This window comes from Acinetobacter sp. YH16032, from assembly GCF_013417345.1.
Taxonomy (GTDB): domain Bacteria; phylum Pseudomonadota; class Gammaproteobacteria; order Pseudomonadales; family Moraxellaceae; genus Acinetobacter.
In genome coordinates this window covers 1-109,960 of sequence record NZ_VPEE01000007.1, presented here as the reverse complement: position 1 = coordinate 109,960, position 109,960 = coordinate 1, and the positions used below count along the sequence as shown (strand labels likewise).

Here is a 109,960-nt window from a genome sequence, read left to right as displayed (position 1 = left end):
CTGGGCCGTGTCTCAGTCCCAGTGTGGCGGATCATCCTCTCAGACCCGCTACAGATCGTCGCCTTGGTAGGCCTTTACCCCACCAACTAGCTAATCCGACTTAGGCTCATCTATTAGCGCAAGGCCCGAAGGTCCCCTGCTTTCTCCCGTAGGACGTATGCGGTATTAGCATCCCTTTCGAGATGTTGTCCCCCACTAATAGGCAGATTCCTAAGCATTACTCACCCGTCCGCCGCTAGGTCCAGTAGCAAGCTACCTTCCCCCGCTCGACTTGCATGTGTTAAGCCTGCCGCCAGCGTTCAATCTGAGCCATGATCAAACTCTTCAGTTTAAAATCAATAGTACCTAAAGGGTACCAATCTTGGCTCATCAATTACTGACAAAAAAATTGCTCAAATAAACTTCGAGAAATTTCTACCATCAATCAATGATAATATATATCGATCAATCAACCAGTAAAAATCCACACAAGTTGTTCTTCATAATCTCTTAATGATCTTCTTAATGCTTCGTCAGCATCAAGCTAGGTCGGCTATATTACCCTTTCTTTTCAGAAAGTCAACTAGCAATGTTAATTTATTTTCCAACTCATTCTCAAAACTTAGATCCAACCTATTCAGCTAAATCCTTGTTTTTCAACAAGTTTTAATCAACATCACCGCCGATGGATGTGCATTCTACAGTATTTCATATCCAATGCAACCATGTTTTTTTAAATATTTAAATAAAATATGATTAACTGGATATTTATTGTTCAATTTACGTGATTTTTATGCTTTTTTAGCTATTTTTTAAGCGTGCATGGCACAATACTTGCAAAATTATCCATTAATTTTTCATCTTTATTAATTTCTTGCCACTTTAAACTACGGCAATCTATATATTCACAATACCCAGATTGCCCCTCTTCTTGAATTCCGTCAATCTGCACCTCATAACTAAAACTACCGACATAACCTGCGGCAACACCGAATTTAAAATCTCCACGACTTTCACCTTTCACGATTATTTTTCTTTTTTTATTTTCAAATGACCATTCAAATACGCGCGCTAAATACATCTCATGCCCATTAGGGGTTTTTACTTTTGGGTATACACGATGAACTTTGAAATAAACATCATCAAACATTTCAGATGTCTGAGTTTTTAAATCTCTTAAATACATTCTTGATTGTACAATTTGATTTAAACCATTACGTATATGAGCAAGAAGTAACTGCCTTTGATCAATCAAATTAATAATCTGATAGGTAAAAAAATGAAGTGGTAGATAAGGAATATTGATCGCTCTAGCAAATTCAAATGATCCTAACTGGTCAATTTTATATGTTTGTTCTTTATAGGTTACTATTCCTTTGCATTGACACACTAATGACCAGTGATCAAATAAACCTAATTTTAGTTTGGTAAAGTGCGAAATAATTGGTTGAGTTTGAATATTCAGATCAACGGAAAGTTCATTGTCCTTTCTTATTAATTTGAAGTTTGGGATTGAGCCTTCTAGTTGCTCTCTTTGTCCGAATACAAATTTATTCTCTTTAATCTCGCAATCATTAATGATTGAATAACCATGAAAATGTCCAACCATATGTGGACTAATGCTCGTAATGAGTGAAACAGTATCCAAGGCTCTTGTTTTAATTGCATAATCATTACGCAGCATTGGAACATTCGGCTGTCCGATAATGGTTAAAAAATTAAAATAATGAAGTGGAGATGGTAATCCTGGAATCATCAATCCTTGATGAATAATTTTATAGATTCCTCGTGGACCGTGATAATCCAACCGAAGAGGAAAAGGAGCCTGATTCAGCTGTTTTGAATCGTCCGCTAAACTCATCAACAACTGCATACCAAACTCCTTTTTTATTTATATTGTTTTTTCTCGAGCCAAAAATGTAGTGACGAAACCTGAAAGTGCATAAATTATCGAGAGCACTAAAATACCGACAGGAATATTGTATGTAATCGCAGCAAAGATAAACACAACAATAGGCAAGACTGCGAACGGCACACGTTTACGATCTACGGTTTTAAACGAATAGTATTTAATATTCGAAATCATCAGCAAGCCAACTGCAATAATAATGACTGCATTTATCGTCTGAATCATTGGATCAGATAGGACAAAAATTTCAGGGAAATCACGCCCCACCCAAACCAAAGAAATGATCATTACTGCGGCTAGAGGACTAGCTACACCAATAAAATAGCGTTTATCAACCACACCTATTTGCACATTGAAACGTGCCAATCGGAATGCAGCACAAGCAGTATAGACAAAACATGCAGCCAAACCGATTCGACCTAGATCATGGAGGCTCCAGCTATACATCAAAATTGCAGGCGCAACACCAAATGCCAACATATCTGATAATGAATCAAACTGCTCACCAAAAGGGCTTTGCGCTCCAATTGCTCGTGCGACCCGACCATCTAAACCATCAAATAAAGCAGCGATAAAAATGGCATAAATGGCTTGTGTGAATTCGCCATTCATACTTGCAATAATTGAGTAAAACCCTGACAACAATGCCGCAGTAGTAATCAGATTTGGCCACAGATAAATCCCACGACGCTTAACCTTTTGCCCTTCTTGTGTATGTTCCTCTTCTTCAACTTCGAAAGTAATACCATCAAAGCCCGGAACATTTCTTGGAGAAGATTCAGTTTCAGGTTTATTTATATTTGTCATTGTCATTCGTCCTAACTGTAGCCTTATCTCTCAATATTCTTATTCGCCGACCAACCAACGAACGGCAGCATGACCACCATTTTCACTCATTCTTAAGTGCGGAAAAAGCCATTGCAATGCTTCATCTGCATCTTCAGAAAACTTCCAAGGTGGATTAATCACTAATAAACCACAACCGTTTAATCCTACAGGTGTATCGTCTGGCCATACACATACTTCACAAACCAATTGACGGCGAATACCAGTCTTAATCATTTTTTTCTCAAAACGATCAATCATTGCGCGGTCTTTAATTGGGTACCAAATTGCAAATATGCCTGTAGGCCATTTCTTATATGCCGTAGCGATGAGTTCAACCAACTGCGGAAAATCCTTTCGCTCCACCTCATATGGTGGATCAATCATGACCAATCCACGTTTTTCTTTAGGAGGAATCACACCGAGCAAACCTTCATAAGCATCACGCTCATGCAAACCTGCCCGACGATCACGCACATTCATGTAAAGTTGCTGAAATACATCTCGTTGCATCTCAAAAATTGTTGCTTTATCTGTTTCGCGCATTCCTTCCAAAGCGAACCATGGCGAACCCGGATAAGCGCCTTTTCCGGCACCTGCACGCATATCTTCTACAACTTTAAGATATTGCTTAACACCTTCAGGGGCATTACGCTTAATTGAGTCATCGAGTTTAACTAAACGGTGAATACCATTTAAAAACTCTCCCGACTTCTGTGCTGCAGACGTTGATAAATCGTATTTACCTGCACCACCATGTGTATCAATGTAACGATACGGCTTATCTTTTTGATTAAGACGTGACAAAATCTGAAGCAACAATACATGCTTCATGACATCGGCAAAGTTTCCAGCATGGAAATGGTGACGGTAATTCATGTTTCAATTATTCCTAAGATCAACAATCATTTTAACATGAAAAAGTGTTTCATTCAGAATCGATTATTACTCTAAAATAGCTGACCTTTTTTTTATACAGTAAATAGCGAGATAAATATGGAAGCAGTTGTCATCCCAGGGGATTGGAATGTTGATCAAATCCTTGATGATTTAGATCAACATGGCTTCAGTATCATCGATCATGCATACCCACCAAGCTATTTAAAAAACGTTGTAAATGAATGCCAAATCCATCTCGATGATTTTCGAAATGCAGCAATTCAAAATGGCATTGTCAGCACAATCCGCAGCGATCACATTTTGTGGTTAGATCCAAAACTATCAATTTCCCATCAACACATAAAAACCTTAGATTTACTCTCTCAGGAATTAAATCGTGCATTTTATTTAGGCATTCAAGAAGTCGAAGCCCACTTCGCTTGTTATAATCCTGGTGATTTCTATGCTTTACATCGAGACAACCCTCAAGGCAAAAATGGTCGTGTGATGTCGACAGTTTTTTATCTGCATGAGGAATGGCATCAGCATTGGGGTGGTCAACTAAAGCTACAAGATAAGAATAATCAGTGGCATATTATTGAACCCCAACCTAATCGCATCGCTCTATTTCAAAGCGATTTATTACATGAAGTTCTTGTTGCACACCACCAACGTCTTTCGATTACAGCTTGGTTAAGGACCGCACGAACTTTAATTTAGCGCTTTATTTTTTCGAAGTTGCCTCCATATAGGTTTTAAACCTGATGAGGACTCATCCATGCAATCAAATACCAAGCTAATTATTCAACGCATTGGTGAAACAGACCAACTTTACTTACAAAAAAATACGCCTGAGCTTGCCTTTGAACGTGCCGAATTGCGTTTAGAGCTGGTCAGTATGAGTAAGCTTCGTCAGGAACAAATTCATTTTCTTCAAGAAGCGATTGTTCTTCTTGAACAAGGTCGAGTAGATTTCGAAGAAATGCCAATGCGTTTGTATATTAATCTTACCCTGATGTTAGCTAGAGCCTACATGATGTATTTTGAGATTACTCAAGATGAAAAATTTGCGATCATCACCCAGCAAATTTTAAAATCATTAACATCGACCAATCATAGTGATGTTTATTTTAATCTGGCTTATGCTTGCGCTTCTCGTAAAGAGTCAGCACTTACACGCCATTGGCTAAATAAATATTTTAAAACTATTGATCATGATTTAGAGGTGATAAGAACTCACCCTGCTTTCAAACAATTTCATGACCAAGAGTGGTTTATCCAGTTAACCAAACCTAAGATGCATTAAAAAAAGCCCCATGAAAGGGGCTTTTTTAGGCCATTTTTAATTTATATGCATCCATATGTAACTGTTGATTAAGTTCATCTATCCATATTGCCCAATCATCATCTTGTACTAAATGACTAATTAAGAAGTCGCGCTGACCTTTATTCCAAAATGGTGCATCATGTAAATTTTGTTGAGCGGAAAGCTGATGTGTACGGATATAGAGTTCAATTGCCGCTGGACTATTTGCCAACCCCAATTGAGAAAACAATAACGCTAAGGAAGGTTTATGTTCCATCAAGAGACTCCCCTTATCAGATTTTAATAAAATTATTATTTAAATAACTTATAAGAAATCCATGAAAAAACCCAGCTTTTGGTCTGGGTTTATTGTTTCAATTTGTGATTATATTTTCATCACTTTGTGTCGTTTGTGAGTTGCTCACTCAGTTGATCAATGACAATGGCCCATTCATTATCTTTTTTCCAATGACTAATAATAAAATCGCGTTGCGATGGGTTCCAAAAATCAGCTTCATGCATCGGCGTATTGGGATCAAGCCGATGTGTTTGTATAAAGTGATCAATCCCTTCAGGTGAGCTATCTAGGCCCAATTGCTCAAAAAGTAATTCTTGATTTACTTCCATATCTAACATGGATTGCTCCTTGAATTTTCATGATTTTGTTCAAGATAACATGTCAATACTAAGTTCAATGTAGAAGGATTTCTTAAGCATTGTTAAGTTTTGTGCATAAAAAAAGCACTCCCAATGGAGTGCTTTTTTAATTTAGTTGAAAACTAAATTATTTAACCATATCAGCAATCGCTGCACGTTCTTCTTCTAACTCATTAAGCGTGAAGTTGATACGCTCACGGCTGAATTCGTCAATTTCAAGACCTTGAACGATTTTGTACTCGCCATTTTCACAAGTTACAGGGAAACCGAACATTACGCCTTCAGGGATACCGTAAGAACCATCAGAAGGAATACCCATAGTTACCCATTCGCCGTTTGTGCCAAGAGCCCAATCGCGCATATGGTCGATTGCAGCGTTTGCAGCAGAAGCAGCAGAAGAAAGACCACGCGCTTCGATGATCGCAGCACCACGCTTACCAACAGTTGGAAGGAATACGTCTTTATTCCATGCAGCATCGTTGATTTTGTCTTTTAAGCTTTCGCCGTTTACGTTAGCAAAACGGTAGTCAGCATACATTGTTGGAGAGTGGTTACCCCAAACTGTCATGTTTTTGATGTCAGAAACTGCAACACCAGCTTTTTGAGCAAGTTGAGTTAACGCACGGTTGTGGTCAAGACGTAACATTGCTGTGAAGTTTTTCGCTGGAAGATCTGGAGCAGATTTCATTGCGATATAAGCATTCGTGTTAGCAGGGTTACCTACAACAAGAACTTTAACGTCACGGCTAGCAACTTCGTTAAGCGCTTGACCTTGACCGATGAAGATTTCACCGTTGACTTTAAGAAGGTCAGCACGTTCCATACCAGGACCACGTGGACGTGAACCAACAAGAAGCGCGTAGTCAGCATCTTTGAATGCAACTTTAGGATCATCAGTACCGATCATGCCAGCCAATAATGGGAAAGCACAGTCGTCAAGTTCCATCATCACGCCTTTAAGCGCTTGTTGAGCTTTCTCAACAGGAATTTCTAATAATTGAAGAATAACTGGTTGGTCTTTACCCAACATTTCACCGCTAGCGATACGGAATAAAAGGCTGTAACCAATTTGACCAGCAGCGCCAGTAACGGCAACGCGAACAGGTTGCTTCATGTAATTATCTCCAGTTGAGAGGATAGTCAATGCGATTAAATAGCTGTTCTATCTAATCTTAATAATCATAAACGGCGAAGATTGTACTCCAATACTTTGACAGATGCATTGAAAAGAGAATGAATTTCAACAAAAGTCTGATAGGAAATATAAATTAACTTCGCGGAAATAAATTAGTAGGCGCCCTCTATGTCAAATGTATTTGGGCAGGTCGAGACAATATCAGACGCACATGACTTGAATTGACCATTCGTGCGATAACAGATTTCAATCCCCGTTAACACTGGGCGACCATTTAAGCTTTGGCATTGAAATTCAATACCTTGGCTGGGTAATTTTGGGTTGAGTTTGATGAATTGCGATCGTAATGCCGCGATAGAGACTGTTTTACGATCCACTCCTGTTAAGTAATCAGGAACTTTTAATTGGTCTGCATGATTAATAATGGTACGAAAATACTGACTGGCATTCATTGGAACGCAACCACCATAGTTGGCCCACAGCCTAATTCTAGCCTGCTCATCAGGCATCACCCTAGCAACAACCCTCTTCTGTAGCGGTGCCAAGGTGGCAGATGAACTCGTTTGGCAATCATGACGACTGGTTTCTGGGATAAGACCCTTTATCGTCAGTGAATATCCTTCTAGGCATTTACGGTGTTTCGCTTTTGTTCGATCTAATGCACAAATGGCAGGTGTCATCTGTACTTGAAGCACATATCCTTGTAAACCTTTCCCTGATGCCATCACATCTGCTGAACACAACAAAGCCCCTACGCTCAAACTACTGAGGAGGTAAGTGTGTTGACGACTAAACAGCAGTTTTGTGTGATTCATCCAAGCTCACAAAAATAGTTGAAATGCTATTGCGTATTTCTTACTGGAATAGGCGGCATACGACTTTCGATCGCTTGCGGCCCCTGTCCAAGCAATACACCATAATGAGCAGCATTGGTCATAACTTTCTTCACATAGTCACGTGTTTCATGAAGTGGTATTGACTCTGTGTATTGATCCGCCGCAATGCTTTTGAACTCTGGTTGCCAACGGCGTGCTCTAGTCAGTCCTGCATTATAACCAGCCGTAGCCAGAACTGGACTGTTACTCAGCATACCTTGAATCATTGACAGGTAATATGTCCCATAACGAATATTAGTATTCGGATCTGATAATGCAGCAGGATTATACGTTTCACCCATTTTTCGTGCCACATCTTTTGCTGTTGCAGGCATAATTTGCATCAATCCACCAGCACCTACATGTGAACGGGCCGTGGTTACAAAGCGACTTTCTTGACGCATTAAACCATAAGCCCACGAAGGATCAATCCCTGCATTTTTACTATGCGTCACCACTAGATTTTGATGTGGTGTCGCATAACGATATGCATAGTTATGACGTTTAAGTGTTCTTTCCGCCGCATAAATAGCACGGTCATACCACCCCATTTCTGTGGCACGTTTTGCCGCAGCCAGTAATAGACCATCATCTTGCTTGAGATAAGCTTGGCGGACAGCCCAATTCCATTCACGGTTTGTGTAAGTTGCTGAAGCATTGATATTACGTAATGCAAAAGCACGTCTAAAGTGAATATCTTGATCTAAACGTTGAATATCCTGTGCGCTTGGTTGAGCACGATCATGTGCTTCATTATAACGAATACCTAAATGGTCTTTTGCCAACAGATTATGATAATCATCGCCAGCGGCAGCTAATCGTTGATAAATACTTTTCGCAGCTTGCTTGGAAGCTTGATCTTTGCGATTTTCATACGCTCTCGCCATCCAATATTGCCAGCGATCTTCTTGTTTTTGCGTAATGCTCATACTATCTATGGCACGCAACACACTTTCCCACTCACCAAAACGAATCGCTTGACGTGCGTAAATTTCAGCCTCTTCTGGTGTAAAAGGCACGCCATAACTGTAATCAAAGTTCTTCAGCACTTCAGGATTAAAATTATTTTTCATCACTGTCGTACCTCCAATATACGCCACCGTGCGGTACATATATTTTTGAACATCTGCAGGAACACCTTGCACAACACGAGGAAGATTTTGAAGCGCCGTGTTCAAGTCAGCATCTGCAGCACGACCTAAAGCAAACACCAAATAAGCATAATCTACTGTTGTTCCTTTGGTCGCAGACCATAAATAATTCAAAGGATCTGCCTGAATTTGATTTAATTGTGCTAATGACAAGTTTAAACCCAGAGTTTGTGCTGTTGCGATCGCTGGACCAGGCTGGCCCGCTCTAAGTTGCGCATACAAGCGCTGTTGACGATCCGTGGTGGTGAGTAAGGGACTACTTAGCATTAAGCGACCTAAACCATTACACGATTCTGGCTGCGACTCTGTTGTAAGCCAGACATCTTTGTATTCAGCGTATACCAATGTATCGCCATTTTTTGCTCTTACTTGCGCAACCGCACAGCTTTCAGCTTGATCAGGATTGGTGACATAAGGTAAAACAAGTTGAGCTGTCTTGAAATCTGCTTGTTTTACCTTTTCTTCGACATAATCAGCAGCTAATTTTTCAGCCATTGCAGATTGAGGATAGCGCTGTGCAAAGCTGATAATATTCGTTGCGGGTTGGAAGCCTAAATTATTATTCAACATCCAATATTCTGGATAATATCCAAGCGCATCATTTTGCATTGCAGAACGATAATATTCGAGCTGAGCTGTATTACCCGAGTTCGCAAATTTAATCGCCTCATTAAATTGCTCTTCAGCTGCATGAGCAACGGGCAAACAACCTAGTGTTATCAGCCCCATTAAATATTGTTTTAACTGTTTTTGCTTCACTGCTTTTTTTAACACGCTTCTCTTCTCAACTTTAACTCGTCGCTACATTTGGACATGCTTTTTTTGCATGATCAACTCTTTTGCAGCGCTTGGCAATTTTAAAATGTATTTTAAATACTCTAATGATCAAGTACTGTTCTGTTATGTAAAGCGCTGATTAACCACTATTATTTTAAAGTATTTTTACTGTAAATCCATAAACTTGATCTGATTTATATATTTGTTCAACCCGTAGTACAAATACTGTAAAATAGCTCGCTTTTATCGAGTGTGGGATTCCCCCATACTTCACCGGAACATATTTATCCCTTTTTATAGGATAGGAGCCTTCATGACGGTTCAAACCTTCATTCCGAATAGTGCCCCAGCTGCCTCAGAAAACACTGTTACCCAGCCACAGCACACCCCAGCCATCGATGGTGCAGTCAAAAAACTGTATATCGAAACGCAAGGGTGTCAGATGAATGAGTATGACAGTCATCGTATGGCCGACTTGCTAGGTGATTCACACGGTTATGTATTAACGACAGACCCTGCTGATGCAGATATTCTTTTAATGAATACCTGTTCAATTCGTGAAAAAGCGCAAGAAAAAGTATTTTCAGAATTAGGTCGCTGGCGCAAGCTGAAAGAAAAAAATCCTGATTTGGTGATTGGTGTAGGTGGATGTGTTGCATCTCAAGAAGGTGACAATATCCAAAAACGTGCACCTTATGTCGACATGGTATTTGGTCCACAAACACTTCACCGTTTGCCACAAATGCTTGATCGACATACGGATCAAATTGAAAAGCCGAAAAAAGAGAAAATCAAACTGGTAGACATCTCATTTCCAGATATCGAAAAGTTCGACTTCTTACCTGAACCTCGCGTTGAAGGTTATAAGGCGTTCGTATCGATTATGGAAGGCTGTTCAAAATACTGTTCATTCTGCGTGGTGCCATACACTCGTGGTGAGGAAGTCTCTCGTCCCCTAGATGATGTACTTGCTGAAATTGCTGGTCTTGCGGAAAAGGGCGTACGTGAAGTTTCTTTACTCGGTCAAAACGTAAATGGTTACCGCGGAGAAACATTCGAAGGTGAAATCTGTACGTTTGCTGATCTTCTTCGTCTAGTGGCGGAAATTCCAGGCATTGGTCGTATTCGTTATACGACATCTCATCCCTTGGAATTCAATGATGACCTCATCCAATGCTATCGTGACCTACCACAGATGGTTTCTCACCTTCATTTACCAGTTCAAAGTGGTTCAAATGATGTATTGAAGGCGATGAAGCGTAACCACACGATTGATGTCTATATCGATAAGATTGCTAAATTACGCCAGGTACGCCCTGATATGCATTTGTCTTCAGACTTTATTATTGGCTTCCCTGGTGAAACTGATGCTAACTTTGAAGAGACATATCAATTTATTCAAGACTTAGATTTTGATCATTCTTATAGTTTCATCTACTCGAAACGTCCTGGTACACCAGCATCAGAGCTGGAAGATTTAACACCTGAAGATGTTAAAAAAGAGCGCTTGGCTAAAGTTCAACAATGGATCAAGCAATCAAGTATCCAAAAAACTGATGCTATGCTTGGTACTGTCCAACGTGTGCTCATTGAGAGCGTTTCAAAGCACGATCCAAACTTATTGGTAGGAACCGCAGACAATACACGTTTAGTAACATTTATTGGTGATGCTTCTTGGCTCGGACGCTTTGCAGAGATTGAGATTACAGAGATTAAAACCTTAAATTTAGTTTACGGTGAACTCTTGAATCTTGAACCTGACGTGGCGTAATGTAGAGGTATAGATTAATAGACTCTAAAGGAAATCTCTTGACTGCAGCGATTCGACGTACAGTGGCTTTTCCCGGTGTTTCAATGGACCGTTTACAAACCATGCTTGGCGCGTACAACGGTCATATGAAACAAATTGAACAACGTTTAGATGTAAAAATCAGTCAGCGTGGCGATAGTTTTTTTATTGACGGTGGAATTGATGAAGTCGAGAGAGTTGAATGCTTACTTCAGCGCTTATACGCCGAAGCTGAAGTTTCTCAACAAATCAGCTCTGATTTGATTCATTTAATGATTCAAGGCAGCCAGACTGATCATGAATTACAATTGGATCCTAATCAAGAACACACAGGACTTGACGAAGTCTGGCTCCAAACCCGTAAGGGCCGCATTAATCCGCGGGGGGCCAACCAAAAACGCTATGTACAACGTATTCTTCAAAGTGATATTTCTTTCGGGATTGGTCCAGCGGGTACAGGTAAGACCTATTTGGCTGTAGCTGCTGCCGTTGATATGCTTGAACGCAATGAAATTCAACGTATTCTTTTAGTTCGCCCTGCTGTGGAAGCTGGTGAAAAACTTGGCTTCTTGCCAGGTGACTTATCACAGAAAATTGATCCTTATTTACGCCCACTCTATGATGCCCTGTATGAAATGCTTGGATTTGAAAAAGTGGCAAAATTAATTGAGCGTCAAATTATTGAAGTAGCGCCACTTGCATATATGCGTGGTCGTACACTCAATCACTCCTTTGTCATTTTAGATGAAGCTCAAAATACAACGCCAGAACAGATGAAAATGTTCTTAACTCGTCTTGGTTTTGGTTCGCGTGCAGTCATTACCGGTGACATTACTCAAGTGGATTTACCACGTGGACAACAGTCTGGTTTGGCACATTCATTACGTGTGCTTGAAAAGATTAAAGAAATCCATATCACACGTTTTCACTCACGTGATGTTGTAAGACATCAGCTTGTACAAAAAATTGTAGAAGCATACGAAGGTTGGGACAGTGAACAACATCGTTTAACTGCTGAAGCACGTGCGGAACGTAAAGCGCGTCAAGAAGCACTCATATCAGAAAATGATTCTGCTGCTGATGCTCAGCATCAAGATGCAGAGTAATTTAAATCTAATCACGCTCAAGGCAAGATTTTGAAACTCAGTCTCTCACTACAACAATCGTTTGAAGCATCAAGCTTGGTGCTCAAACGTGCGTATGTTAAAAAAATTATTGAAACCACCCTTCGTCATATTGATACACAAAGCGATTGTGAAATTGGTATAGCTTGCGTAGATGTCGAAGAAAGTCACAAACTTAACCTTGAATATCGTGGTAAAGATAAGCCAACCAATGTTTTATCTTTTCCAAGCGACTTACCAGATGAAATGGCTGAAATTCTAGACAGTTTCCCTATCGGAGATCTGGTGATTTGTATTCCCGTTGTGCTTCGTGAAGCAGAAGAACAATTTAAAGCACCATTAACACATTTCACTCATATGTTGGTTCACGGTACTTTACATCTGATGGGCTATGATCATGAAACTTCTGAACAAGATGCTGAGGAAATGGAAGCAATTGAGATTGAGATTTTACAAAAACTAGGTTTTGAAAATCCTTACCTGCTTTTGGATGACGAATAACACTCCTCAATGACTTCGGTCTATGCTTCCCGTTATTCGGGAAGCAAATTAAAATAATAAATGAGTATTCAAAAATGAACTTCGTTGTCATCTTCAAAGCTAAAATAAAAAATATTGATGATGAATATGTAATATTGGCTAGCCAAATGCGGCATAAAGCGATGCATGATTACCATTGTACAAAGTTTGAAAGCTATCAAGAGAAGGATAATGAAGTCAGTCTTTCTTATTGGAGTCGGTTAGAAGATATTCAAGCTTGGCATCAAGACACCCAACATCTTTATGCCCAACAAAAAGGTCGCCTATCATGGTATGACACGTATTCGATTGAGGTCTGTCAGATTCAGCGGGCTTATCAATCTGAATAAATCGAGTTGATCTTTATATTGATGACATATTTTAGACAAATGAGTTAAATATTGAGCAAGTTCTTCAGATAAAATAAGATAAAGTCATGCGAAACCAATAGATTAAACTTAAATAACGCCTGACCATCAAAACCATAATAAACGTCTTTGTAAACATTACATCGCAATTGGATAAACTGTTATCCTTCGGCAGTAATCACCTACAAGATATACACTAGCTGACATCTCACAAGATTTAGAGGTAATGGAACTTCACTTATGCCAACGATTATTTCAAATATCGCGAACAAATTCCGTAAAGTCTATCAAAAGGCTGAAGGATTTATTGAAGAAGAACGTGAATTTCCTGTCTCTCAAGTTTTTTTAAATGCGACTTTCAAGCGCTTTGTGACCGACAATGTCAGTATCCTTGAAGATTTACATGCGGATTTACATGACGATTGGCTTCGACTCTATGCCACTTTGAAGGTGAAAGGGCTTTATACCATTCTCTCTGTAGATTTAAAGCTCATTCAAATGGAATTGAATAAAGATGTACAACTGATTGTATTTGAACAAATTAGTGAAACCGAAGTCATTGAAGCAAAATTTCAAACCTTTTGGATGAAAATTGCATTCCGCTCTGCCCTATTTTTCTATCAAAAAATTCTTCGTAAAGATCCACTTGGCATGATTTTAGAGCGGTTTAATGTCATTAAAGTCAAAGACGATCTCTTACATCTCGATTTAAATCAGTGGCTCGGAAAAAATCGCTCGATCATCGAAACATTGGGCAAAGTACACGTCAACCATGCAGAACTTCGTGAAACAGAATTGGTGGTGATTGGTAATGTAAATTTGATGGCTTTATTTAGCAAAATGAATACTGATCGATTCAAATCGAAATCTGATGAAGTGGAAAGTGATCACATTACACCAATTAAACAAAAGGACGACTAGAGCGCAAAGTTCTAATCTCGTCATAAAGCTTAAGCTACAGAAAAATACATTTTCACTGTGATTATTGATTATTTCTCCTTATTTATCAGAGATAATAAAACTTCAAGTGATCCTTCGATACGAAGGTAAAGGAAAATATTTATGGCATTTAAATCGTTTAAAACTTTGAGTGTGATTGCAAGTGTAGGTACAGCCGTGCTTTTCACAGGCTATTCAAGTCAAGCGCTTGCCATGACGCCCTTCCAAGCCTCTTATCAGTTTGCATACAATGGTAAAAACTTGGGGTCAGCAACACGAACCTTGAAAAAATCAGGTAACACATGGAATTACGTTTTTGCAGCTAAAGCAGGTGGTATTGCTTCAGCGACTGAAACCAGTAACTTCACATTCAACAATAATCAAATTCAATCATCCAATTTCAGTCGCACCAGTAAAATTTTAGTTCATAACAATACAATGAGCATTAAATTTAATCCGAGTGCCAAAACCATTAACACCACCAAAGATAAAGAGCAACGCTCATTTGCATGGAAATCTGGTGTACTGGATGAGTTAAATGCAGAATTGCAAATTCGTGAAGACCTCAAAAATAACGGTTTAAAATCGCAATATTGGATTGCAGATGCTAAAGAAGTTGAATCACGTCGATTCGTCAAACAAGGCACTGAAAAAGTGGAAACCAAGTACGGCACGTTTGATACCATCAAGGTGGTGATGAAACATGATAAACCAGGTCGTGAAACGATTTTTTGGCTGTCTCCGAAATTGGACTATCTACCAGTGAAAGTCACACACCAAGATAAGAAATCTTCATACGGGCTCTTACTGACAGGGTATAACGGTCCACAAAATTAAGGCATTTTTTACTTGCTTTTTTGCAGATGCTTTTTAAAATACGTCTTTGCTTAAAAAGGCACCTGCCCTAGAGGATTCTCCCGTGTACGCACTAGAACAGAAAATCTTAAACGAAGGTATCGTTCTATCTGATCAGGTTTTAAAAGTTGATTCTTTTCTAAACCACCAAATCGACCCAGTGATGATGCAACAAATTGGTCAAGAATTTGCTCGTCTATTCAAAGATGCAGGCATCACCAAAATCATCACAATTGAAGCTTCAGGTATCGCACCTGCTGTGATGGCTGGCTTGGAACTTGGTGTACCGGTAATTTTTGCACGTAAGTATCAATCTTTAACTTTAAAAGATGATTTATATCGTTCAAAAGTATTCTCTTTTACAAAGCAAGTAGAAAGCACAATTGCTATTTCTAAGAAGCACATTGCAGCAACAGATAAGGTTCTTGTGATCGATGACTTTCTTGCGAATGGACAAGCAGCTTTAGGTTTAGCTGATTTGATTCACCAAGCTGAAGCTGAGGTTGTCGGGATTGGTATCGTGATTGAAAAGTCGTTCCAACCTGGCCGTGATCTTTTACTTGAAAAAGGTTACCGCGTTGAGTCACTTGCTCGTGTTGAATCACTTGCAAATGGGACAGTGACTTTTGTTCAAGAATAATGTTGAACATTAAAAAAAGCGCCTAACGGCGCTTTTTTTATTTTAATGTGGCAGGATCTAGTTGAATGCCCAATTTTGTACCACCAAAATGCTTTTGAATATAATCCTCAACGTAAGGCTGATGGTAAAGATTTGAAAGTTTTTGAAATTTTGGATCATTCAATCGGTCTTTACGCACTACCAGTATATTGACATTTTCTAAAGCTTTATCAGTGACCTCTTCTTTAAATATCGCATTTGTTATTACATTTAGTCCACTTTCCAGAGCAATAGTATTTCCAATTGCGGCTAAATCCACCTCAGACAAGACACGTGGGAGTTGTGCACCTTTGACCAATTTAAATTGAAGTGATTTCGGATTTGACTGGATACTTTCAAGAGTTCCAGAAATCGTATTAAAATCAGGCTTAAGTATAATTAGCTGAGCACGCTCTAATAACCTTAATGCACGTGCTGTATTCGCCACATCATTTGGAATTGCAATTAAGGCCCGATCAGGCAAAGCAATTAATGACTTGTAGTTTTGAGAATATAAACCCATAGGCTCTAAATAAGTGGTCGCCAAGACAGCAAGCTTCAGATGATTCAAGTCATTAAATTCTTTGAAATACGCCCAAGATTGAAATGCATTTACATCAATTTCACCATCGAGCAAAGCTTGATTCAAAGCCACACCGTCATTAATTTCTTTCACCTCAATGTCAACTTTTGCTGTTTTCGCGTGATCAGAATCCGCGATATGTCTCCAAATATCAACATCCGATCCATGTGATCCGATCACGATTGTTTGTTGTGTTTGCTTTGTTTTTTGAGGTTTAGGTTGAGCACTACATGCACTGATAATGAGAATTGCAAAAATAATAAATAAAAATTGGGCGTATTTTGACTTCATGATTTACTCGATATTGTTGTTGATTGTTTGAGTTGTTTAAATTGCGCTGGATAATATTTTTCTGTAACGTCTAGATGAGATCTAAGTCGACCTTTGATACAGTTTTCTCCTACATTTCTCAGTAAAGGATTCAGCGGATCTGTCTCTGGTCCTTGTGCAAGCGCTTTTAAATTATCTGCAAGATTTAAAAGCGGAATTTCACCAGCAAATAAATTTGGAGAAAGAAAATAAGCAACCGAGTACCGTTCTGCATTGGTTGGAGATATGACTCGATGTTGATTCGCAATCAAATATCCATTTGTGGCAAGCTCTAAAACCTCACCGATATTGACGACAAATGCGTATTCAACAAATGGTACTTCAATCCATTTGCCTTGACTTAAGACCTGAAGTCCTCCGATCTGGTCTTGTAAAAGTAAAGTTAAAATATTGGAGTCTTTATGAGGCCCTACACCCTGATGATTCATTTGATCAATTGGGGGATAATGAATCAGCTTGAGTAGTTCATGTGGACTGCCTGTAATCAATTGATCAAGTGCTGTGTCCTGCTGCCCCAATGAAAGCAACAAGGCTTTTAATAATTTAATTGCAACTTGTCTGAGATCTCGTTGCCATGCGGTGACTACGCGTTGAAACTCAGGCCAATTCGAAGGCCACTGATTTGGTCCCTGTAAACGTCTCCATGTCGGTCCAGTTTCAGGTTCTAATGCTGCCAGCTCAAAACCAATGTCTATTTGTTCTCTAAAATCAGGTTGCAGACGTGTAACTTCGGCATTTACTCGACTATACCCTCGAAAATGCGGGGAATGAATCATAGCGATTTCATCTTTTTGTTCTTGTGGCAGCGAAAAAAACTGTCGAGTAATACGCTGAATCTCCAAAATTTTTTCAGCTGAAATGCCATGACCTGTCAAATAAAAAAAACCAATATCCTTGGCGATATGTGCAAGTCGTTGCAGAAAATCTGCTTGCGTTGATGATTGATCAAATTGACTTAAATTTAGAATTGGAAGTGCGGTTAAGCTTTGTTGTAATGGTTGATTCATGATGCACTCATCTTTCTAATACTTCATTGTATTAATGACTGAAAGATGAATGCTTTTGAAATCATTTAAACTGGATACTTATGCTGCTATAAAAATATGATTCGCGTTCAATCACTTAATCTTGCCCAGTCCACACATGATCTTTTAAAGACACGGCATTCGGAATGAGTTTGAGCTGATAAAATAAATCTGCAATTTTTTGTTGCGCCTTAACTGTATCTGTATCGACCAGTTTGGCATAAGCAGGAATATTTCTTTTTTCTAAAACCAGTTTAGTAATATTTTCATCCAAGCTTGTACTTTGCGCCAAAATTTTTGCGGCTTGATCTGGGTGTTGATTGATCCAATCATCTACTTGATTTAATGTTTGCACAAATTTTTGGGCTTCAACCCGATGTTGTTTTAAAAATTTTGGAGAAGACAAATAGAAGCTATACGCTAATGGCAAAGCTTTTGAATCAATAAGAACACGTGTATCACCTTTAAGCGAAGCAGCACTTGCATAAGGATCCCAAATCGCCCAAGCATCGAGTGATTTTTTATCAATAGCAGCTCGTGCATCTGCAGGCGTTAACCAGACGGGTTGAATATCAGACCAGCTCAATTGAGCTTGATCTAATATTTGTGAGAGAAAGTAATGCGCACTTGAACCTTGTGTAACACCAATGCGCTTACCTTTTAGATCCTTTAAGCTTTGAATCGTGCTGTCTTTGGGTAAGAGCAAGCTATGTGAGTTTTTAGATCCATTTTCATAAGCTAAATATTGAATTGGTTTACCTGCAGAAAGTGCGAAAATTACAGGTGTATCCCCTGTATACCCCACATCAATAGCACCGACATTTAATGCTTCTAGTGTTTGAGGACCTGCCGGAAACTCTTTCCATTGAATTTTCACACCGGGAAATGCTTGCTCAAAAGTTTTATTTTGTTTTGCAACGATGAATTTAAGCGCCGCTTTTTGATAGCCAATATTCAAGGTTGTTAACTTTTCTTTTGATTCATCTTGCCCCTTAAGCTCAGTAGGCTTTTCTTTTGAGCATGCAATGAGGCTAAAACTCAATGTCACAATGGTGCTTAGTACAAATAATTTTTTCATTGTCTTGGTAATTTTTTTGATTGGAATAAAAAAATAAGCCAAACTTCGAAAAAAATTAAATCACTATTTGCGCTTAGTTATTCAGTTCAAGATCTAAGCCATCCTCTCATAAAATATGGTTTTATCCTTAAAAATTAGATTAATCTATTTTCAAATCAATTTTTTATTTTATCTGGCATTACAGTTTTTCTACATTCGGCCATGTTGCAACTTTAAGTGCAATGCTAGAATCTTTGAAATAAATGGATGTATAGATTAGAGCAATCCTAAATGACTGAAAACTTAGAAATACACTGCCCAAAATGCGGTTCAACTGATATTGAAAAACGCAACCATGAACAATTACTGCAAAAAACAGGTGGTGTTCTTCTTTCCGCAGCGGGTACGACTGCGGGTACTGTGGGTGGTGCTGCATCAGGTGCTTCTATTGGTGCTTCCATTGGTGCTGTTGCGGGCCCTTTAGGTGTAATCATGGGTGGCACAATAGGCACTTTTGTTGGTGCAATCAGTGTGGGTGTGACTGGTGGCTTTTTAGGTCATCGTTTTGGAAAAAAAGCGGGTGAAATCGTCGATAAGAATGTTTTCCTCGATTACCAATGCAAAAAGTGCAAACACCGGTTTGAACAAAAACATATTTCAAAATAAAAGTGAGCGAGAAGCTCACTTTTTTATGCCTGATAAAATAATCTTTAAAATTATTTCTTTAACATTTGCAACGCCACTTCACCTAATCGTTTCCCTTGCTCGATACATAGTGATTTTTCATCTTGGCTTAGAGATTGATCGTGTCTAGGACCACTGACATGTGTAGCACCATAAGGTGTCCCACCTGATTTTGTATTTGATAAAGCTGGATTGGCATTGGTTAAACCTAAAATCAGCATTCCATGATGAAACAAAGGTGGCAACATGGTCAGTAATGTACTTTCCTGCCCGCCGTGCATAGACCCCGATGAACCAAACACACAAGCAGGTTTATTATGCAATGCACCATTGAGCCATAAGCTCGTTGTTTGGTCCCAAAAATATTTCATTTCTGATGCCATATTGCCAAATCGAGTGGGTGATCCTAATGCAAGTCCCGAACAATGTTGAAGATCATCCAAAGTCGCATAAATATCGCCCTCCTCTGGAATACTTGGTGCTGCTTCGGTCACCACTGTTGCCAACTGTGGAACTGTTCTAATTTTCGCAAGCATTCCAGTAGATTCAATTCCTTGAGCAATTAAATGTGCCATTTCCTTGGTTGAACCATATTTGCTGTAATACAAAACTAGAACATATGCTTGCATAAAAAGATCATCCAATGAAAAAAGAAAACTATACGGTATTTTTTTTAAAATTTGGTTAAGCTGTGCAACGAACGTACAGAATTTTAACTAAAAAATACTCGAGACTCACTATTTATGGCGGAAATCTTAAAAAAGTTACCTTTCTACAATAAAACATGGTTTCAGTTTATTTTGTTTGTACTACGACGCTTTGAAACTAACAATTGTCGTGAGCAAGCAGGCTCTTTAACTTACACCACACTTTTCGCTGTCGTGCCGATGTTGACCGTATTCTTGGTTATCATTTCATCGATTAAAGCATTAGAACCTGCTCGGCAACAATTACAACAATTGATCTACAGTAATTTTCTGCCTAAAACCAGTATCGCGTTTGACAAAGCATTGAATGCATTTACTGACAATTCGAGCAACTTAACCATTATTGGTGTGCTGTTTTTATTCTTTACCACAGTAATGATGCTCACTAGCATTGAGACAGCATTCAATCGTATTTGGCGTGTGACAGAAACGCGTAATGGCATTATTGGTTTTATGCGCTATTGGACCATCATTTCACTGGGACCTATCCTGCTGGGTTCGGCTTTTGTGATTTCATCGACTTTAGCGTCTATGAACATCTTAAGCAATAATTTTGCAGGTTATGAATTGAATGGCACGTTTATTTTATGGGTCATCTCATTTGCACTCACCGCCTTTGGTTTTTTTGCATTGTATTGGACAATTCCAAACCGCTCTGTTCCAATAAAAGCAGCCATGATTGCTGCGATTTTTAGTGCTGTTACCTTCGAGTTACTGAAAAATTTATTCGGCTTCGTGATGACTAACTTTACCAGTTATCAATTGGTTTACGGTGCTTTTGCAGCGGTTCCAATTTTCCTGTTGTGGATTTATCTATCTTGGAACATCGTACTGCTTGGTGTTGAGATAAGTTATGCTCTCACAGCATTTCATACAGGTAAAACTGAAACGCGCCATCCAATTCTCATGCTTCTAGATATGCTTGAGTTATTCTATAAAAAACAAAAACAAGGTAAAACCGTAACTGATCTGGAGGCACTTGATATTTTAGGACGCGGTGAAATTGGCCGCTGGCCTAAATATGTCAATCTATTGGAACAGCAGAATATTATTAAACGTACAGATAATAATGAATATGTTTTGGTTAGAAATTTAGATCATCTTGATTTTTGGTCATTTTATAAATCATTACCTTATACGCTGCCTGATAAAAATGATATCGGACAAATCCATGAAGATGACGTATGGATGAACCGTATTGGTCCTGCACTGATTGAAGCTGATGATTATCTGGCTGCGAAGCTCTCCGTACCGCTATCGACCATACTTGAAGAAAAATAAACTATTGCAATAAGAAAAGACCTCTATAGGTCTTTTTCTTATTGCATAGATGGATTATATGGACGTGTAGATTGCCAACAAATAAGTGCGCCTAAGGTCACTAAGACACAACCGATCCAAAAGCTTATTAGAGGTTGCACATCTAGAATCAGCATCGACATCAGACTTGAAAAAATGGGCATAAAATACGTTGCCAAAATTAAAATTTTGAGATGTCCATATTGCATGCTTTGGTTCCAATTGCTGTAAGCCAAGCCAATTAAGCTGCCAATGACTACAACCATCAGCCATGTCATCAAATTCAGCTCAACAAAGAGTTCTCGCATCACAAAATGTACAGCCCACAACCCAACTGCAGTCATTAGAAAAAGAAACGGAACAGCATTATGACCTTCTGCATATTTCTTGGTAAATATACTGTACAAAGGCCATAGCACCGCGCCAATAAAAGCAAATGAGTACGCCAATGGATTTTCAAGCACGGCCACCAATATCCGTTTCGGCTCGAGAATATCTGGATTAACAACCATCATTAACCCAAGAATGGCACATGCAAAGCCAGCAATCACCCAAATATTCGCGCTCAATTGCCGTGCAAGAATCGAAAATACAATCAGCAAAGGAGGCCAAAGATAATTAATCATTGCAATGATTAATACCTGTTCTCGATGCGTTGAGAGTGCAATCGAAATTAAAAACAGGATCTCATAGCCAACAAAAAGAGCACCACAGCCCAATAGGTATTTTTTAGGCATGAGTGAAAGCTTGGGAAAACCATTCTTCCATAACATGAACAATGCACTAAAACTATAGATCAGCGCCACCGCCTGTACCGGACTTAATGATTCAGTTACAAGCTTCACTACCGCAACCAACGAGGCCCAAATCAAAATTGAGCTTAATCCTAGCCATGTGTACTGATTCAATGGAATGCTCCAATTCTTGCGCTGATTCGATCAAGATAAATTCTCAAATAGCGGTGCAAAGACACAATCATAATCCCTGCAAGAACCATACAAGATCCGACCAAGAAACTCGTTTCGATCTCCTCATCTAACAGCCAGACACCAAACAACATGCCGAACATGGGAGTCAAAAACGAAAACACACCTAAGCCATTTGCTAAATAAGTTCGTAACAACCAAAACCATAGCAGCAAACTTAAAAAAGACATGACAACCGCATGAAATGTTAAGCTCAGAAACGCCAGTTGTGACCAGCGTACATCTGCTTGTCCAGTCCAAAAAGCTAAAGGTAATAAAAAAATAAAGCCCCCTAGCAATTGATAAAATAATGTTTGAGTAGGCGGTGCCTCTGAAAGCGTTGAAAATTTTAAAGAAATCGTAGTCAATGCCCACATCATCCCTGCCATTAGAGCAAGAAAATCTCCCCATAAAATATGGTTGAGTTGACTTTGAGCTTGATCACGCACTAAAAAAGTATAAGCGATGCCAAAAAATGCGAACAAAATACCAAACCACTGCAAGTGATTCAATTTTTCAGCTTTGACTTTCCAATGTAAGCCTAAAGCCACAAAAATAGGCGCGGTATAGAGCAGAACAACAGTGTGCGCAGCACTGGTGTACCTGAGTGCCTCAGCAACCAAATAAAATTCTGCAGAAAATAAAAAGGCTAACCAAATTCCAGGAACAACATAACGGTAATGGAACAGTTGTTGCACTCGTTGTCGATACAATAATGGAACGACAAGCAAGGTTGCCAAACCACAGCTCAATGCGATTTGCATCAGAGGACTAATATCAGTTGCGGCGATTTTCAAGACAATTTGCTGTAAACCCCAGACTAAACACAATACGGTCATTAAGCTTGACGCCTGAAGGTCAAGACCTCTTCGCTCACCCATGAGTGGCACTCTTCACACAAACAAGTCGTCACTATACTGCTGACTGAATTAGAATATATAATTCAAAACAGACAACAAATACATTTATTCAGGCAATTTAATATGCCAAAACGCCATCCACATGAACCATTCGTTCAGTTAGATAATTATGATCATATCCAAGAGAATCTTTGGTTAACATTCCGTAATGATCCAGCCCATTCTGAATATCCTAAACATGGTCATGCATGGGGCGAATTTATCTATGCATTTGATGGTGTAATGGAAGTTCATATTGATCAAAATCAATATTTAACACCTCCGCCCTACGGAATTTGGCTACCGCCGCATCTGCATCACAGCAGTATTAATCTCACAGCTGTTTCTCATGCCACCTTATACGTGCATGAAAGCCTGTGTGATGCACTGCCTAAACAAGCAGGTATTTTACTGAGCTCCCCCTTAGTAACGGCGCTACTCAATGAACTCAGAAAAACATATTTCAAACATGATCAACCCGAATATCAACGACTTTTAATGGTTTTACTGGATCAATTAAAAAGCTCACCCCTGCTCAAAAGCTACTTGCCCCATTCTGATCATCCTGCATTACAAACGATATTTACCTACATCCATGAGCATCTCAGTGATCAGCGTCCACTGAGAGATTATGCTCAAATGGTGAATATGAGTGAGCGCACTTTATCTCGCCTATGTGAAGCTGAAATTTCGATGTCGCTCAATGAATGGCGTCAACGCTTTAAAATTACACGAGCATTAAGCTTATTGTCTGAAAATAAAACTGTTGAACATATTGCTCTAGATTTGGGCTATGCCAACGCCTCAGCCTTTATCAATATGTTTAAACGCTGGATGCACATCACGCCCCAACAGTTTCGTAAAAACATCAATTCAGACAATCTCTAGCCATAAAAAAAGGATGAACCAACATCCTTTTTAATTGAGCTTGATGCATCATTAATGCACTTGCGTAGTCCACACAAAATCTTCATTTAAGCCAGTCAAAGTCATTTTGAGCTGATCACCCGATTCTAATGGTCCTACACCTGCAGGCGTACCCGTCATGACAACATCACCAGGCATTAAGCTAAAGTTTTGACTGATTTCTGCCAAAAGCGCTCCTAATTTAAAAATCAGTAAACCCGTATCACCATGTTGCCTAAGTTGATCATTAATTTCGAGCTTAAACTGGACTTGATCTAATGCTGGGACCTGATCAAGCGAAATCCAATCTGCCAAAATACAAGATCCATCAAATGCTTTCGCACGTTCCCAAGGTTGTCCTTTCTTTTTAAGCTGATCTTGTTGATCTCTTAAAGTCAAATCCAAACCAAGGGTGACTGCACCTACTGCTGCTAATGCCTCTTGAGGATCCGTAACGTTTTTGAGCGGTCGATCTATTCGTAATGAAAGTTCACATTCATGATGACACTGTCCCAATGCACGATTCCAATCAATCCCTTCTGCTAAGGACACCAAGCTACTCGGCGGCTTGATAAATAAGACAGGTTGATCAGGAATCGCATTACCTAATTCTTGAGCATGCGCAGCATAACTGCGACCGACACATACAATTTTTGATGGAACTGCACTCATGAAAATCTCTCTTATTTATAGTTTGAGTAATGAACTCATCAAAACTTAACGTTTTTGGAATGTATTTTCAAACAGTGTTCTATCTACATCAGACTCAAATGCACGTTTTGGAATAATGACCACTGTATGATTTTTGAGTTCAAGCATATAGGTCAATTTACCCACTACAAATTTTTGTACTTCACTGTAGGCAAATGCTTGTTTAGGACGACCACTTGAAAAAAGCTCGGCAGAGTTTTGAAACAAATCGATACCTTGCTCAGTCTTACCAAATTGATATTTTTCAAACTGACGCTTGAACATCATAGGTAAGAACCAGTAACGCATAACGATTTGTAAAAAGATAAAGAACGTGCCTAAAGCCACGTAATAGCGCCCTACACCCTCTAATCCAAGATAAAGCCCCCAAATCACGATCGCAATACTGACAAGTGGCGTTAAAAAACGCGTAAATTGTTTTTTGCCAAAAGTAGCTAATGCAAAACCATCCTGAGACTCTTGTAAATTTAAGAAGTAACGGACAGATAAAACTGGTTGAGTATCAGACATAGGGGATTCAACAATCGATTTTCTTAAGCAAAGATATTACACCACTTTACCTGAAATCGAATTGTCGTTTTAATGAATACTGTTGATTACATCATCGCACTATTGATGAAAGCATCACACGATTTACAATGACACAAAATAAAAAGTCTAAATTCATAGTTCAGGATGAAAATGAAATACTTTAACTATCGAGCATTGTGCTTAAGCCTTATTTTTGTACCTAGCTTGTCGTACAGTGCGATTATTGAATGGAAAGAAAATATACCCAGTGCGTTAAAACCATTTCAAAATAATAGTACCGAACTCGCCAGCATCGCAAAAGATCAGATTCTCATCTATGCGCACACAAATACCCAAACATCTATTCCGACACGCAAAAAACAACCCAATCCAAATGTGAAGTTCACATCATCTGCCATCGTATTGCCTGTTAATGAAGAAAAGGTCGCCAAAACGCTTTCACAGTTTGAAAATTTTGTTGGTTTGTTCCCAACATTGAAGTCAGCTAAAATATTAAATCAAGAAAAAAATATCACTCAGGTTCAATATAAAATTTCCATTCCAACACCAATACCAGTGCTCAACTTTAATGAGACCATAGTGTTTCAGCATCATATTGAAGCCAATAGTATTTCGAGCTTGATTGTGGATGCACCTGTTCCTTATGGTCTAGGCAAATTTGAATGGTTCAAATTGGATCAGAATCATACCCTTCTAACCCTAACGCAATGGGGAGATTTAAACCAACCTAAAGGTTTTCTATTTAGCAAAGTTCTGAATGCAGTGCCTGAAGCAAAAATGGGAATTCCAAGTGGTACACATGCATTTTTACTTGAATCAATTCGAAAAAAATTAACAGCGCCTTCTTCGAGTGCGCTCAAACCAGGGCAATTTCCATCCGACCAATTAACGACAAGTCAATTAGCCAAAATCGCACAAATCAGTCGTATCACCGAACACCCTGTAAGTTTTGTCCATACACCGACAACTGTGCCTTATCAACACGGTGCCGAATCAATGCGTTTTGTGACGACGTATCAGTATTATTCACAACCAGTGCAACAATTACAAAAATGGACACAGCCTGTACATTATAAAAAGTTGTTTCCCCGCCAACTCAAATCTATTGATATCGAAACCCTAAAAGACCAAACACAATTGGCAGATTTTAAAGTTGAACTCGGGTTAGGAGTTATTCAAATTCCATTCCGATTTAAACTAAATTTTAGCTTTCCTCAGTCGAATCAGAATAGTTTTTATGCTCAAGGCGGTGATCTGAAATACATTAAAGGAAAAATGCAATTTGATAAGTTTCAACAAGGTACTTTATTGAAAATGACGAATGCTGGAAAAATAGATGAAAAAGCACCGTTCCTGATTCGTGCAGCACGGAGCTTGCCTTATCATGATGTGCTTCCTACAGTTGGGGCGAATGTCGTCTTTGCATTGAAAGTCAAAAACGAAGAGCAGAAGAAATAAGATAAAAAAATAGACACAAAAAAACCGCAATTAAGCGGTTTCTTCTCTTTTTTACATCTTAGAGATGATCAAGTTGGTGCGCTCAGAGAGATTCGAACTCCCGACCCCTTAGTTCGTAGCCAAGTGCTCTATCCAGCTGAGCTATGAGCGCGACGTCTTGATGGAGAGCATTATATATGAATATTATTATTTGTTAAGTACTTTTTAATAAAATTTAAATCAAGCGAACAGTATTTATACGCAAATGTAAATTATGGCTAGATAATCAACAATTTAAGAGATGGTCAACAAGATCAATCCAAATTCCAAACAATCCTGAGTTGGATTGATGATGTTTTTATAAGAGCTAATATCTATTAATTAAAAATAATATGTGTAGAAATTTTAAAATTTATTTCTTTCTTAAGTAGCTAATAAAATATGATGATTTATAGCATCACTTCATTCTAGAAACAAAAAAACCGCAATTAAGCGGTTTCTTCTCTTTTTTACATCTTAGAGATGATCAAGTTGGTGCGCTCAGAGAGATTCGAACTCCCGACCCCTTAGTTCGTAGCCAAGTGCTCTATCCAGCTGAGCTATGAGCGCGTACTTGAGTGTCTTACGACTTCGTTACATCGATTAACTTGATTGGTGCGCTCAGAGAGATTCGAACTCCCGACCCCTTAGTTCGTAGCCAAGTGCTCTATCCAGCTGAGCTATGAGCGCATTTCAAGTTTATCGTTGGCGGTGAGAGAGGGATTCGAACCCTCGATACCAGTAATAGGTATGCTTCCTTAGCAGGGAAGTGATTTCAGCCACTCATCCACCTCACCGTAACGAGACGCCATAATACAAACTTCGTCCCTACTCTTCAAGTGAGAATTTAAAAAATTCTATGTTTTTTGTTCAATCATATATTTTTTAAACAATTTTCAGGTTTTTTACCTTTAATCTGCATTAATTTCACTTTAATACTGTCTATTCTGCATCTCTTTTATAATTTATGAACTAAAAACACTTTATTGCAATCATTTACGTGCAGTATTTCTTATCATGTCTTATGCTAAACTTATCTTCTGATATGAAGCCAAAGACATTATGAAAAATTGGGTCGACCCTGAAGCCAAAGCGGAAGCTGAACGTTACGATAATCCTATTCCAAGCCGTGTTCTGATTCTAGAAACGATTGAGAATAAGAAAAAAGCATTGTCTCATGCAGACCTTGTGGAACACTTCGAAATTGCGGATCAAAAAAGTATTGAAGCACTTAGTCACCGTTTAAGTGCGATGGTTCGTGATGGTCAATTGACGAAAGAAGGTTATAAGTTCCAGCTTATGGCAGATCAACCTGTTCATGATGCGACCATCTATATCAATAGCAAAGGTTTAGGGGTTGCGAGTATAGATGGTAAGAAAGAAGAATATTTGTTACCTGAGCGTGAATTACGTCAAGTCTTCCATGGTGACCGAGTTAAAGTTCAACAGACCTCTGTTGACCGTAAAGGTAAACCATGGGGTTTCATTACTGAAATTACCCAACGACGCGTCAAACAAATCATTGGGAAACTCGCAGAATATGAAGGTGAATACTTCATTCAACCAGCAAATCCAAATGCGCATCAACCGATTACCTTAGAAAAAGAACTCATTGCGCATGCGAAAGCTAAAGTTGGTGATTCTCTTCGAGTTGAAATTGATGATTTTCCAAATCGTGAAGAGTTTGCTACAGGCCATATTATTCAATCTATGGCCGACAAATCTGATACTGAAATTATTATTCCTCAAACCATTTTAGAATATGGTTTACCTTACGAATTTCCAGAAGCAGTAGTTCAAGAAGCTGAAAGTTTTAAAGAACCGACAGCACGAGATCGTCAAGGACGCATTGATTTAAGAGATTTACCCTTAGTCACAATTGACGGTGAAGATGCACGTGACTTCGACGATGCTGTCTATGCAGAAAAACGTCCTGGTGGCGGCTATCGTGTCGTGGTTGCGATTGCAGATGTCAGTCATTATGTTCGTATTGGTAAACCTTTAGATGATGAAGCACAAGAACGCGGTACGTCTGTGTACTTCCCTCACTTTGTCTTACCGATGTTGCCTGAAGCACTTTCAAATGGCTTATGCTCACTCAATCCAAATGTCGATCGTCTATGTATGGTCTGTGATTTGAATTTAAGTCGCGCAGGTAAAGTCACAAAATTTGAATTCTATCCGTCGGTGATGCACTCTAAAGCACGACTCACCTATGACCAAGTTGCAAAATATTTTGAAGGTGATAGTCAAGCTGTACCTGAAGATCGTACAGTGCGTAAATCACTGAATACATTATTCCAACTTTACCAAGTATTAAAAGGTTTACGTGCAGAACGCCATGCAATGGAATTTGAAACCGTTGAAACGTACATGACCTTTGATGAACTTGGTGGAATTAAAGAAATTCTACCAAGATCACGTAACGATGCTCATAAACTCATTGAAGAATGTATGTTGTTAGCCAATGTCGCTGCTGCTGAATTTGCTTTAAAACACGAAATTCCAATGTTGTATCGTGTGCATGAGCCACCTGAATTCTCACGCATTCAAAAAGTTCGCGACTTTGTTAAGTTATTAGGTTTGAAATTCCCTGATCAACCTACGCAAGCGGACTACCAAGCGGTCATTGAAGCCACTAAAGACCGTATTGATGCGCCAAGTATTCATGCTGTGCTTCTTCGCTCCATGATGCAAGCTTATTATGGGCCAAATAACGCTGGTCACTATGGTTTGGCGTATGAGGCATACACTCATTTCACCTCTCCAATTCGTCGTTATCCAGATTTATTATTACATCGTGCTATCAAAGCACACCTCAAAAATAAACCTGCACCAGTCTCAGGTGGCGCACTAGAAGAAGCCGGTAATCATTTCTCGGCAACAGAACGTCGAGCTGATGAAGCTTCTCGCTCAGTGACCACTTGGTTAAAATGCCATTATATGCAACAGCATCTTGGTGAAGAGTTTGTTGGCGTCATTAGTGCTACGGCTGAGTTTGGTCTATTTGTCACTTTAAAAGATTTATATGTCGATGGTATGGTCCATGTAAGCCAGCTTGGCGATGACTTCTTTGTCTTCGATCAAGCGAGTCAAAGTTTAGTTGGGCAAAATCGTGGTCAGACCTTCGGTTTGGGTGATGAAGTACGCATCAAGGTTGCAGGTGTCAATTTAGAAGAACGTAAGATTGATTTTGAATTGATTCAACAACTCAGCCATGCAGGTCGCGCTATTCGTAGTCGAGCACCACGTGTCGTGAAGGAAAACCCGGTCACCAAGCAAGAAGCGTTAAATCGCATGTTGAATGAGCCTGTCGAACTCCTAAAAGATAAAGATGAAAGCGGTGAACGCCCTGTTCGTAAGAAAAAGTCCAAGGCAAAACCAAGCTCTTATACTAAAAAATCAGACAAAAAATCTGATGGAAAAGTAAAAGACAAAGCGAAAAAGAAAGCTAAAGTAAAAAAGAAAAAGTCGAATGCGAAAGCTAAATTAGACTAAATCTTTAAAGAGCGCTACGGCGCTCTTTTTTTTAAGCTTTATTTTTTTAATTTATAATCAAGTGCACCGATTCTTTATTTAGCACTTACGTAAATAATTGAATGTATCACTTGATTTAAAGTCCATAAACCCCTACATCTAAATGAAGTAAATGAATCAATTAGGTCCTTGAATGACTTTAGAAAAGGCAACTTTGCCTGTACCCGATTTTTCTCAAATTACACTTGATCAACTTAAAGCACAGATTGAACAAGCGATTCAAAATGGTCAACACTTTATAAACCAACTCGAGAAAGTCCCAGACACGGTACAATTACAATTAAATGTGCTCGATCAAATCGATCAATTAGAAAACCAAATGAGCGAATCTTGGGGTATTTTGTCTCACTTAAATGCTGTGATGAACAATCCTGAAACCCGCGAGATTTATCAGTCTCTTTTACCTAGCTTAAGTGAATACTACACACAATTAGGGCAACATACTGCGCTCTATCAAACCTACCAATATGTGCATGATGCACCTATTTTTTCGGATTTACCAGAAGCTCAACAGAGTGCGATTAAACTTGCACTTAGAGACTTTAAACTCTCAGGCGTGGCTCTAGAAGGCGAAGCAAAAAAACGCTACGCAGAAATATCAGCTCGTTTATCGCAGCTTTCTTCAGATTTTTCTAACCACGTTCTTGATGCCACACAATCATATTTCAAACCATTAACTGAAGATGAACTTGCTGGTTTACCTGCGAGCAGTATCGAACTGCTAAAGCAATACGGTCAACAACGTGAACTCGATCAAGCCGTGGCGACATTGGATTTCCCTTCTTATCTTGCGATCATGACTTACGCAGATAATCGAGAGCTTCGCGAAGCCTTATATAAAGCATATACCACGCGAGCGTCGGATCAGTCAGATCACCCTGAATATGACAATACTGCGGTGATGGAAGAAATTCTCAAATTGCGCCAAGAAATGGCTCAACTTTTAGGTTTTGATCATTATGCAGCATATTCACTGGCAAGTAAGATGGCTCCAAGTGTTGAAGCTGTAGATCAATTCCTGATTGAGTTGGCAGAACATGCTCGTAAACCTGCCCTACAAGAAATTGAGGCATTAAAAGCAATTGCTCAATCTCATGGTGTAGATGAACTACAACCTTGGGACACGACGTATTTCTCGGAAAAACTCAAAGTTCAACAGTTTAATCTGTCTCAGGAAGCACTTAAGCCATACTTCCCTACCCCTGTCGTCGTTCAAGGTTTATTTAAAATTGTGGAGCGTTTATATGGTATTCAAGTCATTGAACGTGAAGCACCAGTATGGCATCCAGATGCACGATATTATGAGCTTGAAGATCAAGGCAGTGTTATAGGTGGATTCTATTTTGACTTGTACGCTAGAAGTGGGAAACGTGGTGGAGCATGGATGAGCGGATTCCGCTCACGTATGCAAACCAACAATGGCATGCAGAAACCGATTTGTTACATGGTCGGTAATTTTACACCACCGATTGGTCAACAACCTGCGCTTTTGACACATGATGAAGTCGTTACTCTTTTCCATGAGTTTGGACATGGTCTGCATCATATGCTCACAGAAGTAGATCATATCTCTGTAGCAGGCACATATGGTGTCGCTTGGGATGCCGTCGAGCTGCCAAGTCAGTTTATGGAATTCTGGACTTGGGATAATGAAAGCTTGGCTTTAATCAGCCAACACATTGAAACCAAAACACCGTTACCTGAAGAACTCCTTAAGTCTCTTTTGGATGCGAGATTTTTCCAATCAGGCATGCAAACCCTTCGACAGCTTGAGTTTGCCATGTTTGATTTGAATATACATAAACAATCTCCTGCTTTAGATGCAATAGCTATTCAACACACTCTAAACGAAATTCGTGAACAATATGCTGTGCTCCCTACAGCACCATACAACCGATTCCAAAACAGTTTTAGCCATATTTTTGCAGGGGGGTATGCCGCAGGCTATTACTCTTACAAATGGGCTGAAGTTTTGGCAAGTGATGCATTCGATCGCTTTGAACAAGAAGGCATCTTCAACCAAGAGACTGGGCTTGCTTTCCGCAAAGCAGTGCTTGCTGTAGGCGGTAAAGATACAGCGCTTGATGCCTTTGTTAAATTTAGAGGTCGTGAGCCTAAAATTGATGCATTATTACGCCATCAAGGTTGGACGAATGACACTAAAACTGCTTAAACTACGTTACTAATTTTTGAAGGTGAGTGTCATTATGTCGATCAAACGTCGTTTCATTGCAGGTGCAAAATGTCCGAAATGTGAAGCTATGGATCGTATTGTCATGCTCACTTCAGGTGATTCAGAATGGATCGAATGTATTGAATGTAACTATTCTGAAAATCGTCCGACACATATAGATGAACCTCAAATGCCTGAGGTTGCAGACGAAATTGGTGTTATTCAATTTAAGCCGCGCCCAAGAAATTAAGATGTTTTAAAAATCAACAAAGCCAGCTCGATGGAGCTGGCTTTGTTGTAAATTCATCAAAAAATAAGCACCCGAAGGTGCTTATTTTATTTAATTATTGATACCAACCAAATAACTTAAAGATATAAGGCACATAGGCGATAATCAACATTGCTGGAATCATCACAATCAGAGGTAGAATCCAACGTTCGTATTTGTAGTAGAACGTTTTATCTTTCACTTCTGCATCGGCAGCAGCCACCTCTTCATCGCCAATCGACTGCCTTGCGAGCAAGTGATTGAGTGCAACTGGTGGTGATACATAACCCAATTCGAAACCAATTAAAGCAATCATCCAGAAGTGAACAGGATCAATACCATAAGCGTAGGCGACAGGCGCAACTGTTGCTGAAATTAAGATGACAGCACCAAACGGATCCATAATCATACCGACAAATACCATGAGACATACGATCAAGGTAATCACGATATAGATATTTTCAATATCCGTTGGGAAGTGTTCCATCAACTCGATACGCTCTAAGTATCCACCAACGCTGACAGACAATGCCATTAAGATCACAAGCGCCCCGATATGTCCGACTGTTTCACTTGCAGATACATGAATTGACTTCCAGAAACTCACTTTACGCGCAGGATTGTCTGGACTATCTTGCGCTGCAATTTCAGATGCTGACACTCGCGCCTTAGCTGCTTCTTGTTCAACCGAAGTATGGCTTAATGTCGTATCCCAATGTCCTACTGGTGCGAGTGGTGCTGGTTCATGACGTAATTTTTCATAAAGCACCATGACAAGTAAAATGATTGGCATCATGACTGGTGCAGTGAACTCATTCAAATTGGTATTTAATGCATACTTGTAGAATGACCACACGATCAGGAACACGATCACATAAGGAACTACTGCCACTAATGCCTTAGCGGAATTCGGGAATGCAACTGATGGCGCTGCAATACGGAATTTTTGCTCAGCAAAGAACAGTGAAATTAATAGGAACAGTGTCGAAGTGATGAGGAAAACACCGATACCATATTGGTATAATAAATCAGTTGTTACTTCTTTGTTCAGTGATGCAACAACAACAATCAATAGACATGGACGGAGTACCACACCAAGCGAACCCGACATCGCTGCTGTAGCCAAAGCGAATTGACGGCGTCCGCCCGCATTCCAAACTTCTTTATAAATGATCGCACCTGCAGCGATTACAAAAATACCTGATGCACCTGTATAAGCTGTAGGTAATGCAGCAGCAAGTAAGATTAACCAGGTAAGCGTTTCAGGCGCTAGATTCCATGGACGTAAAATATTTAGGAATTTATCAACAATTAATGTCTGCTTTAACAGCATACCTGCCCAAATGAACAGTGATAAATTAAGGAAAATAGTAGAGAACTCAACCAGCTGCCCTAAATAAATCCCTTGACCCATTGGATAGTCCATCACAAAGGTAAAGTTAAATCCTGTTGTGATCGCCATATAGGCATAAAGTGGGACTGACAATAATGCCATGCCAATCGTACCACCTGGCTTCGCATTTTCTGGTACACGGAACAATTGGTACAAACTAATTAATGTCAGTGTACTGAACAAGATTATCCATAACCAGTAGATGATTGTCATCTCACTGGTTGGCGGAACACCAGAGTTCAATACAGATCTATACTGACTGATCGCTGAACTGGTTAAGAAACTGTTCGCAAGTATCATTGCGACAGCGTAAACCCGATAATCTAAAACAGAACTTGGACCGCGTAGACCAATGTGGTGGATTTTAAGTGTTGCAGTGATCGCTGCAAGTACCACCATGATAATCAATAGAACTGCCTTATTTTCCGTACCAAATTGGAAAATACCAAAGAAAGTTGTTTCCATGGTTCGGTAAGTTCGTATTGAAGGGTTATCTTCTAAATACTGAATTGACTTATCGTAGAAGGCATATTTTTCTTCACATAACTGTTGACCAGCCAACACAGAGGCACGAACATCTTCTTCAGATGTTGTACCAAAGATATCTGCAAATTCATCCTTTGCATTGGCTTGCATTTGGTTTTGAACCAGAAGGTCAATATTTGGATTTCGATCACAGACTGGCTTTTCAGGTTCAGCACGCAAGAATGAATATTGCATACCAATTTTTTCGTCACCGTATAGACTTTCACCTAAACGTAACATCTGCCCGTGAATCATTTCTCCTGTCCCGATGATGAGCGTCAGTAACAGTAGAAGCAAAATCGTAAACGCAGATATCCACTCAGTCCATATATAACTAAGTAGACCTAACCCAGATCTCTTTTTAGAAGGCTCTTGCATTGTTATTCCATTATTTAATACTGCTATACATTGCCTGTACAGCTCATCTTTTCTAATTCGGGCTTAGGCAAAATCCTTTACCTAATTTCCTTACCTCTTTTATCACATGAATCTGACTGATTTTTTTTTAAAAAAGAATGACTGACTTTTCCATTTTTTTTAAATTTATGCCAATTTTCATCAATTCACCTCTTAAGAGCGAGATAAAAACCAACTAAATCAGTAGGCTATACCATACTGTATTTCTTTTTTTAAACAAATATGACCTTAAAAAAATAAATGCAAAAGATTTGAATCTGATCACACATTAAAATAAGTGATAATTAAGTATCAGAGGAATTAAGAGATGTGTGTGTCCTTCACGGAGATGTGCTGATAAATTAAAAAGAGCATGCTGAGTAATGCCCCCCATATTGCACCTGTTAAATGTGCTTCAACCAATACTGGGCTACCAATCATTTGCGCAGTATCGAGAGAACCAAAGATATTTTCCCACAAAATTTTGCCCGTGATTAAAGCTAATACAAGCAGCGAGAATTTACGTTCTTTTTCAAATTTTAAAAAATAAACTGCCAAAGCCATATACATACCATGTAGTACCCCTGATAGACCTGCATAAGCTTCAACGTGAGGATAAACATAATAAAAACTTAAACTAACTAATGGCGGGAGTGCGATCAACAAGTACAACATGTACCTAATTTTGACATATGGGAAGATGAAAGGCAGACAGGCTAAACCCACCATATTCAATGCATAGTGTATCCATCCCACATGTACATAGTGAGCTGTCCATACTCGCCAAATTTCTTCATCCAATACAGGACGCCAATAGAAAAAATACTCCTGAAAAATCTGCAGACTAGCGGAAATACTGATACAGCATGCAATAAACAGTATTTTTCGAATCAGGATAGTATCTTTCATCTTTCGTATTCCTAAAAGAAAAAGAGCTTAAAAGCTCTTTTTCTTGAATAACTCCATTTTTTAATTTTGAACAAAATTAAAAAAATCTTATTCGCCTAATGTGTTCTCGAAAAGATCATCGGCTTCATTGGTCGCTTGATCATCCCAGAAGCTCGACATTCCATCAGCTTCAGTTCGTACACCTGTATTCTCCGTCCAATAACGGTCTGAGATCGCTTGTATCATTTGTCCTGCCATATTATCCAATAACTTAAACTCTGGATTTACAGGAACTTCTTCAGCACGTGAAGCGGCATAAGAACGTAATGCATCACGTATTTTTGCATCGTCACCACTGGCTTGTGCTGCAACAGCATACAAGGCATGCGATAAGCGTACTCCTTTTTGCTCACCAATTTGCATAGATTGTTTAAGCGTTTGGTATGGATCTGGTTTGCCTGCATCAGCTCCAGGTAATAATGTCCAAATCACTGCTCGAGTAGCATTCGGTACGCCCCAGAACTTGTTGTTATCGAGGCAGACCATGCCACGTTCAACAATTGCTGCGATATCTTTAGGAACATGCACTTGACCACCAGAAGCAATATCATTGGTCATCGCTTGTAAGCCACTTAACATACCTAACAGATATACTGTTTGGTCAAGATTACGACGCATAGTTGGACATGAGTCACCTAAATTATATTTATATTTAGACTGCCAACGCTCCGCAAACAATTGATAACCCGTATATTGACGTTCGGCAGCAACAGCAGCCCAGCGCTTTTGTTCAATACGCGCATCTTGTGCTTCTGTCACTTGACCTGCTTTTGATGCTCTTAGGTATCTTAATTCTGCATCTAAGGCACGATTTTCTGCGCACATCCCTGAAGCTGAATATAAAAGAACTGCCATACGGGTCGGATCAGCACCCATATCTTTAGTCGCCATAATCACAGGAGTCAAAGCTGTGCCCTGATTACACACCATATCCACATCACCCATTGAGAGTACTGGCGGTAAGATGTGTTTTTCACTAAACGCAAGTGATGCATTCGCACCAGTTTTGATTACGTATGAACATCCAGATAAAGTTGTAGCTGCTACAACCGCAATTGCCGTGAAAAGACCTTGAGTCTTTAATTTAGACATACTTCCTGTCCTCAATTTTATAATTTTGTCATCCTTGCGATTTAAAATATCAGATGCAATCGCTGAATAAAAGTGCAGCAATGCACTTCATTAACAATTAGTCTGTCATTGATCTGAATTGAAATAATTGACTTATTTTTTGAATTGTTAAAATTTTGGGCAAAAAAAAGTAGCATTGCGACGGTTCGGCACATGCTACTTATTAAATGGTAAACTCAAGAGAGTTTATTTTGTTCGTTGTTGTGGTGTTCAATTCGTTCCTTCAGCACAGTTCCTAGTCTTCCAATTATAATTGCCATAACAGCAGCAACCACTAGAAACAACCACATATGAATTTCGCTCATTTTGAAATTCCTCATTAGCTGTTGGTATGTTTAATGTACTTTAGAAATTAAGATTTCATCGTGTTTTTGTCTAACAATTTGATTTTCTTTCATTTTCGTCAAACAATTCATTTTTTATTCATATAATATATTTTTAAATAATTGTTTTTTATCATGTTTTAAATTTAAAAATAAAAGACTTATTGTCTAACAATTAGCCAAAACTTGCATGAGTAATCAAGCTTTTCCATTGTTTTTCATCTATTTGATCTCTCCAAATCACCAAAGAATCGAATTTATTTTCGTTAAAACTGAGTACTACGAAGTAATGAAAATGAAAAACTCGATTCAGTTTTGCTTGGTATATTTTTGGATTTGAAGTCATTTGAATCGACCATAAATCTTTGTCTATTTTTTGTAATTCTTTTAATTGTGGTTTTTTTTTAAAATTCCACCAGATAATCAGTATAAATATAATACTGCCCAAAGCATAAATGAGCTTAATACTGATTAATAAAGTAATACTCATGATGAAAATAGAGAAAACATGAAACACAGCCGAATAAGAGCTGTGTTTCAGTGAATAACGCTCATGGATTATGGACATAATCTTTTAATTTTTGAATAAATTGGCGCAATTCAGGTCTAGGTGGTTCAGAAACCTCCATAAACCAATCCAATAAATCAGGATCTTCTTGTTCAACCAGTTCAGCAAACATTGCTTTCTCTTCTGGTTCAGCTTGCAAATAGTATTGCTTTACATAAGGATCAAAATACACGTCAATTTCTTTTAAACCACGACGTGCTCGATAGATAACTTTACGCTCTTCAAGCGTTAATTCATCGTACATTTTTATCCCCTAATCTGTGTTCATTCTATTTTAACTTAAGCCATGAGCTTTGTGTTTTAAAAATATCAATTGACCAAATTCATCAGCAATTCTTGCGTTTTGAGCATTCAACACATTGCACCAATGTTCAGGCTCTCTTATGTTGTGGCTATTCTAATAACACTTATGGAAATATAAATATGCAATCAGGCGCAATTCGACCAATTCCTAATATGTTGCCTCGAAAATTATTCAATGCAGAGCATGAAGCCTTTCGTGATACTGTTCGAAAATTCTATGAAAAAGAAGTCGTTCCAAATATTGCCAAATACGAAGAACAACAGCATGTAGATCGTGACTTATGGAATAAAGCGGGTGAAATGGGTCTATTGTGCACCACAATGCCTGAAGAATATGGTGGATATGGTGTAGATCGACTCTACAGTATGATCCTCATTGAAGAACAAGCTTATGCAATGGATTCATCAACTGGTTTTTCATTGCATTCGGATATTGTTGCGAACTACCTGAATAATTTTGCCAACGAAGAACAGAAGAAAAAATGGCTCCCTAAAATGGCTTCTGGCGAAGTTGTCACTGCCATTGCGATGACTGAGCCTGGTACAGGTTCAGACTTACAAGCTGTACGAACTTCTGCAGTTTTAGATGGCGATGAATATGTCATCAATGGTTCTAAAATTTTTATTACCAACGGTTATCTATGTGATATGGCAATTGTTGTGTGCAAAACAGGTAATAGTGATAAAGGTTCAGCCAACTTATCTCTCATTATTGTCGAAGCTGATCGAGCTGGATTCACTAAAGGTAAACCACTCAATAAAATTGGTATGAAAGGACAAGATACTTGCGAATTGTTCTTTGATAATGTTCGTGTACCAAAGGAAAATTTGATTGGTATGGAAGGCATGGGCTTCATCATGCTTATGAAAGAACTCGCTTGGGAACGTATGCTTGTTGCGATTATCTGCCAAGCAGGTGCAGAAGCTGCCTTTGCACACACAGTACAATATACAAAAGATCGTAAAGCATTCGGCAAGCCAATTGGCGCATTTCAAAATACACGTTTTAAGCTAGCAGAACTTCGAACTGAAATAGACTTCTGTCGTTCTTATTTAGATCGTTGTATGGAATTACAACTTGAGGGTACGTTAGGTGTAGATGCGGCCGCAGCTGCAAAATATAAAATTTCTGATATGTTCTCTAAAGTCGTTGATGAGTGCTTACAGTTACATGGTGGCTATGGCTTCATGCTTGAATACCCTATTGCACGCGCATATATCGATAACCGTGCAAATCGTATATATGCCGGCACCAATGAAATCATGAAAGAACTCATATCACGTTCTTTGTAGATAGAAAAAGGAAGCTTTCGCTTCCTTTTTATTTTAATAGCTATTCATTAAGATACTAATTTAGGCTTTTTTACTGACTGTACAGGAGCCTTCGAAAATTTTAAAATACCATCGTTAAAAGTCGCATTTTTGAGATCTTTACGATCAGCTAAATAGTTATGCGTTGCCATCCAGGGTGCTTTGGTACCTTGTTTTGGAAGTTGATCAGCCGCTCGCGCGATATAACCTGATGACATTTCACCCATAACTGTTTCATCGAGCATTGCGGAATGGTCAGTTGGTGCGACAACTTCATCATAACCGTTCTGATCCATAAATTTGAATAGACGGCAAATATAATCAGCGACTACATCTACTTTTAATGTCCATGATGCGTTCACATAACCAATGACCATCGCCATATTTGGTACATCACTTACCATCACACCATTATAAAGCATATGTTCGCTAGTCTTGATCGGCTGACCATCAACAGTCGCTTTGATACCGCCCATAATTTGAATTTCTAGACCAGTCGCAGAAACAATGATATCTGCATCTAAGTGTTTACCAGATTTCAATTGAATACCATTTTCAGTGAATGATTCAATATGATCTGTTTCAACACTTGCTTTACCACTACGTAAAATTTTGAATAAATCACCGTCTGGCACTACACATAAACGTTGATCCCAAGGATTGTAACTTGGGGTAAAGTGTTTCATATCCACTTTACCTTTCAACTGCATTTCAATAGATTTAAGAAGTAACTTGCGAACCAGTTGAGGTTGTTTTTTTGACAAAGCAAAAATCGCACGTTGCATTCCGATATTACGAGCACGCGTGAACTTATATGCCATGTCCTCTGTCATAAATTTACGTGTTTTGTCATAAACAAAATCAATCGAAGGAATTGAAGCAATATAAGTTGGTGAACGTTGTAACATTGTTACATGCCCAGCCCCACCTTTTGCCATTGCTGGTACTAAAGTGATTGCAGTTGCTCCACTACCAATGATAACTACTTTCTTGCCGGTATAATCTAAATTTTCAGGCCAAAATTGTGGATGAATCAATTGACCTTTAAATTTATCTTGATTTGGAAAATCAGGTTGGAAACCTTGGTCATAGTTATAATAACCTGTGCAGCCTAATACGAAATTAGCTTGCCAAGTTTGTTTCTTTTGATTTTGATCTTCGATTTCTACAATCCATTTTTTTATTGAAGTATCGTAATTCGCAGAAAGTACACGATGCTCAAAATGAATTTTTTCTTTAATATTGTACTCACTAACAACTTCGCCCAAGTAACCTTTAATCGAAGCGCCATCTGCAAGCACATTCGCTTTACGCCATGGCTTAAAATTGTAGCCAAAAGTAGACATATCTGAGTCGGAGCGAATACCTGGGTATTTAAACAAATCCCACGTTCCACCGAAACTTTTACGACGTTCGAGTATTTCAAATTTACGGTTCGGATTATTTTTAATTAAATGTGCTGCAATTCCAATTCCAGAGATACCAGCACCAACAATAAGAATATCGACTTGCTTATCCATTTCTTTTATTAACCTTTTTATAAGAACATTTTTATTAAAACATATTTTTGACAATACACAATGTCAAGTTTGACTAAAAGTTGCAAAAAACATATCAATTCAGGTCAAGTAATGCCAATTGTTAGACAAAAAAAAGGCCGGTTTATTCAACCGACCTTTTTTGAACAACTTGCGATGTTCTACACGAAATTATTTAACTTCGCGATCTACTAGCTCAACGTAAGCCATCGGTGCAGCATCACCTGCACGGAAGCCCGCTTTAAGAACACGTAGATAACCGCCGTTACGTTCTTTGTAACGAGGGCCAAGAACGGTAAATAATTTACCAACAGTTGCTGCTGAACGAGTACGAGCAAACGCTAAACGACGGTTTGCTACTGTATCGACTTTAGCTAAAGTGATTAAAGGCTCAGCTACACGACGTAACTCTTTTGCTTTAGGCACAGTTGTTTTGATCAACTCGTGTTCAAACAAAGAATTAGCCATGTTTTGGAACATCGCTTTACGATGACTGCTTGTACGGCCTAATTTCACACCACTATTACGATGACGCATGGTGATAGTCCTACTTAATTAACGACTACGATAGGCAAAACGATCGTCCATACGTAAACTAGCTGGTGGCCAGTTTTCTAAACGCATGCCGAGTTGTAAGCCTTTTGAAGCCAGAACATCTTTGATCTCAGTCAACGATTTTTTACCTAAGTTAGGAGTTTTTAACAACTCAACTTCAGTACGTTGAACAAGATCACCAATGTAGTAAATATTTTCTGCTTTCAAACAGTTAGCAGAACGAACAGTAAGCTCTAGATCATCTACTGGACGAAGCAAGATTGGGTCAACTTCTTCACGAGGTTCTTGAGCAACTGGAGCTTGATCTTTCTGAAGATCAACAAAGATTGCAATTTGTTGTTGCAAGATTGTTGCCGCTTTACGGATCGCTTCTTCAGGATCAACAGTCCCGTTTGTTTCAAGATCAATGACCAACTTGTCAAGGTCTGTACGTTGTTCTACACGAGCATTTTCAACTGTGTAAGAAACACGTTTAATCGGGCTATAAGACGCATCTAATTGTAAACGTCCCACTGGGCGAGTTTCACCTTCTGGGAAGCGAGAATCAGAAGTCTCATAACCACGACCTTGAACAACTTTCAAGCGCATTTTCAATGAGCCTGAAGCACTTAACGTGCCGATCAAATGTTCAGGGTTAACCACTTCAACATTGTGAGGTAAACGAAGATCAGCGGCAGTTACATCGCCAGGACCTTGTTTCTCTAATGTCAAATATGCTTCATTTTGATCGAACAGCTTAATAGACAATCCTTTAAGGTTCAGCAAGAGCTCGACGATGTCCTGCTGCAAGCCTTCTAAAGTACTGTACTCGTGCTCGACGCCTTCAATCTCAACTTCAACCACAGCAGCGCCAGGTAAAGATGATAAAAGAATGCGACGTAAAGCATTACCTAGAGTATGACCAAAGCCACGCTCTAAAGGTTCTAGAATCACTTTTGCCGAGGTCCCGCTTGCCGCTTCGACCTTGATCGCTTGCGGAGTTAGAAACTCGTTTGCAGTACGCGTCATTATTGCTACCTCAAGGATTATTTAGAATACAATTCAACAATCAAGCTTTCGTTGATTTCAGCAGGTAAATCAGAACGATCAGGTGCAGATTTGAATGTACCTTCTAATTTAGAATGGTCAACTTCCATCCAAGAAGGAGTTCCACGTTGAGCAGCCAATTCAATTGCGTTTTTAATACGTAATTGTTGTTTAGCGCCTTCGTGTACTGCAATCACGTCACCAGCTTTAACTTGGATTGACGCGATGTTAACACGACGACCATTTAAAGTGATTGAACGGTGAGATACAAGCTGACGAGCTTCTGCACGTGTAGAACCAAAGCCCATACGATAAACAACGTTATCTAAACGGCTTTCAAGCAATTTCAACAAGTTTTCACCTGTTGCGCCTTTAACACGAGCAGCTTCTTTATAGTAGTTACTAAATTGACGCTCTAAAACACCGTACATACGACGTACTTTTTGTTTTTCACGTAATTGTAGTGAGTACTCTGATTGTTTACCACCACGAGCTCCACCATGTTGGCCAGGAGCTTTAGCATGTTTTTTTGTCTTAACATCAAACGGTTTAACGCCTGATTTAAGTTGCAGGTCTGTCCCTTCGCGGCGAGAGAGTTTGCATTTTGGACCAATATAACGAGCCATGAATGTTTCTCCTTACACGCGACGTTTTTTAGGTGGACGGCAACCGTTGTGAGGAATTGGAGTCACATCGGTAATGCTATTAATTTTATAACCCACTGCACCTAAAGCACGAACCGCAGATTCACGACCTGGACCAGGACCTTTAACAAGGACATCCAAGTTTTTCAAACCGTAATCTAAAGCAGCTTTACCAGCTACTTCAGCAGCTACCTGAGCAGCAAACGGAGTTGATTTACGTGATCCACGGAAGCCTTGTCCACCTGAAGTGGCCCAAGCCAGTGCATTACCTTGACGATCGGTAATAGTCACAATGGTGTTATTAAAAGAAGCGTGAATGTGTGCAACACCTTCAGAGACGGTACGAGTGACCTTCTTGCGTGTGCGAGTATCTTTAGCCATCTTTTAGCTTCCAGAAATCTTATTTCTTAATAGGTTTGCGCGGACCTTTACGGGTACGTGCGTTAGTTTTGGTGCGTTGTCCGCGGACAGGCAAGCTGCGACGATGACGAAGACCGCGGTAGCAGCCTAAATCCATTAAACGTTTAATGTTCATGGAAATTTCGCGACGTAAGTCACCTTCGGTCGGAACCTTAGCAACTTCTGCACGAATCGCATCAAGCTGAGCGTCATCTAATTCACGGATCTTAGTAGTTGGTGCAATACCAGTTGCAGCTAAGATTTGCTTAGCAGTATGGCGGCCAATACCAAAGATATACGTAAGAGAGATAACAGCATGCTTGTTATCCGGAATGTTTACACCGGCAATACGAGCCATTCACTTTCTCCAAAAAGGCAGTAGAGATAATCAACCGCCCCACAAAATCTTTGAGGGGCGGATAATAACCTAATTAGCCTACTGAAATCAACAGGTCTTGATCAGATTAACCTTGACGCTGCTTATGACGAGGTTCAGCGCTACAAATCACGCGGATTACCCCATTACGACGGATAACTTTACAGCTACCACAAATTTTCTTTACAGAAGCTTGAACTTTCATGATGAAACCTCTAAGTGCGCTTATCCCTTAGGATGAGCAGTCGTTTTACTCATTAGTGTTTGATTATCATATTGGCGCGATGTGAGGTGTGCCTGTAGCTGAGCCATAAAGTCCATAACTACAACAACCACGATCAACAGCGATGTACCACCCAAATGGAATGGAATACCAAAAGAACTTTGAAGTACCATCGGCATTAAACATACAACAGTGATATAAATCGAACCGATAAATGTTAAACGACTAAGAATATGATCTAAATAACGAGCAGTTTGCTCACCTGGGCGGATACCAGGTACATAAGCTCCACTACGCTTTAAGTTTTCTGATACTTCTTTAGGACTGAAAACTAGTGCCGTATAAAAATAACAGAAGAAAATAATAAGCGCACCGAATAGCACCAAATATAATGGTTGTCCAGGCGATAAAACTAATGCCAAATCTTGTAGTGTACGCTTAACGATCCCTGCATTAGGATCAGAACTACCTAACCATTGACCTAAACTTGCAGGAAACAGCAATAACGAACTTGCGAAAATTGCTGGAATAACACCTGCCATGTTGATTTTTAATGGTAAGTGAGTCTGCTGTGCAGTAAATACTCGGCGACCTTGCTGCTTTTGAGCATAGTTAACAGGTATACGACGTTGTGCTTTTTCAATAAACACAATCGCAGCTAAAACAGCTAAAGACAATAAGCCAAATATAGCAATACCAATTAAGCTTGATTGACCATTTTCCACTAGGGTAAATGATTGCACAACCATACTTGGTAAACCAGCAACAATACCTGCAAAGATGATCATAGAGATCCCATTACCAACACCACGTTCGGTAATTTGCTCTCCCAACCACATTAAGAACATGGTACCTGCAACTAACGACGTTAATGCAGGAATATAGAATGCTAAACCTGAAGTAAAGGTAATCCCTTGACTAATCAGACCCGCACACATACCAATACCTTGTACAATTGCAAGGAATAATGTGCCGTAACGCGTATATTGGTTAATCTTACGCTTGCCCTGCTCGCCTTCTTTTTTCAATGCTTCCAGCGAAGGAACAACCGTTGACATTAACTGCACGATAATCGATGCAGAAATATACGGCATGATCCCCAACGCAAGAATGGACATTCGTTCCAATGCCCCGCCTGAGAACATATTAAACAAACCAAGGAAAGTACCCTGGTTTGCACTAAAGAAACGTTCTAAAGCGACATTATCAATACCTGGCAGCGGAATATGCGCTCCTAGTCGAAAGACCACCAAAGCACCAATTAAAAACATTAATCGGCGAATAATTTCACGATATTTCACGTGAAATGGTTGACCTTTCATCATGTGAACATGACCTGTAGAACTAGGAGACATAGACACTCGCGATTACTCCTCGACTTTACCGCCAGCAGCTTCAACAGCAGCTTTAGCGCCTTTAGTCAATGCAACACCTTGAACAGTGAATGCACGAGTGATTTCACCAGAAAGAACGATACGAGCACGAATCATATCTTTACGTACAACGTTCGCTGCTTTTAAAGTTTCAAGAGTAACGATATCGCCTTCAACTTTATTAAGTTCAGACAAACGTACTTCAGCAGTTTTCAAAGCCAATTGGCTAGTGAAACCGAACTTAGGTAGACGACGATATAACGCAGTTTGACCACCCTCGAAACCTGGACGAGTACCACCGCTCTTACGTGAGTTTTGACCTTTGACGCCACGGCCACCAGTCTTACCAACGCCAGAACCAATACCACGGCCTAAACGAAGGTTTTCACGCTTAGCACCTTCTGCAGGTGCAATTGTATTTAAACGCAGAGTCATGGCTTATTCCTCTACACTAACCATATAGTAAACTTGATTGATCATACCACGGTTAGAAGGAGTATCTTGAACTTCTACAGTGTGACCAATACGACGCAGACCTAAACCTTTAAGGCTAAGCTTGTGATTTTTCAAGCGATGCGATGCAGATTTAGTCTGGGTAACTTTAATCGTTTTCATGATTGATTACCCTTGAATTTGTGCTACTGAAAGACCACGTTTCGCAGCAACTTTCTCAGGAGAAGTCATATCACGCAGACCATTAAAAGTCGCGTTTACTACGTTCGCAGCGTTAGTAGAACCATAACATTTAGTTAATACGTTACGTACACCAACAGCTTCTAAAACAGCACGCATAGCGCCACCAGCAATTACACCAGTACCTTCAGAAGCAGGTTGCATGTAAACACGGCTAGCACCGTGACGAGCGTTGATAGGGTGCTGAACAGTACCATCAACAAGTTCAACAGTAATCATGTTGCGACGAGCAGCTTCAAGTGCTTTAGAAATAGCAGCTGGAACTTCACGAGCTTTACCACGACCAAAACCTACGCGACCATTACCATCACCCACAACAGTTAATGCTGTGAAAGAGAAGATACGACCACCCTTAACAACTTTGGCTACACGATCAACGGCAACCAGCTTTTCAACAAGACCTTCGTTTTGTTCAACTTTAGCCATGATTAGAACTCCAAGCCGTTTTCACGAGCAGCATCAGCCAAGGCTTTGATACGACCATGATATTTGAAACCAGAACGGTCAAATGCAACTTTAGTTACGCCAGCTGCTTTAGCACGTTCAGCGATTAAAGCACCAACTTTAGTAGCTGCTTCAACGTTACCTGTAGTACCACTACGTAACGTAGCATCTAAAGTAGAAGCTTGCGCTAATACTTTGCCACCATCTGCTGAGATTACTTGAGCATAGATGTGACGCGGAGTGCGGTTTACACACAAACGAGTCGCACCCAATGCACGGATGTGCAAGCGTGTGCTTTTCGCACGACGCAAACGGGTTTGTTTCTTTTCGTTCATAAGAACCTCGCGCCTTATTTCTTCTTAGCTTCTTTACGAAGTACAACTTCATCAGAATAACGAACACCTTTACCTTTATATGGCTCTGGCGGACGGTAACCACGGATATCTGCAGCAACTTGACCTAAAGCTGCTTTATCAGCAGATTTAAGCACGATTTCAGTAGCTGTAGGTGTTTCAGCAGTTACACCTTCAGGAAGGTTGTAATCGATCGGGTGAGAGAAACCTAGGTTAAGGTGAACTGTGTTCCCTTTAACCGCAGCTTTATAACCAACACCGATAAGTTGTAACTTACGTTCGAAACCTTCGCTAACACCTTTAACAAGGTTGTTAAGCACAGCGCGAGCAGTACCAGCTTGCATCCAAGCATCTTTAGATTCAGCTTTAGGAGCAACAGCTAGAATACCGTCTTCCTGTTTTAGCTCGACCAGCGCATGCAGGTTGAAAGACAAAGTACCTTTGCTGCCTTTCACTTCGACCTGCCGGCCGTTCTGAGTAACTGTTACACCGTTAGGTACAGTTACTGGGGCTTTAGCCACACGAGACATGAGGAATCACCTATTAAGAAACAAAAGCAATAACTTCACCACCGATACCTGCAGCACGTGCAGCGCGATCAGTCATGATGCCTTTGCTTGTAGAAACAATTGCAATACCTAAACCTTGCTTAACGCTTGGAAGGTTATCTTTACCGCGATATTGACGTAAACCTGGACGGCTAACGCGCTTCACAGTCTCAATAACTGGTTTGCCTTCGAAATATTTTAAAGTCAAAGTAAGTGTTGGTTTGCCTTCAGCATCTGCAACAGCTACATCAGCGATATAACCTTCTTGTTGAAGAACGTTAGCAATCGCAACTTTTAACTTTGAGTTTGGCATAGAAACAGTTTGTTTCTTCGCCATTTGTGCGTTACGAACACGTGTTAACATGTCGGCAACGGTATCTTGCATACTCATTTATAGTGCTCCTTACCAGCTTGCCTTAACAACGCCCGGTACATCACCTTGCATTACTGTGTCACGTAATTTGTTACGGCTTAAACCGAACTTACGGAAGTAACCATGAGGACGACCAGTTAAACCACAACGGTTACGAAGACGTACTGGAGATGCATTACGTGGTAATGCTTGTAACTTCATCATCGCTTCGAAACGCTCTTCGTCGCTTACATTTACGTTTGCAATAACAGCTTTTAATTCAGCACGTTTTGCAGCGTATTTAGCAACAGTAGCTTCGCGTTTCAATTCGCGATTAATCATACCTTTCTTAGCCATATCGACCTCTTATTTGAACGGGAAGCCGAATGCACGCATAAGCGCACGGCCTTCGTCATCGGTGCGAGCAGTCGTAGTGATGGTAATATCCATACCACGAATACGGTCAATCTTATCAAAATCGATCTCAGGGAACATAATCTGTTCTTTAAGACCCATAGAGTAGTTACCACGACCGTCAAATGATTTCGCAGAGAAACCACGGAAGTCACGGATACGAGGGATCGCGATAGAGATCAAACGGTCTAAGAATTCGTACATGCGTTCGCCGCGTAAAGTAACTTTACAACCAATCGGCCAACCATCACGGATTTTGAAACCAGCGATAGATTTACGAGCTAACGTAAGAACTGGTTTTTGACCAGCGATAGCTTGCATATCAGAAAGAGCACCATCAAGGAGTTTTTTGTCAGCAGCAGCTGCACCAACACCCATATTGATCGTGATTTTAGTGATGCGAGGGATCTCCATCACATTCTTAACGCCCAATTGTTCTTGTAATTGAGCTTTAAGTTCGTCGTTGTAACGCGCTTTAAGTCTGGCCATTGCCTATTTCAACCTATTACTTCGCTACCGCCACTGATTCACCATTTGATTTGTAAACGCGAGTTTTCACGCCGTCAATCACTTGGTAACCAACACGGTCAGCCTTTTGGGTTGTAGCATTAAAAATTGCCACGTTAGAGATATGAAGCAAAGCTTCTTGTGTAACGATAGCGCCTTCAGCACCTGTTGCACGGTTAGGCTTTTGATGCTTCTTAACTAAGTTAAGACCTTCAACCTTAACTCGGTCATTAGAAACAGACAAAACAGTACCTTGTTTGCCTTTTTCTTTACCTGCGATCACGATTACTTGATCGCCTTTTTTAATCTTAGCCATGATTGCCTCTATTATAGAACTTCAGGAGCCAATGAAATGATTTTCATGAACTGTTCAGTACGAAGTTCACGAGTCACTGGTCCGAAAATACGAGTAGCAATCGGAGCTTTGTTGTTGTTCAAAATAACAGCAGCGTTATCATCGAAACGAATAACAGAACCATCTGGACGACGGATACCGAATTTTGTACGTACAACTACTGCATTCATTACGTCGCCTTTTTTAACACGGCCACGTGGAATTGCTTCTTTTACAGTAACTTTAATAATGTCGCCAACTGAAGCATAACGACGATGTGAACCACCAAGTACTTTAATACATTGTACGCGGCGAGCACCACTGTTGTCTGCTACGTCGAGCATAGTTTCGGTCTGAATCATTGCCCTACTCCAAAACCGAGCATCACCGGTCACAATTTCGAAAGGCTCAAAGAGTACTCGAAATTGACCGATGATGCAACAAGAACGTTATTTACTCAGCAGCTGCTTCAACAACTTCAACTAAAGTCCAAGACTTAGTTTTAGAAATTGGGCGGCTTTCTTTGATAGTTACAACATCGCCAGTTTTAGCAGTGTTGTTCTCATCATGAGCGTGTAATTTTGTTGAACGGCGGATTGATTTGCCATACAACGGGTGTTGAACGCGGCGTTCGATAAGAACAACGATAGACTTGTCCATCTTGTCGCTTACTACTTTGCCTGTTAACGTGCGAACTGTTTGCTCACTCATTGTGCGTTCCCCTGTTTTTCGGTAAGGAGGGTCTTGATGCGAGCAATAGTTTTACGAGTTAATTGCACTTCGTGCGATTTACCCAATTGACCAGTTGCTTTAGCCATGCGAAGACGGAATTGGTTCAACTGTTGCTCATCAAGCAAAGCTGTCAATTCTTCTACCGACTTTTCACGTAGATCTTTAGTTTTCATTACATTACCGTCCGAGTCACGATAGTGGTTTTAAACGGAAGTTTAGCAGCAGCAAGCGTAAATGCTTCACGCGCTAATTCTTCGTTCACACCTTCCATTTCGTACAGGATCTTACCTGGTTTGATTTCACAAACCCAATATTCCACAGAACCTTTACCTTTACCCATACGAACTTCTAATGGTTTTTCAGTAATTGGTTTGTCCGGGAATACACGGATAAAGATCTTACCACCACGTTTTACACGACGGCTGATTGTACGACGCGCTGCTTCAATTTGACGCGCAGTCATGCGACCACGTTCAACTGATTTAAGTGCGATAGTACCAAAAGATACTGTGCTACCGCGATGTGCTAGACCAGTGTTACGGCCTTTTTGCACTTTACGGAATTTAGTACGTTTAGGTTGCAACATGGATTATTCTCCTTTTTCAGCAGAACGATCATTGCGACGACCACGACGCTCTTGACCTTCACCACGACCGCGACCACGTTTAGCTGGACGTTCTTCAGCTGGAGCTGGGTTCATGACTTGTTTCATGCCGCCCAAGATCTCACCACGGAAGATCCAAACTTTAACGCCGATCGTACCGTAAGTAGTTTCTGCGCGAACCGCTGAATAGTCGATGTCAGCACGAAGAGTATGTAGAGGTACACGACCTTCACGATACCATTCAGTACGTGCAATCTCTGCACCGCCTAAACGACCAGAAACTTCAACTTTGATACCTTTCGCACCAGCACGCATAGTATTTTGAACCGCACGCTTCATAGCACGACGGAACATTACACGTTTTTCTAATTGAGAAGCAATTGCTTCACCAACTAGACGAGCGTCTAAATCTGGACGATCAATTTCGTTGATGCTTACTTGCGCTGGAACACCCATAATGTTGGTAAGTTCGCGCTGTAATTTTTCAATGTCTTCGCCTTTTTTACCGATGACGATACCAGGACGAGCAGTGCTAATTGTTACTTTAGCAGCACCTGTTGGACGCTCGATAAGAATATTGCTTACCATCGCATTCTTAAGTTTTTTGTTCAAAAACTCACGAACTTGAAGATCTTTAAGCAAGTATTCAGCGTATTGTTTCGGATTCGCATACCAGTTAGCGTTATGACGTTTCACAACACCTAGGCGGATACCGATTGGATGAACCTTCTGACCCATATCAAACCCCTACCTTAACGGTGATGTGACAAGTACGCTTAGTAATACGATCTGCACGGCCTTTAGCACGTGGCAAAATACGTTTAAGGCTCATGCCTTCATCAACGTAGATCGTAGAAACTTTAAGATCGTCTACATCTAAACTGTTATTATGTTCAGCGTTTGCAATCGCAGATTCCAACGCTTTCTTAACTAAAACTGCAGCTTTTTTGTTGCTGAAGTTTAGGATGTTAAGAGCGTGCGCAACAGATTTGCCGCGAATCAAGTCTGCAACCAAACGAGCTTTTTGTGCCGAGATAGCGGCACCGCGTAATTTAGCAGTTACTTCCATCATAGCACCTATTAACGTTTAGATTTCTTGTCAACACCGTGACCACGGTAAGTACGAGTCGGTGCAAATTCACCAAGCTTGTGACCAACCATATGCTCAGATACGATTACCGGAACATGGTTACGACCATTGTGTACAGAAATTGTTAAACCAACAAAATCCGGGAGGATCATCGAACGACGCGACCAAGTTTTGATCGGCTTACGGTTATTAGCCGCGATAGCCGCTTCAACCTTAGCGAACAAGTGCGCATCGACGAATGGGCCTTTTTTCAGAGAACGAGGCATTGTCAGATTCCTTTACTTGTTACTTAACGCGACGGTCGCGAATGATCATCTTAGTCGTACGCTTATTGGTACGTGTCTTGTACCCTTTAGCTTTTTGACCCCATGGGCTTACAGGTTGAATACCTTTGTTACGCCCTTCACCACCACCATGCGGGTGATCTACCGGGTTCATCGCCATACCACGAACGGTAGGACGAACACCACGCCAGCGTGAAGCACCAGCTTTACCTAGTGAACGTAAGTTGCTTTCTTGGTTAGAAACTTCACCAAGAACTGCGCGACATTCAACGTGTACTTTACGCATTTCGCCAGAACGTAGACGAATAATTGCGTAAGAACCGTCACGACCCAATAACTGAGCAGAAGCACCAGCAGAACGCACTAATTGAGCGCCTTTACCGATTTTAAGCTCGATATTGTGAAGAGTAGAACCGATAGGCATGTTACGAAGTGGTAAGCAGTTACCTGGACGAATTGGAGCATCGTTACCAGATTGAACTTTATCACCAGCACGTAGACCTTTAGGCGCAATGATATAACGACGCTCACCGTCAGCATACAAAACTAATGCAATGTGTGCAGTACGGTTAGGATCGTATTCGATACGCTCTACAGTCGCAGGAATGCCATCTTTGTTACGTTTAAAGTCAACAATACGGTAATGTTGCTTGTGACCACCACCAACGTGACGTGTAGTAATGTGACCGTTGTTATTACGACCACCAGTACGTTTTTTAGCTTCTACCAACGGAGCATAAGGCGCACCTTTGTGAAGATGGTCGTGAACGACTTTCTCTACAAAGCGACGTCCTGGAGACGTTGGCTTACATTTTTGAATAGGCATAATTCTCGTCCTTATTCCGCTGTGCTTTCAGCGGTATCGCCCAAGTCAGCCATTTCTACATCTTGGCCAGCTTTCAGGGTGACGTATGCTTTTTTAACATCAGAACGACGTCCGATAGTTTTACCAAAGCGTTTAGTCTTACCTTTAGTGATAGTCGTGTTAACTTTAACAACTTCTACACCAAATAATTGTTCAACTGCTTTTTTGATTTCAAGTTTGTTTGCATCGATAGCAACTTTAAACACTTGAACACCAGCAGTTTCACCTAAAACTTGTGCTTTTTCTGAGAATACAGGTCCTTTTAGGACTTGATAGATACGTTCGTTGTTCATCCGAGTTCTACCTCAATTTTCTTAGCAGCAGCTACAGACATAACAACTTTATCGAACGCGATCAAGCTAACAGGATCGATAGCAGCAGCATCAACCACATCAACGTGTGGAAGGTTACGAGCAGCTAGATACAAGTTCTCATCAACAGCATCAGTAACGATTAATGCACGAGTAGCATTCAAGTCGTTAAGTTTTGCAAGCAATTCTTTAGTTTTTGGAGCAGCTACAGCAAACTCTTCAACTAAAACTAAGCGATCTTGACGAACAAGTTCAGCTAGGATGCATTGCATAGCACCGCGATACATTTTACGGTTTACTTTTTGAGACCAGTCTTGTGGACGAGCAGCAAAAGTTTTACCACCGCCAACCCAGATTGGGCTACGAATAGAACCAGCACGAGCGCGACCAGTACCTTTTTGACGGAATGGTTTTTTACCACCGCCAGAAACGTCTGCACGTGATTTCTGAGCTTTTGAACCTTGACGACCACCAGCTAAATAAGCTGTAACAACTTGGTGTACAAGAGCTTCATTGAATTCACGACCGAACGCAACTTCTGATAATTCAACAGCAGAGCCGGAAACAGTATTTAAATTCACGTTATTTCCCCTCAAGCCTTGATAGTAGGACGAACAGTTACGTCACCACCGGTAGCACCAGGAACCGCGCCTTTAACTACAAGAACTGAACGCTCTGTATCGATAGCAACGATTTCAAGACCCTGTGTAGTTACGCGTTCAGCACCTAAATGGCCAGCCATTTTTTTGCCTTTGAATACGCGACCAGGAGTCTGGTTTTGACCTGTAGAACCTAGAACACGGTGAGAAACAGAGTTACCGTGAGTAGCGTCTTGAGTACGGAAGTTCCAACGCTTAACACCACCTTGGAAACCTTTACCTTTAGACTGACCAGTTACGTCAACGATTTGACCCACTGTGAACAAATCTACACCGATAGTTCCGCCAACTTCACGACCTTCAAGATCAGCTTCTGTAACACGGAACTCTTGAACTAAACGACCAGCAGCAACACCCGCTTTAGCGAAGTGACCTTTCTGAGCATTAGTAACGCGAGATTCGCGACGTTCACCAGTAGTGATTTGAATCGCTTGATAACCATCAGTTTCAAGCGTTTTGATTTGAGTGATGCGGTTAGGATCAACCTCAATCACTGTAACAGGTACAGAAACACCAGCATCTGTAAAGATACGTGTCATACCGCACTTGCGACCGACTAAACCAATAGCCATGTGCATAAACCTCTAAAAAAGCGGCTTAATTAACTTAGAGTGTTAATTAACCGAAAGCCTTAACCCAATGCGATCTGAACGTCTACACCAGCTGCAAGATCTAATTTCATCAATGCATCTACAGTTTTGTCTGTAGGTTGAACGATGTCGATCAAACGCTTGTAAGTGCGGATTTCATACTGATCACGCGCGTCTTTGTTAACGTGCGGTGAAGTTAGAACGTTAAAACGCTCGATGCGAGTTGGCATCGGGATTGGACCACAAACTTGTGCGCCAGTACGTTTTGCTGTTTCTACGATCTCTTGAGAAGATTGATCAATTAAACGGTGATCAAAAGACTTCAAACGGATACGGATTCTCTGGTTAGACATACCAGTAAACTCCAAGCCAAATATATAAAGAATCACCCATGACGCATCTCCCCCTGTCCGAAAACAAGGCAAGTGTCAGAGGCAGTGAAAATCACTAAGGTCGTGATCGATGCCACGACTGTAACGATCTAAACAACAATCAACGTTGTTTAGCCCTTAATATCAAAGGGTCGCCCATTATAACGATTGTTTAACTGTTAAGCAAACCTATTTATCATTTTTTCTCAATTTACGGTTAAGCGTTGGCGGCTTTCTTTTGTACACCCTGCCCGAACCCCAATACATAATTAATTGCATCGATCAGCAATTCATTCCCTTTTTGGAACCTCGTTTTTTTTGTTTGTTTTAAGGTATCTAAAGATTGTACATAAGCGCCAGAAAATACCTTCTCATGCTCTTCATTCTCAATATACATTTGTAAAACTTTCGGCGTTATTTCTGGATGAAACTGAAAACCCAGCACATTCTTTCCAATTTGGTACATTTGATTTGCACACACATTATTTTCAGCCAGTCTGACGCCTCCTTTAGGAATCTCAAAAGTCTCACTGTGCCATTGCATTATTTCCAATTCTTTAGGTATTTCAAAGTAATCTGATAAACCATGTTGAGTTCTGAAGACATTAGTCCAACCTAACTCTTGTTGTTCATTTAAACGTACACTTGCTCCCAAAGCATTGGCTATAAGCTGACCTCCGAGACACAAACCAATTGCAGGCTTGCCTAGTGATAAATATCGACGGATCCATCTTTTTTCTATTTTTAGCCATGGATAATTTGCCTCATCATTTACACTCATTGCTCCACCCATGATGATTAGTAAATCAATATCTTCAATTGCTGGTAACGCCTCGATTTCTAATGCCATCTCAACAGGTAATGCAAAAAACTCCGTAGCACTAATTTGTGCTCCAATTGATTTTAAATATTCATAACAACTTCCGAACCCTTCACCAGCAATATGCTGAAAGTAATGCACTTTTAATGGCTTCATTTTCCAACCCGAACTTTTCTTATATTGCACTAGCAGTTGCAAAAATGAAGCCAACCTATAGGTTGTTAAATAATTTTAAACAAAGCACAGCTATGCAGTTTTTTAGTAGTATGTTTTGTTAGTTATAAAATGACGGTTTATACAGGTAAATTGTGAAAATAAATACGCAAACTCAACTCATACATAGCCCTAGAAAAGCACCTCAACTTTTAAATAGTATTCAACCCCCTATTTATCGTGCATCAACGATTATTTTTGAAAATACCGATGCTCTTTTCAATCGCCATTGGACCGATGCTTATGACTATAGTTACGGAACACATGGCACCCCTACCACGTTTACGCTAGGCGACAATATTGCACAATTAGAAGGCGGAGAATACTGTCTACTTGCACCAAGCGGACTCTCTGCAATCAACTTGGTGAATTCTTGTTTTTTAGCACATGGTGATGAAGTTTGGGTCGCGGACAATATTTACAGTCCAAATATGGAGCATTTGCGAAACCTAGAATCACGTTATGGTATTGCCGTTAAGGTCTATAACCCAATTGATGTTGAGAGCTTTAAACCCAGTGATAAAGCTAAGTTAATTTGGTTAGAGGCTGCAGGATCTGTAACACTCGAATTTCCAGATTTAACGAATCTGGTCAAAAAAGCTCAAACGCATAAGATCCTTACCGCACTTGATAATACTTGGGGAGCGGGTCTAGCTTTTAATGCTTTTGATTTTGGTACAGAACACTTAGCAGTCGATATCACCGTCCATGCACTCACCAAATATCCAAGCGGTGGTGGTGACATTCTCATGGGGAGTGTCGTAACAAAAAACAAGGATTTATACCACAAGCTATTTCGCATGCATGCAATTCAAGGGATTTCTATATCAGGCGATGACACCGCACAGATTCAGCGCAGCCTATCCTCAATGGAACTCCGTTATACGCACCAATCTAAATCAGCGCTAACTTTATTAAGCTGGCTTCTACAGCAAAATGAGTTTGCACAAGTATTGCACCCTGCCAATCCAAAATCTGCAGGCCATACTTTTTGGAAGGAAGTTTGCATATCAGAATTAAGCGCAGGTTTAATCAGCGTAATTTTTGATAAAAAATATAATCTTCAAGATATACGCAATTTTTGTGATGCTCTCCACCTGTTTAAATTAGGTTTTAGCTGGGGTGGCCCAGTGAGTTTAGTAATGCTCTATCAAATTGATCAAATGCGTGAGCTTGCACATACACATTTACAAGAAGGAATATTGGTTCGTTTTTGTATAGGACTGGAACATCCTCACGATTTGATAGAAGATATTCAACAAGCACTCAAAATAATGCAACAACAAAAGATCGAATAAAAAGGAATAATTATGGGCACACCAATTGTCATCGCAAAAAAAACCTCAGATACATCCCAAGAGATTGTTTTACATTCGCAACTGGCAAACCGACATGGCTTGATTGCCGGCGCAACAGGAACAGGCAAAACAGTCACTTTAAAGGTCTTGGCAGAAAACTTTTCTCGTATTGGTGTGCCGGTATTTTTAGCTGATGCAAAAGGTGATGTCTCGAGCCTTGCCAAAGCAGGTGAAAGCAATTCAAAATTTGATGAACGCATCAAGAGCCTCAATATTGAATCAATCCCATTTAGCGCATCACCTGTGGTCTTTTGGGATTTATTTGGCGAACAAGGTCATCCGATTCGGACTACAGTATCAGAAATTGGTCCATTGCTTTTAGCCCGAATGCTGAATTTGAATGATACCCAAGAAGGTGTGCTTTCTGCGATTTTCCGCATTGCGGATGATCAAGGTTTATTACTGATCGACTTTAAAGACCTCAAGGCGATGATCACTTATGTGACTGAGCATGCAGCTGACTTTAAAGCAGAATACGGCAATCTTTCTCCTGCCAGCTTGGGTGCAATCCAACGTAATTTGCTAGCACTGTCCGATCAAGGCGGTGATCAATTTTTTGGTGAGCCTGCATTAGACCTCATGGATTTTATCCAAACCGATGCACAAGGTCACGGCAATATTAATTTGCTCGCTGCCGATAAATTAATGAACACACCAAAGCTTTATGCTACTTTCTTACTGTGGATGCTTTCCGAACTGTTTGAACAATTACCTGAAGTCGGTGATATGGATAAACCGAAATTGGTATTTTTCTTCGATGAAGCTCATTTACTGTTTGACAATGCCAGCTCTGGTTTGCAAGAAAAGATCGAACAAGTGGTACGCTTAATCCGCTCTAAGGGAGTAGGTATTTATTTTGTCACCCAAAATCCGCTGGATTTACCTGAAAGTGTTTTAGGACAACTGGGCAACCGTGTTCAGCATGCACTTCGCGCCTTCACACCAAAAGATCAAAAAGCAGTAAAAACTGCAGCTGATACTTTTAGACCCAATCCTGCATTCAAAGTACAGGACGCCATTACGGAGTTGGCAGTTGGTGAAGCGCTAATTAGCTGTCTAGATGAGAAAGGCACGCCACAAATGGTTGAACGCGGTTGGGTTATGCCCCCATATTCATCTTTTACACCTATCACGCTTGAAGAGCGTAAGACTCTCATGACAAACAGTGTGGTTGCGGGTGTTTATGAGCAAGTACTTGATCGAGAAAGTGCTTTTGAAATACTGCAAAACAAAGTAGTTCAGCGTCAACAACAAGCCGAACAAGAAGCGTTAGCAAAACAACAAGCTAAGGAACAAGAGGCCTACGCGAAGCAAATTGCTAAAGAGCAAGAACTCCTTGCCCGTGAACAACAAAAAGAAGCAGAACGTGCAGCCAAACAACGCGAAAAACTCACCCAAGATATTGTCGGTACGTTTGCTAAAAGTGCTGCACGAAGCCTCGGCGGAAGCACTGGGAAAAAAATCGTACGCGGTCTACTGGGCTCATTATTTGGAAAAAAATAGCCCTCCCTTTACCCATCATTTTTAACTTCATTATGGGATATTTTAATATCCCATAATTATTTTAAGGTTTTCTATGCAAGTCATATTGCAGCTCGACCCTAAAAGATGTATTTTAAATATATCTTTTAATAAAGCCAAAGTTGAAGCTCATGACGCCACAACATATTGAACTTGTAAAAGCGACTGTTCCCGTTCTGCGTGAGAATGGTGTTGCCCTTACGACCTATTTCTATAATCGCATGCTGAACAACAACCCCGAGTTAAAAAATACATTTAACATGGATCATCAAAGTACTGGTCGTCAGCCACGTGCTTTAGCTGCTGCTGTTTTGGCATATGCTGAAAATATTGAAAATCCTACAGTTTTGGCAAAAGCGATTGAGCGAATTACCACTAAACACGTAAGTTTAGACATTCAAGCGGATCAATACTCGATTGTGGGTGAAAACCTTCTGCATTCAATCAGCGAAGTATTAGATGTGCCAATGGACTCTGATCTGATTGCTGCTTGGAAAGCCGCGTATATGCAATTGGCAGACATTTTAATTGGTGTTGAAAAATCAAAATATGAAGCTTTGACTGCACAAAATGGCGGTTGGGCTGGCTGGCGTGAATTTAAAATTACAGCGATTGAAGCTGAAGCTAACACCAAAACCTTCAGTTTAGCTGCCAAAGACGGTCACACCATTGCGACGGCTGAAGCAGGTGAATATATTTCGGTGCGAGTCCAAGTACCGGGGCAAGAGATGCGCCAACCACAACAATTTAGCTTTGATGCTGCACAAGCTGACCAGTATCAAATCACAGTAAAAGCGGTAGATGAAGCAACTGAATATTCTGTGGCAAATATCTTATTAAACCACTATCAAGTAGGTGATGTGGTTGAGGTATCTGCACCACTAAAAAATTAATTCATCTAAATCTTTAACCGAAATAAGATTTTAAGAGATCATTGAAAGCTCCGTTCACGGGGCTTTCAATGTTAAGATGGAAATAAGCTATCTTTTATGATGATCTATGCAACTGAATAAATTTACCGACTATGCGCTGCGTATATTGATGTATGTCGCACAACCTCGCGACTTGCCTTATACCATTGCAGAACTGGCAAACCAATTGCAGGTCTCAGAAAACCATGCCATGAAAATCGTTCACTTTATGGCAAAACAAAATTGGCTAATGACCAGTCGAGGCAAAGGTGGCGGTATACGTCTAGCCCCTCAAACTCTGAATATCTCATTAGGGACTTTAGTGAGAACACTTCAAGGCGATCAGCAAATTGTAGAGTGTCATAACCCGCCATGCGTATTAAGAAGTGACTGTGGCTTAAAAGGCATTTTAGATCATGCAGTCCAACAGTTTTATCAGCATTTAGATCAATTTAAACTGAAGGATGTTATACCCACCTCAGGTATAAAATTCAATTCAGATTCACCCATTCCTTTCATTCAAGTTACACCATAGATTGACTCAATTCGATTGAGTATTCGCTTGCATGCGCGACTTCCTTTATAATAGCTGATTGTAAATTGAGTTATTGAAGTTGAGCTATGCATCACAGCAGAGGAAAGTCGAAAAACAGTAAGGCGTCAAATGCCCCAAAGCAAAAGATCAGCTATGAGAAAAAAGCCGATCCAGCGATTACTGAATATTCGGTTCAAGCGCTCAACTGGTTGCGCAAAGCCGAATTCTTAATGAGTGCACCAAAACTGAATTTATGTGTCGATGACACAGGTTATGAGATTGCTTTTGCAGGTCGTTCGAATGCTGGTAAATCGAGTGCGATTAATGCATTAACTAATCAAAAACAACTTGCACGTGCGTCTAAAAAACCTGGTCGCACACAAATGATTAACTTTTTTAGCATGGGCAATGCCGAACAAAGATTAGTTGACCTTCCTGGATATGGCTATGCTGCTGTACCTGAAAGCATGAAAATCGTTTGGCAAAAAGAGCTTGAAAACTACCTCATTCATCGTGAAAGTTTACAAGGGCTTGTATTGTTAATGGACATACGACACCCTTTACAACATTTCGATGTCATGATGTTAGAATGGGCTTATTCACGTAAATTATTTGTCCATGTTTTATTAACAAAATCAGATAAGTTAAATCGTGGTCCAGCTTCCAAAGCATTGCAAGAAGTCAAAGCTCAATTAAAGAAAATGAAGCTTAACTTCTCTATCCAATTGTTCTCATCCCTCAATAAGCAAGGTCTTGAAGAACTCGCAAGCGTTATTGCTGGTCGTTTAAATTTTACGCTTGAGCAACCTAACGGATTTGATCTAAGTGCAATTCCTGAAGTAAGTGAATCAGACATCGATGAAGATTTTGATCATGATATTCAACAAGATGATGAATCACCAAGCGAAACAACCGAACTAGAATCCAACAAAGCCGAATAGTATCTACCCTACTGAATGGTTAAATCATTACATTCACTAATTGATACATCAATGTCCTCAAATGCTAAGGTTATTTGAGGGCATTTTTTTATACTGAAAAATGATAATCACAACAAAAATTCAGGAAAGTGTGATGAAATTATTGTCTCGATTAAGAAATAGTAAGATTGGATCTTCTATTGAGTATCACATCAAACCTCGTAAAGTTAAATTTGAGTGGGCGGATACACCAGTAGATTGGGTTCCAAATCAGCCTTTCGTTAGTTATTTTATCAATGAAATTAACAATATCTTACCAGCAGGCGAATTTTGGTTTTGTCGTCTGTACAACAAAGTATTACCCAAAATTACTGATGAAAAACTTGCAGAAGATGTGAAAGCTTTTATTCGCCAAGAAGCGATGCACGCTCAAGCACATAATTCAGCAAATAAAGAATATCTCAGCGCACGTCATATCGATATTCAACGTAACCTCGATATCATGGACTTTCTTTTTGGAAAACTTTTAGCGGATAAACCTTTAGGTCTAAACGTCCCAAAAGCCTTAGATCATCAGTGGGATTTATTTAGATTAGGTATTATTGCTACTGTTGAACATATGACTTGTGTCCTCGGCAAATATGCCTTGTACAACAAAAAATGGGGAGAATTGGGTGCTGATGCCAATATGCTCGATCTCGTAAAATGGCATGGTGCTGAGGAAATTGAACACCGTACCGTTGCATTTGACTTATATCGTCATCTTGGCGGTGGTTATATTTCTCGCTATTATCAAAGTGTAGTTGTGATTGCTGCTGTATTAGGTTTATGGGTTGATGGTGCTGCTCATATTATGGGTCAAGACCCTCGCTTTAAATCAATTAAACCAGCTGTTTACAAACCTTGGATTTGGCGTGAATGGGCACGAATTGCCCAAAAAGACAATGGTTTACTTCCTCACCCATTCTGGCTTGTTTCTCAACAACTCGGCTATTTAATGCCTTGGTATGACCCTGTTCATGAAGCAAAAACTGAAGATGCGATCAACTATCTAAATCAGTCACCAGCAGCGGAACGTGCAGCACTGAAAGTTGCATAATGTATTCAATAAAAAAGCAGGGTGATCCCTGCTTTTTTTATATCTGATCTAATCTTTTAAGCTGTATTTTTTTCAATAGGTTCATGATCAGGATTCGTGTAACGATCTACAACAACACTAATCATCATATCCCCCTGCACATTCACCACTGTTCTAACGGTATCTAACAAACGGTCAATCGGCAATAATATCGCGATTGCTTCTGCCGGGAGTCCAACTGATTGTAAAACCATAATCATGGTAACCATACCTGCGCTAGGTATACCTGGTGCCCCTAAAGATGCAATCATTGCTGTCGCACACACAATCAATTGTTGTCCTAACGTTAAGTCAAGCCCCATTAAATTCGCAATAAACAGCGCCGCCGCAGCCTCATACAATGCCGTCCCATCCATATTCAACTGTGTCCCGAGAGGGATCACAAATCCTGCAGTCTGGGGTCTTACTCCTAAATTTTCCTGAGCACACTTCATTGATAGCGGCATGGTTACGGAACTTGAGCTAGTAGCAAACGCCGTAATCAAGGCTGCTCGTGTTCCCTTAAAAAATGTAATTGGATTCATTCTCCCGAAAATCCAGAGCAACAAAGGCAAAACAACAAGACCATGAAAGATGGTCGTTCCCGTGACTACTGCTGCAAATTCTGCTAATCGACTCAGAACAGATAGGTCCTCCGTCGCGATTAACTTTGCCAGTAACGCAAAAATCCCTATTGGTGCGAGCTTCATCACCCAACCAATCATCAACATCATGATTTCAAAAAATTGCTGACTCAACGCTTTCACTGTTTCAAATTTTTCACCACCTTTAACAAGAGCCACCCCAATTAAAAGTGCAAAAACGACAACGGCTAACACATTACCTTCAGCAAATGCTTTAAACGGGTTTATTAGTGTATTTTGGATAAAGTTGGTAAAAAAACTCGAGGGCGTCAAAGTATCAGGCGTCTGATGCTGATTTATGGTCTCTTGAAAAATAGTGATGTCTACACCCTTCCCGACCTCAAAAAGATGCGCACACGCAAGCCCCAAAATCAGCGCCAACGTTGTGGTTGTGACACAACAAGCGAGGGTAATTTTCCAAGTTCTACCAAGTTGGCCACCAGTCTGTAGATTGGAAACTCCGACAACAATAGAACTAAAAATTAGAGGAATCAGTAATAGTTTCAGTAGGCCGATAAAGATACTACTGGCAATCCCTAAGCCATATAAACTTCCGTTAAAAAATGCTGTATGAGGGAATACATTTAACAAGAAGCCAAAAGCCACACCTAAAATTGCAGCAATTAAAATTTGCGTATTTAGACTCATGTCATGTGCTTTTCATTTTGATTTATTAGTCGCACTATGCCATGAGCGCCCTCAAGAATCGATCATTTTTTCTTGTTAGCTTTGCAACCGAAACGAATAATTTATAAATACAAATATGAAGTAAAAAGCCAAATCTGAAGATTTGGCTTGAAGCATGGATCAATTATCTTATTGCGTTTCGATTTCACGAATTCGAATTAGACCTTCTTGCACTGTACTACAGACCAATTGTCCATTTTGCCACATTCGTCCAAAGTTCAATCCTCTAGAACTTGCACTAATCGTTGCTTCCATGTCATAGAGCATCCAATCATCTACACGAAATGGTTTATGAAAGTACATGGTATGGTCAATACTGGCACATTGTAAACTCGGTGAAATATAACTGAGTCCGTGTGGTCGTAGTGCAGTTGTCATCAAAGTAAAGTCTGAATAAAAAGCAGCGATCGCCTGATGTAATGCATTTTCATCTACATCATCAGCCAAACGATCGTGTGTACGAATATAGTGCGCGTAAGACGGCGCTTCAGGTTGTGGTTGGAATGGATTGACTGGCATTACAGGCTTAATTTCAACATGACGATCACGCATAAAGCTGGCACGCACATTCTCTGGTACGAAATCGACAATCATTTTCTTGAGTTCAGCTTCAGATTTTAGCCCATCTACTGGCGGGTATTCTGGTTCAGCAACTTGATAATTGAGACCCTCTTCTTGGTCTGCAAAAGATACCATACACATGAATATCGTTTTGCCATGTTGAATCGCACGAACTTGGCGACTCACGAAACTACGTCCATCACGGATTCGATCTACTTCATAAATAATGGGTGCATTAACATCCCCACCAAATAAGAAATATGCATGCAATGAGTGTGCAGGGCGATCAGTTGTATATGAAGCAGCACGTAACGCTTGACCTAGAACTTGCCCACCAAAGACACGTTTGCCAACCAAATTTTGGCTTTTGCCTCTAAAAATGTTTTCTTCAAGTCTTTCTAGCGTGAGTAAATCTACGAGTTCTTGCGTGAGCTGATTCATATCGGACCTATATATTTCATTGCTACGACATTAAATTGGTCCTGTTGAATTTAAACAGATTTTCCAATTTAATGACTCAATCTCTATCTTGCCATAATTTCCGAGTAAACAACTAAACTTTGCTTGACTATATTGTCATAAAACAAATTTGATATTTTGGCTAAAAATACGATTATTAACGAAAATTCATCCAAATTCTGTGCATTTTGTTAGAAAATGACATATTGTTTTGATCACAGATTTAAGAAAATAATTGCCTTCATTCGCGTCATGCGAAATTCGTCTTTGGCTAGGAGTATGTATGTCCAAGAATGGCTTTGGTCAAATGTATCGTCGACTTTCCAGTAAGTTGCTTGACCTCGTAGTAACACCGCATGTTCTTGGAGAGGTTCCTACTGAAACCCAACCTTCAACACCACCCACTGAAAATAACACGACTCACAAAAAAGTGGTGTGCTATGTATTACAAAATTACTCGCGTAGTAATGCGTTAGTGGTTGACGGCGAAACTCGTCGATTAAATCTCGCGCCAGCACTTGACCCACTCATGATCGGGGACCATAAAGAGAAAGCTGCTGTATTATTTTTACAACATCAAGATGAAACAAACTTACTTAATCCGCCACCCCATGCATTTCCACCTCGTCTCCTCAGATTGATCGAGATATTGGATAAGCACCCAGATACTGACATTGAACTTGTACCAGTGACTGTATTGTGGGGCCGCTCACCGGACAAAGAAGATTCATTATTTAAATTGCTATTTACGGACACTTGGGCAACACCAAGTACTGTTAAACAACTGATGAATATTGGTTTACATGGTCGCCAATCTTTTCTTGAATTCCATGAACCAAAATCACTGCGCGAATTGGTAGATTACGCACGTGTAACACATCCAAACTTGTCTCCTGCAACATATATCGTCAATCAACTCAATGATTATCTAGATCGTCAGCGTGAAGTTGTATTAGGTCCAGATTTGTCAGATCGTCGAAACGTGATGCAATCATTGATTAAATCTCAAGATGTTCAGGACGGAATTCGCAAAGAAAGTATTCGCTCTAAAATCAGTTTGATTGAAGCTGAGCGCCGTGCGATCGGCTACGTGAATGAAATTGCATCAGACTATTCTCATGCAACCGTACGTTTTGCAGAACAAGCCCTGACGCGTCTTTGGACTCAACTCTATGACGGCGTAGAAGTACATAATTTCAATACAGTTCGTGAATTAGCGAAAGACTACGAAATTATTTATACACCTTGTCATCGTAGCCATATTGACTACCTATTACTCTCTTATGTGATTTATAAGCGTGGGATGATGGTACCGTACATTGCTGCAGGTGATAACCTGAATATGCCATTCGTTGGTCAGCTTTTACGTGGTGGCGGTGCATTTTTTATACGTCGAACCTTCCGTGGAAATGCGTTATACACCACTGTATTCAAAGAATATCTATACAGTATCCTATCGCGCAACACGCCATTAGAATACTTTATTGAAGGTGGACGTTCACGTACTGGACGTTTATTACCGCCGAAAACAGGTATGTTGGCAATGACTGTGCATAGTCATTTGCGTGGTCGTGCTAAACCTATTGTATTTGTCCCGACCTATTTTGGTTATGAACGCCTGATGGAAGGTGCAACTTACGTCGGTGAAATGAATGGTAAGCCTAAAGAGGCCGAATCTATCTTTGGTATTTTACAAACCTTAAGAAAGATTGAACGCATCTTCGGTAAAGTACACGTAAACTTTGGTGAACCCGTCTTCCTTGATGAGATTTTGAAACAGCATGGTGCCGAACATATCAAAATTGAGAAGAATGATGACCCGATTCCTCAAGAAGTTTCTGATGCAGTCAACACCTCAGCAAATGCAATTCTTGAAAATATTAACCGTGCTGCTGTTATCAACCCAGTTTCGTTATTGTCACTTATTCTTTTATCGACTTCCAAGCACACGCTTGATGAAGAGATTTGTATTAAACAGTTAGATACCTATCGCAATCTTCTAACAGCTTTACCTTATGATCATCGAGTTCAAATCACACCACTGTCTGGTAAAGAAATCATTGCTTATGGTTTAAAACTCAAGTTGATTAAGCGTGTAAAACATGTCCTTGGCGATATCATTGCGATTGAAGATGGTCAAGCAGTATTACTGACATATTTCCGCAATAATATTTTGCATGCTTATGTCTTGCCATCACTGATTGCTGCGATGGTCGAGCACAATGGTAAAATTTCACAGGGCGATTTGATTAATGTCATTCGTACACTTTATCCATTCTTGAAAGCTGAACTTTTCCTTAAGTGGAATACGGATGAGCTTAAAGAACAGATCTGTAACTATGTTCAAGGTCTGGTGGAAGCACAGTTGATTACGATTGATGAACATGGAAATTTATGTAGCCCTGCACCTAACTCTGAACAACACAATCAGTTAGTCGTGCTTGCTGCTCCAGTGAAGCAAAGTATTGAACGCTACTACATGACACTTGCCCTAATTACTCAACGTGGCTCTGGAAATATTACGACCAAGCAGGTCGAAGATTTAAGCCATCTATTAGGTCAGCGTTTATCTGTCCTTTATGAGTTCAACTCACCTGAATTCTTTGATAAAGCGCTCTTCCAAAGTTTTATCAAAGTTCTGACTCAACAAGGCTATATCAGTAATAACGAAGAAGGTGCAATAGTCTTTGATGCACAATTCAAAGAGGTTGCTCAATATGCCAACTTGGTACTAGATGATGTAACCTTACAAATGTTGCAACATATCACTTCATTTAACGATGAAGAGCTGAAAGAAGCTTTGGATGCAGTTGCTGATCAACAAGCCAAAAAACGCTTAAAACGCAAGAAAAAATAGTATCTAAAACCCTCCCCAGCGAGGGTTTTTTTATGCCTAAATGAGTTCTCGATAATCCTTAAAAAATTGATTATGTTTCAATTTAAAACCAGTGCTTAACATTCGAGAGGCATAAATTTTCTTTCCATGCTGTGCCTCACTCAATAATTTTAATGGAAGGATGTTTAACTGCTTTTGGAACCACAGAATAATTTCATGTAATGGAATGGGTTGATTATTACTACAAATATAAGTTTTTTCTGGATGTTCCACGTGAAGTAAATGGACAAGAAAACCCGCTAAATCTTCGATATGAATTCGATTCGACCAATGCACATTGGGATAGGTCATTGTATTTTGAGCAAGCTGCATCATTCTCTTCACGGATACGCCATAAATACCAGTGGGTCTCACAATGATACATTGCTGTGGGAAGGCTTCTTGCCAAAGTTTCTCCATTGTGACTAACACTAATGCTTTCTCATCTTTCGGATTGATCTCTGTTTGGTCATCAATCTCCTCCCCTTGATCTTGTCCGTAAACGCGTGTTGATGAGACAACAATAATCTTTTGGATGGGATGCAATGCCAGCTGATTTCTCATATGTGGAATCGCATCTATGAAAGCAGCTTTATACCCGTCTAGTGATGGGTCTTTGGGTGCAATCAACACGTATACTGCATCAATAGGCGACAATGTCGATAAATCAAGTTGGTGTATATCTTGTTGAAGATGCATAGCACCTGCTTGATCTTTCCTGCTTAAACTGACTGTGGTAATTTGATGTCTTTGTTGAAATAATTGTTTAGCAACATGTTGGGATGTTTTACCATAACCGATAAATAGAATATGCATGTAAGACCTATTCTCTAGTGTTATAAAGTCAATTTAAGCAAAGTTGAGGGGACATGACTGCAGTCCATCAGTTGCAAGGTGTAGGAAACGCCGCTGCCGCTTTACTCGAAAAATTAAATATCTGGAATACGGATGATCTTTTGTTTCATCTGCCTCGAGATTATGAAGATCGCAGTACTATTGTGCCCATGAATCAACTTCAAGTAGGTCGAAGCTATTTACTTGAAGGCACTGTCGCATCAATGGATATGCCGCCCGGTAAACGCAAATCCATGGCAATATTATTACAAGATGATTTTGGAAAAGTCACCTTACGTTTTTATCATATTTATAAAGCATTGATGGATCGCGCAAAGCCTGGAAATCGTTTAAGAGTGTTTGGTGAAGTCCGAGTAGGCGCTCGTGGCCTAGAAATGTATCACCCAGAAATTCAATTGATTACGGAGCATACCCCACTTCCAAAAACGCAGCTAACCGCAATTTACCCATCAACGGAAGGACTCACTCAACCTAAACTGCGCGAATATATTAAACAAGCTTTAGCACAACATGCCCATGATTTACCAGAACTGATTCCTTCAAAATTTACCAATGGGTATGCTTTAAAAGAAGCACTAGAATATATTCATCACCCTCCCACCGATGCCAATATGTTGCAACTGGCTGAAGGGCAGCATCCTGCGCAGCAACGTCTCATCTTTGAAGAATTAGTCAGTCATCAAATTAGTTTGTTGACTCGTCGTGCATACATTCAACAGATCTCCGCACCTGCATTTTCAGCCAGTCGAACATTTGCCAAACAACTTCTCTCCACACTTCCCTTTGAAATGACGAATGCTCAAAAACGTGTTTCAAATGAAATTGTGAAAGATCTTAAACAAAACAAACCGATGCTCAGACTGGTGCAAGGTGATGTAGGCGCAGGCAAAACCCTAGTAGCAGGCATTGCGGCATGTCATCCACTCGAAGAGGGATGGCAAGTTGCTCTTATGGCACCGACTGAAATCCTCGCAGAACAACATTATTTAAATTTTAAAAAATGGTTCGAACCACTCAGTATCCAAGTTTCTTGGTTATCAGGCAAACAAAAAGGGAAAGCACGCGCTGCTGCAGAACAGCAGATTAGAGAAGGCTCTGCCCAATTGGTCGTCGGCACTCATGCACTATTTCAGGATAACGTCCAGTTTCATAAATTGGGTCTTGTCATCATTGATGAACAGCATCGGTTTGGAGTTGACCAGCGTCTAGCATTACGAAATAAAGGGGCACAGGATACGACACCACATCAGTTAGTAATGACCGCCACGCCTATCCCACGTACGTTAGCAATGTCAGCGTACGGAGATTTAGATACTTCTGTGATTGATGAGTTACCCCCAGGGCGTACTCCAATCCAAACAGTCACTATTCCACTCGATCGTCGTGAAGAGGTCCTGCAGCGTATTGCGACAAACTGCGCTGAAGGTAAGCAGGCTTATTGGGTCTGTACATTAGTGGAACAATCAGAGACGTTAGATGCCCAAGCTGCTGAAGCGACTTATCAGGAGATTAAAGAACGCTTTCCGCACCTCAATATTGGTTTGGTTCATGGCAAAATGAAAGCTGATGAAAAACAAGCTGTCATGCAACAGTTCAAAGACAATCAATTACAACTGCTGATCGCAACAACTGTGATCGAAGTTGGAGTGGATGTACCAAATGCATCCATCATGGTCATTGAAAATGCGGAGCGACTGGGTCTATCTCAACTACATCAATTAAGGGGGCGTGTGGGTCGAGGTGCTAAAGCAAGTTTTTGCGCATTATTGTATAAAAGTCCTTTATCGCAGAATGGACAAGAGCGTTTACGCATTATGCGTGAAACCAATGATGGCTTTTTAATAGCAGAAAAAGATTTGGAAATCCGTGGCCCAGGCGAACTGTTAGGAACGAAACAAACTGGAGACATGGGCTTTCGCGTGGCTAAATTGGAACGTGATGGCCATCTGTTAACTCAAGCACACTATGTCGCGACTCAAATTTTAAAAGATTACCCACATCAAGCGGATGCTCTTCTTAAACGATGGTTACCAGAAGCACCTAGATATGCGTATGTTTAATATGTTCCTTAATCAACGAGCTCAGTTATAATCATAGGTACTCACAATAAAAATAACTTGAGCCATGATGCTGAGCCCTATTCATAACCTCTATCACACATTATTATCACGACGCGCTTGCCAATTATGCGGATTCTCTCCAACTCAAACCCACAGATTATGTGATGACTGTTGGACAATGCTCCCATGGAAAAGCCCTTCACTCATTCATCGACATGAAAGAAATATTTATGCTTGTTTCGACTATAGCTTTCCTATAGATCGCATTATTCACTTATTCAAATATGAACAACAACTTCATTATCAAACTTTTCTAGCACACACATTGCTAGAACTTAAACTGAAACGTTTTCAAGCGATTATACCTATGCCTATTTCAAACGAGCGCTTGAAGGAGCGTGGTTATAATCAAATGATGGTCATCGGAAAAATTCTTTCCAAAAAACTGCAAATACCCATTTGGCAGCCAATTGAACGTTCAGCACAACACTCACAGAAAGGCTTAACACGTGTAGAAAGAATCGAGGATATTCAATCTCAATTCAAACCAATACGTTCAGAAAAAGGAAAGTTTAGAAATATCCTGATTATTGACGATGTCGTGACCACAGGGAGTTCAGTCAATGCGTTGGCCAATGCACTAGAAAAGCTCGGCTGTCAGAACATTCAGATCGCATGCATTGCAGCCGCAGAATATTGACACAGTCACTTTAAGTTTTAATCGGCATTAAAATGCTGCCTACACCAAGGAATCACGATTTCTCGAGTTAACGGTGCTAAAGGCGTAGCATCATCATCTAAATCGATCCATTTCATTTCAGCAATTTCTGCATGAATGTGAGGCTCTTGTTTAAGCTGAACTCGATAGAGATAACTAATCAACTGATGATCCGCTTCATTTGCAGCTTTGGTTTCAAAACGACCTATATATTGATCTATTACTGCCTCAGCGCCAATTTCTTCTTTAATTTCTCGCAGAATCGTGTCTTCAGAAGGCTCATTCTCCTCTAACTTCCCACCAACCTGCATGAAAAACTGGGTATTCTTTTTTCGAACCAACAACAACTGCTGATCCTCATTGGAAATAATCGCTGCTGCGACAGTAATGACTTTGCTCATGTATCTAGTTTCACCAAATCTTCTCGACCTTGGACACCCCATTTCGGTTGTGGTGCCTGATAAGACTCGAATTTTGACACAATATCCTCGATTGAAGTTGAATTGATTAATGCATTGGTAAAGCGAGCTCGAGTAAACTCTTGATCTGTCGTATGTTGAATGAATTGTAATAGACCATCATAAAACCCGTTAATGTTTAAAAATGCGCAGGGTTTAAGATGAATACCGAGTTGCGCCCATGTCCATTGTTCAAAAATTTCTTCAATTGTTCCTGCACCACCCGGTAAGGCAATAAAACCATCCGACAAATCTGCCATCAGCGTTTTACGCTCATGCATACTGGTAACAACGTGAAGTTCAGTCAAATTTGGATGTGCTAATTCACGATCCACCAATCCTTGTGGAATCACGCCAATGACCTTTCCACCAGCCTCTAATGCACTATCCGCAACAATCCCCATTAATCCTGAACGACCGCCACCATACACCAAGGTCTTGCCTTGTTGCGCTAAATATTTCCCTGTTTTCTTTGCTGCATCAGCATAAACAGGATCGGAACCTAATGTTGAACCACAAAATATTGCAATAGAATTCATTTAAAATTAGCCTTAAGTTTTTATAACAACAATTAAAATGATATGTTCTGTGTTTTTTAACCTAATTAATGATGGAATCAGTTTTTTTTCATGGCATCCTTGTCTAAAATACACCCATCGTTCACACACAAACTGCGCAAGGGAGAAAAGATAAAATGCTTGAAGCCTTTTATGCCACAGAGCGCGGTAGTCTAGAAGATGCAACGATCAATGGTGGGTTTGATTTACACCCTGAATTGGTTTGGATCGATTTAATTGCACCCTCTCAAGATGAGCAAGAATGGGTTTTAGATGCCTATAAACAAAATCTTCCAACACTAAAATCATTAGAAGATATTTCATCATCTGCGCGATTCTACCGTGATGATGATGGCATTTTACATATCAGTACGTATTTTTTAACGAAAAATAAAAACTACCAAGTCGATGGTGACCCTGAAGAGTCATCCAATATGCTAGGAACGGTTCAAACCGTTGCATTTATTTTACATAAAGATCGACTATTTACTTTACGTGGTGAAAAGCTCGTTGCTTTCCGTGCCTTTCGAGCACGTGCTCGCCGTAATGATTACGACATTGACTATAAAGATCCGACTTGGATACTTTTGGGTTTACTCGAAGCTAAACTCGATGAGCTTGCGGATATCTTAGAAGATATCCACAAGGATTTAGAACTCTACTCTACAGAAGTATTGAATGTTCGCCACCGTGAACAAATTCTTGATCTCGATGATATGATTACCCGTCTTGCTCAAAAAGAAGATATGTTGGGTAAAGCACAACTCTGTTTGATTGACTTACGCCGCGTCCTAACGTTCTTAGCCAGACCCCGTGCATTAGGCAGTCATATTTATGATGCTGATATTCGAGAACTCAGTGAGGATGTCCGCTCATTAGTAGAACATGATGCATTCTTGTTCCAAAAGGTTCGATTCCTATTGGATACCACTTCAGGTTTCATTAATACTGAACAGAATGATACGATTCGTCGATTCTCGATTTTACCTAGTATGCTTGCTCCCCCGATGTTGGTGGCCAGTATTTATGGTATGAATACTGATGTACTGCCCTTTGCTCAAGGAACGACGAGCTTTGTTGTTGTCAGTCTGATTATCCTAGTGTTTCTATTTGGACCACTCATTTATTTTAGATGGAAAAAATGGATTTGAGCGCTTTGATGTCGCGTTTTTTAAACAACGTATGAAGTACCTTCTGTTGAGTAAATTACTATTTTAAAGCGATAAAAAAGCACCCTAAGGTGCTTTTTTATTTTTCAATCAAATCAATTTTAAATCATTTTCTAAATGGCAAGATTGAATGATTTTCATCATTTTTTCTGGCACAGATTTAAACTGTAAACTCGATGTTCCAGGTGCTTGACGCAATAAACGCACTAAAACAGCTAGCGCCAGAGTACTACCATGTTCAAGACCTGATAAATTTACAGTAAGTGGAAACTGCTTTGCCTGCTGAATCAACACTAAACCTTGTTGATAATACTGTTCAGCATTGTCGAAACTAATTTTTCCAGAAACCATAATTTCTTGATCATTGAGTGAAATCACAATTGTTCTCTGTTATTTTTTCTCAACTGCAGCTTCAGCATCAGGCTTGAAGTTTGCAATTGCTTTATTGATATCGCCACCATTACGCTTCACAGTAGCAGCAAACTGATTACGGAATTGCAAACCTAAGTCAATTCCAGAAACGTTGATATTGCGAATCTTCCACTGATCACCTTTATCAGCCAATTGGAACGATACAGGGATCTTCTCACCCTTGTTAATAAAATCAATCGTTACAACAGGGTTTTTAGTGTTAGATGCTTTATACGGACGAATTGTATATGTCTGATTAGAAAACTTAGAGAAAGCACTGCCATAGTTTTCAATCAATGTTTCACGGAAGTTCTTCTCAAACTGTGCGCGTTGAGCAGCATTACTATATTGATTCGTCGCATAAGTTCCCATCACGATACGAGTAAATGATTGCGAATCAATATATGGATCTAAATTTTGACGAACAATTGCGCGTACCGCAGCAGGGTTATTTTGTAACTTAGCTTGGTCTGCTTTTAAACGTGAAATTAAGCCATCAGCTACTTTTTTGATAAATGCAGGAGGAGTCTCCGTAGGTGCAGCAAATGCTGTACTCGCAATCATCGTCGATAAAACGCTAACAGTCAGTGTTTGCTTTACGAACGTATTCATTTATTTTTCCTCTATTTAATCATTCAACAAAAGAAGCAGTTTCATCTGTGAATTCTACAGTTTCTGCATCTGATGAACCATTTGAATCTTTTTTCGCAGCTGAATCACCAGCACCACCAGTCACAAATTTAGACACTAAGTCTTCAATTTCCATTGTGCTTTGTGTGTTGCCAATTTGATCACCACGTTTTAAATAATTTAAACCACCACCTGGAACAATTTTGAGATACTTCTCGCCCAGTAAGCCATTTGTCGCTACCATAATGTAAGCATCTTCATCAATATTGGTGATGGAGTTCATGTTAGCGATCAGTTGCTTTTCCATTTCTTTTTGTTGCGATGGCGTCGCAGCTTCATAGTCACTGCTATAACGCAACTCTTCTAAAGCACCTTCTTGCACAGTTTTAAGTTGTTCATCATTGAAAGATGTCAGCTCACCATCTAAATTAATTTTCACTGTTGCAAGACGTGTTAACGGATCTAATGTGATTGACTCAACTTCACCAACTTTTACACCGCTCAGTGCAACTTTAGCACGTGGTTTAATACCATTCACATTATCAAAAGTTGCGGTCATGCTATAACTGTCTTTTAAATTTGTCCCAGCTAAGCCACTTACTTTCATTGCCAAGAAAAATAATGCACAACCAAATAGAATCACGAATATTCCAACTGCGAGCTCACTCGTACGTGATTTCATTACACACCTCCAAACATGACCGCAGTCAAAACAAAATCAAATCCTAAAACACATAGTGATGAATACACTACCGTTCTTGTTGTTGCTGTCGCAATGCCTTCTGATGTAGGCTCGCATGAATACCCCTGATATACGGCAATCCACGTACAGATTAAAGCAAATACAAAGCTTTTGATGATCGTGCCATTAAAGACATCTTTATAAAATTGAACGGCACTTTCCATACCACTCCAATACGAACCTTCATCAGCACCTAAAAAATCCACACCGACCATTTTTCCGCCCATGATCCCCACAGCAGCAAAAATTACGGCAAGCATAGGCAAACTAAATATACCCGCCCATAACCGTGGTGAAATAATACGTTTAAGTGGATCAACACCGATCATTTCCATACTAGACAATTGCTCAGTCGCTTTCATCAAACCAATTTCGGCGGTTAAAGCAGATCCTGCACGCCCCGCAAAAAGAAGAGCTGCAACCACTGGCGCAAGTTCACGCAACAAGGTCAACGAAACTGCTGCTCCAAGCATCGCTTCACTACCAAAAGTGACCAAAATGCTATACATCTGTAAACCCAAGACTGCGCCTATAAACAGCCCTGACACCACAATGATAAGCAATGATAATACGCCAACACGATACATTTGATAGATAAAGAGTTTGACTCCAATCCAAGTCGGCATCGAAAATAAAATTTGAACTAGCATAATGGCTGCAACGCCAATACCTTGAACACGTTCTATAACGCGTCTACCTAGTGAGGCTATCGCATTCATGTACGCACCTCATCACTTAAATATGCTTGATGACTAAATTGATAATCCACAGGACCTTCGACCGAACCTGTTAAGAATTGACGAACGAAAGGCGAACTATGATTCTTTAACTGATCAGGTGTGCCCTCGCCTTGTACTTTACCTTCCGCAACCACATAAATGTAATCTGCGATCGATAATGTTTCAGCAACATCGTGAGACACGATAATGGTCGTTAGGTCTAACGCTTCTCGTAAAGAACGAATCAATCGGGTTAAAACCCCCATTACGATGGGATCCTGACCAGCAAATGGTTCATCGTACATAATCAAATCTGGATCTAGTGCAATTGCACGAGCTAACGCCACACGGCGATTCATCCCCCCTGAAAGCTCAGAAGGCATCATTTGCTCAGCTCCACGTAATCCCACAGATTCGAGTTTTAAAGCGACCAGTTCTGCAATCAAATGTTCAGGCAATTGAGTATGGGCGCGGATAGGGAAAGCTACATTTTCATAGACAGTCATATCAGTGAAAAGCGCACCACTTTGAAAGAGCATCCCCATACGAGCACGTGCTTTAAACAATTCCTGACGACTCATTTGACTAATATTTTTGCCATCCAACAAAACCTCGCCTGCATCAGGTACAAGTTGCCCCCCAATGAGTCTAAGAAGCGTGGTTTTACCCGTCCCTGAAGGCCCCATAATGGCAGTAATTTGACCCTTACGAATCTTTAAATTGACTTGGTCGTAAATAACACGATCACCACGATTAAAGCTTAGATTTTTTACTTCGATCAACGCTTGCTCATCGATTTGTATTTGATTATTCATAGCTGAGCGTGTTCCTACAATTTTTCAGCTTGCATACTATACTCTGAAATAACTGAATTTAAATGTTATTTATAAAATACAAGGTTAAGCGGACATTGTAACATTATTGATCATTTTTATTAATTTTGCTTATAGAAAGATGTGTTTTATTTATGAAACAATGATTTGAAATTATTATTTTTTATAAATTTATAATGTGATACTAAAAAAGTAATAGGCAAGATTAAGTAATACCAATAAAAAGAACACGTACATCATGATTGCACCAACATTCATTTGCTTCGTCTCAATCATTATAATCTTATTATTCATATTTTACATTTACCATAAATAATGTGAACTTATTCACTTTTATTCTAACAGATTTTTTTTTATGAGCAATAAAAAACCAGCCCGAAGGCTGGTTTATTTAGCTATACCGATTAGTCGTTAAATTTACGACGTGGGCGATCGCTATTGAATTCACGCTTTGGACGGTCATCACCAAATGTACGTTTTGGACGATCAAAACCACCTTCACGACGTGCTGGACGGTCACCGAAATCACGTTTTGGACGGTCACCAAAACTGTTTTCACGAGGTTTATAATCTACACGGTTACCACGATTGTCATCGTTAGAACGAGGGCGATCACCAAAATCACGCTTTGGACGATCATCAAATGAACGTTGCGGACGGTCACCGAAATCGCGACGTGGACGATCTTCGCCATTAAACTCACGACGTGGACGGTCATTGTTAAACTCGCGACGTGGACGATCTTCACCATTGAATTCACGACGTGGACGATCGTTGTTGAACTCACGACGCGGACGATCTTCGCCATTAAACTCACGACGTGGACGGTCGTTGTTAAACTCGCGACGTGGACGATCCTCACCATTGAATTCACGACGTGGACGATCTTCACCAAACGAACGGCGTTCGCCATCACGGTTACCTTCGCGACGTTTGAAGTTTGATTCACCTTCAAAACGACGACCACCACCGAAACCACCACGGCCACGGCCTTCACCACCACGGCCACGACCGCGACCAGCGCCATCACGACTACCGCGTGCTGGAGGTGGAGATGGCTCAAGACCTTCAATTTCAGAAACTTCTAGACGTGCATCTAAGTAGTCTTCTAAAGCACGAATTTTACCACGTTCACGGTAAGTCGCTAATGTGATTGCTTTACCAGTACGACCTGCGCGACCTGTACGACCAATACGGTGTACATAATCTTCGTTCTTCATTGGAAGACCAAAGTTAATCACGTGTGAAATTGTTGGTACATCTAGACCACGTGCTGCAACATCAGTTGCAACTAAAATTTTTGCGCGACCTTCACGGATGCTGCGCAAACGACGGTTACGTACAGTCTGTGGCATTGCACCATGAAGTGCTACAACTGAAAGACCAGCTTCAGACAGTTCTTCTGCAAGCATATCTGTATCTTCTTGCGTAGAAGCAAATACAACAGCTTGATCAAGATCTTCTTCATTTAACCAATGTGTTAAAAGCTTTTTCTTGTGCTCAAAACCATCAGTCCAATGTAAAGTCTGAGTGATGTCAGTATTCGTCGTGTGACCAGTTTCAATCGCAATACGTTCTGGTTCATTCATCATACGTTCTGCCAACGTAATAATACGTGGTGCGAAAGTCGCAGAGAACATTAATGTTTGATCACGGTTACCCGCTAAATCACTGATCGCCTCTAAATCTTCAGAGAAACCAAGATCAAGCATACGGTCTGCTTCATCTACGATTAATGATTTAACTTTGTCCAATTTGATTTGTCGACGGTTTACAAGATCAAGTAAACGACCTGGAGTCGCTACAACAACTTGTGCACCTTTTAATTGTTGGATTTGTTTACCAAAAGGCATACCACCCATAATCGCAGCAATACGAACACCTTTCATGTGACGTACAAATGCAATCGCATCTTGGCTGACCTGTTGAGCCAATTCACGTGTTGGGCAAAGTACTAAAATTGTAGGTGCAGTTACAGCACGCATACGCTCTTTGAAAGAAAGCAACGTATCTTCACTACCCGCTAAAGCGTGAAGTGTAGGTAATAAGAATGCAGCAGTTTTACCAGAACCTGTTTGGCTTGATACTAAAAGATCTTTACCATCTAAAGCAGCAGGAATTGATTGTTCCTGAACAGGAGTAGGCGATGTAAAGCCTAATGCTTGTAATGCTTGTTGAAGTGATTCGTGTAGTGGAAAATCAGCAAAAGTTTTGCTCATAGAGTTTTTCACCCGAAAATTGGGTGCTCCATTAAATAAAGTCTGATGGACATCGGCAAAAAGCGGTACAGCAATAATCGCTGAAAATATAGAATCAGCGGCGATCCGAGAACGACGATGCGTATAACGCACACATGATTACAGCCTGAACCTGAAGGAATCGCTTTTAGCGATTGGGTGGGGCGCGAAATAATGTCCTCTCTTTGGACCGGACGCGCATACACAATATAGAAGAGAAATGTTCAGGTAATGAACGAAATTTAGTGCGTGCGCGGAGTATAACAGATTTTTTTATAATGTCATTAAGTTTAATTGCTTTTTGATGCATTGAAGTACAAATATTCAAATTTATCATGTTTTGGAGATAAAAAAGCTCCCTATTAGGGAGCTTTCATAAATTTGATCTGCTTATTTAGCAGCAGCACCCCAAGCTGGGACAACTGCTTGCATCAATGGTTTCAATAATTTCATAGAACAAGCCAAGACTTGACCATTTTCCATTGAATTTGAACCACCGCGCGCATCAACTACTGTACCACCAGCTTCTTTAACGATTAGCTCACCCGCTGCGATATCCCATGGTTTCAAACCAAGTTCGAAATAACCATCGTAACGACCAGCAGCAACATAAGCTAAGTCGAGTGCTGCTGAACCTAAACGGCGGAATTGAGCACCTTGTTCAGATACAGCCAACAAAGAATCGAAGTGATTTTTTGCATAAGAAACTACTTCGCCATCGCGTTTAGCACGATATGCATGACCAACAGCCAAGAATGTACGATCTAAACTATCTTTTACATTCACACGAATACGACGTTGGTTCATCATTGCACCGCGACCGCGACTCGCAGAGAACAATTCATCTTTGATTGGGTCATACACAACACCGTGTTGAGTCACGCCTTTGTGTTGAACTGCAATAGAAATACAGAAGTGTGGGACACCATTAATGAAGTTTAAAGTACCATCTAAAGGATCGATCACCCAACACCAGTCAGCATCGTGACCTTTACCTTCTTGCATACCAAACTCTTCACCAAGGAAGCTGTGATTTTTATAGCTTTTGCGCAAGATATCGATCGTCAACTCTTCAACATAGCGATCAACGCGAGTCACAGGACCTTCGATACCTTTTTCTTCAACTTGCAGATCAAGTTTATGACGATTCTGATGCGCTTTTAAAAGCTCTTGACCAACTGTTTGAGCCGCACGCGCAGCCATCACCACCATAGGTTCCATTGAACACCCACTACAAATTTGAAGATACTGATAAAGAATAATGCATAAAAGCGCCGACATTTTATCAAATATCGGCGCTTTTAGGTAAAAAATGTTTCTAAAATTTTATGACTTGTATTTAAACCACCTGTACAAGCTTTAACCAAGCTTGTTGAATTGAAGATTGGATACCTTCTGCATCCAATCCACAATCTTTAAGCATCTCACCATGACTGGCTTGTGCTAAGAATTGATCAGGTAAGCCTATGTTCAAAACTGGCTTGAGAATGTGTTCGGCCATTATAAATTCATTCACAGCACTTCCAGCACCACCCATGACTGCATGCTCTTCAACCGTTACAAAAAGTTGGGTTTGATCTGCATATTGTCGAATGATTTGACCATCTAGGGGTTTAACAAAACGCATATTCAAAACGCGTACTGCAACATCCAATTGATCAACTAAAAGCTGAGCAGCATTTTCTGCAACACTCACGCGGCTACCGAAAGCTAAAATAGTAATCACTTCTTCGGCTTTTACATTCAGCTCTAAAGTTAACTCAGCTTTACCAATTTCAAGCGCTGTCAGTTCTTTTTGAATTTCAACACCTAAACCATTTCCGCGTGGATAACGTACTGCAGCAGGACCCGGGTGCAAATAAGCGGTATGTAGCATTTGACGGCATTCATTTTCATCTTTTGGTGCCATAATCACGATATTCGGAACTGTACGCATAAATGCGTAATCATATGCACCAGCATGAGTTGGTCCATCCTCACCTACTAAACCTGCACGATCGATACCAAATGTGACATCAAGGTTTTGCAATGCCACATCATGTATGAGCTGATCATAACCACGCTGTAAGAAGGTTGAATAAATTGCCACTACTGGTTTTAAACCTTCACATGCCATACCTGCAGCTAAAGTCACTGCATGTTGTTCTGCAATTGCCACATCAAAATAACGATCAGGATATTGTTTGGCGAATTGCACCATACCTGAACCTTCACACATGGCAGGTGTAATGGCTAACAACTTATCATCTAACTGGGCTTCATCGCACAACCACTGCCCAAAAACATCAGAATATTTGGGTGCTTTTGTTGAAGCTGGTGCAGCATTTAATTTAGCAATTGCGTGATATTTTATTTGATTTGCTTCAGCAGGTGCGAAGCCCTTACCCTTCTTGGTATAGATATGAATTAAGCGCGGCCCCTTACGTTTTTTTAAGGCACTAAATACATTAACAAGTTCATCGACGTTATGACCATCGAATGGACCAAAATAGTCAAATCCAATCGCTTTAAATAAGTTATCCGCAGCCTCGGTAGCAGCACAATGTAAACGTGAAGTGTAGTCCCACTCAGGATAATCCCGAATAAATGGATTACCCTGCTCATCAATGTGTACAGATTGCCCTTTTTCCCAAATCGCAGCCAAATGTTTTGCAAAACCACCCGTGCTACATGAAATCGACATATCATTATCGTTCAGTACCACCATGAGATCAGCATTATGTGCAACAGCATCATTCATGGCTTCGAATGCCATCCCTGCTGTCATTGCACCATCACCGATAATTGCAACCACTTCACAAGGATCTTTTTGATAACGACGAGCTAAAGCCATTCCCAAACCCGCTGAAATAGCAGTTGATGAGTGGCCCACACCAAAAGTATCAAACTCAGACTCTTCACGAGCGGGGAACGCCGCTAAGCCATTTTTTGCACGAATTGTTGTTAGTTGCTCACGACGTCCAGTCAAAGCTTTATGTGGATATGCTTGATGACCCACATCCCAAATAAGACGATCATGTGGTGTATTGAAACAATAATGCAAAGCAACAGTTAATTCGATTACACCCAGATTGGCACCGAAATGCCCACCACTTTGTCCAGCAGCATACAAAATAAATTGACGTAGCTCGTCCGACACTTGACTCAATTGTTCTTTGGCTAGTTGACGCAATTGCATTGGATGATCAATCGCATCCAACAAAGGCGTAACAGGACGTTGACTAGGTATTTCGGTATACAACATATGTGGCAATGCCTTCTAAAGCCTGGCAAATCCTAAGCTAGGTAAATGGGTTAGCTCGATTCTTCTTATTGATCGAGAAATCGAAAAAAAACACCTTAAATCAACCACATTTATATTGGTCCAGTGTTAAGCTTTCGCTAAACGGGCGTTGTTAGGTAGCTAGATTATCCTGAATATCGATGCTACTTATCAACTATTATCTTGTGCTTTGCAAAAAAAAGGAAATCTTCTGTGTAAATTTGCACAATGATACTCAACTATGGTCTGATCATTCAGCTATACTTTAGCCAAATTATGAACATGTAATGGAAGTCGCTGTGCCTATAGAGTTTGTTGCCACATCTAAATTACCCACTGCCTTTGGTGATTTTAAAATCACTGTTTTTCAAGATCCTAAAACAGGTGAAGAACACGTAGCATTGTCAAAAGGATTAGATACAGCACCCACCTCTCCTGTCTTGGTAAGAATCCATTCCGAATGTTTAACAGGTGATGCTTTTGCTTCATTAAAATGTGATTGTGGCCCACAACTTCAAGCAACTCAAAAACTGATTAACGAAGCAGGACAAGGCGTAATTTTATATTTACGTCAAGAAGGTCGTGGTATTGGTTTAACCAATAAAATTCGTGCTTATGCCTTGCAAGATCAAGGGCATGACACAGTGGATGCCAACCTGATGCTCAACTTACCCGCTGATGCGCGTAAATACGATATGTGCAGTATCATGCTGGATCACTTACAAGTGAAAAAAGTCAAACTGGTTACGAATAATCCTCTCAAAATTAAAGCTTTAACTGATTTAGGAATTGATGTGGTTGATCGTGTCCCGTTAACGGTCGGTTTGAATAAATTCAATGAAGAATACTTAAAAACCAAACATGAGCGCATGTCACATATGTATCAAAAGGATGATTTTTAACTACAGCATAATTTAATCGTTGTAAAAAAATACCCCGATGCTTAGGGGTATTTTTTCACTTAGACTCAATCTAATTTGTGAAGATGACTATATCGTCATAGAAAATATCCGATTTTCAGGTTTGTTTCTTTTTAACCTTAAATCGAAAGCCATACAGATATTTCGTACAAATGGTTTTCCAGCTTCCGTTACCTTCAATCCATATTCACTCATCTTCACAAGTTGGTCATTTTGCATTTCAGCTAAATCTTCTAAAACTTGTGGTCGCTGTGCAAAATCCATGTCACCTTGCCAATTCGTCTCAAAGTGGCACATGAGATTTAAAATGTGTTTTCTGATTTTCAAATCTTCTTCTGTTAAAAGATGACCTTTAAAAACTGGAATTTCGTTTTGTTCTAATCGAGCATAATAATTTTCAAGCGTCTTTTCATTTTGGGCAAAACCTTGCCAACAATCGCCAATAGCTGACATCCCTAAGCCAATCATCACTTCTGTTTTTGAAACGGTATATCCCATAAAATTACGATGTAACTGTTGGGCTTGAAATACCTGATACATATCATCATGCTCAAGCGCAAAATGATCCATTCCTATTTCATGATATCCAGCAGACAATAATTTTTGTTTTCCTTGCTCATAACACTGTCTTTTCTCTTCATCGCGCGGAACATCATGGTCTTTAAAACCGCGTTGCCCATTGCCTTTGATCCATGGTACATGCGCATAACTGTAAAAGGCTAAACGATCTGGCTTAATTTGAATGGTTTGATCAATTGTGTTTAAAACATCATCTAAATATTGAAAGGGCAGCCCGTAGACCAAATCATGCGAAATAGAGGTATAACCAATTTCACGCGCCCATTCTGTAACCTGCTTTACGTGTTCAAAAGGTTGAATTCGGTGGATCGCTTTCTGCACGGTTTCATTATAATCCTGCACACCAAAGCTAACGCGTCTAAAACCCAATTCAAACAGCGTCTTTAAATGTTCGTAGGAAGTATTATTAGGATGTCCTTCAAAACTAAATTGATGATCTTCAGCTACTGCTGATAACGCTAAAAGCCCATCAATCAACTGTTTAAGATGCTGAGGAGAAAAAAATGTAGGTGTCCCTCCGCCTAGATGTATCTCTTTAATCAAAGGACGCTCTACAAATAACTCACAATACAATTTCCATTCTTTTAACAAAGCCAAAATATAGGGCTGTTCCATTTCATGTTTTTTAGTGATTTTTTTATGACATCCACAAAAAGTACATAAGGACTCGCAAAAAGGTAAGTGAATGTAAAGGCTAATACCATGCTGGCTATTCGAATTATCAAAACGTATTTTGAGTTTTTGCTGCCATAGTACTTGATCAAAGGTCGACTGCTCCCAATACGGAACTGTGGGATAGCTCGTATATCGAGGACCTGGAACATTATATTTTTGCACCAGTGAAACAACGTTTTCGAACATATCCCCACCTTTAAAATCACCACATATTAAAAGCTTAACTGCTTTCAGTCATCCTATTTTGAGGAGCTTATTCTTTTAATTCAACCTAGTATCTTGGTCAGGATTCATAAGTAAATTCAAATCACAAAGTACGTTTACCCTGACTAAACTTAAATCTCGATCTGCTATATCGATAAAATCACCTTAATCTTTCATACAATTTATGTTTTGATGTAGCTAGTTTTTCATTGCCCAAGAGGCTTGGTATGTCACACCCGACTTCTGCAGATATTCAACGTGTTCGTGAATTTTTACTCGACTTACAAACTCGAATTTGTGCTGCGCTTGAACAACAAGAACAACAAGGTGGCGGTAATGCCCAATTTGAGATCGATGATTGGGAACGTCCCGAAGGTGGTGGTGGCAGATCACGCGTATTGCAAGATGGTACAGTGATCGAAAAAGGTGGTGTGATGTTCTCGCACATCAATATCTCAAAGTTACCAGCATCTGCTACCGAACGGCACCCACATATAGCTGGTGCACAAGCACAAGCCATGGGGGTTTCTTTAGTGATCCATCCTAGAAATCCAAATGTGCCGACCTCACATGCCAACGTAAGACTATTTGTCGCAGAAAAAGAAGGACAAGATCCTATTTGGTGGTTTGGCGGCGGTTTTGATTTAACGCCATTTTATCCGAATGATGAAGATGTTAAATCATGGCATCAAACTGCGCACGATCTTTGTGCACCTTTTGGCGATCATGTCTACCAAGATCATAAAAAATGGTGTGATGATTATTTTTATTTGAAGCATCGTGATGAACAACGTGGTGTCGGTGGGTTATTTTTTGATGACTTAAATCAGTGGGATTTCGAAACTTGTTTTAAATACATGCAAGCTGTAGGCAATGGATATCTCAATGCGATTCTACCAATCTTCCAACGTAATCAAGATAAACCCTATAGTGAAGCTCAACGCGATTTCCAATTGTATCGTCGTGGGCGCTATGTGGAATATAACTTAGTTTACGATCGAGGGACGTTATTTGGATTACAAACTGGCGGTCGAATTGAGTCTATTTTAGTAAGTCTTCCTCCATTAACGGGTTGGAAATACAGACCTGAATGGGATGAAGGCTCTGCTGAAAAAAAATTAACCGACTACTATTTAAAACCGAGAGATTGGCTCGCTGAACTGCATTAAATGTAAATCACTCGCCCTGTTAAAACAGGGCTTTTTTGTTGAGCAATATATTCATCCCATTGTCTAACGAAATTGAATAATTCCATTACATTCTCTTAGAAAAAAGGCACAATAGATAAAATTGATTAAATTTTGTCACACTTCTGACACAGCTCTTAAGTTTAATTTAAGCAAAGTACTGTACAATCAATTTTTACTTGTATTACTCATGGAAGTTTTTACTTCTGCATAAGGAATCGATATGCAACACAACTCTATTCGCGCACGTGTTGTCGTATTTTGGACACTGGTTATTGCTCTTTTGAGTGCAATCAGTACCACTATATTTTCAGAAACACTACTCAATGATAGCTTTGGTTTTAGCTTGATGGTGTTTGCAGCTGTTGGTCTACTGCTCAACATTGCGCATATTTTACTTCATACCCTATTTGAAATTTGTAACCCAAGTCATTAATACACTTCATTGAATATGTTCATATTGGGAACTTTCTGCATTTGACGTATATTGTTTGCCACTTCTTCATCAGGAATTAGAGCAATGCGCAAACAATTTGCCGTAATTGGAAATCCCATTGAACAATCTCGATCTCCAGAGCTTCATCATGCGTTCGCACAAAAGACTGGGGTGATCCTTGAATATAACAAACGCCTTGCTCCTCTCGATGGTTTTACACAGAGTATCAATGATTTTTTTAAGGCTGGTGGTATTGGTCTGAATGTCACGGTGCCGTTTAAAGAACAAGCTTTTGCACAATGTGATGTACTCACTGAACGTGCCAAAATTGCAAAAGCAGTAAATACACTATGGATGAAAGATGGTGTATTGCATGGCGACAATACCGATGGCCAAGGACTTGTTGCAGCCATTCAACATTTAAATTGGCCTCTTGAGCAAGCAAGCGTGCTTATTTTAGGCGCAGGTGGTGCAACACGTGGCGTGATTTATCCACTGCATAAAGCTGGTGTAAATAAAATCATGATTGCTAATCGAACGGTTGCTCGCGCAGAGCAATTGATTCAGGACTTACAACCTGCTGTCCCAGATCTAGAGCTAAACGCTTGTGGTCTTGATCACATAGCAGGTGAATTTGATATTGTTATTAATGCTACCTCGGCAAGCTTATCTGGCGATGCAATCACTCTACCTCAACAGTTAAAATTCAAATATGCCTATGAAATGGCCTATGGCAAACCTTCCACTTTCCTTGATCAAGCGAAACAGCGTGGAATTCCGACTGCAGAAGGATCTGGAATGCTCGTTGGACAAGCGATTGAATCTTTCGCGATTTGGAATGGTGTGCGTCCAGAATTAAAAGATTTTATTTAGTTTTTGCACACGTTTAGTGCCTTGTGAACAGTGCAATTTTTTAAATTGCACTTTTTTCTCTATATAATATCGATTAAATCTCTTCGAATTGATTTTAGTGACATATTTTTAGTGCATATTCAAATTGAATAAATTCAAATTAAACATATGATCATCCACTCAACAAAACCAACCTAAGCTTATGTATTAATAATATTATTTTTTCTAATAAACTCCTACTACAACAAATGAATTCAGTTTATATTCATTCAAGAGCCTAAACACTAATTCGCAATTCTGACATTTATTTCCGTGACTTACATCAATGTTTTTTTAGTGTTGTAGGTCAATAATCGGATCATCTAACAAGTATTTTCTCTATTCAAATTAGGAAAAGTTCAATGCCTGCATATAAAGCGCCCGTACGTGATATTCGTTTCTTAATGAACGAAGTTTTTGATTATCCTGCGCACTATAAAACTCTAAGCAACGGCGAAGCTGCTGACTCTGATACTGTCGATATGATTATCGAAGGTGCTGCAGATTTCTGTGAAAATGTATTATCTCCACTTAATCAGTCTGGAGATGAAGAAGGCTGTCATTTTAAAAATGGCGAAGTCAAAACGCCTAAAGGTTTCAAAGAAGCTTACGAGCAGTTTGTACAAGGTGGCTGGCAAGGTCTTTCGTATCCTGAAGAGTTTGGTGGTCAAGCACTGCCTATGTCGCTGAACCTGATCAAATCAGAAATGATGGGTACAGCAAACTGGTCTTTCACGATGTATCCGGGCTTAAGTATGGGTTGTATGAATACCATCATGCAATTTGGTACTGAAGAACAGAAAAACACCTACATGCCTCACCTCACTGCTGGTACATGGTCAGGCACAATGTGTTTAACTGAACCACAATGTGGTACAGACTTGGGTCAAGTTAAAACTAAAGCTGAGCCTAAAGGTGACGGTACTTATGCTATCACAGGTACTAAAATCTTTATTTCTGCGGGTGAACACGATTTAACTGAAAATATCATTCATATTGTGTTGGCACGTCTTCCAGACTCTCCAGCTGGTACGCGTGGTATTTCATTATTCATCGTTCCAAAATTCATCCCAACTGCTGATGGTGGTGTAGGCGAACGCAATCCTGTGACTTGCGGTTCTATTGAACACAAAATGGGGATCAGAGCATCTGCTACTGCCGTACTGAACTTTGATGCTGCAACGGGTTATCTGATTGGTGAAGTCAACAAAGGCTTACACGCAATGTTTACCTTCATGAATACGGCGCGTATCGGAACTGCTGTTCAAGGTTTAGCACATGCAGAACTTGCATTCCAAGGTGCATTACCTTATGCAAAAGAACGTATGTCAATGCGCGCACTCTCAGGTAAAAAAGAGCCTGAAAAAGTAGCTGACTCAATTATCCATCATGCTGATGTTCGCCGTATGCTTTTGACTCAAAAAGCCATTGCTGAAGGTGGCCGTGCAATGATCTATCATGCTGCACAGCTAGCTGACAAGATGACTGATGCTTTAGCTCAAGGTGATCAAGCGAAGTTTGATGATTACGATGATAAACTAGGTTTCTACACACCAATTTTGAAAGGCTTCTTAACTGAGTTAGGCTTAGAAGCAGCAAACCACGGTATGCAAGTCTTTGGTGGCCATGGCTATATCAAAGAACATGGTATGGAGCAGATCGTTCGTGACGCACGTATTTCAACGCTTTACGAAGGTACAACTGGTGTTCAAGCACTAGACTTAATCGGTCGTAAAGTACTGTTATCTTCTAAAGGTAAAGTCGTTCGTGACTATACAGCTGAAATCTTAAAATTCTGTGGCCAGCACGCACGCAATAAATACATGCGCCGTTTTGCTTGGGACTTAACTAAGATTTGTGCACAATGGAATGCATTAACTGTACGTATTATGCTTGCTGCACGCAAAGATCGCGACATCGTTTCAAGTGCTTCTGTGGATTACTTAATGTTCTCTGGTTATGCAATGATGGCATATTACTGGGCTCAACAAGCGGCAGTGGCATCAGCGAAGTTAGCATCAGGTGATGGTCAAGAAACTCCTGAGTTTTATAAAGCGAAAATCAAAGTTGCAGATTTCTACTTTGAGCGTTTACTTCCACGTGCCCAAGGTCATGCTGAATCTATGGTTAACCCTTCGAAAACTTTAATGTCTTTAGAAGCTGAACACTTCAGTTTTGATTACTAAGATTTCATAGAGAAAAAGACCGCCAAGGCGGTCTTTTTTTATTAATTCAATAAACCATTGTACTTTAAGAATACGAAATTACATTTAGAGCAAGAATACAACAGTGGTATCTTGATCAAGCGATATAAATATTCCAAATGAGCTTTTATCAATATACAAAAAGGAAAATAATATGCATAAGACATTGATCTCCTTCTCTTTACTCAGTGCAGTCTTTCTCGCTACAAATAGCTTCGCTGAATCGGATATTAAACATCACCAACAAACCACGACGTATTCAACAAAGCATTTGAATTACTCGACGAGTGGATCTGCTGAGGTCATTATTCATCGCCCTGTGAGTGAAGTCTTCAATATTTTAACCAATGTGAATCTTTGGCCAAAAATTAATGTGGGTGCAACTCAAGCCATTGAGTCTAAGAATATTCGTGTTCAAAAAGGTACGACTTTCAAAGAATTTATTAGCAGCCCAATTCCAGGCATAAAAGATTGGAATAATGAATGGCATGTGATTGAGTTTGAGAAAGATAAGAAGTTTGTTATCGCAACCATAGAGCAATTTGCTCAAGTCCCAATCCATTCAAAAATTACCTATGAATTTGACCGTATCAATGCTAATAGCACAGAATTTGAACGAACTATTGAAGTAACTTTAGACGATCAATTTATTCAAGGCGCGACAAAACAAGAAGTTGAAGCCCTGTATCGTTTTATTGGTTCTCAGTGGGAAATGGCCAATCATTTAAAAAAATATGTTGAAGATCAAAGCTCAAATTAAGGGATTAAAAACACCTGATTGACCAACCAATCAGGTGTTGTAAATTAATGCATATATTTTAATGCTCACGGTACTCTTTAATCTCTATTGGCTTATCTTTCACGAGTTCAACTGTTCCCTCATTCAAACCATTGAAATTTTTAAAATGAATTGAAACTCCATCTTCATTTGCAAGTTTTACACCACTTGCTGCAACCGTGCTCTTCAAGTGATAAACCGCATCCGAGTTATCCCTGAGTTCAGCCGTTTGAAAATTGTCGTTTGTTTTTAGCTCTAATGTTAAATCCATTGGTCCAGTAAAATGGATCACCTGTTCACCTTCAGCACGAGCAACTTGATCAACAGGCGCAGAAGCTTCAGCATTTAAATACGCTGGTCTCTCTTGTTCTGACATTTGCTCACTATTTTTGTTTTTATCAGCACAACCAACGAATGCCAATCCCAAGATTGAAGCCACTAGAACTAATTTCATTTTTATTACCTATCTTGATGAGAACCATTAAAAAACTCATCATTATTGTCACAGCAAAGGAGCGAAATAAGTATGGATTTAACAGTTTCGCTGTTAAAAATTACATTGGAGTTTAACTATAGAACTTACAGAAACTCCTCAAGCAATGAGTTCAAATATAAATGTCCTTGAGCAGTGCATGACAAACGGTTTGGATCATCTACCATTAATTTTCTGTCAATCAATGACTGAATTTGAACTTGGATTGATTTCAAAGATAAACCTGTACGAGCTTCATAATATGAGGTTGGTACACCTTGATTAAGTCGCAGTGCATTCATCATAAATTCGAATGGCATTTCATCAGCTTCAATTTTCTTAAACTGCAAATGCTCTGCAGGGACTTTCGCTAGATAATCTTTCGGTAATCGTGTTTTTTGGTAACGATATACACCATCACTTAGCGTCACTTTAGCATGCGCACCAGCACCAATCGCTAAGTAATCGCCAAATTGCCAATAATTTAAATTATGTGCTGAGGGTTTTTCTTTACGCCAAGCCGATACTTCGTAGTTAGTAAAATCATTTTCGATTAAATAGGCCTCACCCTGTACCTGAATTTCTTCTAATACATCATCGACAGGCAATATAGGTTGAGTTCGAAAAAATACGGTATTGGGCTCAATAGTTAACTGATACCACGAGATATGTGTAGCACCGTGCTCCACGGCAAGTTTTAGGTCAAGTAATGCTTGTTCAAGCGTTTGTTCAGGTAAGCCGTGCATTAAATCGACATTAATTCGCTTAAAGCCTGCATATTTCGCCAAACCAATTGCTGAAATTGCATCTTGGTTGGAATGAATACGCCCCAGTTTTTGAAGATGATTCGAGTTAAAACTTTGGACACCTAAAGACAACCGATTGATCCCCGCCTTTAAATAATCTGCAAATGGATCATGTTCTACCGTTCCCGGGTTGGCTTCTAAGGTAATTTCACAATCATCCTCAAACGGAATCAAAGCGCTTAGCTGAGCAAATAGCCATTGATACCCTTGAGCAGAAATGAGAGAAGGAGTACCTCCACCTATGAACACGCTATGAATTTGACGACCCTGAGCAAAATTTATCTGTGTTTTGAAATCCTCAACCAATGCTTGTAGATATTCTTTCTCCAACGCCATGGACAATGCCCCATTGGGTACTGCATGCGAATTAAAGTCGCAATATGGACATTTACGCACACACCACGGCATATGAATATAAAGTGACAATGGAATATCTTGTGGATTCAAAGTAGCCAAACGTACAGCTCAAAACTTAAAAAAATTATTTTAACATGACTACACCATAACGCTCAGAACTGATTCAGTTTTTTACTTTACACTCAATATAAAACAAGGACGTGGGTGCATTTATGTTTAAAGTCGCGAGCCAATTTTTATTCTTTATCCCTTTAGCGCTGGGGATCGGAATCGCAATGACCTTCCAAACTGCGATTAACACACAATTACGTGAATATTTATATTCTCCATTACAAGCTGCACTTTTATCATTTTTGATTGGTACAATAGTTCTCGCAATACTGGTTTTTTTTCAACAGACTGAAAAACCACAATTGAGCGAAATTGTACAAATTCCTTGGCATCTTTGGCTTGGCGGTTTTTTAGGTGTTTATGCCATCAGTATTAGTATTTATTCCGCACCTAAATTAGGTTTCTTAACCTTATCGGCATTAATTATATTTGGACAGATTGTTATGTCCATGATAGTCGACCATTTTGGAATTTTAGGTACAGAAAAAATTGCCATTAATTGGCAGCGCATTTTGGGTGGCGTGGTGATTTTTATAGGTGTGCTTCTCACTTTACAACGCTAAACCTTCATTCTAAGCACATAAAAACGATGAGTAATTTTTGTGTCTAATGTGACTGCAACTTCCAACATCAGTTATGAATTAAAAAAACTATTTCATCTCATGATCCCAATCTTGATTACGCAATTTTCGCAAGCAGGATTAGGACTGATTGATACTATTATGGCAGGACATTTATCTGCATTAGACTTAGCGGCAATTGCTGTCGGGGTAGGTCTTTGGATTCCTGTCATGTTGCTATTTAGCGGTATTATGATTGCAACAACGCCGTTGGTTGCTGAAGCAAACGGTGCGAGGACTCCAGAGAAAATTGCCACTATTACACGACAAGCATTATGGGTTGCTTTAGTTCTCGGGATTATTGCTGGTCTAGTCTTACAGATTCTCCCCTATACGCTTCCTCTTCTTGGCGTTCCAGAGTCACTTCACCCTAAAGCTGGCCTATTCTTACATGCGATTGGATTCGGTATGCCAGCAGTCACCATGTTTGCTGCACTACGAGGATACTCTGAGGCGATTGGTAATCCACGCCCAGTGACTGTGATCAGTTTAATGGCCTTAGTCGTACTTATTCCGCTTAATTTTGTGTTTATGTATGGTTTAGGTCCAATTCCTGCATTAGGAAGTGCTGGATGTGGATTTGCAACGGCAATTCTACAGTGGCTGATGCTGATCACGTTGGCATTGTATATCTTGAATAATCAGGCATATCAAAAAACCCAACCCTTTAGTCATTTTGAAAAAATTGATCGCTACTGGTTAAAACGCATCCTTGCTTTAGGTTTCCCAATTGGTTTGGCTATCTTCTTTGAGGTCAGTATTTTCAGTACCGCTGCAATTGTATTGAGTCCATTGGGTGAAATTACGGTTGCAGCGCATCAAATTGCCATCTCCATTACGTCACAATTATTTATGATCCCGATGTCTCTGGCGATCGCACTTACCATCCGAGTGGGAACATATTATGGCGAAAAGGATTACCGATCTATGCGTAAAGTCCAATGGTTGGGTTTAGCAACAGGCACTGTACTCGCATTGATGACCATGATTTTATTGTGGGTCTTCCGCCATCAAATTGTCGCGTTGTACACCTCTGATGTATTGGTGACTCAAATTGCGGTTTACTTGGTGCTATTCGCTGTTGCTTACCAACTGATGGACGCTTGGCAAATCAGTGCTGCAGGATGTCTACGAGGCATGCAAGATACGAAGGGTCCTATGTGGATTACTATGCTTTCCTATTGGGTGATTGCATTCCCTGTAGGCGTATATCTCTCTAGATTTACCAACATTGGTCCTGCGGGTGTATGGATTGGATTGATCGTGGGGTTAAGTATTGCCTGTGTACTCTTACTCGGACGTTTATATACGAATAATCAGCGACTTGAGCGTAGTCAATCATCATGAACAATAAATCCCGGATGCTCGGGATTTATTTTTTTAGCCAATCATTTACTTACAACTCATTAACAATTTCAAATATGCATCTTTTGATTTGTCGCCTATGATCAAATCAGAAGATGAAAATAATGAATCGAGGTTCTCAACTCATGGCAAACAAAGCGAGCTCTCCCGGCCGTCGTTTCATGAAACTCGCAGGTATGACTGCAAGTATTGCTACTAAAACCGTGTCCAACTCTATCCGCACCTTTAATGCAGATGATGATAAAAAAAACGAAGCACGCAGTAAGCTATTTCAAGACATTGGTGTTCAAATTGCAGATACCCTTGGGGAAATGAAAGGTGCTGTAATGAAAGTTGGTCAAATTGCATCACAATACAAAGATATTTTCCCGCCTGAAGTCGCGAAGGCTATTGCTAAATTACAACGTCAAGCCCCTGCGATGCCCTTCCAACAAATCAAGCAACAAGTAGAAAAAGAACTTGGTAAGCCACTGTTAGATGTTTTTAAAACATTTGATGAACAACCTTTTGCAGCAGCTTCGATTGGGCAAGTTCATAAAGCCACCTTAAAAAATGGCCAAGAAGTCGTTGTAAAAGTACAGTACCCAGGCGTAGATGAAGCATGCGAAAGCGATCTAAAACAAGTTCGCTTGGCCTTACGTTTGATGGGTGTACTAAAAGTCGATAAAAAATTACAAGATCGATTATTTGCAGAAATTCAAGACAGCTTACACGAAGAGCTCAACTATGAAATTGAAGCGCAGAATTTAGAGGTATTTAGAACCTTCCATCAAGCATTGGATTCTAAAATTATTATCCCACAAGTGTTCAAAGATTATTCCAGCAGACGAGTTCTTACCTTGAGCTTGGAAGCAGGTGACAATATTGAAACCGCAAGCACTTGGCCGCTTGATACACGCAACGAAATTGGTCGTCGACTAATTCAAGCTCTTGGTCATCAGATTTTCTATCTAAAACGTTTTCATTGTGATCCGCATCCTGGCAATTTTGCTTTCCGCTCAGATGGTAGTGTCATCATCTATGATTTTGGTGGTGTTAAAACCTTATCTGCTGAACTGGTGGATCGATTTAAAAAATTAGTTCGCGCTGGTCGTGCTGAAAATATCCAAGAGATTGAACAACATCTATTCGCGTTGGATGCTCTTGCTGAAACAGGAAAATTCCCTGAGGAACTTTATAAACAATGGTTAGAAGTGTTGCTCAGACCCCTTACCACTCAATACAATTTTGCTGAAAACTCATCTCATCATGATGGCGTCATTTTAGTGAAAAAATCACTTAAGTATTGGGATACATTTAAGCCCTCTCCAGACACATTAATGGTCAATCGTACGATTTCTGGACACTATTGGAATCTGATTAACTTAAAGGTCGATGACAATCTCAATGATTTGTTTGAAACGCTCGTTCCGATTTGAAAAAACTAACAAGACCTTACAATCCTCATTATTGTTATGTTATATTATAACATTATATAAATAATTCGGAGTGTTTTCATGCGTCCCAATATTCATCCTGAATACCATGAAGTACTATTTCATGATACCAACGCAGATCAGTATTTCATCATCGGTAGTACGATTCAGTCAAAGCAAACAAAAGAATATCAAGGGAAAACTTACCCCTATGTCACGCTAGATATTTCAAGTGCTTCGCACCCTTTCTATACTGGTGAAGTCCGTCAAGCTAATAATGAAGGACGTGTGGCAAGTTTCAATAAGCGTTTCGGTCGCTTTAAACGTAAATAATAAAATTTTCGACTCTCACTATTTTAAAGCCTAAATTTACTCCTCCAATTTAGGCTTTTTTTTATTCTTATCGTTATTTATGGGTTAAATAAAATTGAGTAAAGAAAAAACTCAAAACCAATCCCAAGAGTCCAATCATGATACTACTCACAACATACATCAGTGCCAAATTGTATTGCCCAGATTTTATCAATTGAAAAGTTTCCAAGCCAAAACTTGAGAATGTGGTAAAACCACCTAATATGCCAACCATAAAAAATAGGCGAGCCTCATGTTGTAATACAGGATATTGTAAACTGAATGCAAAAAATCCCCCTGCTAGAACACAGCCCAAGATATTCACAATCCAAGTTGCCCATGGAAATTGATCTGCATTTTGCATGAACCACATACTGGTCATATATCGAAGTGTTGCACCAATCGCTCCACCACATGATACCCATAACCAACTCATATTATGTCCGTTCTCGTGTATTGATCATATTTTTACCTTAAAAAGTAACGAATTATTGTCTTGGATTCACGCGTTTTTTCGTTAAGATGTAGCAAATTTAAACGTGTAAGGACTCAATTATGGCTCAAGCATTATTGGAACAATTAAAAAATGGCGAAGCAAAATTTGCCGACGTAATTTCATTTATTGAAGCAGGTTATACACATACGCCAACCGCATTTAGTAATGGTCAACAATATAATGCCAGTAATGAAAATCAAGGGAGTGCTAAAGTTTTTTCCTTTGCCAAATTAAATGGTCTTTCTCAAGAACAAACATTACAGCTTTTTGCAGAACACTACGCTTCTGTTCTGGCGACACCTGAAGCATCAGATCATCAAAATATCCGTCAATTCATGATTCATGGATGGGATGGCATTAAATTTGAAGGAAATGCACTCACTGCGAAATAATCATAAATAAAGACTAGCGCTTGGCTAGTCTTTTTCAACAGTTTTATTTAGGTATTCAATTACACCTAATCCTGCTGCTCGACCTGTTGCAAAACATGCTGTAAGTAAATAACCACCTGTCGGGGCATCCCAATCCAACATCTCTCCACAGCAGAAAACAATTGGATTACTTTTCAACTGTAACTGTTTAGTCAAGGCAATTTCCCGTACACCACCTGCGCAGCTAATGGCTTCTTCAATGGGTCTAAAACCATCTAGTTTGATAGATAAATGTTTAATATGCTGAGCCATTTTCTCTGCAATCGCCCAATCATACTTTGGGGTCAATTCACGTAATAAATTTGACTTTGCAGTGTCTAATCCCAATTTTCGCCAAATATTATTCATGCTTTGTTTCTTAGCATTCTTAAGTTTAGAGATGATTTCATGCTCAGATAATTCTGGCAGTAAATCTAAATTTAAAACCATGGAATCTTGATATTGCAATTGTGTTCGAAGTGCCCGACCATGCTTATAGACCAACCCACTCTCCAAACCATAATGGGTGATCACGATATCCCCCTTAGCTTTGGGCTGATGATCCACCCAAGCTTCAACTCGTTTGAGTGGCGAGCCAAATATAGGTTCCATATACGAAGACCAAGCTCTGACTACACCAGCATTACTCGGGGAAAACGCTTTTAACTCTTCTTTAGCCAACCATGACTGCCAAGCCCCATCACTACCCAACTGCGCCCATGACACAGCGCCACACGCCAATACAATCGCATCAAATTGTTCAGTTCGTATTGAATTGGATTGAGTATCAAAAACTGTCAGTTCATTTTGATTAAGCGCGGTAATTTGATGCCGATAATGAAAATTGACCTTGGTATCTACTAAACTTTTTAACCAAGCACGCAGTAATGGAGCTGCTTTCATTTCATTGGGAAATATACGACCAGAGCTTCCAACATAGGATTCAATCCCAAGGTTTTTCATCCAATTTCGAATCCAACGCGCATCCCATTTTTTTACCCAAGGTGCAAGCCATTCGGCATGATCATAACGACCAATAAATTGATCGATAGGTTCGGCATGAGAAATATTTAAACCTGTTTTACCTGCCATCAAAAATTTACGTGCAGCTGAAGGCTTTTGTTCAAAAATATGAACTTCAAATGCAGGATGAGCAGATAAAACTTCAGCAGCCATTAAACCTGCTGGACCTGCGCCTACGATTGCGATTCGCTTTGAATATTCCAAATTCATAGATTATTCGTTTGTTGATTTTCAGAAGAGATCGGCATTTGCCCTTGCAGAGGCATAAAGTGATCGAAGCGAGTTTGGTACGCTTCAGGTTTTTGAATAATCAACTGCTGGCATAATTCACCACGCTCTAGATACTTTACTTCAAAATGCGTTCTTGCCGAAGTTGAAGGGATTCTTTCTTTAACATAAGAAAGGTTCCAAACATTAAGCAGTTGTTGCTCTGCCTCGTCAATATATTCAGGAATATTGCTGGCTAAAGTGATCGTACCATTCGGTTGCAATCGAGACAGTAAAAATTCAAAAAAAGGCATATTCAACCAACGTTGCGCTTGATTATGAGGTTCAGGATTCGGATATAAAATAAAAAAATCTTCAACTTGCTGTGGAAATAGCGCATGTACGATCCAAGGGATTGCATCTGCATGTACAGGTCGCAAATTGGTTTGTCCCTCTAGTTGATGCTGTTTTTGCATCGCTAGAAATTTTTCTCTAGTTCGTTCAATCGCGATTAGTTGTCTTTGCGGATTTTGTTGCGTAAACAATAAAGCATGTTTACCTTTACCCGCCCCAATCTCAACACATAGTGGTTCAGCTAGAATCGGTTGAAAGTCGCGTGGCGCATGCATACGCTGTGCTTGAAATTGACGAATCGGCATAATCAGATCAAACTTATGAAAACGCGACAAGTCTAGCAACTCTAGATGCTTTTGCCTATTTTAGCTGTTTTATTTTACTAGGATTCATTTATGCCAAAAACATTTCCGTGCCCACGCTGTGGACAGCCTAGTCAATGGACTGGTAATGAATTTCGTCCATTTTGTTCTGAACGATGCAAACTTATCGATTTAGGGGCTTGGGCAAATGATGAATATCGCCTTCCGACACAGGATTCTCCTCAAGCTGATCAAGGGGAATATCATGAATAATGCCAACTTTGCTCAATATTAAAAGAATAATTCAATTATATTTACACAAACAAAAAAATTAGCTTTTTTAAGAAAACTCAATAAATGTGATTTTATTTAAGTTTATGTTGTGATATTGTGATGATAATCACATTAAAACAACAATTCTACTTTCATAAATACATGAGACTTTATAAATTCACATTCACACTCAGTATAATTTTATCTTGCCTAGGCCTCCTTTTTGCAGGTCTAGGCATTTATCAACATGATTTCGTCTTGATTTTAATCTCTGCACTATTTGTGTTAGCCGCTGCCCTTCTCTTTTGGGAATTGAATGACATCAATCGAGATCACTTTTTTCGTTTTTAATTAACCAGCTTTACCTGCCACAAACGGGTTAAACTTTTTCTCATAGCCAATGGTACTGATTGGACCATGCCCTGAAATAAACTGTGTTTCATCTGGCAAACTAAAACATTCTCTCTCAATCGAATTCAGCAACTGTTGATGATTTCCCTTGGGAAAATCTGTTCGACCAATTGAACCCTTGAAAAGAACATCGCCAGTCCATAACAAGCCATAGTTAGCATTATAGAACATGACGTGGCCAGGCGTATGACCAGGAGCGAATCGAACCTCAAAGGACTCATCCCCTAGTTTTAAAGTTTCACCACCTTCAAGCCACTGATCAACCACAACAGGTTCAGGTATCGGAAACCCATATCGTGCTGAAACTTCCTGAATCATATCTAACCAAAATGCATCTTCTTTATGAGGACCAATTACTGGAATACCCCACTCTCTCGCCAATGCTCCGACCGCACCAGCATGATCAAGATGACCATGAGTTAACCATAGCTCCTTCACTGTTAAGTCTAACTCTTGCACAACTTGCATAATTTTTTCAGGCTCACCACCTGCATCAATTAACACAGCTTCTTTGGTCTCTTGATCCCAAACCAATGAACAATTTTGCTGAAATGCTGTCACAGGAATAATTTTAACTTGAAGCATAGGAACCTTTAAATTTACGCAGAATGTTGGAGGGTAATCTTGAGTGCATCCAGTTGAGCTTCTACTAAATCGACCAACAAATCAATATGTGCTGCATCAGTGTTTAACGCTGGAATATAGGCATAGTCTTTCCCGCCCGCTGTTTTAAAGGTTTCGGCATTTTCCACAGCCAACTCTTCTAAAGTCTCTAAGCAATCTGCTGAAAAAGCAGGGCTGAGAACATGGACAGATTGAACTCCTTGTTGTCCCCACTCAGTCAGCAACGCATCTGTATATGGCTTGACCCACTCTTGTTTACCGAATCGTGATTGGAAGCTGATAGCCCATTCATCGTCACGTAATCCCAGAGCCTCTGCGACTTTTTTCGCTGTAACCCTACAACGGTCGGCATATGGATCACCTTTATCTGCATAAGGCTGAGGAATCCCATGGAAAGACATTAATAATTTTTCCGCTTTACCGTGTTGCGCCTGAAAAACCTGAACACTCTTTGCCAAAGCCTGAATAAATTTTGGATGTTGATAATAATCGCGTATTAAACTTAAGCCAGGTAAATTTCTCTGCGTTAAAACCCATTTCGCCAATGCATCATACAAAGGTGCTGTAGATGTCGCTGAATATTGAGGAAAAAGTGGAAATAAAATGACGTGATCTTGCGGTGTCTGAGTAAGTTTTTTTAGAACCTCATGAATACTAGGATGACCATAAGTCATCGCAGGAACGACCTGAACATCAAAATCTGGATAATCTTGAATAACTTTTTGACGGATTAAATCTGTTTGCTTCAACAGAATTTCACGCATAGGGGAATCTCCATTCCACACCTGCGCATATGCTTCAGAAACATGCTTTGGTCGAAATGGTAAAACAAAACAATGTAAGATAATTTTCCACAAAAACGATGGAATCTCAATCACACGCTGATCAGATAAAAACTGTTTTAGAAAAGTTCGTACCGCAGGCACTGTAGGGGCATCTGGTGTTCCCAAGTTGGCAATAATTACGGTGATTTTCGGCTTTAACTCAGACATCTGATCCACATCAATTCACTGTTTAATTAAGAAATACTTTATCAGAGTCTAAGTAAATTCGGCGTGATTTTATGATTGCTTTTTAAAATGTGAATGAAAGAGAAAAACTATCATATGAACTTGATCTATTTATTCATGCATTTCCATAACATCCGCTGACGATCATCTCGTCCTACAGGAACGATCCATTCATTATTACGCATTTGTTGCTTGATGGTATGCAATGCACGTACATTAATCTGTGCTCTAGATACCATATGTGCCTTAGGAAGTTGCAATTGAGCATCGACCAGCCCCGTATCAGTCAAATACTGATTCAACACTTTAGAATAAAAATCTTCTGGTGTTGCTTGGGAAAATTGAGACTCAAGAACAGCATAAATTTCATGCCATCGCATGGAACGTATACAAATAATTTCTTTAAAATGACTATCAACATAGGCATGCATACGATAATCAAAACTGAATTGATCATCCCACTCTATTCTAGGCAAAGATAGAAAAGGATCGATTTCAGATTTGGCTTGTTCCATTTTTGCTTGTGCCAACTGAGCTCTTAATCGATCAATCTCATCTTGTTTTGCTTGAATGCTTTGTGGTCTTACCCAACCCAAAACTGGGTAACGCTCAAGCATTTGAGGCATATGAGACCTGAGTGCAAGCTCTAATTCACGAGCACTTTTAAAAAATACGACCTGATCAACTTCTTGAATGATCTGTTGCCGGAAATTTTGAAAGCGCTGTTGAAGATCCGCTTCACGCTCTCGTAAATGCTCCTCACGCGATTCTGGCTGTTCATGCATAAATACAATAATGGGCTTTTGCTTAGTCACTGCATAGATATATTCCAAGTGCATGTAACTAATACCAGAGACAGATTGCTCGCCATACTGGCTTCCTAAAAGCAGAAGTACATAATCACAATCATCAATTTGACGGCGTGCAAAAGCGGTTGTTACAGGTGTTCTTTGTTCTAAACCCCATGAAAAAAAACCCATACCGATCAGCGTTTGAGACACAACCATACGCTCTGGCTGCATCTCTTTACCAGAAGTTGTAATAAACACTTGGTAACGCTTATCTAGCATGCCTTAATCCAATCCTGCATCTAGGTAAAAATGCCTTACTCATAAGGCTTAAAATATATAGCTTGATATTGATCATTCTTCTTCGAATGTATCAGTTAAATTTTCAATTGACCATAGTATTTCATGCCCGATCATATTTTGAAGTACAGGCTGAAGTTCAAGCGCATTTCCGCCACTGACGACACAACGCAACTGCACTGATTTGTCATATGGTTGAGTTGCATTGAATTTATTTTTGATAAGGACTCTTGCTGTTTGGCGTGCAACAGCAAATCCAGAATCAACCAAAGTCAGTCGCTCTGCATAAAGATGCTCAATTGCAGATTTTAAAAATGGATAATGCGTACAACCCAACACCAAATAATCGGCTTGATCTTGCATGACGGGATCAAGTATCCGTTGTAATGTTGCAATACAGGCTTGCGAATTTTGTTGCCCTGCTTCCACGAAAGGAACCAAATCCAAACTGGTGACTTGATGAACTTTAACACCTAAAGGATCTGCAAAATTCTGCATTACATCCTTGATTAACTGGCCTCTAAAAGTCGCTGGAGTCGCCAATACAGCCACCACTTTAGACTGTGTCTGTAACACTGCAGGTTTTAACGCAGGAACCAACCCAATGATCGGAAATCGCTCACCATAATGTGTCCTTAAGTAATCCAGACTAAAAGCTGATGCCGTATTACACGCAACAACCGCAACTTTACATCCTTGACGATACAACCACTCAATTGCATGTGCTGTGAGCTGACGAATATCTTGATCTTCGCGCGGACCATAAGGGACATGAGCTGTATCTGCATAGTAAAGGATATGCTCATTGGGTAAATATTTTGCTATTTCCAATGCAACTGATAAACCACCAATACCCGAGTCGAAAATCCCAATAGGGGCATGTTCAAGTGCATGAGGCATAGGCTCATTAGAGCTCGGTTGGGGTAAAATTGCAGACATCTCAACGACTACTTTTATAATGCTTAAATGAATGGGCTAAGCTTAAACCTCAAGTCCCTAATTGCAATAGCAGATTACCACTTTTTAAATTCAAAACTGATTCACCTTGCTCATTTTCGCTCAACTCCCCCATTTCAACTAAATGAAAAAAAGTTGATCGTTGTATCAATGCGTTGATGCCGAAACGCACATGCACATAAGGACGCATCTCTCCTTGAAAATCACGCATAAAGATTGGATGATCTTGATCCACAATAATGAGATCTTGAGTGGTCGTTGTTAGCTGTAGATAAGAAAGCCCTTGAATCTCGACTTGATCTACCTGATTGACCAATAAAGGTTCATCTTCGACTTCAATTTCGATTTGCTCAACGGGTGTTTTTAAGTAAAATTTGTTGTCTTCTTTCCACAGTACTGTCGAGAATAGGTCAATGAGGCTTTGTCTTTTAATCAATTGACCTTCGTGCCACCATTCACCATTCGCTTTTACTTTCAAATCCATTGAGCCACAATGCTTTGGGTTCCATTGTTCAAGAGGTGGGATTGACCTTTTGTGACTTGACTGTGCATCTTTTAGATATTGTACGATATTGATTAAGTTTTTATCATCAGGTACAAGTGAATCAGGCTGTGCTGTTATAGAATCATTTTGTTTTACCATGGTTTATGCCCTGCTGACGGAAAATAAAGCGACTCAGCCAATTGGCTTGATCAAGGTTTGAACCTATACTAGCGCAAAATATATAAAAGGTACGAGAGCAAAATTGTACCTGCAACTAAGAACACTCATGGCAGCACCGTCGGAATTATCGGTTGCCACCCTTTACTTTATGAGGAGTCCTTTATGGAACACATCGAACGTGAATCGATGGAGTTTGACGTTGTAATCGTTGGAGCGGGCCCTGCGGGTCTTTCAGCTGCGATCAAAATCCGTCAACTTGCAATTGAAAACAACCTCAACGATTTATCTGTATGTGTCGTTGAAAAAGGCTCTGAAGTAGGTGCGCATATTCTTTCTGGTGCTGTGCTTGAACCACGCGCTATTAATGAATTGTTCCCAAATTGGAAAGAAGAAGGTGCGCCTTTAAACGTACCTGTTACAGAAGATGAAACATACTTCCTTCTTTCAGATCAAAAATCTCAAAAAATGCCTCATGCTTTTGTGCCTAAAACAATGCACAACGACGGCAACTATGTCATCTCTCTGGGTAACGTTGTACGCTGGTTAGGACAAAAAGCTGAAGAGCTTGAAGTATCCATTTTCCCGGGCTTCGCAGCAGCGGAAATTCTGTATCATGCTGATGGTACTGTAAAAGGTATCCAAACAGGTGATATGGGTATTGGTAAAGATGGTGAGCCAACACATAACTTTACCCCAGGCTATGAGCTCCATGCGAAATACACGTTATTCGCTGAAGGCTGCCGTGGTCATTTAGGTAAACGCCTAATCGCTCAATTCGGCTTAGATAAAGACGCTGATCCTCAACATTACGGTATCGGTATTAAAGAACTTTGGGAAATCGATCCAGCGAAGCACAAACCAGGTAAAGTCATGCATGGTGCGGGTTGGCCTTTAACTGAAACTGGTTCATCTGGTGGTTGGTGGTTATATCACGCTGAAAATAACCAAGTATCATTGGGTATGATTGTCGACTTATCTTACCAAAACCCTCATATGTATCCATTCATGGAAATGCAACGTTGGAAAACACATCCATTAATTAAAGATGTATTGGAAGGCGGTAAACGTATTTCTTACGGTGCACGTGCAGTGGTTAAAGGTGGTTTTAACTCTCTTCCTAAATTCACCTTCCCAGGTGGAAGCTTAATTGGTGATGATGCTGGCTTCTTGAACTTTGCAAAAATTAAAGGTTCACACACTGCTATGAAATCAGGCATGTTATGTGGTGAAGCTGTATTTGAAGCAATTAAAGCTGGTGTAGAAAAAGGCGGCGACCTTGCAATTGCTCGTGTGACAGAAGGCGAAGATTTCTTTGCTAAAGAGTTAACGTCATATACAGAGAAATTTAACAACAGTTGGTTAAAAGAAGAGTTATATAATGCTCGTAACTTTGGCCCTGCAATGCATAAGTTTGGTACATTCTTCGGTGGTGCATTCAACTTTATCGATCAAAATGTATTTAAAGTTCCGTTCACTTTACGTGATTTGACACCTGACTACAGTGCTTTAAAAACTGTTGATGTTGTGAACTTCAAACCAAATTATCCAAAACCAGATGGTAAGCTTACATTTGACCGTTTATCTTCAGTGTTTGTTTCAAATACAGTACACGAAGAAAACCAGCCAGCACATTTAAAATTAACTGATCCATCAATTCCAGTAAACGTTAACCTTCCTCAATGGGATGAGCCTGCTCAGCGCTACTGCCCTGCTGGTGTATACGAAATCATGGAAAATGATGATGGTTCTAAGCGTTTCCAAATTAATGCTGCGAACTGTGTTCACTGTAAGACTTGTGATATTAAAGATCCATCACAAAACATTACTTGGGTTGTACCTGAGGGTGCGGGTGGTCCGAACTATCCGAATATGTAATCTCGTTTGAGATCAAAAAACCCGCGTAAGCGGGTTTTTTATTAAACTTCGATAAATACGAAAGTTTCCCCTTGAGCGATATAGTTTTATTCTTCACCATCAAAATACCAATATACTTGACCCCAATCTTGTTCTAAAAACGTTGGTAAAATCTCACCTTTATTAAATTGAAGACGTTGATTTGGATGAGCAGGTGTCGTCCAATAACCTGTTTGTGGACATTTATCCCCACCTTTGATTTTAATTTTTTCTACCGAATCTTGTGCTTATACTTTTTCTGATTGTGCTTTAGAAAAATCAACTAAATCTTTCGGATAAAATTGATGCTCTCGATAAGTTGTATCATCAATATCTAACAACCATGTAACAGCTGCCGCTTCCCATGACCAATAACCAAAATAACTGATACCTGATCTAATATCAGGTTGTGGATGTTGATCATGATAAGGTTCACGACGACTGGCTTCATACCAATCTTCTAAGTATTGCAACATCATCGCTGGACGTTTTTCAGGTGCAGCATCAAAAACTTTAATGAGCTTGCGATAAGGCAAATGTCGACGTGCATCATTCGGTGGTATGCCTCGATCTGTTACAAATGGAGCAACCAATCGCTCGATTAAGCCATCTTTTTCTTGTCCTTCAGGTGTTGCTTCTGTGTAGTCGATAATCGTCATAATTCGACTCATTTGATCTGCATACCCTGTCAGTAAACCAAAGCATATCAATCGTAAAGCAATATACCAATAATCTTCAGTTCCCAAGGAAATATGCCAGACATAACGTCCACCTGCATCAGGGCTTAAATTATAAAGATGACTCGTTTCAGCATATTCTTCTGCCCAATGAAGAAGATATGGATAAAGTTCTTTTATATAATTTAAATCTCCACCTGCTGAATATTGTAAAGATATCAAGTTCAGAGCATCTTTTAATCTTTGATGACCAGATGCTATATATCCACCAAATTTAGAATCATTTTTATAATCGCTAAATCCATCAACAACTGTATATATACCATTAACAAACGTATCAAATCTCTTGTGATACATTTCTTGCTCAAGCAGCTTATCTCTAAATAAACTTGTATCTTTTACTTCTAAACTCAACCATTTTTGCCAATCTATTTCTTGATCATCTACTTGTGTTGACATTCTTTAATCTCTCCAACATCTCTTTTGGTAAAACAAATTCTAATTTAATACCGTGTGCAGTTACTGTCCGTGTACACTTAGGTTTATTTAAGCCTTTACATTTTATGATGATCGAATTTATCACTAGTAATAGTAACCAAACTTTGATCATATGGGCATCGAATTGCGAAGGTTTTACCTAGTTTTCTTTCTATGGATGGTTTGAATTTAACTCGTCGCCAATCTTCTATTTGTAAAATCAATTTTTCTTCATGTAACTCAATAATTTTGAGCTTTTTATCTTATTAGCAATCCATAAATGTGACATTTGCACCCCATCACTCACCGTTGTACCGACTGAACGCTTAACCTTATCATCTTGGTCTGATGCCATATAAACATCTAACCCTTTCTTAATACCATCATGGCTGCTTTAGGTATCATCAGTGTTCGCTGGCTCAGTGCATTTTGTCAGCTTATCTATATTTGATGCGATGTATCTTGGTTTCTACCAAACTGCGACGATGATAAACCAACCATTATTTTCATAGGTTTCTGCCTAAACCTAAACAGTGAATTATTCGAAGTAACTCATTACGTTCTAGGAACTCAGTTTTATCTTTCCAAGGTTTGCATTTTTTCTTAGCGGAACTACTGCAGTAATTTTGTGCACCATTGAGTCTGAAGATCGAAACAAATCGAAATATTTCCACGATTAATTAAAACTTTTTATTGTAATTAGGCCAGTTGGATGTCGAATAGATTTTAGGTGTGGGCTTACTCGTCTCACAATTATATTGCTAAATTAAACCTAACAAACAACTTTGTGAAACAAAGCCGACCAAATATCCTATCTCATATATTGCCAAACATCAGGGTCTACATAGCTGCCATCAATATGATAGCCTTCCAGTTTAATTTTTTGTTCCTTAAATTTACGATCTTTTTCATTTTCCCTCCTTTCATCTAGAAAGGCTTGTTTTAACTGTTCTGCTGTCATTTCATCTGAGTTAGAAATAGCATTAAAACCAGTATATCTAAAATGCTCAAAACTGTATCTCAGCATATACTGTTCTTTTTTATCATCTTTATATGTTTTAGAAAGAGATATCCCCAAATTAATATTACTATTATATAAATTAAAATACATATGGCCATTAGTCAGATCCATCATTTCTTGCCACTCTTTAAAACTTAAAATATAGCTAGGGTCAATAACCTCTCCCATGTTTTGACTCATATATTTTAAATTATCTTTTTTATCTATACGTTCCGAATAAGGTAAAAAATACTGCTTCCAGTTTTTCTCACTCATTTGCTTCATAAGTTTTACATAAGCCTGATATGCATCTTCTCTAGTCGTATATTCATTAGCATGTAAACTAGCGGTTACATCCATAATCAAAACACCATCATTGCCCATTCGTGCAATTTGCGTCCCCATTACACTAATAACATTATCAATTTCAAAGTTACTTTGTTCAGTTACAATTTTAACCTGTCCCAGTTTGGGCGGTCTCCAATCTAGTGACAAAAAATTCATCCCCGCAGGTTGGCGGTCTATTGGCGCATTACTATATTGAATAAAATCTTTTAATCCTTGCTGTCCAAAATGTAAAATAGCACTTTGTGGTGGCATGATTTCATTTCCTTTACTTTTCGTATTTGGAGTACAAGCCAATAATAGGCAACATATCGAAAATCCAAAAATTAAACTCAGATAATTTTTCATATTGAAACTTTTGTTAAAAAAATCGTTATTTTTTCCCTTCATTACTACTTGGATGTATTCCAAAGAGAAAGTTTGCTTTGCTCTGACTCCACCCCGTTATTGTTTTTAATTCCTGATGTAAAAAGGCACGCCCTTTATCATCCAACATTAAACGGTGATATTTTTCAGCGGCTTTTTTAATCCAAATCATACGACTATCGTAATTCTCCGCCTTTGTATCACTAAAAGGTGAAATATAAACTTCTTCAGGCAGTTCGCTAGCTCGCTTAGCCTTATCACTACTAGAGAACCAGCCCTCTTTAACTTCATCCACATCATAATCACTTGATAAAACTAAGGTTGCATCTGGCATAGCCCAGCCCATATACCAGCTTCTTTGTTTCTCTGCTCCCCATTGCGCAGAAGCCTTATTCCAAACAACCGTTTGCAAGATATTAAATTGCTCTTGAACTGCAATAAACATTAAGTGATCAAATAAATATTTCTTAGCTGCATTGTATTTTCCCTTTTCTGTTCTTTCTCCCAAAAAGATTTTTTCTATTTGAGGTAACAAAGCAAAAGCATCTTTGATTTGTTCTGTACTTCCTAAGTATTTAATCTCTGGCAAACAACTTGACCATGGTAGATTCATGACTTCTTTTTTTATATGAGTAAATTTTGAAATATTTCTTTGGGTTCTACAACTATCAAATGTTTTTGATGAAGCACTCCAAGCATAATGCCAAGGGGCAATATCCATAAATAGCCACAAATTCCCTAATGCAAAAAGATCGATTGGTTCTTTTATAGTATTTACAATAATAGGAGCAGAATAACCAGTCTGACTTCCCCAATGATCAAAAACATTAGCAACTGTTTTAGATGCAAATGCACCCAAACCCATCCAGTAATAACGACCTTTTAAATTTACATTACCATTTATCTCTTTTTCTAAGAAAATTTTAGCGTATGCTGCCGCTATTCTTCTTGCTCGTGCTTCATAACCTTCTTCAAGTCTATATAAGTTTTGTTTAGCATCTTTTAAATTTGAAAGACGCTGCATCGCTACTTGCTGATATACTTCCCAAAAAGTCAAACAATCACACTGTGCTATTTTGCAACTATTTTCAGTCGTATTGGTATTACTTTTCCAGTCTAGATCACCTCCCATTATTCCACATCTCCTTCGCTCTCAACTACCTCTAAAGTCATCCAGTTTAAACTCAATGTTAAACCTTCTTCGCCTTTGGTATTAATACGTTTAGATTTACCTTTATTATCCGCTTGTGCAATAAATTCTTGATCACTCGTAGAAACCTTATAGTCAATAAACTTCATAGGCTCACCCGACGGCAAAAGGATTTGGAATTTTTCATTATATATTTCATATGCAGGTAGTCCTTGCATATTAAATCCAACGTCTGCTCCCCCCACAAACAAATGCTGCCCTGCCTTAACCTCAAACTTACTTGCAGTCGTAGGAAATACCCCTGAAGCATTTATTTTTAGCTGTGAACCGCCTGCGGTCAGTACGATTTCTTTCGCACTCGTGATGTCGACATTTGCCTCCGTGGAAATAATCTGCACACCCTTTCTAGCAATCAGATCAGCACCATCCCCTTGAGCTTGAATCTCGATCTTGCCTTTGCCTGCATAGAGTCGTGCCCCTTCTTGCGCTGCAAATAAACTGATCTTTTTGC

General features: G+C 39.7%; 118 protein-coding genes, 4 tRNA genes, 1 rRNA gene and 2 pseudogenes. 40 read left to right on the top strand and 85 right to left on the bottom strand.

Annotation, left to right across the window (positions count from 1 at the left end; genetic code table 11):
* The 4 genes from FTV32_RS07000 to FTV32_RS06985 all read right to left on the bottom strand — a co-directional run.
* Window positions 1-331: ribosomal RNA gene (locus tag FTV32_RS07000) — 16S ribosomal RNA — on the bottom strand; the annotation flags it as partial.
* A 453-nt stretch (window positions 332-784) separates the two neighbouring features.
* Window positions 785-1,852, bottom strand: coding sequence for a DUF6670 family protein (locus FTV32_RS06995; protein WP_180028264.1), 1,068 nt, complete (start codon window positions 1,850-1,852; stop codon window positions 785-787).
* 18 nt (window positions 1,853-1,870) lie between these two features.
* On the bottom strand, window positions 1,871-2,695 hold the full coding sequence (gene pssA / locus FTV32_RS06990) for a CDP-diacylglycerol--serine O-phosphatidyltransferase (RefSeq protein WP_035269898.1): 825 nt from the start codon (window positions 2,693-2,695) through the stop codon (window positions 1,871-1,873).
* 39 nt (window positions 2,696-2,734) lie between these two features.
* Window positions 2,735-3,592: a 23S rRNA (adenine(2030)-N(6))-methyltransferase RlmJ gene (locus FTV32_RS06985; protein WP_035269897.1), complete on the bottom strand. Its 858-nt coding sequence runs from the start codon at window positions 3,590-3,592 to the stop codon at window positions 2,735-2,737.
* A 117-nt stretch (window positions 3,593-3,709) separates the two neighbouring features.
* Between FTV32_RS06985 and FTV32_RS06980 the strand changes: the two genes are divergently transcribed.
* Window positions 3,710-4,312 (top strand): 2OG-Fe(II) oxygenase, encoded by a 603-nt coding sequence (locus tag FTV32_RS06980; RefSeq protein ID WP_035269896.1) that lies wholly within the window; start codon window positions 3,710-3,712, stop codon window positions 4,310-4,312.
* 58 nt (window positions 4,313-4,370) lie between these two features.
* A complete protein-coding gene (locus tag FTV32_RS06975) occupies window positions 4,371-4,898 on the top strand; it encodes a hypothetical protein (RefSeq protein WP_035269895.1) in 528 nt (175 codons plus the stop codon).
* 25 nt (window positions 4,899-4,923) lie between these two features.
* On the opposite strand, the gene FTV32_RS06970 is transcribed toward FTV32_RS06975, so the two are convergent.
* The 5 genes from FTV32_RS06970 to FTV32_RS06950 all read right to left on the bottom strand — a co-directional run bounded on the left by FTV32_RS06970 (window position 4,924) and on the right by FTV32_RS06950 (window position 9,445).
* Entirely contained in the window at window positions 4,924-5,175 is a 252-nt protein-coding gene (locus FTV32_RS06970; RefSeq protein WP_035269894.1) for a DUF2789 family protein, read from the bottom strand.
* Between the two features lie 119 nt (window positions 5,176-5,294).
* A complete protein-coding gene (locus FTV32_RS06965) occupies window positions 5,295-5,534 on the bottom strand; it encodes a DUF2789 family protein (RefSeq protein ID WP_035269893.1) in 240 nt (79 codons plus the stop codon).
* A 148-nt stretch (window positions 5,535-5,682) separates the two neighbouring features.
* Window positions 5,683-6,669 carry a malate dehydrogenase gene (locus FTV32_RS06960; RefSeq protein WP_035269892.1) on the bottom strand — a complete coding sequence of 329 codons (987 nt, stop codon included), beginning with the start codon at window positions 6,667-6,669 and terminating at the stop codon, window positions 5,683-5,685.
* A 173-nt stretch (window positions 6,670-6,842) separates the two neighbouring features.
* Window positions 6,843-7,505: a ribonuclease I gene (locus FTV32_RS06955; protein ID WP_081403304.1), complete on the bottom strand. Its 663-nt coding sequence runs from the start codon at window positions 7,503-7,505 to the stop codon at window positions 6,843-6,845.
* A 26-nt stretch (window positions 7,506-7,531) separates the two neighbouring features.
* Entirely contained in the window at window positions 7,532-9,445 is a 1,914-nt protein-coding gene (locus FTV32_RS06950; protein ID WP_218947383.1) for a lytic transglycosylase domain-containing protein, read from the bottom strand.
* A 361-nt stretch (window positions 9,446-9,806) separates the two neighbouring features.
* Between FTV32_RS06950 and miaB the strand changes: the two genes are divergently transcribed.
* From miaB to FTV32_RS06915, 7 genes are all read left to right on the top strand, one after another.
* The gene (gene miaB, locus FTV32_RS06945) at window positions 9,807-11,264 is read left to right on the top strand and encodes a tRNA (N6-isopentenyl adenosine(37)-C2)-methylthiotransferase MiaB (protein ID WP_035269886.1); all 1,458 of its coding nucleotides are present in this window, start codon (window positions 9,807-9,809) and stop codon (window positions 11,262-11,264) included.
* Between the two features lie 38 nt (window positions 11,265-11,302).
* Window positions 11,303-12,388, top strand: a complete 1,086-nt coding sequence (locus FTV32_RS06940; RefSeq protein ID WP_035269883.1) for a PhoH family protein — start codon at window positions 11,303-11,305, stop codon at window positions 12,386-12,388.
* A 30-nt stretch (window positions 12,389-12,418) separates the two neighbouring features.
* Entirely contained in the window at window positions 12,419-12,907 is a 489-nt protein-coding gene (ybeY, locus tag FTV32_RS06935) for an rRNA maturation RNase YbeY (protein WP_035269880.1), read from the top strand.
* Between the two features lie 74 nt (window positions 12,908-12,981).
* Entirely contained in the window at window positions 12,982-13,275 is a 294-nt protein-coding gene (locus tag FTV32_RS06930; RefSeq protein WP_180028263.1) for an antibiotic biosynthesis monooxygenase, read from the top strand.
* Window positions 13,276-13,533: 258 nt separating this feature from the next.
* Window positions 13,534-14,214: a hypothetical protein gene (locus FTV32_RS06925; RefSeq protein WP_035265225.1), complete on the top strand. Its 681-nt coding sequence runs from the start codon at window positions 13,534-13,536 to the stop codon at window positions 14,212-14,214.
* 141 nt (window positions 14,215-14,355) lie between these two features.
* Window positions 14,356-15,069, top strand: a complete 714-nt coding sequence (locus tag FTV32_RS06920) for a DUF3108 domain-containing protein (RefSeq protein ID WP_035265223.1) — start codon at window positions 14,356-14,358, stop codon at window positions 15,067-15,069.
* Between the two features lie 82 nt (window positions 15,070-15,151).
* Complete coding sequence (locus FTV32_RS06915) at window positions 15,152-15,727, top strand: xanthine phosphoribosyltransferase (protein WP_035265221.1); 576 nt, start codon at window positions 15,152-15,154, stop codon at window positions 15,725-15,727.
* A gap of 37 nt (window positions 15,728-15,764) precedes the next feature.
* Here FTV32_RS06915 and FTV32_RS06910 read toward each other — a convergent pair whose 3' ends face one another.
* From FTV32_RS06910 to FTV32_RS06900, 3 genes are all read right to left on the bottom strand, one after another.
* Complete coding sequence (locus tag FTV32_RS06910) at window positions 15,765-16,619, bottom strand: MetQ/NlpA family ABC transporter substrate-binding protein (RefSeq protein WP_180028262.1); 855 nt, start codon at window positions 16,617-16,619, stop codon at window positions 15,765-15,767.
* The gene (locus FTV32_RS06905) at window positions 16,616-17,665 is read right to left on the bottom strand and encodes an isopenicillin N synthase family oxygenase (RefSeq protein ID WP_180028261.1); all 1,050 of its coding nucleotides are present in this window, start codon (window positions 17,663-17,665) and stop codon (window positions 16,616-16,618) included. The genes FTV32_RS06910 and FTV32_RS06905 overlap by 4 nt, the downstream gene beginning before the upstream one ends.
* Window positions 17,666-17,780: 115 nt before the next feature.
* A complete protein-coding gene (locus FTV32_RS06900) occupies window positions 17,781-18,761 on the bottom strand; it encodes an aliphatic sulfonate ABC transporter substrate-binding protein (protein WP_035265241.1) in 981 nt (326 codons plus the stop codon).
* Between the two features lie 270 nt (window positions 18,762-19,031).
* Here FTV32_RS06900 and FTV32_RS06895 point away from each other — a divergent pair, with 270 nt between their 5' ends.
* Window positions 19,032-19,406, top strand: coding sequence for a hypothetical protein (locus FTV32_RS06895; RefSeq protein ID WP_035265212.1), 375 nt, complete (start codon window positions 19,032-19,034; stop codon window positions 19,404-19,406).
* Window positions 19,407-19,456: 50 nt separating this feature from the next.
* Here the strand turns inward: FTV32_RS06895 and wrbA are convergent, their stop codons facing one another.
* Window positions 19,457-20,053, bottom strand: a complete 597-nt coding sequence (gene wrbA / locus FTV32_RS06890; protein WP_035265209.1) for an NAD(P)H:quinone oxidoreductase — start codon at window positions 20,051-20,053, stop codon at window positions 19,457-19,459.
* Between the two features lie 114 nt (window positions 20,054-20,167).
* Between wrbA and FTV32_RS06885 the strand changes: the two genes are divergently transcribed.
* A complete protein-coding gene (locus FTV32_RS06885) occupies window positions 20,168-21,412 on the top strand; it encodes a YihY family inner membrane protein (protein WP_035265206.1) in 1,245 nt (414 codons plus the stop codon).
* Window positions 21,413-21,450: 38 nt separating this feature from the next.
* Here the strand turns inward: FTV32_RS06885 and yddG are convergent, their stop codons facing one another.
* Together yddG and FTV32_RS06875 are read right to left on the bottom strand one after the other, a co-directional pair.
* Entirely contained in the window at window positions 21,451-22,338 is an 888-nt protein-coding gene (gene yddG / locus FTV32_RS06880) for an aromatic amino acid DMT transporter YddG (protein WP_218947379.1), read from the bottom strand.
* Entirely contained in the window at window positions 22,335-23,276 is a 942-nt protein-coding gene (locus FTV32_RS06875) for a DMT family transporter (protein WP_180028260.1), read from the bottom strand. Before FTV32_RS06875 ends, yddG begins: the two co-directional genes overlap by 4 nt.
* A 102-nt stretch (window positions 23,277-23,378) precedes the next feature.
* Between FTV32_RS06875 and FTV32_RS06870 the strand changes: the two genes are divergently transcribed.
* Complete coding sequence (locus FTV32_RS06870) at window positions 23,379-24,182, top strand: helix-turn-helix domain-containing protein (RefSeq protein WP_179999289.1); 804 nt, start codon at window positions 23,379-23,381, stop codon at window positions 24,180-24,182.
* A 51-nt stretch (window positions 24,183-24,233) separates the two neighbouring features.
* Here the strand turns inward: FTV32_RS06870 and FTV32_RS06865 are convergent, their stop codons facing one another.
* The gene (locus FTV32_RS06865) at window positions 24,234-24,872 is read right to left on the bottom strand and encodes a fumarylacetoacetate hydrolase family protein (protein WP_035265196.1); all 639 of its coding nucleotides are present in this window, start codon (window positions 24,870-24,872) and stop codon (window positions 24,234-24,236) included.
* Between the two features lie 45 nt (window positions 24,873-24,917).
* Window positions 24,918-25,421 carry a YcxB family protein gene (locus FTV32_RS06860; protein ID WP_035265193.1) on the bottom strand — a complete coding sequence of 168 codons (504 nt, stop codon included), beginning with the start codon at window positions 25,419-25,421 and terminating at the stop codon, window positions 24,918-24,920.
* A 171-nt stretch (window positions 25,422-25,592) separates the two neighbouring features.
* Here FTV32_RS06860 and FTV32_RS06855 point away from each other — a divergent pair, with 171 nt between their 5' ends.
* Entirely contained in the window at window positions 25,593-26,900 is a 1,308-nt protein-coding gene (locus FTV32_RS06855; protein WP_035265191.1) for a hypothetical protein, read from the top strand.
* Window positions 26,901-26,974: 74 nt separating this feature from the next.
* On the opposite strand, the gene FTV32_RS06850 is transcribed toward FTV32_RS06855, so the two are convergent.
* From FTV32_RS06850 to FTV32_RS06835, 4 genes are all read right to left on the bottom strand, one after another.
* Window positions 26,975-27,051: transfer RNA gene (locus tag FTV32_RS06850), tRNA-Arg, on the bottom strand.
* A gap of 360 nt (window positions 27,052-27,411) precedes the next feature.
* Window positions 27,412-27,488, bottom strand: a tRNA-Arg gene (locus FTV32_RS06845).
* Between the two features lie 43 nt (window positions 27,489-27,531).
* Window positions 27,532-27,608: transfer RNA gene (locus tag FTV32_RS06840), tRNA-Arg, on the bottom strand.
* A gap of 16 nt (window positions 27,609-27,624) precedes the next feature.
* Window positions 27,625-27,715, bottom strand: a tRNA-Ser gene (locus FTV32_RS06835).
* Window positions 27,716-27,977: 262 nt separating this feature from the next.
* Here FTV32_RS06835 and rnr point away from each other — a divergent pair.
* From rnr to FTV32_RS06820, 3 genes are all read left to right on the top strand, one after another.
* Window positions 27,978-30,416 (top strand): ribonuclease R, encoded by a 2,439-nt coding sequence (rnr, locus tag FTV32_RS06830; RefSeq protein ID WP_180028268.1) that lies wholly within the window; start codon window positions 27,978-27,980, stop codon window positions 30,414-30,416.
* A gap of 172 nt (window positions 30,417-30,588) precedes the next feature.
* Window positions 30,589-32,628 carry a M3 family metallopeptidase gene (locus FTV32_RS06825; RefSeq protein ID WP_180028259.1) on the top strand — a complete coding sequence of 680 codons (2,040 nt, stop codon included), beginning with the start codon at window positions 30,589-30,591 and terminating at the stop codon, window positions 32,626-32,628.
* A gap of 40 nt (window positions 32,629-32,668) precedes the next feature.
* Window positions 32,669-32,878, top strand: a complete 210-nt coding sequence (locus tag FTV32_RS06820; RefSeq protein WP_171076743.1) for a YheV family putative zinc ribbon protein — start codon at window positions 32,669-32,671, stop codon at window positions 32,876-32,878.
* A 94-nt stretch (window positions 32,879-32,972) separates the two neighbouring features.
* Here FTV32_RS06820 and FTV32_RS17745 read toward each other — a convergent pair whose 3' ends face one another.
* The 5 genes from FTV32_RS17745 to FTV32_RS06795 form a co-directional block, all read right to left on the bottom strand.
* Window positions 32,973-34,358 (bottom strand): TRAP transporter large permease subunit, encoded by a 1,386-nt coding sequence (locus FTV32_RS17745; RefSeq protein WP_373683318.1) that lies wholly within the window; start codon window positions 34,356-34,358, stop codon window positions 32,973-32,975.
* A gap of 1,173 nt (window positions 34,359-35,531) precedes the next feature.
* Window positions 35,532-36,119, bottom strand: coding sequence for a rhombosortase (gene rrtA, locus FTV32_RS06810; RefSeq protein WP_035265184.1), 588 nt, complete (start codon window positions 36,117-36,119; stop codon window positions 35,532-35,534).
* An 87-nt stretch (window positions 36,120-36,206) separates the two neighbouring features.
* Window positions 36,207-37,250 (bottom strand): hypothetical protein, encoded by a 1,044-nt coding sequence (locus FTV32_RS06805; RefSeq protein WP_035265182.1) that lies wholly within the window; start codon window positions 37,248-37,250, stop codon window positions 36,207-36,209.
* Between the two features lie 537 nt (window positions 37,251-37,787).
* Entirely contained in the window at window positions 37,788-38,102 is a 315-nt protein-coding gene (locus FTV32_RS17325) for a hypothetical protein (RefSeq protein WP_218947378.1), read from the bottom strand.
* Window positions 38,103-38,163: 61 nt separating this feature from the next.
* On the bottom strand, window positions 38,164-38,424 hold the full coding sequence (locus FTV32_RS06795) for a succinate dehydrogenase assembly factor 2 (RefSeq protein ID WP_035265169.1): 261 nt from the start codon (window positions 38,422-38,424) through the stop codon (window positions 38,164-38,166).
* Window positions 38,425-38,603: 179 nt separating this feature from the next.
* Here FTV32_RS06795 and FTV32_RS06790 point away from each other — a divergent pair, with 179 nt between their 5' ends.
* Entirely contained in the window at window positions 38,604-39,776 is a 1,173-nt protein-coding gene (locus FTV32_RS06790) for an acyl-CoA dehydrogenase family protein (protein WP_035265167.1), read from the top strand.
* Window positions 39,777-39,823: 47 nt separating this feature from the next.
* Here the strand turns inward: FTV32_RS06790 and FTV32_RS06785 are convergent, their stop codons facing one another.
* From FTV32_RS06785 to FTV32_RS06640, 30 genes are all read right to left on the bottom strand, one after another.
* Entirely contained in the window at window positions 39,824-41,323 is a 1,500-nt protein-coding gene (locus FTV32_RS06785; RefSeq protein WP_373683317.1) for a flavin-containing monooxygenase, read from the bottom strand.
* Between the two features lie 180 nt (window positions 41,324-41,503).
* Window positions 41,504-41,869 (bottom strand): 50S ribosomal protein L17, encoded by a 366-nt coding sequence (rplQ, locus tag FTV32_RS06780; protein ID WP_034587447.1) that lies wholly within the window; start codon window positions 41,867-41,869, stop codon window positions 41,504-41,506.
* A gap of 18 nt (window positions 41,870-41,887) precedes the next feature.
* The gene (locus FTV32_RS06775) at window positions 41,888-42,895 is read right to left on the bottom strand and encodes a DNA-directed RNA polymerase subunit alpha (protein ID WP_035265161.1); all 1,008 of its coding nucleotides are present in this window, start codon (window positions 42,893-42,895) and stop codon (window positions 41,888-41,890) included.
* A gap of 17 nt (window positions 42,896-42,912) precedes the next feature.
* Window positions 42,913-43,539: a 30S ribosomal protein S4 gene (gene rpsD, locus FTV32_RS06770; RefSeq protein ID WP_035265160.1), complete on the bottom strand. Its 627-nt coding sequence runs from the start codon at window positions 43,537-43,539 to the stop codon at window positions 42,913-42,915.
* A gap of 12 nt (window positions 43,540-43,551) precedes the next feature.
* Window positions 43,552-43,938 carry a 30S ribosomal protein S11 gene (rpsK, locus tag FTV32_RS06765; protein WP_001040166.1) on the bottom strand — a complete coding sequence of 129 codons (387 nt, stop codon included), beginning with the start codon at window positions 43,936-43,938 and terminating at the stop codon, window positions 43,552-43,554.
* Between the two features lie 19 nt (window positions 43,939-43,957).
* Window positions 43,958-44,314, bottom strand: a complete 357-nt coding sequence (rpsM, locus tag FTV32_RS06760; RefSeq protein ID WP_035265156.1) for a 30S ribosomal protein S13 — start codon at window positions 44,312-44,314, stop codon at window positions 43,958-43,960.
* A 106-nt stretch (window positions 44,315-44,420) separates the two neighbouring features.
* A complete protein-coding gene (gene rpmJ, locus FTV32_RS06755; protein WP_000867907.1) occupies window positions 44,421-44,537 on the bottom strand; it encodes a 50S ribosomal protein L36 in 117 nt (38 codons plus the stop codon).
* Between the two features lie 20 nt (window positions 44,538-44,557).
* On the bottom strand, window positions 44,558-45,877 hold the full coding sequence (gene secY / locus FTV32_RS06750) for a preprotein translocase subunit SecY (RefSeq protein WP_180028267.1): 1,320 nt from the start codon (window positions 45,875-45,877) through the stop codon (window positions 44,558-44,560).
* 45 nt (window positions 45,878-45,922) lie between these two features.
* Window positions 45,923-46,363: a 50S ribosomal protein L15 gene (gene rplO / locus FTV32_RS06745; protein ID WP_035265144.1), complete on the bottom strand. Its 441-nt coding sequence runs from the start codon at window positions 46,361-46,363 to the stop codon at window positions 45,923-45,925.
* A 3-nt stretch (window positions 46,364-46,366) separates the two neighbouring features.
* Window positions 46,367-46,543 (bottom strand): 50S ribosomal protein L30, encoded by a 177-nt coding sequence (gene rpmD / locus FTV32_RS06740; protein WP_004786899.1) that lies wholly within the window; start codon window positions 46,541-46,543, stop codon window positions 46,367-46,369.
* Window positions 46,544-46,549: 6 nt separating this feature from the next.
* A complete protein-coding gene (gene rpsE, locus FTV32_RS06735) occupies window positions 46,550-47,047 on the bottom strand; it encodes a 30S ribosomal protein S5 (RefSeq protein WP_035265141.1) in 498 nt (165 codons plus the stop codon).
* A gap of 2 nt (window positions 47,048-47,049) precedes the next feature.
* The gene (gene rplR / locus FTV32_RS06730) at window positions 47,050-47,400 is read right to left on the bottom strand and encodes a 50S ribosomal protein L18 (RefSeq protein WP_035265138.1); all 351 of its coding nucleotides are present in this window, start codon (window positions 47,398-47,400) and stop codon (window positions 47,050-47,052) included.
* Between the two features lie 14 nt (window positions 47,401-47,414).
* Window positions 47,415-47,948: a 50S ribosomal protein L6 gene (gene rplF / locus FTV32_RS06725; protein WP_035265135.1), complete on the bottom strand. Its 534-nt coding sequence runs from the start codon at window positions 47,946-47,948 to the stop codon at window positions 47,415-47,417.
* A gap of 13 nt (window positions 47,949-47,961) precedes the next feature.
* Window positions 47,962-48,357 (bottom strand): 30S ribosomal protein S8, encoded by a 396-nt coding sequence (rpsH, locus tag FTV32_RS06720; protein WP_035265132.1) that lies wholly within the window; start codon window positions 48,355-48,357, stop codon window positions 47,962-47,964.
* Window positions 48,358-48,369: 12 nt separating this feature from the next.
* Complete coding sequence (gene rpsN, locus FTV32_RS06715; RefSeq protein ID WP_035265129.1) at window positions 48,370-48,675, bottom strand: 30S ribosomal protein S14; 306 nt, start codon at window positions 48,673-48,675, stop codon at window positions 48,370-48,372.
* A 9-nt stretch (window positions 48,676-48,684) separates the two neighbouring features.
* On the bottom strand, window positions 48,685-49,221 hold the full coding sequence (gene rplE / locus FTV32_RS06710) for a 50S ribosomal protein L5 (RefSeq protein WP_004809796.1): 537 nt from the start codon (window positions 49,219-49,221) through the stop codon (window positions 48,685-48,687).
* A gap of 16 nt (window positions 49,222-49,237) precedes the next feature.
* Entirely contained in the window at window positions 49,238-49,555 is a 318-nt protein-coding gene (gene rplX, locus FTV32_RS06705; RefSeq protein ID WP_035265122.1) for a 50S ribosomal protein L24, read from the bottom strand.
* Between the two features lie 11 nt (window positions 49,556-49,566).
* Window positions 49,567-49,935 (bottom strand): 50S ribosomal protein L14, encoded by a 369-nt coding sequence (gene rplN / locus FTV32_RS06700; protein ID WP_035265119.1) that lies wholly within the window; start codon window positions 49,933-49,935, stop codon window positions 49,567-49,569.
* Between the two features lie 91 nt (window positions 49,936-50,026).
* Window positions 50,027-50,284: a 30S ribosomal protein S17 gene (gene rpsQ, locus FTV32_RS06695; protein WP_004691314.1), complete on the bottom strand. Its 258-nt coding sequence runs from the start codon at window positions 50,282-50,284 to the stop codon at window positions 50,027-50,029.
* Entirely contained in the window at window positions 50,281-50,478 is a 198-nt protein-coding gene (rpmC, locus tag FTV32_RS06690; RefSeq protein WP_035265113.1) for a 50S ribosomal protein L29, read from the bottom strand. Before rpmC ends, rpsQ begins: the two co-directional genes overlap by 4 nt.
* Window positions 50,478-50,891 (bottom strand): 50S ribosomal protein L16, encoded by a 414-nt coding sequence (gene rplP, locus FTV32_RS06685; RefSeq protein WP_035265110.1) that lies wholly within the window; start codon window positions 50,889-50,891, stop codon window positions 50,478-50,480. The genes rpmC and rplP overlap by 1 nt, the downstream gene beginning before the upstream one ends.
* Before the next feature lie 3 nt (window positions 50,892-50,894).
* Window positions 50,895-51,647 carry a 30S ribosomal protein S3 gene (gene rpsC, locus FTV32_RS06680; RefSeq protein ID WP_035265107.1) on the bottom strand — a complete coding sequence of 251 codons (753 nt, stop codon included), beginning with the start codon at window positions 51,645-51,647 and terminating at the stop codon, window positions 50,895-50,897.
* A gap of 1 nt (window position 51,648) precedes the next feature.
* Window positions 51,649-51,978 (bottom strand): 50S ribosomal protein L22, encoded by a 330-nt coding sequence (rplV, locus tag FTV32_RS06675; protein WP_035265103.1) that lies wholly within the window; start codon window positions 51,976-51,978, stop codon window positions 51,649-51,651.
* Between the two features lie 11 nt (window positions 51,979-51,989).
* Entirely contained in the window at window positions 51,990-52,265 is a 276-nt protein-coding gene (rpsS, locus tag FTV32_RS06670; protein ID WP_004281508.1) for a 30S ribosomal protein S19, read from the bottom strand.
* Window positions 52,266-52,284: 19 nt separating this feature from the next.
* Window positions 52,285-53,109 carry a 50S ribosomal protein L2 gene (rplB, locus tag FTV32_RS06665; protein ID WP_035265099.1) on the bottom strand — a complete coding sequence of 275 codons (825 nt, stop codon included), beginning with the start codon at window positions 53,107-53,109 and terminating at the stop codon, window positions 52,285-52,287.
* Window positions 53,110-53,120: 11 nt separating this feature from the next.
* Window positions 53,121-53,441: a 50S ribosomal protein L23 gene (gene rplW / locus FTV32_RS06660; RefSeq protein WP_035265097.1), complete on the bottom strand. Its 321-nt coding sequence runs from the start codon at window positions 53,439-53,441 to the stop codon at window positions 53,121-53,123.
* Window positions 53,438-54,040, bottom strand: coding sequence for a 50S ribosomal protein L4 (gene rplD, locus FTV32_RS06655; RefSeq protein ID WP_035265093.1), 603 nt, complete (start codon window positions 54,038-54,040; stop codon window positions 53,438-53,440). Before rplD ends, rplW begins: the two co-directional genes overlap by 4 nt.
* Before the next feature lie 11 nt (window positions 54,041-54,051).
* A complete protein-coding gene (rplC, locus tag FTV32_RS06650) occupies window positions 54,052-54,690 on the bottom strand; it encodes a 50S ribosomal protein L3 (protein ID WP_035265091.1) in 639 nt (212 codons plus the stop codon).
* A gap of 59 nt (window positions 54,691-54,749) precedes the next feature.
* Window positions 54,750-55,061 (bottom strand): 30S ribosomal protein S10, encoded by a 312-nt coding sequence (gene rpsJ / locus FTV32_RS06645; RefSeq protein ID WP_004725677.1) that lies wholly within the window; start codon window positions 55,059-55,061, stop codon window positions 54,750-54,752.
* 235 nt (window positions 55,062-55,296) lie between these two features.
* Window positions 55,297-56,055: a type 1 glutamine amidotransferase gene (locus FTV32_RS06640; RefSeq protein WP_035265089.1), complete on the bottom strand. Its 759-nt coding sequence runs from the start codon at window positions 56,053-56,055 to the stop codon at window positions 55,297-55,299.
* A 152-nt stretch (window positions 56,056-56,207) separates the two neighbouring features.
* Between FTV32_RS06640 and FTV32_RS06635 the strand changes: the two genes are divergently transcribed.
* From FTV32_RS06635 to FTV32_RS06610, 6 genes are all read left to right on the top strand, one after another.
* The gene (locus FTV32_RS06635; RefSeq protein ID WP_035265087.1) at window positions 56,208-57,410 is read left to right on the top strand and encodes a PLP-dependent transferase; all 1,203 of its coding nucleotides are present in this window, start codon (window positions 56,208-56,210) and stop codon (window positions 57,408-57,410) included.
* 12 nt (window positions 57,411-57,422) lie between these two features.
* Window positions 57,423-58,973: a helicase HerA-like domain-containing protein gene (locus FTV32_RS06630; RefSeq protein ID WP_035265085.1), complete on the top strand. Its 1,551-nt coding sequence runs from the start codon at window positions 57,423-57,425 to the stop codon at window positions 58,971-58,973.
* Window positions 58,974-59,122: 149 nt separating this feature from the next.
* Window positions 59,123-59,884 (top strand): globin domain-containing protein, encoded by a 762-nt coding sequence (locus FTV32_RS06625; protein WP_092768092.1) that lies wholly within the window; start codon window positions 59,123-59,125, stop codon window positions 59,882-59,884.
* 106 nt (window positions 59,885-59,990) lie between these two features.
* Window positions 59,991-60,437, top strand: coding sequence for an Rrf2 family transcriptional regulator (locus FTV32_RS06620; protein WP_035265081.1), 447 nt, complete (start codon window positions 59,991-59,993; stop codon window positions 60,435-60,437).
* Window positions 60,438-60,523: 86 nt separating this feature from the next.
* Window positions 60,524-61,378, top strand: coding sequence for a ribosome biogenesis GTP-binding protein YihA/YsxC (gene yihA / locus FTV32_RS06615; protein WP_180028257.1), 855 nt, complete (start codon window positions 60,524-60,526; stop codon window positions 61,376-61,378).
* A gap of 133 nt (window positions 61,379-61,511) precedes the next feature.
* Entirely contained in the window at window positions 61,512-62,456 is a 945-nt protein-coding gene (locus FTV32_RS06610) for a metal-dependent hydrolase (RefSeq protein WP_035265065.1), read from the top strand.
* Window positions 62,457-62,512: 56 nt separating this feature from the next.
* Here FTV32_RS06610 and FTV32_RS06605 read toward each other — a convergent pair whose 3' ends face one another.
* Together FTV32_RS06605 and FTV32_RS06600 are read right to left on the bottom strand one after the other, a co-directional pair.
* Window positions 62,513-63,766 carry a dicarboxylate/amino acid:cation symporter gene (locus tag FTV32_RS06605; protein WP_180028256.1) on the bottom strand — a complete coding sequence of 418 codons (1,254 nt, stop codon included), beginning with the start codon at window positions 63,764-63,766 and terminating at the stop codon, window positions 62,513-62,515.
* Window positions 63,767-63,934: 168 nt separating this feature from the next.
* Window positions 63,935-64,807, bottom strand: a complete 873-nt coding sequence (locus FTV32_RS06600; protein ID WP_035265059.1) for an acyl-CoA thioesterase II — start codon at window positions 64,805-64,807, stop codon at window positions 63,935-63,937.
* 301 nt (window positions 64,808-65,108) lie between these two features.
* On the opposite strand from FTV32_RS06600, the gene plsB reads away from it, so the two are divergent.
* Window positions 65,109-67,682 carry a glycerol-3-phosphate 1-O-acyltransferase PlsB gene (gene plsB / locus FTV32_RS06595; RefSeq protein WP_180028255.1) on the top strand — a complete coding sequence of 858 codons (2,574 nt, stop codon included), beginning with the start codon at window positions 65,109-65,111 and terminating at the stop codon, window positions 67,680-67,682.
* Window positions 67,683-67,718: 36 nt separating this feature from the next.
* Here plsB and FTV32_RS06590 read toward each other — a convergent pair whose 3' ends face one another.
* Window positions 67,719-68,516: an SDR family NAD(P)-dependent oxidoreductase gene (locus FTV32_RS06590; RefSeq protein WP_180028254.1), complete on the bottom strand. Its 798-nt coding sequence runs from the start codon at window positions 68,514-68,516 to the stop codon at window positions 67,719-67,721.
* A 53-nt stretch (window positions 68,517-68,569) separates the two neighbouring features.
* Between FTV32_RS06590 and recG the strand changes: the two genes are divergently transcribed.
* Both recG and FTV32_RS06580 read left to right on the top strand, forming a co-directional pair.
* The gene (gene recG / locus FTV32_RS06585; RefSeq protein ID WP_180028253.1) at window positions 68,570-70,615 is read left to right on the top strand and encodes an ATP-dependent DNA helicase RecG; all 2,046 of its coding nucleotides are present in this window, start codon (window positions 68,570-68,572) and stop codon (window positions 70,613-70,615) included.
* 67 nt (window positions 70,616-70,682) lie between these two features.
* Window positions 70,683-71,315: a phosphoribosyltransferase family protein gene (locus FTV32_RS06580; protein WP_180028252.1), complete on the top strand. Its 633-nt coding sequence runs from the start codon at window positions 70,683-70,685 to the stop codon at window positions 71,313-71,315.
* A gap of 17 nt (window positions 71,316-71,332) precedes the next feature.
* Here the strand turns inward: FTV32_RS06580 and FTV32_RS06575 are convergent, their stop codons facing one another.
* Window positions 71,333-71,734 (bottom strand): NUDIX domain-containing protein, encoded by a 402-nt coding sequence (locus tag FTV32_RS06575; RefSeq protein WP_092768106.1) that lies wholly within the window; start codon window positions 71,732-71,734, stop codon window positions 71,333-71,335.
* Window positions 71,731-72,330 (bottom strand): TIGR00730 family Rossman fold protein, encoded by a 600-nt coding sequence (locus tag FTV32_RS06570; RefSeq protein WP_180028251.1) that lies wholly within the window; start codon window positions 72,328-72,330, stop codon window positions 71,731-71,733. The genes FTV32_RS06575 and FTV32_RS06570 overlap by 4 nt, the downstream gene beginning before the upstream one ends.
* Before the next feature lie 155 nt (window positions 72,331-72,485).
* On the opposite strand from FTV32_RS06570, the gene FTV32_RS06565 reads away from it, so the two are divergent.
* The gene (locus tag FTV32_RS06565; protein ID WP_035265042.1) at window positions 72,486-73,499 is read left to right on the top strand and encodes a CorA family divalent cation transporter; all 1,014 of its coding nucleotides are present in this window, start codon (window positions 72,486-72,488) and stop codon (window positions 73,497-73,499) included.
* A gap of 108 nt (window positions 73,500-73,607) precedes the next feature.
* Here FTV32_RS06565 and FTV32_RS06560 read toward each other — a convergent pair whose 3' ends face one another.
* The 8 genes from FTV32_RS06560 to dxs form a co-directional block, all read right to left on the bottom strand.
* The gene (locus FTV32_RS06560; RefSeq protein ID WP_218947382.1) at window positions 73,608-73,868 is read right to left on the bottom strand and encodes an STAS domain-containing protein; all 261 of its coding nucleotides are present in this window, start codon (window positions 73,866-73,868) and stop codon (window positions 73,608-73,610) included.
* A 39-nt stretch (window positions 73,869-73,907) separates the two neighbouring features.
* Window positions 73,908-74,540, bottom strand: coding sequence for a phospholipid-binding protein MlaC (locus tag FTV32_RS06555; RefSeq protein WP_035265038.1), 633 nt, complete (start codon window positions 74,538-74,540; stop codon window positions 73,908-73,910).
* A gap of 19 nt (window positions 74,541-74,559) precedes the next feature.
* Window positions 74,560-75,240, bottom strand: coding sequence for an outer membrane lipid asymmetry maintenance protein MlaD (locus tag FTV32_RS06550; protein ID WP_180028249.1), 681 nt, complete (start codon window positions 75,238-75,240; stop codon window positions 74,560-74,562).
* Entirely contained in the window at window positions 75,240-76,019 is a 780-nt protein-coding gene (mlaE, locus tag FTV32_RS06545; protein WP_035265034.1) for a lipid asymmetry maintenance ABC transporter permease subunit MlaE, read from the bottom strand. The genes FTV32_RS06550 and mlaE overlap by 1 nt, the downstream gene beginning before the upstream one ends.
* Window positions 76,016-76,834, bottom strand: a complete 819-nt coding sequence (locus FTV32_RS06540) for an ABC transporter ATP-binding protein (protein WP_035265033.1) — start codon at window positions 76,832-76,834, stop codon at window positions 76,016-76,018. Before FTV32_RS06540 ends, mlaE begins: the two co-directional genes overlap by 4 nt.
* Window positions 76,835-77,256: 422 nt before the next feature.
* Window positions 77,257-79,071, bottom strand: a complete 1,815-nt coding sequence (locus FTV32_RS06535) for a DEAD/DEAH box helicase (protein WP_180028266.1) — start codon at window positions 79,069-79,071, stop codon at window positions 77,257-77,259.
* A 408-nt stretch (window positions 79,072-79,479) separates the two neighbouring features.
* Window positions 79,480-80,310, bottom strand: coding sequence for an inositol monophosphatase family protein (locus tag FTV32_RS06530; RefSeq protein WP_035265030.1), 831 nt, complete (start codon window positions 80,308-80,310; stop codon window positions 79,480-79,482).
* Window positions 80,311-80,428: 118 nt separating this feature from the next.
* Window positions 80,429-82,333: a 1-deoxy-D-xylulose-5-phosphate synthase gene (gene dxs, locus FTV32_RS06525; protein WP_180028248.1), complete on the bottom strand. Its 1,905-nt coding sequence runs from the start codon at window positions 82,331-82,333 to the stop codon at window positions 80,429-80,431.
* Between the two features lie 317 nt (window positions 82,334-82,650).
* On the opposite strand from dxs, the gene ribA reads away from it, so the two are divergent.
* Complete coding sequence (gene ribA, locus FTV32_RS06520) at window positions 82,651-83,253, top strand: GTP cyclohydrolase II (protein WP_180028265.1); 603 nt, start codon at window positions 82,651-82,653, stop codon at window positions 83,251-83,253.
* Window positions 83,254-83,340: 87 nt separating this feature from the next.
* Here the strand turns inward: ribA and hemN are convergent, their stop codons facing one another.
* A complete protein-coding gene (gene hemN / locus FTV32_RS06515; protein ID WP_035265024.1) occupies window positions 83,341-84,711 on the bottom strand; it encodes an oxygen-independent coproporphyrinogen III oxidase in 1,371 nt (456 codons plus the stop codon).
* A gap of 245 nt (window positions 84,712-84,956) precedes the next feature.
* Here hemN and hemF point away from each other — a divergent pair, with 245 nt between their 5' ends.
* The 5 genes from hemF (at window position 84,957) to FTV32_RS06490 (ending at window position 90,207) form a co-directional block, all read left to right on the top strand.
* Window positions 84,957-85,898 carry an oxygen-dependent coproporphyrinogen oxidase gene (gene hemF / locus FTV32_RS06510; protein ID WP_035265021.1) on the top strand — a complete coding sequence of 314 codons (942 nt, stop codon included), beginning with the start codon at window positions 84,957-84,959 and terminating at the stop codon, window positions 85,896-85,898.
* A gap of 241 nt (window positions 85,899-86,139) precedes the next feature.
* Entirely contained in the window at window positions 86,140-86,352 is a 213-nt protein-coding gene (locus FTV32_RS06505; RefSeq protein WP_035265018.1) for a hypothetical protein, read from the top strand.
* An 84-nt stretch (window positions 86,353-86,436) separates the two neighbouring features.
* Window positions 86,437-87,225, top strand: a complete 789-nt coding sequence (gene aroE, locus FTV32_RS06500) for a shikimate dehydrogenase (RefSeq protein WP_180028247.1) — start codon at window positions 86,437-86,439, stop codon at window positions 87,223-87,225.
* A gap of 380 nt (window positions 87,226-87,605) precedes the next feature.
* A complete protein-coding gene (locus tag FTV32_RS06495; RefSeq protein ID WP_035265010.1) occupies window positions 87,606-89,429 on the top strand; it encodes an acyl-CoA dehydrogenase C-terminal domain-containing protein in 1,824 nt (607 codons plus the stop codon).
* Window positions 89,430-89,601: 172 nt separating this feature from the next.
* Window positions 89,602-90,207 (top strand): SRPBCC family protein, encoded by a 606-nt coding sequence (locus tag FTV32_RS06490; RefSeq protein WP_035265008.1) that lies wholly within the window; start codon window positions 89,602-89,604, stop codon window positions 90,205-90,207.
* A 58-nt stretch (window positions 90,208-90,265) separates the two neighbouring features.
* On the opposite strand, the gene FTV32_RS06485 is transcribed toward FTV32_RS06490, so the two are convergent.
* Window positions 90,266-90,679, bottom strand: a complete 414-nt coding sequence (locus FTV32_RS06485) for a hypothetical protein (protein WP_035265004.1) — start codon at window positions 90,677-90,679, stop codon at window positions 90,266-90,268.
* 125 nt (window positions 90,680-90,804) lie between these two features.
* Window positions 90,805-91,959, bottom strand: coding sequence for a radical SAM family heme chaperone HemW (gene hemW / locus FTV32_RS06480; protein WP_035265001.1), 1,155 nt, complete (start codon window positions 91,957-91,959; stop codon window positions 90,805-90,807).
* Window positions 91,960-92,072: 113 nt separating this feature from the next.
* Here hemW and FTV32_RS06475 point away from each other — a divergent pair, with 113 nt between their 5' ends.
* The 4 genes from FTV32_RS06475 to FTV32_RS06460 all read left to right on the top strand — a co-directional run bounded on the left by FTV32_RS06475 (window position 92,073) and on the right by FTV32_RS06460 (window position 95,704).
* Window positions 92,073-92,534 (top strand): DMT family transporter, encoded by a 462-nt coding sequence (locus FTV32_RS06475; RefSeq protein ID WP_035264998.1) that lies wholly within the window; start codon window positions 92,073-92,075, stop codon window positions 92,532-92,534.
* A gap of 99 nt (window positions 92,535-92,633) precedes the next feature.
* Window positions 92,634-93,938 (top strand): MATE family efflux transporter, encoded by a 1,305-nt coding sequence (locus tag FTV32_RS06470; RefSeq protein WP_218947381.1) that lies wholly within the window; start codon window positions 92,634-92,636, stop codon window positions 93,936-93,938.
* Window positions 93,939-94,081: 143 nt separating this feature from the next.
* Entirely contained in the window at window positions 94,082-95,374 is a 1,293-nt protein-coding gene (locus tag FTV32_RS06465; protein ID WP_035265232.1) for an AarF/ABC1/UbiB kinase family protein, read from the top strand.
* Between the two features lie 78 nt (window positions 95,375-95,452).
* A complete protein-coding gene (locus tag FTV32_RS06460; protein ID WP_035264993.1) occupies window positions 95,453-95,704 on the top strand; it encodes a type B 50S ribosomal protein L31 in 252 nt (83 codons plus the stop codon).
* 73 nt (window positions 95,705-95,777) lie between these two features.
* Here FTV32_RS06460 and crcB read toward each other — a convergent pair whose 3' ends face one another.
* The gene (gene crcB, locus FTV32_RS06455; RefSeq protein ID WP_035264990.1) at window positions 95,778-96,158 is read right to left on the bottom strand and encodes a fluoride efflux transporter CrcB; all 381 of its coding nucleotides are present in this window, start codon (window positions 96,156-96,158) and stop codon (window positions 95,778-95,780) included.
* 119 nt (window positions 96,159-96,277) lie between these two features.
* Here crcB and FTV32_RS06450 point away from each other — a divergent pair, with 119 nt between their 5' ends.
* Window positions 96,278-96,610 (top strand): HopJ type III effector protein, encoded by a 333-nt coding sequence (locus FTV32_RS06450; RefSeq protein WP_035264987.1) that lies wholly within the window; start codon window positions 96,278-96,280, stop codon window positions 96,608-96,610.
* 24 nt (window positions 96,611-96,634) lie between these two features.
* Here the strand turns inward: FTV32_RS06450 and FTV32_RS06445 are convergent, their stop codons facing one another.
* Both FTV32_RS06445 and FTV32_RS06440 read right to left on the bottom strand, forming a co-directional pair.
* A complete protein-coding gene (locus FTV32_RS06445; protein WP_180028246.1) occupies window positions 96,635-97,861 on the bottom strand; it encodes a TIGR03862 family flavoprotein in 1,227 nt (408 codons plus the stop codon).
* Window positions 97,858-98,523 carry an SAM-dependent methyltransferase gene (locus tag FTV32_RS06440; protein WP_171076740.1) on the bottom strand — a complete coding sequence of 222 codons (666 nt, stop codon included), beginning with the start codon at window positions 98,521-98,523 and terminating at the stop codon, window positions 97,858-97,860. The genes FTV32_RS06445 and FTV32_RS06440 overlap by 4 nt, the downstream gene beginning before the upstream one ends.
* A gap of 84 nt (window positions 98,524-98,607) precedes the next feature.
* Here FTV32_RS06440 and FTV32_RS06435 point away from each other — a divergent pair, with 84 nt between their 5' ends.
* Complete coding sequence (locus tag FTV32_RS06435) at window positions 98,608-98,787, top strand: DNA gyrase inhibitor YacG (protein WP_035264978.1); 180 nt, start codon at window positions 98,608-98,610, stop codon at window positions 98,785-98,787.
* Window positions 98,788-99,138: 351 nt separating this feature from the next.
* Here FTV32_RS06435 and FTV32_RS06430 read toward each other — a convergent pair whose 3' ends face one another.
* The 5 genes from FTV32_RS06430 to FTV32_RS06410 all read right to left on the bottom strand — a co-directional run bounded on the left by FTV32_RS06430 (window position 99,139) and on the right by FTV32_RS06410 (window position 103,520).
* On the bottom strand, window positions 99,139-99,783 hold the full coding sequence (locus FTV32_RS06430; RefSeq protein ID WP_035264972.1) for an MBL fold metallo-hydrolase: 645 nt from the start codon (window positions 99,781-99,783) through the stop codon (window positions 99,139-99,141).
* A gap of 14 nt (window positions 99,784-99,797) precedes the next feature.
* Window positions 99,798-100,814: a ferrochelatase gene (hemH, locus tag FTV32_RS06425; protein WP_035264970.1), complete on the bottom strand. Its 1,017-nt coding sequence runs from the start codon at window positions 100,812-100,814 to the stop codon at window positions 99,798-99,800.
* 125 nt (window positions 100,815-100,939) lie between these two features.
* A complete protein-coding gene (locus FTV32_RS06420; RefSeq protein WP_092768143.1) occupies window positions 100,940-101,902 on the bottom strand; it encodes a DUF4062 domain-containing protein in 963 nt (320 codons plus the stop codon).
* A gap of 72 nt (window positions 101,903-101,974) precedes the next feature.
* Window positions 101,975-102,859 (bottom strand): glutamate racemase, encoded by an 885-nt coding sequence (murI, locus tag FTV32_RS06415; RefSeq protein WP_035264968.1) that lies wholly within the window; start codon window positions 102,857-102,859, stop codon window positions 101,975-101,977.
* Window positions 102,860-102,908: 49 nt separating this feature from the next.
* Window positions 102,909-103,520 (bottom strand): DUF1285 domain-containing protein, encoded by a 612-nt coding sequence (locus tag FTV32_RS06410; protein WP_035264966.1) that lies wholly within the window; start codon window positions 103,518-103,520, stop codon window positions 102,909-102,911.
* 183 nt (window positions 103,521-103,703) lie between these two features.
* Between FTV32_RS06410 and FTV32_RS06405 the strand changes: the two genes are divergently transcribed.
* Window positions 103,704-105,416 carry an electron transfer flavoprotein-ubiquinone oxidoreductase gene (locus FTV32_RS06405; protein WP_035264963.1) on the top strand — a complete coding sequence of 571 codons (1,713 nt, stop codon included), beginning with the start codon at window positions 103,704-103,706 and terminating at the stop codon, window positions 105,414-105,416.
* A gap of 289 nt (window positions 105,417-105,705) precedes the next feature.
* Here the strand turns inward: FTV32_RS06405 and FTV32_RS06400 are convergent.
* The 5 genes and pseudogenes from FTV32_RS06400 to FTV32_RS17445 all read right to left on the bottom strand — a co-directional run.
* Window positions 105,706-106,570, bottom strand: a pseudogene (locus FTV32_RS06400) (PoNe immunity protein domain-containing protein); the annotation flags it as partial.
* Window positions 106,551-107,017: pseudogene (locus FTV32_RS17450) on the bottom strand (hypothetical protein); the annotation flags it as partial. The pseudogenes FTV32_RS06400 and FTV32_RS17450, both read right to left, overlap by 20 nt.
* Window positions 107,018-107,399: 382 nt before the next feature.
* The gene (locus FTV32_RS06395) at window positions 107,400-108,188 is read right to left on the bottom strand and encodes a hypothetical protein (protein ID WP_227554596.1); all 789 of its coding nucleotides are present in this window, start codon (window positions 108,186-108,188) and stop codon (window positions 107,400-107,402) included.
* A gap of 118 nt (window positions 108,189-108,306) precedes the next feature.
* Window positions 108,307-109,431 (bottom strand): DUF2515 family protein, encoded by a 1,125-nt coding sequence (locus FTV32_RS06390; RefSeq protein ID WP_035270925.1) that lies wholly within the window; start codon window positions 109,429-109,431, stop codon window positions 108,307-108,309.
* A partial coding sequence (locus FTV32_RS17445) for a DUF2345 domain-containing protein (RefSeq protein WP_257227601.1) occupies window positions 109,431-109,960 on the bottom strand: 530 nt, incomplete at its 5' end. The genes FTV32_RS17445 and FTV32_RS06390, both read right to left, overlap by 1 nt.

Coding starts and splice junctions, on each gene's coding strand:
- rpsC (WP_035265107.1), bottom strand. CDS start 51,647: ATGGGTCAGAAGGTTCATCCAATCGGTATCCGCCTAGGTGTTGTGAAA.
- FTV32_RS06870 (WP_179999289.1), top strand. CDS start 23,379: ATGCCAAAACGCCATCCACATGAACCATTCGTTCAGTTAGATAATTAT.
- FTV32_RS06580 (WP_180028252.1), top strand. CDS start 70,683: ATGCTGAGCCCTATTCATAACCTCTATCACACATTATTATCACGACGC.
- FTV32_RS06980 (WP_035269896.1), top strand. CDS start 3,710: ATGGAAGCAGTTGTCATCCCAGGGGATTGGAATGTTGATCAAATCCTT.
- FTV32_RS06420 (WP_092768143.1), bottom strand. CDS start 101,902: ATGCTAGATAAGCGTTACCAAGTGTTTATTACAACTTCTGGTAAAGAG.
- FTV32_RS06985 (WP_035269897.1), bottom strand. CDS start 3,592: ATGAATTACCGTCACCATTTCCATGCTGGAAACTTTGCCGATGTCATG.
- FTV32_RS06895 (WP_035265212.1), top strand. CDS start 19,032: ATGACTGAAAACTTAGAAATACACTGCCCAAAATGCGGTTCAACTGAT.
- FTV32_RS06540 (WP_035265033.1), bottom strand. CDS start 76,834: ATGAATAATCAAATACAAATCGATGAGCAAGCGTTGATCGAAGTAAAA.
- hemF (WP_035265021.1), top strand. CDS start 84,957: ATGTCACACCCGACTTCTGCAGATATTCAACGTGTTCGTGAATTTTTA.
- dxs (WP_180028248.1), bottom strand. CDS start 82,333: ATGTTGTATACCGAAATACCTAGTCAACGTCCTGTTACGCCTTTGTTG.
- crcB (WP_035264990.1), bottom strand. CDS start 96,158: ATGAGTTGGTTATGGGTATCATGTGGTGGAGCGATTGGTGCAACACTT.
- FTV32_RS06630 (WP_035265085.1), top strand. CDS start 57,423: ATGGGCACACCAATTGTCATCGCAAAAAAAACCTCAGATACATCCCAA.
- FTV32_RS06550 (WP_180028249.1), bottom strand. CDS start 75,240: ATGAAATCACGTACGAGTGAGCTCGCAGTTGGAATATTCGTGATTCTA.
- FTV32_RS06405 (WP_035264963.1), top strand. CDS start 103,704: ATGGAACACATCGAACGTGAATCGATGGAGTTTGACGTTGTAATCGTT.
- FTV32_RS06995 (WP_180028264.1), bottom strand. CDS start 1,852: ATGCAGTTGTTGATGAGTTTAGCGGACGATTCAAAACAGCTGAATCAG.
- FTV32_RS06790 (WP_035265167.1), top strand. CDS start 38,604: ATGCAATCAGGCGCAATTCGACCAATTCCTAATATGTTGCCTCGAAAA.
- FTV32_RS06465 (WP_035265232.1), top strand. CDS start 94,082: ATGGCAAACAAAGCGAGCTCTCCCGGCCGTCGTTTCATGAAACTCGCA.
- wrbA (WP_035265209.1), bottom strand. CDS start 20,053: ATGCAAGCATATGTTCTAGTTTTGTATTACAGCAAATATGGTTCAACC.
- pssA (WP_035269898.1), bottom strand. CDS start 2,695: ATGACAAATATAAATAAACCTGAAACTGAATCTTCTCCAAGAAATGTT.
- FTV32_RS06920 (WP_035265223.1), top strand. CDS start 14,356: ATGGCATTTAAATCGTTTAAAACTTTGAGTGTGATTGCAAGTGTAGGT.
- rrtA (WP_035265184.1), bottom strand. CDS start 36,119: ATGAAAGATACTATCCTGATTCGAAAAATACTGTTTATTGCATGCTGT.
- FTV32_RS06625 (WP_092768092.1), top strand. CDS start 59,123: ATGACGCCACAACATATTGAACTTGTAAAAGCGACTGTTCCCGTTCTG.
- rpsQ (WP_004691314.1), bottom strand. CDS start 50,284: ATGAGTGAGCAAACAGTTCGCACGTTAACAGGCAAAGTAGTAAGCGAC.
- FTV32_RS06395 (WP_227554596.1), bottom strand. CDS start 108,188: ATGCCACCACAAAGTGCTATTTTACATTTTGGACAGCAAGGATTAAAA.
- FTV32_RS06565 (WP_035265042.1), top strand. CDS start 72,486: ATGCTTGAAGCCTTTTATGCCACAGAGCGCGGTAGTCTAGAAGATGCA.
- FTV32_RS06965 (WP_035269893.1), bottom strand. CDS start 5,534: ATGTTAGATATGGAAGTAAATCAAGAATTACTTTTTGAGCAATTGGGC.
- FTV32_RS06535 (WP_180028266.1), bottom strand. CDS start 79,071: ATGAGCAAAACTTTTGCTGATTTTCCACTACACGAATCACTTCAACAA.
- FTV32_RS06605 (WP_180028256.1), bottom strand. CDS start 63,766: ATGAGTCTAAATACGCAAATTTTAATTGCTGCAATTTTAGGTGTGGCT.
- FTV32_RS06450 (WP_035264987.1), top strand. CDS start 96,278: ATGGCTCAAGCATTATTGGAACAATTAAAAAATGGCGAAGCAAAATTT.
- rpsJ (WP_004725677.1), bottom strand. CDS start 55,061: ATGTCTAACCAGAGAATCCGTATCCGTTTGAAGTCTTTTGATCACCGT.
- FTV32_RS17325 (WP_218947378.1), bottom strand. CDS start 38,102: ATGAGTATTACTTTATTAATCAGTATTAAGCTCATTTATGCTTTGGGC.
- FTV32_RS06975 (WP_035269895.1), top strand. CDS start 4,371: ATGCAATCAAATACCAAGCTAATTATTCAACGCATTGGTGAAACAGAC.
- rplN (WP_035265119.1), bottom strand. CDS start 49,935: ATGATTCAGACCGAAACTATGCTCGACGTAGCAGACAACAGTGGTGCT.
- FTV32_RS06430 (WP_035264972.1), bottom strand. CDS start 99,783: ATGCTTCAAGTTAAAATTATTCCTGTGACAGCATTTCAGCAAAATTGT.
- rpsN (WP_035265129.1), bottom strand. CDS start 48,675: ATGGCTAAGAAAGGTATGATTAATCGCGAATTGAAACGCGAAGCTACT.
- FTV32_RS06590 (WP_180028254.1), bottom strand. CDS start 68,516: ATGCATATTCTATTTATCGGTTATGGTAAAACATCCCAACATGTTGCT.
- FTV32_RS06445 (WP_180028246.1), bottom strand. CDS start 97,861: ATGAATTTGGAATATTCAAAGCGAATCGCAATCGTAGGCGCAGGTCCA.
- rplV (WP_035265103.1), bottom strand. CDS start 51,978: ATGGAAGTAACTGCTAAATTACGCGGTGCCGCTATCTCGGCACAAAAA.
- FTV32_RS06460 (WP_035264993.1), top strand. CDS start 95,453: ATGCGTCCCAATATTCATCCTGAATACCATGAAGTACTATTTCATGAT.
- miaB (WP_035269886.1), top strand. CDS start 9,807: ATGACGGTTCAAACCTTCATTCCGAATAGTGCCCCAGCTGCCTCAGAA.
- rpsH (WP_035265132.1), bottom strand. CDS start 48,357: ATGAGTATGCAAGATACCGTTGCCGACATGTTAACACGTGTTCGTAAC.
- mlaE (WP_035265034.1), bottom strand. CDS start 76,019: ATGAATGCGATAGCCTCACTAGGTAGACGCGTTATAGAACGTGTTCAA.
- secY (WP_180028267.1), bottom strand. CDS start 45,877: ATGAAAGGTCAACCATTTCACGTGAAATATCGTGAAATTATTCGCCGA.
- FTV32_RS06560 (WP_218947382.1), bottom strand. CDS start 73,868: ATGGTTTCTGGAAAAATTAGTTTCGACAATGCTGAACAGTATTATCAA.
- FTV32_RS06950 (WP_218947383.1), bottom strand. CDS start 9,445: ATGGGGCTGATAACACTAGGTTGTTTGCCCGTTGCTCATGCAGCTGAA.
- hemH (WP_035264970.1), bottom strand. CDS start 100,814: ATGTCTGAGTTAAAGCCGAAAATCACCGTAATTATTGCCAACTTGGGA.
- rplF (WP_035265135.1), bottom strand. CDS start 47,948: ATGTCTCGTGTGGCTAAAGCCCCAGTAACTGTACCTAACGGTGTAACA.
- FTV32_RS06555 (WP_035265038.1), bottom strand. CDS start 74,540: ATGAATACGTTCGTAAAGCAAACACTGACTGTTAGCGTTTTATCGACG.
- FTV32_RS06905 (WP_180028261.1), bottom strand. CDS start 17,665: ATGAATCAACCATTACAACAAAGCTTAACCGCACTTCCAATTCTAAAT.
- FTV32_RS06490 (WP_035265008.1), top strand. CDS start 89,602: ATGCATAAGACATTGATCTCCTTCTCTTTACTCAGTGCAGTCTTTCTC.
- FTV32_RS06925 (WP_035265225.1), top strand. CDS start 13,534: ATGCCAACGATTATTTCAAATATCGCGAACAAATTCCGTAAAGTCTAT.
- yihA (WP_180028257.1), top strand. CDS start 60,524: ATGCATCACAGCAGAGGAAAGTCGAAAAACAGTAAGGCGTCAAATGCC.
- aroE (WP_180028247.1), top strand. CDS start 86,437: ATGCGCAAACAATTTGCCGTAATTGGAAATCCCATTGAACAATCTCGA.
- FTV32_RS06505 (WP_035265018.1), top strand. CDS start 86,140: ATGCAACACAACTCTATTCGCGCACGTGTTGTCGTATTTTGGACACTG.
- FTV32_RS06475 (WP_035264998.1), top strand. CDS start 92,073: ATGTTTAAAGTCGCGAGCCAATTTTTATTCTTTATCCCTTTAGCGCTG.
- rplX (WP_035265122.1), bottom strand. CDS start 49,555: ATGGCTAAGATTAAAAAAGGCGATCAAGTAATCGTGATCGCAGGTAAA.
- rplC (WP_035265091.1), bottom strand. CDS start 54,690: ATGGCTATTGGTTTAGTCGGTCGCAAGTGCGGTATGACACGTATCTTT.
- FTV32_RS06435 (WP_035264978.1), top strand. CDS start 98,608: ATGCCAAAAACATTTCCGTGCCCACGCTGTGGACAGCCTAGTCAATGG.
- rpsS (WP_004281508.1), bottom strand. CDS start 52,265: ATGCCTCGTTCTCTGAAAAAAGGCCCATTCGTCGATGCGCACTTGTTC.
- FTV32_RS06875 (WP_180028260.1), bottom strand. CDS start 23,276: ATGGGTGAGCGAAGAGGTCTTGACCTTCAGGCGTCAAGCTTAATGACC.
- rplB (WP_035265099.1), bottom strand. CDS start 53,109: ATGCCTATTCAAAAATGTAAGCCAACGTCTCCAGGACGTCGCTTTGTA.
- FTV32_RS06805 (WP_035265182.1), bottom strand. CDS start 37,250: ATGTCTAAATTAAAGACTCAAGGTCTTTTCACGGCAATTGCGGTTGTA.
- FTV32_RS06910 (WP_180028262.1), bottom strand. CDS start 16,619: ATGAAGTCAAAATACGCCCAATTTTTATTTATTATTTTTGCAATTCTC.
- FTV32_RS06865 (WP_035265196.1), bottom strand. CDS start 24,872: ATGAGTGCAGTTCCATCAAAAATTGTATGTGTCGGTCGCAGTTATGCT.
- FTV32_RS06855 (WP_035265191.1), top strand. CDS start 25,593: ATGAAATACTTTAACTATCGAGCATTGTGCTTAAGCCTTATTTTTGTA.
- FTV32_RS06570 (WP_180028251.1), bottom strand. CDS start 72,330: ATGAATTCTATTGCAATATTTTGTGGTTCAACATTAGGTTCCGATCCT.
- FTV32_RS06955 (WP_081403304.1), bottom strand. CDS start 7,505: ATGAATCACACAAAACTGCTGTTTAGTCGTCAACACACTTACCTCCTC.
- recG (WP_180028253.1), top strand. CDS start 68,570: ATGACTGCAGTCCATCAGTTGCAAGGTGTAGGAAACGCCGCTGCCGCT.
- rplO (WP_035265144.1), bottom strand. CDS start 46,363: ATGACTCTGCGTTTAAATACAATTGCACCTGCAGAAGGTGCTAAGCGT.
- FTV32_RS06795 (WP_035265169.1), bottom strand. CDS start 38,424: ATGTACGATGAATTAACGCTTGAAGAGCGTAAAGTTATCTATCGAGCA.
- rpsD (WP_035265160.1), bottom strand. CDS start 43,539: ATGGCTCGTTATATTGGTCCAAAATGCAAACTCTCTCGCCGCGAAGGG.
- FTV32_RS06495 (WP_035265010.1), top strand. CDS start 87,606: ATGCCTGCATATAAAGCGCCCGTACGTGATATTCGTTTCTTAATGAAC.
- FTV32_RS06470 (WP_218947381.1), top strand. CDS start 92,634: ATGATCCCAATCTTGATTACGCAATTTTCGCAAGCAGGATTAGGACTG.
- murI (WP_035264968.1), bottom strand. CDS start 102,859: ATGTCTGCAATTTTACCCCAACCGAGCTCTAATGAGCCTATGCCTCAT.
- FTV32_RS06610 (WP_035265065.1), top strand. CDS start 61,512: ATGAAATTATTGTCTCGATTAAGAAATAGTAAGATTGGATCTTCTATT.
- FTV32_RS06410 (WP_035264966.1), bottom strand. CDS start 103,520: ATGGTAAAACAAAATGATTCTATAACAGCACAGCCTGATTCACTTGTA.
- FTV32_RS06885 (WP_035265206.1), top strand. CDS start 20,168: ATGGCGGAAATCTTAAAAAAGTTACCTTTCTACAATAAAACATGGTTT.
- FTV32_RS06900 (WP_035265241.1), bottom strand. CDS start 18,761: ATGAAAAAATTATTTGTACTAAGCACCATTGTGACATTGAGTTTTAGC.
- FTV32_RS06930 (WP_180028263.1), top strand. CDS start 12,982: ATGAACTTCGTTGTCATCTTCAAAGCTAAAATAAAAAATATTGATGAT.
- rplR (WP_035265138.1), bottom strand. CDS start 47,400: ATGAACGAAAAGAAACAAACCCGTTTGCGTCGTGCGAAAAGCACACGC.
- hemN (WP_035265024.1), bottom strand. CDS start 84,711: ATGTTCGAAAACGTTGTTTCACTGGTGCAAAAATATAATGTTCCAGGT.
- FTV32_RS17745 (WP_373683318.1), bottom strand. CDS start 34,358: ATGGCGATCACAACAGGATTTAACTTTACCTTTGTGATGGACTATCCA.
- FTV32_RS06620 (WP_035265081.1), top strand. CDS start 59,991: ATGCAACTGAATAAATTTACCGACTATGCGCTGCGTATATTGATGTAT.
- FTV32_RS06575 (WP_092768106.1), bottom strand. CDS start 71,734: ATGAGCAAAGTCATTACTGTCGCAGCAGCGATTATTTCCAATGAGGAT.
- FTV32_RS06485 (WP_035265004.1), bottom strand. CDS start 90,679: ATGAAATTAGTTCTAGTGGCTTCAATCTTGGGATTGGCATTCGTTGGT.
- rplQ (WP_034587447.1), bottom strand. CDS start 41,869: ATGCGTCATCGTAATAGTGGTGTGAAATTAGGCCGTACAAGCAGTCAT.
- FTV32_RS06960 (WP_035269892.1), bottom strand. CDS start 6,669: ATGAAGCAACCTGTTCGCGTTGCCGTTACTGGCGCTGCTGGTCAAATT.
- FTV32_RS06600 (WP_035265059.1), bottom strand. CDS start 64,807: ATGAATCAGCTCACGCAAGAACTCGTAGATTTACTCACGCTAGAAAGA.
- FTV32_RS06970 (WP_035269894.1), bottom strand. CDS start 5,175: ATGGAACATAAACCTTCCTTAGCGTTATTGTTTTCTCAATTGGGGTTG.
- rpmC (WP_035265113.1), bottom strand. CDS start 50,478: ATGAAAACTAAAGATCTACGTGAAAAGTCGGTAGAAGAATTGACAGCT.
- rpmJ (WP_000867907.1), bottom strand. CDS start 44,537: ATGAAAGTTCAAGCTTCTGTAAAGAAAATTTGTGGTAGCTGTAAAGTT.
- FTV32_RS06775 (WP_035265161.1), bottom strand. CDS start 42,895: ATGACGCGTACTGCAAACGAGTTTCTAACTCCGCAAGCGATCAAGGTC.
- plsB (WP_180028255.1), top strand. CDS start 65,109: ATGTCCAAGAATGGCTTTGGTCAAATGTATCGTCGACTTTCCAGTAAG.
- rplW (WP_035265097.1), bottom strand. CDS start 53,441: ATGAACAACGAACGTATCTATCAAGTCCTAAAAGGACCTGTATTCTCA.
- rpsK (WP_001040166.1), bottom strand. CDS start 43,938: ATGGCTAAAGATACTCGCACACGCAAGAAGGTCACTCGTACCGTCTCT.
- FTV32_RS06860 (WP_035265193.1), bottom strand. CDS start 25,421: ATGTCTGATACTCAACCAGTTTTATCTGTCCGTTACTTCTTAAATTTA.
- FTV32_RS06530 (WP_035265030.1), bottom strand. CDS start 80,310: ATGGAACCTATGGTGGTGATGGCTGCGCGTGCGGCTCAAACAGTTGGT.
- FTV32_RS06390 (WP_035270925.1), bottom strand. CDS start 109,431: ATGGGAGGTGATCTAGACTGGAAAAGTAATACCAATACGACTGAAAAT.
- FTV32_RS06825 (WP_180028259.1), top strand. CDS start 30,589: ATGACTTTAGAAAAGGCAACTTTGCCTGTACCCGATTTTTCTCAAATT.
- rpmD (WP_004786899.1), bottom strand. CDS start 46,543: ATGAAAACGATTAAAGTTACCCAGACTAAATCTGCATCGCATCGCTTG.
- FTV32_RS06640 (WP_035265089.1), bottom strand. CDS start 56,055: ATGAAGCCATTAAAAGTGCATTACTTTCAGCATATTGCTGGTGAAGGG.
- rpsM (WP_035265156.1), bottom strand. CDS start 44,314: ATGGCTCGTATTGCCGGTGTAAACATTCCGGATAACAAGCATGCTGTT.
- rplP (WP_035265110.1), bottom strand. CDS start 50,891: ATGTTGCAACCTAAACGTACTAAATTCCGTAAAGTGCAAAAAGGCCGT.
- rpsE (WP_035265141.1), bottom strand. CDS start 47,047: ATGGCTAAAGTTGAACAAAACGAAGGTCTTGTTGAAAAGCTGGTTGCC.
- rplE (WP_004809796.1), bottom strand. CDS start 49,221: ATGGCCAGACTTAAAGCGCGTTACAACGACGAACTTAAAGCTCAATTA.